This window comes from Streptomyces sp. NPDC047022, from assembly GCF_040644155.1.
Classification (GTDB): domain Bacteria; phylum Actinomycetota; class Actinomycetes; order Streptomycetales; family Streptomycetaceae; genus Streptomyces.
Window position 1 is genome coordinate 56,187 of record NZ_JBEYVV010000001.1, and the last position, 113,623, is coordinate 169,809.

Genomic DNA, 113,623 nt, shown 5'->3' on the forward strand with positions numbered 1-113,623 from the left:
GGCCTCGACGCTGAGTCGCACGCCGACGATGCCGTCCGCGCCGAGCTGTGCCGCCTCGGCCTCCATGCGGGTCATCGCCAGCTCACGCGCGTGGTACATCGCCTGGCTCAGGGTGGTCAGCTCCTGGTTCTTGCCCCAGCGGCCGAGCTGGATGCCCACGTGGTAGATCGAGCTGCCCAGTACGAGACCGATGGGCCTGAATCCCGCCTCGCGCACCAGCAGGAACTCGTTTACCGACAGGTCGCTGGTGAAGATAGATCCCGGCCTGCCCGGCTGCAGCTCGGCCAGCCGCCGCATCGCGTCGGCCGGTACGCCCTGTGCGGACGCCCCGTGGGGAGTGCCATCGGCGGGGTTGAAGACGGTCATGAACGGGTTCCCCTCATCGCAGATCGGTGGCGGAGCGGCGCGCGGTCCGCCGGCGTCGTTCCGGGTCGAGCGGCATCACGGTGAGTGTGCGGGGCTGCTGCTCGCGTGCCGTGAAGCGGGCGACGGTGGTCCCCAGCAGCGTCGCCTCGGCCACATGGTCTTCCTGGTCGTTGCTGCGGAAGCAGGACTCGCCCCAGACGCGCAGGCCGCCCGCGGAGAGGATCACGCCGTCGCCGCCACGCCGCCCGCTCTGCGCCCGCAGGTGCGCACGGGCGTCGGAGCGCACTGCCTGAACGAGGTCGCTCCAGCCGCTGACTTCGGCGTTGTTCCATGAGCGCCGCTGTGAGCGGGTGATGTAGTCGTCATGGCGTACGCCGATGGACATCCCGTAGAGCAGTTCCACGGGGACCCACCCCGCGGTCACCAGTTTCGCGAACCCCTGGCCGTCGAGATGGCAGGTGAACGGCTGCGGCGCGCGTACCTGGCCGGCGGCGCGTACCGCGGTCCCGATCACCTTGAACTCCAGGCAGTGGGGCTGTGCCGCGAAGGGTGCCACGGTCAGCTGCGCCGCGACCACGCCGTCGCCGCCGAGGGCCGAGCACTCCGCGGTCATCCGGTCGAGGGCCGAGTGACGCGCCCGGTCGAGCACCTCGATGAGGGCGGCGGACGGGGCGCCGTTCCCGGAGAGGGCGATGGGTGCGTGGCCGTAGCCGAAGCCCGCGTTCGTGTACTGACAGTCGTGGTAGCCCCAGTACCGGCCGCTGCGGGCCACGCGGTAGACGGCCGAGCCCATGACCTGGCCCACCGGCTCGAACCCCACGGCGCGCAGTGCGGCGAATTCACCGGTGGACAGCGCCGAGGACCAGGTTCCGCTGCCCCGGATCTCCGCGATGCGCGCGGCAGCCACCGGGGGCAGCCCCGCACCCGTCCATTCCTCGCTCATGAGTCCCCGCCCCTGGACACCGGCCTCCCCTTCGCGTCCTCCCTGAGGCTTCGCGGTTGGAGTCTATGCCTGGCTCCCCGCCGGAGTTGAGTCGGGCCGGGCCCCCACCACGGTCCTCAAAAAAAACCCGCCCTCCGGAGGCCACGGCCTCCGGAGGGCGGGTCCAGATCGGAACCGAGGGGACCGACCAGGGGACTGAAAGGGTCCGGCAAAGGTCAGCTGACGAAGTACGTCGGGTTCGGCAGCTTGTACGTGCGGTCTGCGTAGCCGCCGTCGAGGTCCGAGTACTGGTCGCCGAAGTTGGCGATGATCTCGTAGCCGAGGTCCTCGATGTGCTCGCGCGTGCCGGACTTGTACTGCACGGTCGTGCAGGTCCAGGTGCCCGGGGTGGCGCAGCCGCTCAAGTAGGACGGCGGGTTGTCCGAGTTCTTGAGGAACATGTGGTCGGCGTCGAGGTTGATGTCGGCGCCGACCTTCTTCAGGTTCGCGACCGCGGCGGAGCGCTGTGACTCCTTGAGGCCCGAGTTGTAGAAGACCTCGACGCCCCGGGACTTGGCGTAGCGGACGAGGTCCGGGGTGCCGGGGACGGCCGGGCGGTCGGCCTTGGCCACGTAGTCGGCCCACGTGGTCGAGTTGTACGTGTAGTTGGTCTTCTTCTCGTAGTCGAGGCTGAGCAGCAGCGTGTCGTCGATGTCGAAGACGACCGCGGGCTTCTCGCCGTGGCGGTGCGCCCTGCGGGACGCCGTGTCGATGTAGCGCTTGGCGACCGACTCCATGTGCGCCAGGTCCTTGGCGTACGGGCTGTCCGGGGACGCCTGGTAGGTGCCGTTGCTGTCGAGCGTGGCGCCGTAGTAGGTGTCGATGTCCTTGACCAGGAGCCCGATGTTGTAGGGCTCGTGGGTGGAGTTCGCCGTCGACTGACCGGCGGTGGCCGCGCCGGCGCCGTACAGGGCCCCACCGGCGATGGCGCAGGCGGCGGCGAGGGCCGTGATGCGAAGTGACTTATGCATGACAGGATTTCTACGCGCGTCACCACGGGTAGCGCGAGGTTCGTTGCGCGATCGATACACAATCCGGGATTAGGGCGCTTCTGACGAATCTTGAAGTCGCCCTCGCGCTGGAGCGACTGGGCCTGGCGGGGCGATCGGCGCCTCACGAGGCACCCCGCGTTGGACGGATCGGTCGCTCGGCGCCCGGCCAAGAGCCATCAGAAGCGCCCTAGCCGTGCCGACGGCGCGGACGTCACCGGCAGTCGGCGTTCAGACGGTCTTCGTCTGCCCCGTGCGGGCTGCCGCCGTCGGGCCGCCGAAGACCGCGGCGGCGCGCCCCACGGCCGCCTCCGGGATGAGCGTGGGGCCGAGATGGGTCAGGAGCAGTTCCCGTGCGCCCTTGGCGTAGGCTCCGGCGTCCTCCGGCGTGAGATGCACCTGCTGTTCGCCTTCGTGATGCCGGTCGGCATCGGCCTCGCACAGGAACACATCGGCGCCGAGGGCGAGGTCCGCGAGCGCGTCGCAGGGCCCGCTGTCCCCGGAATACGCGACGACGCTCCCCTGGCACTCGGCCCGCAGCCCGTATGCCTCGGTGTCGTGGGCGACGGCCCGCGTGGTGAGGCGCAGGTTCCAGTGCCGGACGGCATGGCCGTCGTACAAGGGGCGGAAGTCGAAGACACCGCCAAGGAACCATGCGTCGGACCACCCGAAGAAGCCCGCGAGCCGCTGGGCGCAGTCCTCGGGCGCGTACACCGGGACCGGCGCCGGCAGGGTACGCCCGCCGAAGGCGTAGGAGTAGGCGGCCGAGAGCAGATCGGCGCTGTGGTCGGCGTGCAGATGCGAGATCCAGATCGCCGTGAGCCGCGTGGGGTCCGTGTGCCGCTGCAACTCCGCGAAAGTGCCGGGCCCTGCGTCCACCCATACCTCGGCGCCCCCGCCGCGCAGCAGATAGCCGGAGCAGGGGTGGTCGGGTCCCGGGTACAGGGACGCGGTTCCGAGGACGGTGAGGCTCAGGGGCATGGTCGGGAGCGTACGGACCCGCACCCGGATCCGCCCCCAGTTCCGGACTGTTCACGGCTTTCTGTGATCGAGGGTGCTTTGGGCGGCGTTGAGGGGACGTTCAGGACGGATCTGACGGGGCGCCAGGGGGATGAGCCGCACGGTGGCCATGAGGTGTTCTCCCCACGTTCGCGCGTTGGCCGGGAGACCTGTGTGGAGTGGCTCGTCGTCCTTATTGCAGCCTCAATGCAAGGAGTCGTGCATGACGCCCCTGTCCCGCAGATCCTTTCTCGGTACGGTCGCGGCCGGAGGGGCGGTGTTCACCACAGGCGCGTCGGCGACGGCCCGGACCGCAGCCGCCGCCGGTGCACATCACCGGCCCACCGGGACCGTCGCAGATGTGCGCCATGTCGTCGTACTGATGCAGGAGAACCGTTCCTTCGATCACTATTTCGGAACCCTCAAGGGAGTACGCGGATTCGGGGACCGCTCCACCGTGCCTCTGCCGGGCGGCCGTACCGTGTTCCAGCAGCCCGCCGGTGCCGGGTGGCAGTACCCGTGGAGACTGGGCGACACCCAGCCCGCGAGCGGCGCGACTCCCGGCACCCTGGCCCAGTGCGAGCGTTCACTCGACCACGGCTGGGCAAGCCAGCACGCCGCGTGGAACGGCGGTCTGATGGACAACTGGGTGGCGGCGAAGAAGTCCGACCGCACCATGGGCTACCTCGACCGCCGCGACATCCCCTTCCACTTCGCGCTAGCCGACGCCTACACCGTCTGCGACGCGTACCACTGCTCGACTCTCAGTGCGACCGGACCCAACCGCACCTATCTGTGGAGCGGCAGCATCGACCCCGCCGGGGCGGCCGGCGGCCCCGCGTTCGACGGCGGTGAGGAAGCCGGGCTTCGGTGGGGGACCTACGCCGAGTCCCTTCAGGCGGCGGGAGTCAGCTGGAAGGTCTACCAGAACGCCAAGGACAACTTCACCGACAACGGCCTCGCCTACTTCGAGCAGTTCACCGATGCCGCTCCTGGCACCCCGCTGTACGACCGGGGAATGGGATCGGTGACCCCGGTGACCGGTGCGACGCAGGACGACATCGTGGCCGCGATCAAGGCGGACACCCTGGCGGGCACCCTGCCCCAGGTCTCCTGGGTGGTGGCCAACAAGGGCTTCTCCGAGCACCCCGACGCGCCTCCGAACGACGGCGCCCACTTCATCCACGGGATCATCCAGGCGCTCGCCGCCGACCAGTCGGTCCTCGACTCCACCGTGCTCTTCCTCAACTACGACGAGAACGACGGCTACTTCGACCATGTGGCGCCCCCGGTTCCCGCCGCCGGAACGCCCGGGGAGTACCTCGGCGACACCCCCATCGGCCTCGGCTTCCGCGTCCCCATGATCGTGGTCTCCCCCTGGAGTCGCGGCGGGTGGGTCGATTCCCAGGTCACCGACCACACTTCGGTCATCCGCTTCCTGGAGACCTGGACCACCGCCCTCGGCACTCCGGCGCTCTGCGCCGGCATCAGCGCCTGGCGCCGCCAGGTCACCGGAGACCTCACCAGCGCCTTCGACTTCACCCGTCATGTGCCGGGGCTGCCCGAACTGCCCGACACATCGACCGTCATCACCCAGGCGTACTGCAAGACTCTTCCGGATCCCACCGATTCGGGCGACGTCATGCCCGTCCAGGAACCGGGGAGCAAACCCGCACGGGCACTGCCCTACCAGCCGAACGCCGGTCTCGGCCGGACAGAGGTGGGAACGGACGGAACCCTCCGCGCCGAGATCACCCTGTCCAACGAGGGCCCGCACGCCCGCGAGGCCGTGCACTTCTCCGTTCACGACTCCGCTCAGACGGCGCACGCGCCTCGCCAGTACACCCTCGCGCCCTTCGACGCCAAGCGCCGCGATCATGCCACCGTCAGCGAAACACTCTCTCTGGGAGCGGACGGTGGTCGCTACGACGTCACCGTCATCGGTCCCAACCGATTCCTCCGCCACTTCACCGGCGGTGCCACCCATGCAGCGGACCTCGAGGCCACGGCCCACTACCTGCACCGCGGGGTCCTGCTCGCACCCGGGCTCGCCCTGCGCTTGAGCAACCACGGCACCGGGCACGCGGCCTTCTCGGTATCCGGGAACGCCTACGGTGACCGGAGCCCCCGCACCCATCGCGTGCCGCCCGGCAGCACGGTGACGGTGACGCTGCCCGACCTCGCACTCGTTCATGGCTGGTACGACATCACCGTCACCTCCGACCTGGACCCCGCATGGTCGCGGCGCATCGCCGGCCACCTCGAGAACGGCCGTCCGAGTGTCACCGGCTGAGGCCGGGGTGTTCCGGACGCGGATCGAGTGAAGGGCGCGGGGGCGTGGCAGGCGAGGCCCTCGGGCTGCCGAAGGGGATGTCTCATGTCGCACACCTCGATTCGTCGGCCAGAGGGCCTCGCCGCTACCCCGCCGCCGCGAACCCGATCTGTCTCACACGGTCGTCGCTTGGCCCTCACCCCTCCCTGCACACTGGACGTAACCCGTCTGCCTCAGCACCAGAGGACGAGGAGACCCCAGGATGCCCGCTCCCCGCACCGTTCTGCTCACCGGCGCCGCCGGAGGACTCGGCACCCTGATGCGGGAGCTGCTGCCGCGTCACGGGTACGGGCTGCGGCTCCTGGACCTGCGGCCCGTCGAGGGCGAGCCGGACGCGATCACCGCGGACCTCGGTGACCGGGAGGCCCTGCGCGAGGCCGTGCGGGGCGTCGACGCTGTCATCCATCTCGCGGGCATCTCCGTGGAGTCCACGTTCGAGAAGATCCTCACGGCGAACATCGAGGGGACGTACCACCTTTACGAGGCGGCGCGTGAGGAGGGTGTGCGCCGGATCGTGTTCGCCTCCTCCAACCACGCGGTGGGATTCACCCCGCGCCCGCAGGACGACGACCCGCTGATCCCGGTCGGCACCCCGCGCCGCCCGGACACCTTCTACGGCCTGTCCAAGTCGTTCGGCGAGGACCTCGCCCAGTTCTACTGGGACAAGCACGGTCTGGAGACGGTCTCGGTGCGCATCGGCTCCTGCTTCCCCGAGCCGACCAGCGTGCGCATGCTCTCCCTCTGGCTGAGCCCCGAGGACGCCGCCCGGCTCTTCCACGCCGCCCTGACCGCCGAGGGCGTCGGGCACACCGTCGTCTACGGCTCGTCCGCGAACACCCGCCTGTGGTGGGACCTGAGCAGCGCCAGGGCGCTCGGCTACGAGCCGCGGGACGACTCGGAGCGCTACGCCGAGAAGCTCATCGCCGAACAGGGCGCGCTGGAACCGGACAATCCAGCCCATAACCGCCTCGGCGGCCACTTCGTCACCGACCCGCCCATCTGGCCGTACTGACGCGGTACAGGAGGGCAAGCGGGCATGGAACGGGCCCGCCCGAACGCCATTCCGGGCAGCCAAGCTGCCCGTTCCCACCGCCACCCCCGCTCCGCCGCAGGTCCGCGACGGGCACGGCAAGAGCCGAACGGACAGGTTCGGGCACAGTCGGGCACAGAACGAACCTGGTCAACGCCGCACACCCCCTGTAGAACATCCCCAAGAGCCCCACAGGGCCCGAACGGGCATGGCCGGCTCACGCGAGATGCGAAACAGGCCACACGGACCAAGGAACCGAGGCGGGAGGCGACGATGACGACGAGGTCAGGGGAAGAACGCCAGCGCGAGATCGTCCAGGCCGCCCGCCGTACGGGCTCGGTCGACGTCACCGCGCTCGCCGCGGAACTGGGCGTGGCGAAGGAGACCGTACGGCGCGATCTGCGTGTCCTGGAGGACCATGGGCTGGTGCGCCGTACGCACGGCGGCGCCTACCCGGTGGAGAGCGCGGGCTTCGAGACGACCCTCGCCTTCCGCGCCACCAGCCACGTGCCCGAGAAGCGGCGGATCGCCACCGCCGCGGCCGAACTCCTCGGGGACGCCGAGACCGTCTTCGTGGACGAGGGCTTCACCCCGCAGCTCATCGCCGAGGCACTCCCCCGGGACCGCCCGCTGACGGTCGTCACCGCATCGCTCGCCACCGCGGGCGCGCTGGCGGAGGCCAAGAACACCACCGTATTACTGCTGGGCGGCAGGGTGCGCCCCGGCACACTCGCCACCGTCGACCACTGGACGACGAAGATGCTGGCCGGATTCGTGATCGACCTCGCGTTCATCGGCGCCAACGGCATCTCCCGCGAGTACGGGCTCACCACGCCCGACCCGGCCGTCAGCGAGGTCAAGACCCAGGCCATCCGCGCCTCCCGGCGCACGGTCTTCGCCGGGGTGCACACCAAGTTCGGTGCGGTGAGCTTCTGCCGCTTCGCCGAGGTCGGCGAGCTGGAGGCCATCGTCACCAGCACGTTGCTGCCCGCCTCCGAGGCCCACCGCTACTCGCTGAAGGGCCCGCAGGTCATCCGCGTCTGAAACGACCCGGCGCACCCCCGGCGGCACACCCATGCCCGTGCGCGCCCCTTATCTCCCCATGTGTCATCTCCCCATACGTCCAGGAGCACACCATGCGAACCCAGAGCCGACGAACGCCTCGCACCCTCTTTGCCGTGGCCACCGTAGGGACGCTGATCACTCCGCTGCTCACCGGCTGCGCGGGCGCCGGCGGCGCCGGCGGCGGTTCCTCCGCCCACTCCATCAACGTCCTGATGGTGAACAACCCGCAGATGGTCGAGCTGCAGAAGCTCACCGCCGACCACTTCACCAAGGACACCGGCATCAAGGTGAACTTCACCGCCCTGCCGGAGAACGACGTCAGAGACAAGATCAGCCAGGACTTCTCCAACCAGGCGGGCCAGTACGACGTCGCCACGCTCAGCAACTACGAGATCCCGATCTACGCCAAGAACGGCTGGCTCCAGCCGATGGACTCGTACGTCAAGAAGGACACCGCCTTCGACCAGCAGGACGTCCTCCCCCCGATGCGGCAGGCACTGACCGCCGCGGACGGCAAGCTCTACGGCGAGCCCTTCTACGGCGAGTCCTCCTTCCTGATGTACCGCAAGGACGTCTTCGAGAAGAAGCACCTGACCATGCCCGCCAAGCCCACCTGGCAGCAGGTCGCCGACCTGGCCGCGAAGGCGGACGGCGCCGAGTCCGGCATGAAGGGGATCTGCCTGCGCGGACTGCCCGGCTGGGGCGAGGTCATGGCGCCGCTGACCACGGTCGTCAACACCTTCGGCGGCACCTGGTTCGACAAGCAGTGGAAGGCACAGGTCGACTCCAAGGAGTTCAAGCAGGCCACACAGTTCTACGTCGACCTGGTCCGCAAGCACGGCGAGTCGGGCGCCGCGCAGTCCGGGTTCGCCGAGTGCCTGAACAACATGACGCAGGGCAAGACGGCGATGTGGTACGACGCCACGGCGGGCGCGGGTTCCCTGGAGGCCGCCGACTCCCCGGTCAAGGGCAAGATCGGCTACGTCCCCGCCCCGGTCGTCAAGACGGACAGCTCCGGCTGGCTCTACACCTGGGCATGGGGCATCCAGAAGGCGTCCAAGCACACCGACGACGCCTGGAAGTTCGTCTCCTGGGCCTCCGGCAAGGGCTACGAGAACCTCGTGGGCAAGACGGCGGGCTGGTCCAACGTGCCGGCCGCCAAGCGAGCGTCGACCTATGAGATCCCCGAGTACCGCAAGGAGGCGGGCGCCTTCGCGGACGTCACCCGGAACGCGATAGCCAGCGCCAAGCCGAACGACCCGGGTGTGCAGCCCCGGCCCACGCCCGGCATCCAGTTCGTCGACATCCCCGAGTTCACCGACCTGGGCACCAAGGTCTCCCAGGAGATCAGCTCCGCCATCGCCGGCCGGGAGTCCGTGGACAGCGCGCTGGAGAAGTCGCAGAAGCTCGCCGAGGCCGTCGCCAAGAAGTACGAGGGATCATGACCGTCACCACCTCCGCCCGGATCGCCGCCGCCACCGCGCGGCCGGCGACCCGGCCGCCGAACCGCATGCACGCGTGGGCCACCCGGGCTCCTCTGCTGCCCGCGCTGATCTTCATGATCGTAGTGACCCAGCTGCCGTTCGTGGCGACCCTGGTGATCTCGTTCTTCGACTGGAACGCCCTGTACCCGAAGGACCGTCACTTCACCGGCGTCGACAACTACCACCAGGTCCTGTCCGACCCGGACCTGCGCCAGTCGGTGTGGACGACGGTCCTGCTGACGGTCACGGTGGTCCTGGTCAGCCTGGTCCTCGGACTCGCGCTGGCGCTCCTGCTCAACCGCCGGTTCCCCGGCCGGGGCCTTGTCCGCACCCTGCTGATCGCGCCCTTCCTGGTGGTCCCGGTCGCCGCGGCCCTGCTGTGGAAGCATGTGCTCTTCAACCCTGAATACGGCCTGCTCAACGGCCTGTTGCACTATGTGGGCGGACCTCAGCCGGACTGGATCTCGGACAACCCGCTGCTCGCGGTCGAGACCTCGCTCGTCTGGCAGTGGACGCCGTTCATGATGCTGATCCTGCTGGCGGGCCTGCAGAGCCGCGATCCCCAGCAGCTCGAGGCCGCGCGGGTGGACGGCGCGAGCGACTGGCAGATCTTCCGCCATCTCACGCTGCCGCATCTGCGTCGCTACCTCGAACTCGGCGCACTTCTGGGTTCGATCTACATCGTGCAGAACTTCGACGCCGTGTTCACGCTCACCTCGGGCGGCCTCGGCACCGCCAACCTTCCCTACACCGTGTACCAGAGCTTCTACCAGGCCCATGAGAACGGCCTCGCCTCGGCCGCGGGCGTCCTGGTCGTCATCGGCTCGATCGTGATCGCGACCTTCGCGCTGCGCGTGGTGTCGTCCCTGTTCCGTGAGGAGGCATCCCGCGCATGAGCACCGTCGCCCCACGCGTCCGCAACCGCAATCGCGCCCGCCGCGGGGCGGGACTGGGCCTGCTGGCCTGGCTGACCGGCCTGCTGTTCTTCCTGCCCATCGCCTGGATGGCGCTGACCTCGTTCCACTCGGAGGCCGACGCCGCGACGAACCCGCCGTCCTTCACGGCCGCCCTCACCCTCGACGGCTACCGGGACTTCTTCGGTGTGGGCGGCGGCGCGAGCCCCTGGCCCGCGCTGACCAACTCGGCGATGGCCTCGGTGATGTCGACGCTGTTCGTCCTGCTGCTGGCCCTCCCGGCGGCGTACGCGCTCTCCGTCCGCCGGGTGCGGAAGTGGACGGACGTCCTGTTCTTCTTCCTGTCCACCAAGATGCTGCCGGTCGTCGCCGGACTGCTGCCGATCTACCTGTTCGCGAAGAACGCCGGGCTGCTGGACAACATCTGGCTGCTGGTCATCCTGTACACCTCCATGAACCTGCCGATCGCGGTGTGGATGATGCAGTCCTTCCTCGCCGAGGTCCCGGTGGCCGTCATCGAGGCGGCTCAGATCGACGGCGCCCGGCTGCCTACGATCCTGGCGCGCGTGGTGGCCCCCATCGCCCTGCCCGGTATCGCCGCCACCTCCCTGATCTGCTTCATCTTCAGCTGGAACGAGCTGCTCTTCGCACGGGTGCTCACCGGTGTCGTCGCCGAGACCGCGCCCGTCTTCCTGACCGGCTTCATCACCAGCCAGGGCCTTTTCCTGGCGAAGGTGTGCGCCGCGTCGCTCGTCATCTCCCTGCCGGTGCTCGCCGCGGGGTTCGCCGCCCAGGACAAGCTGGTCCAGGGCCTGTCGTTGGGAGCCGTGAAATGAAGGCCGCCGTCATCGAGTCCGTGGGCCGGGCCGTCGTCAGCGAGGTCCCGGACCCGGTGCCCGGCCCCCGCGATGTCGTGGTCGAGGTCGCGGCCTGCGGACTGTGCGGGACGGATCTGCACATCCTCCAGGGTGAGTTCGCGCCCAAGCTTCCGATCGTGCCCGGCCATGAGTTCGCGGGCGAGGTGGTCGAGGTGGGCGCCCAGGTCACCGAGGTGTCCGTGGGCGACCGGGTGGCCGTCGACCCGTCGCTGTACTGCTTCGAGTGCCGGTACTGCCGTACGGGGCACAACAATCTCTGCGAGCGCTGGGCCGCGATCGGCGTGACGACGGCCGGAGGTGCCGCTCGATACGCGCTCGCCCCGGTGGCCAACTGCGTCAAGCTGCCGGACCACGTCCGCACCGAGGACGCGGCGCTGATCGAGCCGCTGTCCTGCGCGGTGCGCGGCTACGACGTCCTCCAGTCCCGGCTGGGCGCGCACGTCCTGATCTACGGGTCCGGGACGATGGGCCTGATGATGCTGGAGCTGGCCAAGCGGACCGGCGCCGCAAGCGTTGACGTGGTGGACGTGAACCCGGCGCGCCTGGAGACCGCGCGGCAGCTCGGCGTCAGCGGGTCCGCGGCGAACGCGGACGAACTGGACCGGCCGCGGGGCTGGGACCTGGTGGTGGACGCCACGGGCAACGCGGCGGCGATCCAGGACGGCCTCGGCCGGGTGGCGAAGGCGGGCACCTTCCTCCAGTTCGGCGTGGCGGACTACGCGGCACGGGTCACCGTCGACCCGTACCGGATCTACAACCAGGAGATCACCATCACCGGCTCCATGGCGGTGCTGCACAGCTTCGAGCGGGCGGCCGAACTGTTCGCCGGCGGTGTGCTCGACCCTGAGGTGTTCATCAGCGACCGGATCCCGCTGGAGCGCTACCCGCAGGCGCTGGAGCAGTTCGCGGCGGGGGTCGGACGCAAGATCGTCGTCGTTCCGTAGGAACGCCGCCGGAAGGGTCCGCGAGAGCGCCGCGAGGGAAGTTCGGGCCGGGGCCGGGTAAGGGAACGGCAAAGTGACCCTGATCGTTGGAGGGGCATGACAGCTATGACCCCCGGCTCGAACATCCAGCTCGGAGCCTCCCGCGTCACCGTCGAGGTCGCCGCCCCGGTGCGGCTCGACGTATCGGCCCTGCTGCTCACCGCCGACGGCAAGGTGCGCTCCGACGACGACTTCATCTTCTACAACCAGCCTGCGGGCCCGGGCGTCACCTACCGCTCCGGCGGCGGGACGAGCCCCGACTCGATCACGGTGGACACCGCCTCCGTGCCGCCCGGCATCGAGAAGATCGTCGTCACCGCGAGCCCCGACGCCACGGGCCAGACCTTCCAGGGCATCGAGCCCACGGCCACGATCCGCAACGCGGACGACAACAGCGCCCTGGCCACGTTCACTCCTCCGCAGCTCGGCTCCGAGACGGCGCTGGTGGTCGTGGAGGTCTATCTGCGGGGCGGCGCCTGGAAGGCACGCGCCGTCGGCCAGGGGTATGCCGATGGCCTGGCGGGCATCGCCACCGACTTCGGCGTCACGGTCGAGGAGCCGGCCGCGCCCTCGGGGCCCGTCGCCACCCCGGCGCCTGTCGCACCGCCCGCCCCCGCCCCGGCGCCCCCGGCCGCCGCACCGGCACCGTCGCTCGCCGTGCCTCCGGCGCCCGCCGCGCCTCCGGCCGCCCCGCCCGCACCGGCCCCCGGCGCCGGGAAGGTCAACCTCGACAAGGGCCGGGTCAGCCTGCAGAAGAATCAGACCGTGTCCCTGGTCAAGGGCGGCCGTCCGCTGCTCTCCCAGGTCAAGATGGGTCTCGGCTGGGAGCCCGCCTTCCGCGGCAAGAACATCGACCTGGACGCGTCCGTCATCGCCTTCGGACGGCAGCGCAACCACATCGACAGCTGCTACTTCGGCAAGCTGACCATCCTCAGCGGCGCGATCCAGCACTCCGGCGACAACCTCACGGGCGAGGGCGGTGGCGACGACGAGGCCATCATGGTCGACCTCGGGCGCCTTCCCCAGGAGGTCACGGGCCTCGTCTTCACCGTGAACTCCTTCTCGGGCCAGAAGTTCACGGAGGTCGCCAAGGCGTACTGCCGCCTCGTGGACGCCGCGACCGACGAGGAACTCGTCCGCTTCGACCTCACGAACGCCGAAGCGGAGACGGGCGTGATGATGGCCAAGCTCGTCCGGCAGTTCTCCGGGGAGTGGGACATGACCGCCATGGGCTCCTTCGTCAAGGCCCGCACCGTGCGGAACATGGTGCAGCCGGCGGCGCAGGCGCTCTAGGGTCTTGCGGTTCGCACCGCACCCGCGGGTCCCGGCCGGGAGCCCGCGGGTGCACGGGCCGTGGCACCCTAGGGCCTCTCGTTTGGATCAGACCGCTCCAGGGCCCGGGCACCGCTCCCCCAAGCTCTTCGAGCAGGGGGTACCCCCAGCCGCGTTGTCGTCGGTTGCCATGGCTCCGCCATGACGCCCTCCTCCGCCGTGCGATGCACGGCACCCGACCCCGCTCCCTGATCCGGCCTGATCCGAACGAAAGACCCTAGGGGCGCAGTCCCTCGGTCAGCAGCGACAGATAGCGGCGGATGTGCGTGCCCTCTGCGTCCGCCGGTTCCGACGCCGTCACCACCCCGTGCGCCAGCCGCAGGACCTCGATCGGCTCGACGTCCGCGCGCAGCGTCCCCTCCCGCCGCGCCGCCTCCACCAGACGTGCCGCCGCCCCCTTGATCGAGGTGCCGCAGACCGTGAGCGCCGCCGAGCCGCCGTCCGAGACGGCCGACCCCAGCAGGGCCTTGAGCCCGCGTACCTGCAGCGTCCCGGCGCACAGTTCGTACAGCCACTCCGTCAGCGCCTCGCCGGGCGGCAGATGCCCCGCGAGCTCGTCGGCGCGTGCCGCGATCGCCTCGATCCGGTCGACGTAGGCCGCCTCCAGCAGCGCCTGCCGCGTGGGGAAATGGCGGTAGAGGGTGCCGGATCCGACCCCCGCCCGCTTGGCGATGTCATCGAGCGACGCGTTCTCGCCATGCTCCGCGAACGCGACGGCCGCCGCCTTCAGCAACCGCTCGTAGTTGCGCCGCGCATCCGCTCGCATGGGCCTGACCTGTGGCATCCGGATACTCCTTGCGAACCGGGGACCCCGTCCGAATGGTAACCGGCAGCAAGCGGAGGCAGTCTCCGGTCGTACGGGCCGTCACCGTCCCCCGCGGCGGACCGCTCCGCCACGACGATGAACGGACACCGGAACACGTCCCCCGTTCCTCGGAGGCGCGATTGCGCGAAGACGCCTGGCGCGGGACGCCGGGCCTGACGGCCGCCGTGGCGATGTCAGGTCCGGACGACCGCCCTCCGGTCCGGGCGGACCCCGGAACGGAGCGAAGAAGACTGGGTCAGTTGCACTTCTGGCGCTTCCAGGGGCCGGTGACGGCCAGCATGATGCCCGGCCGCTGGATGTTGGCGAACAGGGTCCTGCCGTCGGGCGAGAAGGTGACCCCCGTGAACTCGCTGTAGTCCGGGTCCGCCTCGGTGCCGACGTTCAGTTCATTGCGGGCGATCGGGTAGGTACGCCCGCTCCCGGTCACGCCGAAGAGGTGCTGGACGCCTTCGCCGTCCTCGGCGATGACGAGGCCGCCGTACGGGGAGACGGTGATGTTGTCGGGGCCGTCGAAGGCGCCGTCCACGGCCGGATCGGGGTTCACCCCGAAGCGGACCTTCAGGGTCAGGGTGCGCCGCCGGGGGTCGTAGAACCAGACCTGGCCGTCGTGCTGGACCGGGCTCTCCTCACGGGCGTAGGAAGCCACGATGTACGCTCCGCCGTCACCCCACCACATGCCCTCCAGCTTGCGGGCGCGGGTGATCTCACCGGTCGCGAACTGCTTGCGGACGGGCGCCTTCTGCGCGTCACGGTCCGGGACGTCGATCCAGTCGACGCCGTACACCGTTCCGGGCTTCGTGGCCCGGGAGAGGTCGTCGACGAACCGGCCGCCGGAGTCGAAGCACTTGAACGCCTGGAGGCGGCCCGCGTCGTCGGCGAGGGTGCGCAGCTCGCGGCGCCCGTGGAGGAAGCCCTCGGGCGGGGTCCAGCGGTACAGCAGTCCGTTCGGGTCGGCCGCGTCCTCGGTCAGGTAGAGGTGGCCGCGCACGGGGTCGACCACTACGGCCTCGTGCGCGTAGCGGCCCAGCGCCTTGAGGGGCTTCGGGTCGTGGCCCGCGCGGCTGTCCAGCGGGTCGACCTCGAAGACATAGCCGTGGTCCTTGGTCATGCCGTTCTGGCCGGCCTTGTCCTCGGTCTCCTCGCAGGTGAGCCAGGTGCCCCAGGGGGTAGTGCCGCCCGCGCAGTTGGTGGACGTGCCCGCGATGCCGACCCACTCGGCGACCTTGTCGTGCCGGACCTCCACGACGGTGCAGCCGCCGGAGGCCGCCGGGTCGTAGACGAGGCCCTCGGTGAGCGGTACGGGGTGGTCGAACTTGGAGCGGGGACCCTTGAGCTCGTGGTTGTTGACGAGGAGGGTGGCACCGCGCGGACCCTCGAAGGCGGCGGTGCCGTCGTGCTTCTCGGGCGTGAGCTCCCCCGACTCCAGCCTGGTCCTGCCGCTGTAGGTGATGACGCGGTAGGAGAATCCGGCGGGCAGCGCGAGCAGACCGTCGGGGTCGGGGAGCAGCGGGCCGTAGCCCACGCCGCCGTGCTGGTCACCCTCATGGCCGTCCGCGGCCTCGGTCTCGGTGGACGCGAGGGCTCCGGGGGCGGTGGCGAGGGCACCGGCGCTGCCGATCAGGGCGATGCCGGCACCGGTGAGCGCGGAGCGTCTGGCGAAATCCCTGCGGGTGAGCGACATGCTGTCTCCTGTGAAGGGGAAGGGAGTCAGTCGGGAATCACGTGTGAATCCGCGTTGCCCACACACGCTTCCGCGTCCGCCTGAACACCCGTTGAACGCGGGTCGACACGGAGGGTCGCCACCTCTGTGAAACCGCCATGAACATGGCACGAGGTCACCGCCCGCCGCGCCGCTTCCCCGCCACAGGAAAACCCGCGGGAAGGCCGCTCACCCTCCTTGCTGAGACCGCGCCTTGAACGCCGCCTTCCGGGCCTCCTTGGCCACCTTCTTGTCCGGGTGCAGGCGCCCCATCGCCTCCAATACCTCCGGGGTGGCGGGGTGGTCCACCCGCCAGGCCGCCTGGAAGAAGCCGCTGTGCTGCGCGGCGAGCCCTTCCACCAGCGCCTGCAGCTCCGCCGAGTTGCCCTCGGCCGCCAGCTGGGCGGCGACCGTGTCGATGGTCAGCCAGAAGACCATCGACTCCGTGGGCGCGGGCACGTCCGCGGCGCCGCGCTCGGTGAGCCACACCCGCGCGAGACCGCCGAGTTCGGCGTCGTCCAGCACCTCGCGCAGAGCCGGTTCCGCCTCCGGACCGACCAGGGACAGCGCCTGCTGGCAGTGCAGCCTGCGGAGCGGCGCGGCGGCGTCCGAGCCGCGCGCTGCGGCCAGCAACTCCCTTGCCGCGGGCAATGGTTCACGCAGGGTCAGCCACTGCTCCGTCTCGGCCTGCGCCGCCGCGGGCGGAAACGCGGACGTGCCGTGGAGCAGCGCGTCGGCTCCCTTGTCGGCGAGTTCACCGACCACCGGCGCGGCGATCCCGGCCTCCAGCAGCCGTGCGCGAACTCCGTACACGCCCAGCGGGGTCAGGCGCACCATCCCGTAGCGGCTGATGTCCGTCTCGTCGACGGGCACCGCCGGCTCCTCGCCGACGTCGGCCATCAGCGCCTCGTCGACGGGCTGGAACTCGACCAGTCCGATCGGTTCGAGGATCCGGAACTGGTCGTCGAGCCGCATCATGGCGTCCGACACCTGTTCCAGTACGTCATTGGTGGGTTCGGCCATGTCGTCGGGCACGATCATCGACGCGGCCAGCACGGGGAGCGGCACCGGCTCGTCCCCGGGCCCCTCCTCACTCGCCGTCAGCAAATAGAGGTTGGCGAGCACTCCGTCGAGGAACTCGGCTTCCGCCTCCAGGTCCCAGTCGAGGGAGGAGAAGTCGACCTCGCCGCCCTCGTCCAGGATGCCGGCGACGTCGTCCAGGTCGGGCACGCCGGCGTCGGCGAGCACGGCTTCCAGTGCCGCGAGCCAGGTGTCCAGCACTTCGGCCGGGCTCCCTGAGGTGAGCAGCGCGAGCTCGCGGCCCGCGGCGACCGTCCCCTCCTCCTCGTCGGTGACCTCCACGAGCCCGGAGTCGACGGCGATCCGCCATGCCTCGCTCGCATAGGCGTCGGCGTCCTCACCGGTCAGCCCGAGAACCCCGGCGGCGGCGGGCAGTTGCTCCTCGACCAGTTCGCCGCCGGCGTCCACCCGAGTGTCCGGACCCGCCCAGCGGGCGAGCCGGGCGGCGCGGGAGAACAGCGGTGCGGCGAGCGCGTCCCGCGCGAGCTCCGCTTCGGAGCTCAGCCGAACCGGCGGCAGAGGGGAGCTGTCTGACATCGACTGGGTCTCCTTGAGACGGACGGAGTGGCCGGGGGAGAGCCCCGGATCACGGGCTCAGCCTAGACGGATTTCCACCCATGCCGCCCGGTTCATCTGCCCGCTGTGATCTGTACATGGCTAAAACCTTGACAACCGCCCTCGCCGCACAGGAGATTGACGCGCGTAGAAGTCGGCGGACATCTGTTCACCCAAGATCGCCGGCGTCACGCCGGGGGTCCCTGGAACTCCCCGTCTTCTGCGCGCGCCGCACCGCACCGCCGGTCGCGGCGCTCAGTGGCGCCACGCAAAACCCTCGTCCCGGCGCCCCCGTATGTCCCTGGAGGAATCCCCTTGCCGAGCAAGTCATCCACGCGTCTCGCGGCACTCACCGTCGCCGCCGTATGCTCCACGGTGACCGGTGTGGTGCTGACCACACCCGCACACGCGGACACCGTGCGCATCCACGATATCCAGGGCACCACCCGCATATCACCGCTCGCGGGCCAGAAGGTCACGGACGTGGCCGGAATCGTCACCGCCGTACGGACCTACGGCTCGTCCAAGGGCTTCTGGATGCAGGACCCCAACGCGGACGACAACCCGGCCACCAGTGAGGGCATCTTCGTCTTCACCAGCTCCGCCCCGAAGGTGGCCGTCGGCGACTCGGTGACCGTGTCGGGCACCGTCTCGGAGTACATCCCGGGCGGCACGTCCTCCGGCAACCAGTCGGTGACCGAGATCGGCAAGCCGACGGTGACGGTGGTCTCCAGCGGCAACGCCGTTCCGGCGCCGGTCGTCATCAACGCGAAGTCCGTGCCGTCGCGTTACGCCCCCGCGGGCGACACGGCGGTGAGCGGCTCGATCAACGGCCTCACCCTGGAGCCGACGAAGTACGCCCTGGACTACTACGAGTCCCTCGAGGGCATGAACGTCCAGGTCTCCGACGCCCGCGTGGTCACCGCCACCGACCCGTACAGCGAGCTGTGGGTCACGGTGAAGCCGCACGAGCGCGCCGACCGCCGGGGCGGCACCGTCTACAGCTCGTACGACGCGCAGAACTCGGGCCGGCTGCAGATCCAGTCCCTCGGCTCGACCGCCGACTTCCCGGCCGCCAACGTCGGCGACACGCTCACCGGCACCACCACCGGCCCGCTGGACTTCAACCAGTTCGGCGGCTACACGATCGTCGCGGGCCAGATGGGCACCCTGAAGAGCGGCGGCCTGCAGCGGGAGACCACACGCAAGCAGTCCAGCAACGAGCTGGCCGTCGCCACGTACAACGTGGAGAACCTGGACCCGTCCGACGGGACCTTCGACGCCCACGCCTCCGCGATCGTGAACAACCTGCAGTCGCCCGACATCGTGTCCCTGGAGGAGATCCAGGACAACAACGGCGCCAAGGACGACGGCACGGTCGACGCGAGCCAGACGGTGAACAAGCTGATCGACGCGATCGTCGCGGCGGGCGGCCCGAAGTACGAGTCGCGCTCGATCGACCCGGTCAACGACCAGGACGGCGGCGAGCCGGGCGGAAACATCCGCCAGGTCTTCCTCTTCAACCCGGCGCGGGTCTCGTTCACCGACCGTCCGGGCGGCGACTCCACCACCGCAGTGGGCGTCACCAAGGTGCACGGCAAGGCCCAGCTGACGGTCTCCCCCGGCCGGATCGACCCGTCCAGCGACGCCTGGAAGTCCAGCCGCAAGCCGCTCGCCGGCGAGTTCGTCTTCCACGGCAAGACGGTCTTCGTGATCGCCAACCACCTGACGTCGAAGGGTGGCGACCAAGGGCTGACGGCGCAGTACCAGCCGCCGACGCGCAGCTCGGAGACCCAGCGTCACCTCCAGGCGACCGAGGTGAACAACTTCGTCAAGAGCATCCTCGACACCCAGAAGAACGCGGACGTCATCGCGCTCGGCGACATGAACGACTTCCAGTTCTCCGACACCGCGAAGATCCTCGAGGGTGACGGCGAGCTATGGTCGGCGATCAAGTCGCTGCCGAAGAGCGAGCAGTACACGTACGACTACCAGGGCAACAGCCAGGTGCTCGACCAGATCCTGGTCAGCCCGTCGATCCGCCGTGACTGCGGTCTCGACTACGACAGCGTGCACATCAACTCGGAGTTCCACGACCAGATCAGCGACCACGACCCGCAGGTGCTGAGGTTCCACCCGTAGTTGCCGGCAGCGGCCCGCCGCTCTGTGCCGACGAGCCCGGCCCCCTCCGTCCGGTGGGGCCGGGCTCGTCCCGTCGTACGCCCGTCCTGCACGCCCGTCAGGTCAGGCGAACGTCTCGTTCAGCCAGCCCTGCCAGTCGGCCTCGACCGCCTTCGCGTCCGCGCCCGGCGCGAAGTCGTGGACGCTGATGCCGACCGGCGCGCCCCAGCGGTTGCGTCCGAAGAAGCGGATGAGGGCGTCGTCGGTGCGCAGCCCGATGAAGTAGGGGTTGCGGTAGTCGACCACGGCGTCGAAGAGCCGGTCCTGCGGCCCTCGTACCTCGACGGCGGTGCCCTGTGCGGCGTTGTCCTCGAGCCGGAGTGAATGCCCCACGATGGTGAGGGCGTCCGGTGCCTTGGACGACTCGGGGCCGTTCAGGGTCGCGAAGGCGACCGGGCGGGGCGCGAAATCGCTCAGGTACTCGCGCAGGGTGTGCAGGTAGAAGTCGGTGTGCTTGTCGGCGCCGTCGTACTGGTTGTCCCAGTCCTCCACGAAGATCCCGCTGTGCACATAGCGCACCCAGGCGCGGCGCCCGCCCTCACGCGGTTCGATGGTGTAGTCGAGCTGGTTGAGGGTCTGCTCGGAGATACCGTCGACGTTCGCGACGCGGTTGGTGTAGCGATGGGGCGGGTCCCAGACGGTGACCGTGGATCCGAACGGCCCCCGGCCGCCCTCCCTCGGCTCGGGTGCCTCCATCGGCCACAGCCAGCCACCGGTGCCGGTGGTGACCGCCTCCCACACCTCCTCGGGCGTGGCGTCGGCCTCGAACTCGCGGGCGATCTCGAACGGCTTTCCGTTGGACATGGCTGGCTCCTGCGTCAAAGAAGGGGGTCAGTCGGTGAGTTCGGGGGCCTCGGGCTGAGGCTGGGGGGACTCGGGTTCGGCGGTGCCCTCACCGGCGGCCTCGGGCCGGACCGTGGGGTGGACGGCCACGACGATCCGGTGATCGCGTCCACCCTGGGCGTCCGGCGCGTCGTACTTGCGGACCAGGGCGCCGACACCCGCCGTCAGCTCCTGGATGAACGCGGCGCGGTCGGCGGCCGAGGCGAAGCGCACCTCGCCGTCGAGGGCGAACGTCGCGAGCCGTCTGCGGGCCCTCGCCGCGCCGGTGATCAGCGAGCCCACATCCCGCACCAGCCGGGCGCCGAGCGCCAGCAGCCAGCGCGCGGAGAGCTGGTCGCGGAAGCGGTCCGGGTCGGGCTGCACGGGGGCGAGGGCGAGCGGGCTGATCACGTACGACGCCGCGGTGGCCCGCATCAGGCGCTCGGTGACGTTTCCCTTGCGGCGCTCGCCGGCCAGCTCCACCAGGCCGTGCCGCTCGAGTGCCTTCAGGTGGTAGTTCACCTTCTGCCGGGGCAGTCCGACCTTGCCGGCCAGCATGGTGGCCGACGCGGGCCCCGCCGCCAGCTCGGCGAGCAGCCGGGCTCGTATGGGATCGAGCGAGACGGCTGCGGCCTCGGGGTCTTCGATCACGGTGACGTCCAACATGGCTTCAGGGTCTCACCGAAAACTTTTTTTGTCCAAGAGTCCGGGCCGCGATGGGCGAGCGAGCCACGGAAAGCAGATCTAATCAATGCCTTATAGAAGAATTAAGTAGACCTACATGATCGCCTTGCCGAGACTACTCCCATGACGACAACTCGACTTCCCGCCCCTCCCTTCGGCCGCGCCCTGTGCGCGATGGTCACGCCCTTCACCGCCGAGGGCGCCCTCGACCTCGACGGGGCGCAGCGGCTGGCCGAACGGCTGGTGGAGCACGGCTGTGACGGCCTGGTGCTGTCCGGCACCACGGGCGAGTCTCCGACCACGTCCGACTCCGAGAAGGCCGCGCTGGTGAGGGCGGTGCGAGAGGCGGTCGGCGGGCGGGCGGCGATCGTGGCCGGCGTGGGCACCTCGGACACCCGGCACACCGTGGAACTGGCCCTGGAGGCCGAGAAGGCGGGCGCCGACGGGCTGCTGGTGGTCACGCCGTACTACAGCCGGCCCCCGCAGGACGCGGTGGAGGCCCATTTCAAGGAGATCGCCGACGCCTCGGGCCTGCCGCTCATGCTGTACGACATCCCCGGCCGCACCGGTACCCGGATCGAGCCCGGGACGATGATCCGGCTCGCGGGGCATCCGGGGATCGTGGCGGTCAAGGACTGCGCGTACGACCTCCTGGGCACCCAGAAGGTGCTGGCGCACACCGGGTTGGCGTACTACACGGGCTGCGACGAGCAGGTGCTCGCGTGGTACGCGATCGGCGGCACGGGATATGTCAGCACGGTCGCGAACGTGGCACCGCGTCAGATCCGGGCGATCCTCGACGCGTTCGACGCGGGCGCGACGGCCGAGGCGGCGCGGCTCCAGCAAGGGGCCATTGCGTTGATCGAGTCGGTGATGGCGGCGGGCCTGCCCGGCACGGTCACGGTCAAGGGGCTGCTGAACGCCCTCGGCATGCCGGCGGGCCCGGTCCGCCCCCCGCTGAGGTCCGCGGACCGGGGCACGGTCGACGCGCTGCGGGCGACCTACGAACGGCTCGTGGCCGCCTGAGAGTTCGGCGAACGGCCCTGCGCCGCTGTGCCCGCCCCGCGCGTAATCCCCCGGCGCGAGGCCACCGCCTGCCGTACGTTGGCAGCGTGAGCCGACCACTCCTCTATCTCGATGTCGACGGCCCCCTCAACCCGTATGCCGCCCAGCCCGAGCGCCGCCCCGACGGGTACACGACGATCCGGGTGCCGCAGCCCGGGCGCATCCTGCGCGTGTGGCTGCACCCCGGCCATGGTGAAGCGCTGCTCGGCCTCGGTTACGAACTGTGCTGGGCGAGCACATGGATGGACGCGGCGAACCACTGGATCGGCCCGGTCATCGGGCTCCCCGAACTCCCGTATGTCGACTTCGGCAGCGATCTGTTCGCGCTGCGCCCCGACGAGGTGCACTGGAAGACCGCGGCGATCCTGGCGCACGCGGCCGGCCGTCCCTTCGCATGGGTGGACGACGAGCAGAGCCCGGCCGACGAGGCCTACGTCACCGCCCACCACCCGGGACCGGCCCTGCTGTACCACGTCGATCCGCGGGTCGGGCTGCGGCAGAGCGACTTCGCGGTGCTGGCCCGGTTCGCGCAGACGATCTCGGGTTAGACCGGTCTGACGCTCGGATCGGCCCGGCCCGCCGAAAAGCACTCGACAGGGCTGCGCGTGCCGGGAAATCATCGCCGCGATGACACGCACCGACACGCCTCCCGCTTGGGACGAGCGCACGCAGCTGACCACCTTCCTCGACTACGTCCGCGCCACCGCACGCGCCAAGTGCGAAGAACTCTCCGAGGACGACGCCCGCAAGGCCGTACTCCCCGGCTCGCCGCTGATGACCATGAGCGGGCTGATCAACCATCTGCGCTGGGTCGAGTACTACTGGTTCCGGGTGGTCTTCCTCGGCGAGGAGGACGAGGGCCCCTGGACCGACGAGGACCCCGACCGCGAGATGCGGATCGCCGTCGACTTCCCGCTGTCCCGGCTGCTCGCCGAGTACACCGAGCAGTCCGCGCGCCACAACGAGCTGATCGCCGCGCACGACCTGGACACAAAGGCCCGGCGGAAACGGGACGACGGCAGCGTCTTCGACCTCCGCTGGATCCTGCTGCACCTCATCGAGGAGACCGGGCGCCACAACGGCCACCTGGACATCCTGCGCGAGCTGCTCGACGGCCGAACCGGCGTCTAGGGCCTCTCGGGCCCGCGCCGCAGACAGCATCCCGCCCAGCTGACCAGAGCAACCGTCAGAAACGTGTCTTACCGCCACAATTGCCCTGCCAATACTAGGCTCACCCGCGGTCACAGTGAGTGGTCCGCGGTCTGTCGACGGCGCCATCGGCGTGGCCGGCGGCCGCTCCGATTCGTGAGGCGGAGATGCCGGTGATCCGACGCAAGAGCAAACAGAGTGAGTCCCGCCACGGTCCGGAGCTCGAGAAGCACGGACGTCGACCATGGGCCTGGACGTGGCTGCGGGCCTGCGTCGCCGGGTTGGCCATGCTGGCGGGAATGGCCCTGCCGATCCTGGCCATGTCCCCGGCCTCGGCCACGTCCCCGGCCTGGGCCACCTCCCTGGCCGGGGGCTCGTCAAGAGGCACGTTCGCCTACGTCGCCAACCGCAGCTCGGACACCGTGTCGGTGATCGACACCAGGACCAACACGGTCGTGGACACCATCAACGTCGGCCACGAGCCGGAAGGCGTGGCGGTCACCCCGGACGGCAGGCGCGTCTACATCACCAACGAGGGCACGAACGATGTGTCGGTGATCGACACCAGGACCGACACGGTCGTGGGCTCCCCCATCCCCGTCGGCGACATCCCGGCCTCAATCGCGATCACCCCGAACGGCAGGCGCGCCTACGTCGTCAACCTGGGCGATGACACCGTGTCGGTGATCGACATCAGGACCAGCACGGTCGTGGCCACCGTCCCCGTCGGCGGCTCACCGTTGGGTGTGGCGATCACTCCGAACGGCAGGTTCGTCTACGTCACCAACCAGGATGACGGCACCGTGTCGGTGATCGACACCAGGACCAACACGGTCGTGGCCACCGTCACCGTCGGCAGCGAGCCGGCCACTGTCGCGATCACCCCGAACGGCAGGTTCGCCTATGTCACCAACTTCGGCGATGACACCGTGTCGGTGATCGACACCAGGACCAACACGGTCGTGGACACCATCAACGTCGGCGACGAGCCCGGCGGCGTGGCGATCACCCCGAATGGCAGGTTCGCCTACATCACCATCGAGGGCACGAACGAGGTCCAGGTGATCGACACCAGGACCAACACGGTCGTGGGCAGCTCCATCCCCGTGGGCGCCCGTCCGCGCCGTTTGGCGATCACCCCGGACGGCAGGCTCGTCTACGTCACCAACACCGACGACGGCACCGTGTCGGTGATCGACACCAGGACCAACACGGTCGTGGAGACCATCACCGTCGGCAGCGAGCCGGTGGGTGTGGCGATCAGCCCGGGACGAGGGCGGTAGGAGGGCAGGGGCCCCGGCCGGTCCGGTCGGGGGCCGGGAATCCACGCGTCGCCGGGCCCACTGCCACACGCATGATCCCCCGGACACGTGACGAGCGCCCTCCCCTGCCGTCCTCGGGCCTGGAAGGGCGCTCAACGATGACCGACGCCGCCAACTGCCGACAACTCAGCAGCAGGTCAGGGGGGTGATCGCGGAGGCGGCCGGGAGTCACGGCCACCGGCGATCAGTCGTTGCTGTGCAGGATCTCGTTCAGGCCGCCCCAGACCGCGTTGTTCGGGCGGGCCTCGACCGCGCCCGTGACCGAGTTGCGGCGGAAGAGGATGTGGGAGGCGCCGGAGAGCTCGCGGGCCTTGACGATCTGGCCGTCGGGCATGGTGACCCGGGTGCCCGCGGTCACATACAGGCCGGCCTCGACCACGCACTCGTCGCCGAGCGCGATACCGACGCCCGCCTCGGCACCGACCAGGCAGCGCTCGCCGATGGTGATACGGACATTGCCGCCGCCGGAGAGCGTGCCCATCGTGGAGGCGCCGCCGCCGATGTCCGAACCGTCGCCCACCACGACACCGGCGGAGATACGGCCCTCGACCATGGAGGTGCCCAGGGTGCCGGCGTTGAAGTTCACGAAGCCCTCGTGCATGACCGTGGTGCCCTCGGCGAGGTGCGCGCCGAGGCGCACCCGGTCGGCGTCGGCGATGCGCACGCCCTTCGGGAGGACGTAGTCCGTCATGCGCGGGAACTTGTCGATGGAGGTCACCTGGAGGTGCAGGCCCTCGGCGCGGGCGTTCAGGCGCACCTTCTCGACGTCCTCCACGGCGACCGGGCCGAGCGAGGTCCACGCCACGTTGGCGAGGAAGCCGAAGATGCCGTCCAGGTTCTGGCCGTGCGGCTTGACCAGGCGGTGCGAGAGCAGGTGCAGACGCAGGTAGGCGTCGTGCGCGTCGATCGGCTTGTCGTCGAGAGAGGCGATGACCGTGCGGACCGCGACCACCTCGACGCCACGGCGGGCGTCCGGGCCGATCGCCTTGGCGGCGCCTTCGCCGAGCAGCTCCACGGCACGCTCGGCGGACAGCCGCTCGGTGCCGGACGGGCCGGGCGCGGCGGACAGCTCGGGCGCGGGGAACCAGGTGTCGAGAGTGGTGCCGTCAGCGGCGATCGTGGCGAGTCCGGCGGCCACGGCACCGGTGGTACGAGGAGCAGTCGTGTCGGTCATAGGGGAAACCTAACGTGGCGGGGGCCACGCGGGCGAACCGGTGATCGAGCGTCTCAGGTACCGGGCGCGGTCAGGGCGTGCCGCGCCGCGCGTCGTGGCCGTGTGGCGTCCGGTGCACTTCCTCGCACAGCGCGGCGGCGACCGCGACCTCGGTGCCGGCGAGGCCGACGGAGCAGAAGACGGTGATCTCGTCGGGGCCGGTCCGGCCGCTCGACGCTCCGGCCAGGACGGCCCCCAGGTCGACCATCCGGTCGACGGGGAGGATGTGCGGCCCGGCGTAGGCGACCGCCTGGGCGAGGGAGTCGGTGAGGATCACCTGCGCCCGGTCCGCCAGAGCCGCGGGCACCTCATGGCGCGCGAGAGTCTTCGGGCCGAGCGTGGTCACATGCGTCCCCGGAGCGATCCAGTCGGCGTCCAGGACGGGCACCGCACTGTTCGTGGCGACGACCACCACGTCGTGATCACGCACCGCCTCCTCCGCCGTACGCACGGCCCGTGCCCTGACCCCCAGCTCCTCGGCGGCGCGCCGGGTGAACGCCCGGGCGCGCTCGGGTCGGCGGGCCGCCACCGTGACCTCCCCCACCTGCCGCACCGCGCTGATGGCCCACAGCTGTGTCCATGCCTGCGTCCCCGCTCCCACCAGTCCGAGCCGTATCTCCCCCGGGTTCGCCGCCGCGCAGGCCGCCACCGCGCCGATGGCGCCGGTCCGCCGGGCGCCCAGCTCATCGCCGTGGACCACGGCCCTGAGCCGGCCGTCGTCGCACCCCCACACGGCCACCAGTTGTTCCGCTCCGACGAGGGTGTCGTAGGCGCGGAAGCCGAACAGCTTCTCCGCACGCAGATGCCCCGCCGTGAACACCAGGCGGCCGTCCCCGAGTTCCGCGTGGATCCGTGGCGGCGCGTGGAGCGTGCCCTCATGTGCGGCCAGGAGCGCGTCCCGTACGGCGCAGACGGCGGTCGGAGCGTCGAGACGAGTGCGTACATCGTCGTCGTTCAGCAAAAGCACGGACATCGGCGGGGTTCCTTCGCGCGTGGGACGGGCGGCAACGGTGATCACTCTGCCGAACCGGCGCGGCGCGGTCATCGGTCCCCGGCCGCAGACAGGGGATCCGCCCGAGGTCCTACGACCCGTCAGGGAATCACCCGGGCCAGTGCCTGTCGTGCGTAGGCCTCGTCGTAGGTGCCGCCGCCCAGCAGTACCTGGAGGCAGATCCCGTCCATCAGGGCGAGAAGGGTGCGCGCGGTCACCGGGTCGGTCCGGTGGGACAGACGCTCGGCGGTTTCCTCGGTCCACTCGGCGGCCACGGGACGCAGGGCGGGGCGGCGCAGGGCGGCGAGATAGAGCTCGTACTCCAGCTCGACGCCCGTACGGTCGCCGCCCAGCCATTCGCCCAGGGCGCTGGCGAGGTCCGTGGCCAGGTCGCCGTCCGTGCGCTCCAGCAGGCCGCTGCTCGTGAGCGCCTTGGCGAAGCCCTCGTTCGTCTGCCGCAGTGCGGCGACCATCAGGTCGTCGAGGGTGCTGAAGTGGTATGTGGTCGAGCCGAGCGGCACATCGGCCTCGGCCGCGACGGAGCGATGGCTCAGTCCGGCGATGCCCTTCTCCCCGACGACACGGATCGCCGCGTCGATGATCCGCTGTCGCCGCTCGGGGTCGTACCGGCGGGGCATCAGTGGGCGCCTCCCAGGTTCAGCACCACCACCCCGCCGACTATCAGCACGATCCCGGCGATCTTCGTGAGACCGAGTCCCTCCCCGAACAGCACCAGCCCGATCGCGGCGACGGACGCCGTGCCCACTCCGGACCAGATCGCGTACGCCGTACCGATCGACAGCGTCTTCAGGGTCCGCGCGAGCAGCGCGAAGGAGACGACGTACCCGAGGAGGGTCACCAGCGACGGGCCGAACCTGCTGAAACCGTCGCTGTACTTCATGGAGGTCGTGGCGATGACCTCGGCCGCGATGGCACCGGAGAGGAAGGCGTACCCCATGTGTACGAGTGTACGCATCGCTGTGTACGGCTGTACACACGACGGGAAGACAAAAGGAGGGGAAGGCGGGAGAGATGACGAAACGGCGGCGCCCATCGGGCACCGCCGTTTCCGCCGGCCGCGCAGGCCGGTGCGTCCCAGTCGCGTCTCAGACGTTGAAGCCGAGCGCCCGAAGCTGCTCGCGCCCGTCGTCCGTGATCTTGTCCGGGCCCCACGGCGGCATCCAGACCCAGTTGATCCGCAGCTCGCTGACCAGACCGTCCGTGGCGGACTTGGCCTGGTCCTCGATGACGTCCGTCAGCGGGCAGGCCGCCGAGGTCAGGGTCATGTCGACGGTGGCGATGTTCGCCTCGTCGACGTGGATGCCGTAGATGAGGCCGAGGTTGACGACGTCGATGCCCAGCTCGGGGTCGACCACGTCCATCAGGGCCTCGCGGAGCTCCTCCTCCGAGGCAGGCTTCATCTCCACGGTCTCGCTCATGCCGTCTCCCTTTCGGCGTCGGCCTCAAGGGCCTGGGCCGTCGCGTCCTTCCACGCCATCCAGCTCAGGAGGGCGCACTTCACCCGCGCGGGGTACTTGGACACACCGGCGAACGCGACCGCGTCCTCCAGGATGTCCTCCATCGCGTCGTCGGGCTCGATCTTGCCCTTGGACTGCATCAGCTCAAGGAAGGTCTCCTGGACCTTCTGCGCGTCCGCCAGGTCCTTGCCGACGAGGAGTTCGTTCAGCACGGAGGCCGATGCCTGGCTGATGGAGCAGCCCTGGCCCTCGTACGAGACGTCCTTGATCGTCGTTCCGTCGTACTTCACGCGGAGGGTGATCTCATCGCCGCACGTCGGGTTCACGTGGTGCACCTCGGCGTCGCCATCCCTCAGACCACGCCCGTGAGGGTGCTTGTAGTGGTCCAGGATGACTTCCTGGTACATCGAATCCAGCTTCATGCGATCGCTCGTCCCGTCAGCTCAGCCGAAGAAGTTCCGTACGTGCTCCAGCCCCTCGACCAGTGCGTCGATCTCGGCCGGGGTGGAGTACAGATAGAACGACGCTCGCGTGGTCGCAGGAATTCCGTAGCGCAGGCAGACGGGCCGCGCGCAGTGGTGGCCGACACGGACCGCGATGCCCTGCTCGTCCAGCACCTGGCCCACGTCGTGCGGGTGGATGTCACCGAGCGTGAAGGAGATCGCCGCGCCACGGTCCTCGGCCGTGGTCGGGCCGATGATCCTCAGGTCGGGGACCTCGGCCAGCCTGCGCACCGCGTACTCGGTGAGCGCGTGCTCATGGGCGAGGATCTTGTCCATGCCGATCGAGTTCAGGTAGTCGATGGCCGCGCCGAGACCGACGGCCTGCGCGATCGGCGGCGTACCCGCCTCGAACTTGTGCGGGGCGGGAGCGTAGGTGGACGAGTTCATCGTCACCGTCTCGATCATCTCGCCGCCGCCGAGGAACGGAGGCAGGTCCTCCAGCAGCTCCTGGCGGCCCCAGAGCACGCCGATGCCCGTCGGACCGCACATCTTGTGGCCGGTGAAGGCGACGAAGTCGGCCTGGAGGGCCTGGACGTCCATCGGCATGTGCGGCGCGGCCTGCGAGGCGTCCACGCACACCAGCGCACCGACCTCCTGGGCGCGGCGCACGATCGCCTCGACCGGGTTGACCGTGCCGAGGATGTTGGACACCAGCACAAAGGAAACGATCTTCGTCTTCTCCGTGATGACCTCGTCGATGTTGGAGAGGTCGAGGCGGCCGTCGTCGGTCAGCCCGAACCACTTCAGCTTCGCGCCGGTGCGCTGCGCGAGCAGCTGCCACGGCACGATGTTGGAGTGGTGCTCCATCTCCGTGATGACGATCTCGGTCTCGGAGTCCACGCGGTAGGGCTCCTCGGCCCAGCCCAGCATGTTCGCCACGAGGTTGAGCGACTCGGAGGCGTTCTTGGTGAAGATCACCTCGTCGCGGCTCGGCGCGTTGATGAACTCGGCGACCTTGTCGCGCGCGCCCTCGTACAGCGCCGTGGCCTCCTCGGCGAGGACGTGGACACCGCGGTGGACGTTGGCGTTGTGCTGCTCGTAGTACTCGGAGAGCACGTCGATCACCTGGCGCGGCGTCTGCGAGGTGGCCGCGTTGTCCAGGTACACGAGCTTCCTGCCGTCGTGGACCGGCCGGTCCAGGATGGGGAAGTCCTTGCGGAGTGCCTCGGTGTCGAGGAGGCCCGGCAGCTGTGTCACGCGGATGCGCCACCCTTCACGTATGACTCGTAGCCCTCGTTCTCCAGCTTGTCCGCGAGCTCGGGACCGCCGGACTCGACGATGCGGCCGCCGGCGAACACATGGACCTGGTCGGGCTTGATGTAGCGCAGGATGCGCGTGTAGTGCGTGATCAGCAGGGTGCCGACCTCGCCGGTCTCGCGGACGCGGTTGACGCCCTCGGACACGATGCGAAGCGCGTCGACGTCGAGACCGGAGTCCGTCTCGTCGAGGATCGCGATCTTCGGCTTGAGCAGCTCCAGCTGGAGGATCTCGTGGCGCTTCTTCTCACCGCCGGAGAAGCCCTCGTTCACGTTGCGCTCGGCGAAGGCGGGGTCCATGTTGAGGCGCTCCATGGCCTCCTTGACCTCCTTGACCCAGGTGCGCAGCTTGGGCGCCTCGCCGCGGACAGCCGTGGCGGAGGTGCGCAGGAAGTTGGAGACCGAGACGCCGGGGACCTCGACCGGGTACTGCATCGCCAGGAACAGGCCCGCGCGGGCGCGCTCGTCGACGGACATCTCCAGGACGTCCTCGCCGTCCAGCGTGACGGTGCCGCCGGTGATCGTGTACTTCGGGTGACCCGCGAGCGAGTAGGCGAGCGTCGACTTGCCCGAGCCGTTGGGGCCCATGATGGCGTGCGTCTCGCCCTGCTTCACGGTGAGGTCGACGCCCTTGAGGATCTCCTTCGTGGCGTTGTCGGCCTCGACGGTGACGTGCAGGTCTCGGATTTCAAGCGTTGCCATGGGTGCCTCAGGACTCCTGGGTGAGGGAGACGAGCACGTCGTCCCCTTCGATCTTTACGGGGTATACGGGGACGGGGCGCGTCGCGGGAAGGCTGGACGGCTTGCCGGTGCGCAGGTCGAAGCTGGAGCCATGCAGCCAGCACTCGATCTGGCAGTCCTCCACCTCGCCCTCGGAGAGCGAGACGTTCGCGTGCGAGCAGATGTCATAGATCGCGAACACCTCCCCCTCGGTCTTCACGACCGAGACCGGCGTGCCGTCGAGTTCCACCCGCTTCGGGGTGTCCTCCTCCAGCTCGCTCAGCCCGCAAGCGCGTACGAACGTCAACGAGTCAGTCATGCGACCGACGCCTCCAGCTCCTCTTCGATCTTGGCGATCAGGCGCTCCTCGATGTCCTCGACACCGATCTGCTGGACCAGCTCGGCGAAGAAGCCGCGGACCACCAGGCGACGGGCCTCGTGCTCCGGGATACCGCGGGCCATCAGGTAGAAGAGCTGCTCGTCGTCGAAACGGCCGGTGGCGGAGGCGTGGCCGGCGCCGACGATCTCGCCGGTCTCGATCTCCAGGTTGGGGACCGAGTCGACGCGGGCGCCGTCCGTCAGGACGAGGTTGCGGTTCATCTCGTAGGTGTCCGTGCCCTCGGCCTTCGCCTCGATCAGCACGTCACCGATCCACACTGCGTGCGCGTCGTCGCCCTGGAGCGCGCCCTTGTAGACGACGTTCGACTTGCAGTGCGGGGTGTTGTGGTCGACGAAGAGCCGGTGCTCCTGGTGCTGGCCCTTGTCGGTGAAGTAGAGCCCGAACAGCTCGGCCTCGCCGCCGGTGCCCGCGTAGCTGACGCGCGGGTGCAGGCGCACGACGTCACCGCCGAAGGTCACCACGACCGACTTGAAGGAGGCGTCGCGGCCGACCAGCGCGTTGTGCTGGGCCACGTGGACCGCCTTGTCGTCCCAGTCCTGGACGGAGACGACGGTGAGCTTGGCGCCGTCACCGAGGATGTACTCCACGTTGGCGGCGACCACCGCGTCACCGGTGTGGTCCATGACCAGGACCGCCTCGGCGAACGCGCCCAGCTCGATCACCTGGTGGGCGTAGGCGACCCCGCCCTCGCCCTGCACGGCCATACGGATCGGCTCGGTGAGCACCGCCTCCTTGGGGACGGTGATCACGCCGGCCTGGTCGAACGCCGAGTACGCCTGGGCGGCGACGCGGTCCACCGGGGTGCCCGCCCTGCCGAGCCGGGCGTCGTCGCGGCCGACGGTCTCCACGGTGACGCCCTCGGGCGCCTCGACGGTGACCTTCACGCCCCCGCCGCCGACGACGGCGGTGCCGTCGTGCAGCCCGCGCAGCCGCTCCAGCGGCGTGAACCGCCACTCCTCCTCACGGCCGTGCGGCACCGGGAAGTCGGCGACGTCGAAGGACGGCGGCGCGCTCATGCGCGTGGCGACGGTCGACTCGGCGGCCACCGCGATGGAGCCGGCGGTGGTCGATCCCACCGGGTTGGTCTCAGCCATGGCTGTCGTACTGCTCTCTTTCCTGGGTAAGGCGTCTGCTGACGATGGGGGCGCGGGTCGGTCTCAGCCGACCGCGCCTTCCATCTGCAGCTCGATCAGCCGGTTGAGCTCCAGCGCGTACTCCATGGGCAGTTCCTTGGCGATCGGCTCGACGAAGCCGCGCACGATCATCGCCATCGCCTCGAACTCGGTCAGACCGCGGCTCATCAGGTAGAAGAGCTGGTCCTCGGAGACCTTGGAGACGGTGGCCTCGTGGCCCATGGAGACGTCGTCCTCGCGGACATCGACGTACGGGTAGGTGTCCGACCGGGAGATGGTGTCCACGAGAAGCGCGTCGCACAGCACGTTCGACTTGGCGCCCGGGGCGCCCTCACCGATCTCGATCAGACCGCGGTAGGAGGTACGGCCGCCACCGCGCGCCACCGACTTGGAGACGATGTTGGACGAGGTGTTCGGCGCCATGTGGACCATCTTGGCGCCCGCGTCCTGGTGCTGGCCCTCGCCCGCGAAGGCGATGGAGAGGGTCTCGCCCTTGGCGTGCTCGCCCATCAGGTAGACGGCGGGGTACTTCATCGTCACCTTGGAGCCGATGTTGCCGTCGATCCACTCCATGGTCGCGCCCTCGTAGGCCACGGCGCGCTTGGTGACCAGGTTGTAGACGTTGTTCGACCAGTTCTGGATGGTCGTGTAGCGGCAGCGGGCGTTCTTCTTGACGATGATCTCGACGACCGCCGAGTGGAGAGAGTCGCTCTTGTAGATCGGGGCCGTGCAGCCCTCGACGTAGTGCACGTAGGCACCCTCGTCCACGATGATCAGGGTCCGCTCGAACTGGCCCATGTTCTCCGTGTTGATACGGAAGTAGGCCTGGAGCGGGATCTCCACGTGCACGCCCGGCGGCACGTAGATGAAGGAGCCGCCCGACCACACGGCGGTGTTCAGCGACGCGAACTTGTTGTCACCGACCGGGATGACCGTACCGAAGTACTCCTTGAAGAGCTCCGGGTGCTCCTTGAGCGCGGTGTCGGTGTCCAGGAAGATGACGCCCTGCTCCTCCAGGTCCTCGCGGATCTGGTGGTAGACGACCTCCGACTCGTACTGCGCCGCGACACCGGCCACGAGGCGCTGCTTCTCCGCCTCCGGGATGCCGAGCTTGTCGTAGGTGTTCTTGATGTCCTCGGGCAGGTCCTCCCAGGACTCCGCCTGCTTCTCCGTCGAGCGCACGAAGTACTTGATGTTGTCGAAGTCGATGCCCGACAGGTCCGAGCCCCAGTTCGGCATGGGCTTCTTCTCGAAGAGCCTCAGGCCCTTCAGACGCAGCTTGGTCATCCACTCCGGCTCGGACTTCTTGCCCGAGATGTCACGGACGACGTCCTCGTTCAGACCGCGCTTCGCCGCGGCACCGGCCTCGTCGGAGTCGGCCCAGCCGTATTCGTAGTTGCCCAGGCCCTCGAGTTCGGGGTGAGCAGTCTCCGTGGGGAGAGTCATGCGGGGTTCCTCCCGGCCGTGCTGGCAGATGCGTTGTGGGTGGTCTGGGATATCTCTGAGGCTTTGGCCGCCGGGGGCGCCTTGGGGATGAACGTCGTGCAGACGCCGTCACCGTGCGCGATCGTGGCCAGCCGCTGGACGTGCGTGCCGAGCAACTGGGAGAAGATCTCCGTCTCGACCTCGCACAGCTGTGGGAACTGCTCCGCCACATGGGCGACCGGGCAGTGGTGCTGGCAGAGCTGCTCGCCGACCGGTGCGCTGCGCGCCGTAGCAGCGTACCCGTCCGCGCTCAAGGCCTTGGCCAGGGCTTCCGTCCGCTGCTCGGGGCCGGCGGCCTCGATGGCCTCGCGGTAGGCGGTGGCCTGCTCGGCGAGCCTGGCGCGGGCGAAGGCGACGACGGCCGCGTCTCCGCCGTAGGTCTGCTGGATCCAGCGCAGCGCGTCCGCGGCGAGCTTGTCGTACGACTGGTCGAAGGCGTCACGGCCGCAGTCGGTGAGCGCGAAGACCTTGGCGGGGCGGCCACGCGTACGCGCCCCGTACACGCGCTGCTCCCGGGCCACCACGACGTCGTCCGCGACGAGCGCGTCCAGGTGCCGCCGTACGGCCGCCTGGGTGAGCCCCAGCCTTCCGGCGAGCTCCGCGACGGTCGACGGGCCGTGGTCCAGGATGGACCGCGCGACCCGGTTGCGCGTCGAACGCTCACCGGTCGCGAACTCCTCATGAGGCGCCCCCGTGGGCGTCTCCTGAGACTCGCCGACGTTTTTCACAACGCCATTGTTGCGTAATTCCTCAGACCCTGACAAGCGCCGTCCCGGCCACCCGGCGGTGCACTACATCACTTAGGCATACCTAATCCGACCTGCGTAAACGATCATTGATCGATCACATCGACGGCCTCCGCGGACGGCTCCCGAAGACCGCCCGGCCATGCCCATACCCCCTCCCACCGGCCCTCTTGTGCACCAGCCTCCATCGGGCGGAACACCGGATCCCTCCGGCCGGCACACATGCTCCGGCCGCGTGCGGGGGCGGATTCCGGACCCCCGCGCCGGGCACCCGGCGCGGCTACCTAGACTCTGGACCCATGCACAGTGAGCCGGTCGTCCAGGTCCAGTCCCTGGTGAAGCGGTACGGCACGAAGACCGCGGTGGACTGCCTCGATCTGGTGGCCGGGGCGGGCGTCACCGCCGTACTCGGCCCCAACGGGGCGGGCAAGACGACCACGGTCGAGACCTGCGAGGGGTACCGGAAGCCGGACTCCGGCTCGGTGCGCGTCCTGGGCCTCGACCCGGTCAGCCAGGCCGCCGCGCTGCGTCCCCGCATAGGTGTCATGCTCCAGTCCGGCGGCGTCTACTCCGGCGCCCGCGCCGAGGAGATGCTGCGCCATGTCGCCAAGCTGCACGCCCACCCCCTCGACGTGAACGAACTGATCGACCGGCTGGGTCTCGGCAGCTGCGGACGCACGCCCTACCGCCGTCTGTCGGGCGGACAGCAGCAGCGCCTCGCGCTCGCCATGGCGGTCGTCGGCCGCCCCGACCTGGTCTTTCTCGACGAACCGACCGCCGGTCTCGACCCCCAGGCCCGCCGGGCCACCTGGGACCTCGTACGGGACCTGCGGACCGACGGCGTGTCCGTGATCCTCACCACGCACTACATGGACGAGGCCGAGCAGCTCGCCGACGACGTCGCGATCATCGACGCGGGCCGGGTCATCGCACAGGGCTCCCCGGAGGACCTGTGCCGTGGCGGCGCCGAGAACACCCTGCGCTTCACAGGACGCCCCGGCCTCGACGTGGGGTCCCTGCTCAAGGCCCTCCCGGCGGACTCCACCGCGGCAGAGCTGACACCCGGCCAGTACCGCGTCACGGGCAAGGTCGACCCGCAGCTGCTCGCGACGGTCACCTCCTGGTGCGCCCAGCACGGAGTGATGCCGGACAGGATCTCGGTGGAGCGCCACACTCTCGAAGACGTCTTCCTGGAGCTCACCGGCAAGGAGCTGCGCTCATGACGGCCACCACCACCGATACCGCCACCGGCACGTACGCGCCCAGGCCGGGTGCCGCCCCGCTCCCGCGCATGATCGCGGCGCAGGCGGCCCTGGAGACGCGGATGCTGCTGCGCAACGGCGAACAGCTCCTTCTGACGGTGGTCATCCCGACGCTGCTGCTCGTCCTCTTCGGCTCCGTCGACATCGTGGACACCGGCGCCGGCAAGGCGGTCGACTTCCTCACCCCGGGCATCCTCGCGCTCGCCGTGATGTCGACCGCGTTCACCGGGCAGGCCATCGCCACCGGCTTCGAACGCCGCTACGGCGTCCTGAAGCGGCTCGCCTCCTCGCCTCTCCCCCGCTGGGGACTGATGACCGCCAAGACGGCCGCCGTCCTGGTCACCGAGGTGCTCCAGGTGATCCTGCTGACCGTGATCGCCTACGCGCTCGGCTGGTCCCCGCACGGCAACCCGCTGTCCGTGCTGCTCCTGCTCGTCCTCGGCACGGCCGCGTTCTCCGGGCTCGGTCTGCTGATGGCCGGGACCCTGAAGGCCGAGGCGACCCTGGCCGCCGCCAACCTGGTCTTCCTGCTGCTGCTCGTCGGCGGCGGCGTGATCGTGCCGCTCGGCAAGTTCCCCGCCGGGGTCCAGGACGTCCTCGGAGCACTGCCGATCTCCGCGCTCTCCGGCGGCCTCAGGGACGTCCTCCAGCACGGCGCCGGTACACCCTGGGGGGACCTGGGCATCCTGGCGGTGTGGGCCGTGGTGGGACTGGCCGCGGCCGGGAAGCTCTTCCGCTGGGAGTGATCCGGTGATCCGGTGGGGCGCCGAGGGACACCCCCTCGTGAAACCGTGCACAAGCGGCCCCCTACGATGAGGGGCGTGCCAAACGTGACCCGCGCCGATGCCCTAGCCGCCGTGCGCAACCCGCTCGACTTCATCGCCGCACGCTGGACCCCGGAGCCCCGCACGGTCCGGCGGGCGGCACTCGCCGCGCTCGTCATGTCGGTGGTGATCGTCGTCACCGGCGGCGCCGTACGCCTCACCGGCTCCGGGCTCGGCTGCCCGACCTGGCCGCAGTGCACGGACCACTCGCTGACCACGACCAGCGCCATGGGCGTGCACGGCGCCATCGAGTTCGGCAACCGCATGCTGACGTACGTGCTCTGCGCGGCCGTCGGCTGGGCGATCATCGCGGCGCGCTCGGAGAAGCCGTTCAGGCGGAGCCTCACCCGGCTCGGCTGGGCACAGTTCTGGATCGTGATGAGCAACGCGGTCCTCGGCGGCATCGTGGTCCTCGTCGGCCTCAACCCGTACACGGTCGCCGCGCACTTCCTGCTCTCCACCGCGCTGATCACGGTGGCCACGCTCATGTGGCAGCGCACCCGGGAGGGCGACGCCGCGCCGCGCCCGCTGGTCGGGAAGGCCGTGCAGCAACTCATGTGGTTCCTGGTCGTGGCCTCGGTGGTCCTGATCGGCGTCGGCACGGTGGTCACCGGGGCGGGTCCGCACGCGGGTGACTCCAGGGACGTGGAGCGCATCCCGATCGACTGGGAGACGGTCGCCAAGCTGCACGCCGTGCTGGCGTGGATCGTGGTGACTCTGACGTTCGCCCTGTGGTTCGTCCTCAAGGCGGTGGACGCGCCGAAGGCACCGTTGAGCCGGACGCGGGAACTCTTCCTCATCCTGCTCGGGCAGGGCGTCATTGGGTACGTCCAATATTTCACCCATCTGCCCGAGATTCTGGTGGGTTTCCACATGCTCGGCTCCTGCCTGATGTGGATCTGGGCGCTCCGCGTGCTGCTCTCGCTGCGTGAACGCCCCGACGAAACGGCGGAGCTGCCGGGTCCGGCCACGGAGTCGGCCCTCACCACCGCCTGACGCCCGGCGCGGTCAGGTCAGCCCGTACACCCGCCGCGCGTTCCCCGCCGCGACCATCCCTGCCACCCGCTGCGCGTCCTCCAGCGACCACGCGCCCTCCGAGACCCAGCCGCCCAGCAGCCGGGAGAGCGCCTCGCGGAACAGGCGGGCGCCGACCACGTGCAGTTCGGGCAGGCCGTGAGCGCCGCTGGAGAAAAGGATCTTGCCGAAGGGGGCCAGCTCCAGGATCTCGGCGAGTACGTCGACGGCACGGGCGCCCGTGCGGACGAGGGCTGCGCCCAGGTCCGCGTACACATGCGGGAACACCCCCGCCAGATGCGCGGCGTGCCGGTGGTACGGATAGCCGTGCAGCAGGACGAGGTCCGTACCGAGGCCGGCGGTGGCACGCACGAAGTCGGTGAGCAGTACCGGGTCGGTGCGGTCGATGCGCAGGCCCGGTTCGCCGAGGCCCGCGTGGAGCTGGAGGGGCCGCCCCGAGGCGACCGCGCTCCACAGAAGGTGGCGCAGCAGGACCGGGTCCGACAGTGTGCCGCCCACCCGGCGGCCCGCGAGCCAGCGGCCCGCCGCTCCCCGCACCTCCCCGGGACCCGGCGGCTCGGGAGCCAGTGCCAGACCGTGCCGTACGCTCGCCACGGACGTGAACGCGACCGCGTGCGCCGCCGCGCCGTGGATCGACTCGGCGAGGTTGGCGAGGAACGACTCCACCGTGCCGGAGGTGTCCGCGACCTGTTCGGCCAGCAGTTCCAGGCGGACGATCTCGTGCGCCTCGGCTGCTCCGGCCGCGGCCATCTCGGTGGGCCCGGTGAGATCACCGGGCAGCCCGGTGTCGACGAGGTACGTGGTGATGCCGCTGCCTCGCAGCAGTCTGCGTCCCGACTCCAGGACGCCCAGTTCGCGGCGCCGCGCCAGATAGCGGGCGGGCTGGCAGTGCGGTTCCAGACCGAGCAGCGGCGGACACCAGCGGCGTACGGCGAAACCGGTCTGGGTGTCGAACAGGGTGGTACCCGCCGCCGGCGGGCCCTCCGTACGGGCGAGGTGGGCCTCGAACGTTCCGAGGCCCAGCTCGGTACGGAGCACGCCATGGCAGTACTGGTCCACCAGGGACGGCGTTTCGATCATCCGGACTCCCGTGACTGGACCGAGCCTCCTCAGGTCCTAACGGGTGAACCGGGCGTGAGGTGTTGCTCTTCCACCCCCGTGCGCAAGGCCGGAGGTCACAGGCGGGTGCCGGACGGCTCGTGAGCCGGACGGCGGGAGCCGTACGAGGAACCTGACGGGATCAGGCGCCCTGGCTGCCGCCGATCTGGATGCCCGCCATGCGCTTCCACTCGTACGGGCCGGTCTTCACCTTGCTCGCGAACTCACCGTCGAACGTCTCGTGAACGGTGATGCCGGCCTTCTGGACCGCCTTCTCCGCGATGTCGTACGTGGGTGCGACGAGGTCGCCCCAGCCGCCGTCCTCGCCGACGAGCACGATCCTGGCGCCGCGCTCACCGATGTACGCGACCTGGCCCTCGGCCCCGCCGTGCTCCTTGGCGAAGGCGCCGATCTTCTTGGCGAGCCGGTCGGCCTTGCGTTCGGCCCTCGCCTCGTGCCCCGCGGCCGCGGCCTCGTCAACCTGCTTGGTGTCTGCCATGACCAGGATGCTACCGGCGAGTAGATCAAAGGGCGACGGGGAGGTCACGTGGCCTGGAACACGCGATGGAGCGCCCCCGGGGGGTGAAGGCGCTCAGCGCAGGAACGGGTCCACGGCCACCGCCACGAACAGCAGCGAGACATAGGTGATGCTCCAGTGGAACAGGCGCATCTCCTTCAGCTTCGTGCCCGTCGACTCCGCCTTCGCGCGGTTCTGCAGCGCGTGCGCCTCCCACAGCCACCAGCCGCCGGCGGCCAGGGCGACCACCGTGTAGAACCAGCCGGTGTAGCCGAGCGGGGTGAGCAGCAGCGACACCAGGACCATCACCCAGCTGTAGATCACGATCTGCCGGGCGACGACCTTGTTGGAGGCGACGACCGGCAGCATCGGGACACCCACGCGCGCGTAGTCGTCCTTGACCTTCATGGACAGCGGCCAGTAGTGCGGCGGCGTCCAGAAGAACATGACCAGGAAGAGGATGACCGGCGCCCACGACATTGAGTTCGTGACGGACGACCAGCCGATGAGCACCGGGAGGCAGCCCGCGATGCCGCCCCACACGATGTTCTGCGACGTACGCCGTTTGAGGATCATCGTGTAGACGACGACGTAGAAGAGGAGCGCTCCGAGCGAGAGCCAGGCGGACAGCCAGTTGACCGTGAATCCGAACAGCAGCGTCGAGACGACCGCCAGCGTGATGCCGAAGGCGAGGCACTCACGGGGGCTGACCATTCCGGTGACCAGCGGACGCTGCGAGGTGCGCTCCATGAGCGCGTCGATGTCACGGTCGATGTACATGTTCAGCGCGTTGGCGCCGCCCGCGGAGAGGTAGCCGCCGAGGCAGGTGAGCAGCACGAGCCTGAGGCTCGGCACGCCCTGCTGGGCGAGGAACATCACCGGGACCGTGGTGATCAGCAGCAGCTCGATGATCCGCGGCTTGGTCAGCGCCACGAACGCCTTGACACGGGCCCCGAACGGTCGCTGGCCCCGGCTGCTGCTCGTCCCGGGCTCCCCCATGGCCTCGACGGCCTGGGCGGTGCCCCCAGCCGGCGGACGGGAATCGACGGCCGTCACGTACACCCCTGACAGAGACATCCCAGCGAGCCTTTGTCCGTGAACTCCCGGTAAAGGCTCGCGCGTACCCACGCAACTTTAGACGTTGCCCGCAGTCCGCCCCTTCGCGGGGGTCGGTCGTGTTGGACGCGCTGGCGACAGCCGCCGGCCTCGCGTCCGAAGGCGCTCGATTGAGCAGGGACGCCACCGGTTGGAGACGCTCGATCGAGCAGGGACGCGACCGGTTGAGAACGCTCGATTGAGCAGGGCGGTCACCGGTTGCGTATTGGGTTCCGACCAGGCGTACGCCCTGTCGGGAGGCGGATCGCGACGACTCCCGGCAGTCTGGAATGACTCGAAAAGACGCACGTACTTACGGGGGTAGGCTCAGCAGCGGCCGGTGGGCGCCCAGTGCACCGGCATTCGACATGTGGAACATGTGGAGAGGAGCCCTGACCCAGGGTGAGCACCAAGCCGACCACACAAGACCTCGAGTGGACCGAGTTGGACCAGCGGGCCGTCGACACCGCCCGCGTCCTGGCCGCCGATGCCGTACAGAAGGTCGGCAACGGCCATCCCGGTACGGCGATGAGCCTTGCTCCGGCCGCCTACACCCTCTTCCAGAAGGTGATGCGCCACGACCCGGCCGATCCCGAGTGGGTGGGCCGCGACCGCTTCGTGCTGTCGGCCGGTCACTCGTCCCTGACCCTCTACACCCAGCTCTACCTGGCCGGTTTCGGTCTGGAGCTGGGGGACCTCGAAGCCTTCAGGACCTGGGGTTCGAAGACCCCGGGCCACCCCGAGTACGGGCACACCAAGGGCGTGGAGACCACGACCGGGCCGCTGGGCCAGGGTGTCGCGAACGCCGTCGGCATGGCCATGGCCTCCCGGTACGAGCGTGGTCTGTTCGACCCGGAGGCGGCTCAGGGCGCCTCCCCGTTCGACCACTTCATCTACTGCATCGCCGGTGACGGCTGCCTCCAGGAGGGCATCTCCGCCGAGGCGTCCTCCATGGCCGGGCACCAGAAGCTCGGCAACCTGGTCCTGCTGTGGGACGACAACCACATCTCGATCGAGGGCGACACCGAGACCGCGGTCTCCGAGGACACGGTCAAGCGCTACGAGGCCTACGGCTGGCATGTGCAGCGCGTCGCCCCGAAGCCGGACGGCGACCTGGACCCGCACGCGATCTACGACGCGATCGAGGAGGCCAAGAAGGTCACCGACCGGCCGTCCTTCATCGCGATGCGCTCGATCATCGCCTGGCCGGCGCCGAACGCGCAGAACACCGAGGCCGCGCACGGCTCGGCGCTGGGCGACGAGGAGGTCGCGGCGACCAAGCGCGTCCTCGGCTTCGACCCGGACAAGAGCTTCGACGTCGCCACCGAGGTTCTCGACCACACCCGTCAGGCCCTGGAGCGGGGCCGTCAGGCGCGGGACGAGTGGGAGAAGTCCTTCCAGGAGTGGCGGGACAACAACGCCGAGCGCGCCGCCGAGTTCGACCGCATCAGCAAGGGTGAACTGCCCACCGGCTGGGAGGAGAAGCTCCCGGTCTTCGAGACGGGCAAGGGCGTCGCCACGCGAGCCGCCTCCGGCAAGGTGCTCCAGGCGCTCGGCGCGGTCATCCCGGAGCTGTGGGGCGGTTCCGCCGACCTGGCCGGCTCGAACAACACGACCATCGACAAGAACAGCTCGTTCCTCCCGGCGGACAACCCGCTCCCGGAGGCGGACCCCTACGGGCGCACGATCCACTTCGGTATCCGCGAACACTCCATGGCCGCGGAGATGAACGGCATCACGCTGCACGGCAACACCCGCGTCTACGGCGGCACCTTCCTGGTGTTCTCCGACTACATGCGCAACTCGGTGCGCCTGTCGGCTCTGATGCATCTGCCGGTGACGTACGTGTGGACCCACGACTCCATCGGCCTCGGTGAGGACGGGCCCACCCACCAGCCCATCGAGCACCTCGCCTCGCTGCGCGCGATCCCGGGCCTGGCCGTGGTCCGCCCGGCCGACGCCAACGAGACCGTCATCGCCTGGCGCGAGATCCTGGGGCGCTGGACCAAGGAGTACGGCAAGGGCACCCCGCACGGTCTGGCGCTGACCCGCCAGGGCGTTCCCACCTACGAGGCCAACGAGGACACCGCCCGCGGCGGCTATGTGATGTTCGAGGCCGAAGGCGGCGAGCCGCAGGTGATCCTGATCGCCACCGGTTCCGAGGTGCACATCGCCGTCGAGGCCCGCGAGCAGCTCCAGGCCGAGGGCGTCCCGACGCGTGTCGTGTCGATGCCGTCCGTGGAGTGGTTCGACGAGCAGGACCAGGGGTACCGGGACAGCGTCCTGCCGCCGTCGGTGAAGGCACGGGTCGCGGTGGAGGCCGGTATCGGTCTCACCTGGCACCGGTTCGTCGGGGACGCGGGTCGGATCGTTTCCCTGGAGCACTTCGGTGCTTCCGCCGACGGCAAGGTCCTCTTCCGCGAGTTCGGCTTCACTGCCGAGAATGTCGCCTCCGCCGCCCGGGAATCGATCGCCGCAGCCCAGCGCTGACGCTGATATACGACAAGTAGGAGATGCATTTTCCATGACAGACGCACTCAAGCGCCTCTCCGAGGAAGGCGTCGCGATCTGGCTGGACGACCTGTCGCGCAAGCGGATCACGTCCGGCAACCTCGCCGAACTGATCGACCAGCAGCACGTCGTGGGCGTCACCACCAACCCGACGATCTTCCAGAAGGCGATCTCGTCGGGCGACGGCTACGAGCAGCAGCTCGCCGACCTCGCCGCCCGCAAGGTCACCGTCGAAGAGGCGATCCGCATGATCACCACGGCGGACGTCCGTGACGCCGCCGACATCCTGCGTCCGGTGTTCGACGCCACGCAGGGCCAGGACGGCCGGGTCTCGATCGAGGTCGACCCGCGTCTGGCGCACAACACCCGGGCCACCGTCGCCGAGGCCAAGCAGCTCGCCTGGCTGGTCGACCGCCCCAACACGCTGATCAAGATTCCGGCCACCAAGGCGGGTCTCCCGGCGATCACCGAGACCATCGGCAACGGGATCAGCGTCAACGTCACGCTGATCTTCTCGCTGGAGCGCTACCGCGAGGTCATGGACGCCTACCTGGCCGGTCTGGAGAAGGCCAAGGAGCGCGGCCTGGACCTGTCCAAGATCCACTCGGTGGCGTCCTTCTTCGTGTCCCGCGTGGACACCGAGATCGACAAGCGTCTGGCGAAGCTCGGCACGGACGAGGCCAAGGAGCTGCGCGGCAAGGCGGCGATCGCCAACGCGCGGCTGGCCTACCAGGCGTACGAGGAGGTGTTCAGCGGCGATCGCTGGGCCGTCCTCGACCGGGCGCAGGCCAATAAGCAGCGTCCGCTGTGGGCCTCCACCGGCGTCAAGGACCCGGACTACAAAGACACCATGTACGTGGACGACCTGGTGGCGCCGAACACGGTGAACACCATGCCGGAGGCCACCCTGGTGGCCACCGAGGACCACGGTGAGATCACCGGCGACACCGTCACCGGCACCTACGAGCAGGCGCGCGCCGTGATCGACGCGGTCGAGCGGCTCGGGATCTCGTACGACGACGTGGTCGAGCTCCTGGAGGACGAGGGCGTCGAGAAGTTCGAGGCGTCCTGGAACGACCTGCTCAAGTCGACCGAGGCGGAGCTCAAGCGCCTCGCCCCCTCGGAGGGCTGACACCTTGACATCCGTACACGGAGCGAACCCGCTTCGTGACGCCGCGGACCGACGGCTCCCGCGTATCGCGGGGCCGTCGGGCCTGGTCATTTTTGGCGTTACGGGCGATTTGTCACGTAAAAAGCTGATGCCTGCCGTATACGACCTGGCCAACCGCGGTCTGCTGCCGCCGGGCTTCTCGCTCGTCGGCTTCGCCCGCCGTGAGTGGCAGGACGAGGACTTCGCCAAAGAGGTCCATGACGCGGTCAAGGAGCACGCCCGTACTCCGTTCCGCGAGGAGGTCTGGCAGCAGCTCATCCAGGGGATGCGTTTCGTCCAGGGCACCTTCGACGACGACGACGCGTTCGAGCGGCTGCGCTCCACGATCGAGGATCTGGACAAGGCACAGGGCACGGGCGGCAACTTCGCCTTCTACCTCTCCGTACCGCCGAAGTCCTTCCCGGTGGTCATCCAGCAGCTGAAGAAGCACGGTCTGGCCGACCAGGCACGTGGCTCCTGGCGGCGCGCCGTCATCGAGAAGCCGTTCGGCCACGATCTGAAGTCGGCCGAGGATCTGAACTCGATCGTGCACGAGGTCTTCGCCCCGGACCAGGTCTTCCGTATCGACCACTATCTGGGCAAGGAGACCGTCCAGAACATCCTGGCGCTGCGGTTCGCCAACACGATGTTCGAACCGATCTGGAACCGGTCCTTCGTGGACCATGTGCAGATCACCATGGCCGAGGACATCGGCATCGGTGGCCGTGCCGGTTACTACGACGGCATCGGCGCCGCCCGCGACGTCATCCAGAACCACCTCCTCCAGCTGCTGGCCCTCACGGCCATGGAGGAGCCCGCGTCCTTCGACGCGGACGCGCTCGCCGCCGAGAAGACCAAGGTGCTCGGCGCCGTCCGGATCCCCCGGGACCTCGGCCGCGACACCGTGTTCGCGCAGTACTCGGCGGGCTGGCAGGGCGGCGAGAAGGCGGTCGGCTACCTCCAGGAGGAGGGCATCGACCCCAAGTCGAAGACCGACACCTACGCGGCGATCAAGGTGGGGATCGACAACCGCCGCTGGGCGGGCGTCCCCTTCTACCTGCGCACCGGCAAGCGCCTGGGGCGCCGGGTCACCGAGATCGCGGTGGTCTTCCAGCGCGCCCCGCACTCCCCCTTCGACACCACCGCCACCGAGGAACTGGGACAGAACGCGGTCGTCATCCGGGTCCAGCCCGACGAGGGCGTAACGGTCCGCTTCGGTTCCAAGGTGCCGGGCACCTCGATGGAGATCCGGGACGTGTCGATGGACTTCGCCTACGGCGAGTCCTTCACCGAGTCCAGCCCCGAGGCCTATGAGCGGCTGATCCTGGACGTCCTGCTGGGCGACTCCAACCTCTTCCCGCGCACCGAGGAGGTCGAGCGCTCCTGGGAGATCCTCGACCCGATCGAGGCGTACTGGGACAAGCACGGCAGGCCCGCGCAGTACCCGGCCGGAACCTGGGGTCCCGTCGAGGCGGACGAGATGCTCGAACGAGACGGACGGAGCTGGCGCAGGCCATGAAGATGGACCTCACGGACACCACTGCCAGCAAGATCAACAAGGCGCTGGTGCAGGGCCGCCGCGCCATCGGCACCCCCGCGGTCGGCATGGTCCTCACCCTCGTCATCGCCACCGACGAGGAGAACGCGTACGACGCCCTGAAGGCCGCGAGCGAGGCCTCGCGCGAGCACCCCTCGCGCACCCTCGTCGTCATCAAGCGCGTCTCGCGTTCCCCGCGCGACCGCACCTCCTCGCGGCTGGACGCCGAGGTACGGGTGGGCGCGGACGCCGGCACCGGCGAGACGGTGGTGCTGCGGCTGTACGGCGAGGTGGTGGACCACGCCCAGTCGGTGGTGCTGCCCCTGCTGCTGCCGGACGCCCCGGTCGTCGTCTGGTGGCCGGTGAACGCGCCGCTCGACCCGGCGAACGACCCGCTCGGCGCGCTCGCCCAGCGCCGCGTCACCGACTCCTACACCTCGGAGCTGCCGGTGCGGGAGCTGAGCGCCCGCGCGGCCGCCTACACGCCCGGTGACACCGATCTGTCGTGGACCCGCATCACGCCCTGGCGCTCGATGCTGGCCGCGGCCCTCGACCAGGTCGCCTGTGATGTCAAGGGCGTCGAGGTGGAGGGCGAGGAGTTCAATCCGAGCTGCGAGCTGCTGGCGATGTGGCTCGCGGACCGGCTGGACGTCCCCGTCAAGCGCTCGCCGTCCTCCGGCCCCGGCCTCACCGCCGTCCGGATGAACACCAACGGCGGCCCGATCGTGCTCGACCGGGCGGACGGCGCGCTCGCCACGCTCTCCATCGAGGGGCAGCCCGACCGCGCGGTGGCGCTCAAGCGCCGCGAAACGGCCGAGCTGATCGCGGAGGAGCTGCGCCGGCTCGACCCGGACGACACCTACGCCTCGGCGCTGCGGTTCGGCGTCGAGCGGCTGGTCGCAGGCGGGCCGGCCGGCAAGGCCCCGGGGCAGGAACCGGCTGCGGTCTCGGAGCCCTCCGAGGACGCGGCCCAGGAACCGGAGCCGGAGCCGGAGGCAGAGCCAGAGGCTGCGGCGGAGGCGAAGGCGAAGGCGAAGGCGAAGGCGGGCGAGAACGCCCCGGCGAAGAAGGCGGCAGCCAAGTGAGCACCCCGCAGCTTGTCGTGCACCGTGACAAGGAGCTCATGGCGCAGGCCGCGGCGGCCCGGCTGATCACCAAGGTCGTGGACGCGCAGGCCTCGCGCGGCTCGGCGTCGGTCGTGCTGACCGGCGGGCGCAACGGCAACGGCCTGCTGGCCGCGCTCGCCGCCGCGCCCGCCCGGGACGCGATCGACTGGGGCCGTATCGACCTGTGGTGGGGCGACGAGCGCTTCCTGCCGGAGGGCGATCCGGAGCGCAATTACACCCAGGCCCGCGAGGCGCTGCTCGACGCGGTGCCGCTGGACCCGAAGCGCGTGCACCCCATGCCCGCGTCGGACGGTCCGCACGGCGCGGGCGCCGAGGCGGCGGCCGAGGCGTACGCGGCGGAGCTGGCCCGGGCCGCGGGGCCCGAGAACCATGGCTCGGTGCCCACCTTCGATGTCCTGATGCTGGGCGTCGGTCCGGACACCCATGTGGCCTCGCTCTTCCCGGAGCTGCCCGCGGTACGGGAGACCGAGCGGACGGTGGTCGGGGTGCACGGAGCGCCGAAGCCGCCGCCCACCCGGACCACGCTCACGCTCCCGGCGATCCGGTCCGCCCGCGAGGTGTGGCTGCTCGCGGCCGGTGAGGACAAGGCGCAGGCGGTGGCCATAGCCCTGTCCGGGGCGGGAGAGATCCAGGCCCCGGCGGCGGGCGCCTGCGGCAGGTCGCGCACCCTGTGGCTGCTGGACGCCGCGGCGGCCTCGCAGCTCCCGCGGTCGCTCTACCCGCCGGCGTCGGCGTAAGGCGTAAGGGGGCGGGCGTTCCGGCGCCCGTCCCCCGGCGCCCCGCCCCGTCCGCGGTCCCCGGCGCCCCGCCCCGTCCGCGGTTTGCTCGGATCAACCGCTGTAAGGGCCGGGGCCGTATGGATAGCGCGGGTGGTTCGGAGGCGGAGGATAGGTGTTCCCGTACGGCGGTGGGGGCGGGGGCGAAGGATAGGTGTTCCCGTACGGCGGCGGGGGCGGAAGATAGGTGTTCCCGTACGGCGGCGCGAACGGGTTGCCGTACGGATTCCCCTGGTACGGGGGGAAGCCGTACCCCAGGCCCGGCGCCGGGAGAAAGCCGTACCCCGGCGGGAATCCAGGCGGTGGTGCAGGCATCGTCGGAAGCGTCGCGGGGTGCGCGCGCAGCCGTATGCCGTACCGCCGCTTGAGCCGGTTCATCTCGATCACGGCGATGCCCGTCACCGTCACCGGCGCGCCCAGGATGAAGACGATGCCCATCGCGAGGCTGAGCCCGTGCAGATCGCCGGTCACCAGATCCGGGATCGCCATCAGCCATGTCGTCACGGTGGCGAGCAACGGCGGCAGGCACCGATGCATCGCGGCCGTGCCGAAGAAGTTCCCTGACACCTGCAGGGTGCCGCACCACGCGAACCTGGTGAGCCACATCAACAGCGCGGTCAGCGGCAGCAGGTACCAGCTCGAGGAATGGGTCCACTGCACCATGACCACCGCCGCCACCCCGGCCACCCACACCAGCACCGTGCCGATGAAGAGCAGCAACAGCTTGAGCGAGTTCATCAAGGGCGCGCGCAGCTGGCTCACGGTTCCGGTGCGCCGCCAGACGCGAAGCATCGCTGCGACCATCAGCGGTGTCACCAGCAGAAGGACCCCGGACGCCGTCAGCGTGTTCTGCAGCATCTCGGCGAGGGAGAAGCCGCCCCGCACGAAGGTGTAGACACCGAGGGCCGCGATCGCCCCGCAGATGACCCGGGCGCGCTTGAGTTTCTCCACGGACGGATCGGCCGCCTCGGGGATCCACGCCGGGTGGAAGACCGCCTTCGCGACCTTCTTGGGTCTGAAGAGCGCCGTCATCGTCAGCCTGCCGCCGAGCCATCCGCTGTGCGAATCAGGCACTGCCGCTCCCCCGCGCCTTTGGTTTCATGATCGTCGAGGATTTTACGGAAGGGGGCGACGCCGCGTCGCCCCCTTCCGCTCTTCGGGGATTCCAAGAACTAAGAACGCACTACCCTTTAACGGCCCCGCAGTTCACGGTACTTGGCCACGAGCGCCTTGGTGGAACCGTCGAGGCCCGCCACCTCGGCGCCCTCGGTGAGGGCCGGTTCGATGCGCTTGGCGAGGACCTTGCCAAGTTCGACGCCCCACTGGTCAAAGGAGTCGATGTTCCAGATCGCGCCCTGGACGAACACCTTCTGCTCGTAGAGGGCGACGAGCTGGCCGAGGACCGAGGGCGTCAGTTCCCGGGCGAGGATCGTGGTGGTGGGCTTGTTGCCCTTGAACGTCTTGTGCGCCACCAGTTCCTCGGGAACACCCTCGGCGCGCACCTCGTCGGCCGTCTTGCCGAAGGCCAGCGCCTGCGTCTGCGCCAGGAAGTTGGCCATCAGCAGGTCGTGCTGCTCCTTGAGCCCCTCGCTCAGCTCCCCGACCGGCTCGGCGAAACCGATGAAGTCGGCAGGGATCAGCTTGGTGCCCTGGTGGATGAGCTGGTAGTAGGCGTGCTGGCCGTTGGTGCCGGGAGTGCCCCACACCACCGGGCCGGTCTGCCACTCGACCGGACTGCCGTCCCGGTCCACCGACTTGCCGTTGGACTCCATGTCCAGCTGCTGGAGATAGGCGGTGAACTTGGAAAGGTAGTGCGAGTACGGCAGCACCGCGTGCGACTGCGCGTCATGGAAGTTGCCGTACCACACGCCCAGCAGACCCAGCAGCAACGGCACATTGGACTCGGCGGGCGCAGTACGGAAGTGCTCGTCCACGGTGTGGAAACCGTCCAGCATCTCCCGGAAGCGGTCCGGACCGATGGCGATCATCAGGGACAGGCCGATCGCCGAGTCGTACGAGTACCGCCCGCCGACCCAGTCCCAGAACTCGAACATGTTGTCCGGGTCGATACCGAACTCGGTCACCTTCCCGGCGTTCGTCGACAGCGCGACGAAGTGCCGGGCGACCGCCTCCTGACCGGCCCCCAGCCCGGACAGCAGCCACTCGCGCGCCGACGTCGCGTTCGTGATGGTCTCGATGGTGGTGAACGTCTTCGAGGCGATGATGAACAGCGTCTCGGCCGGGTCCAGGCCTCGGGTGGCCTCATGCAGGTCGGCACCGTCCACGTTGGACACGAATCGCAGGGTCAGCGAACGGTCGGTGAAGGCGCGCAGCGCCTCGTACGCCATCGCCGGACCGAGGTCCGAACCGCCGATGCCGACATTGACCACGTTCTTGATGCGCTTGCCGGTGTGGCCCTTCCACTCGCCCGAGCGGACCCGGTCGGCGAAGGCTGCCATCTTGTCCAGCACCGCGTGGACCGCGGGCACCACGTTCTCTCCGTCGACCTCGATCACCGCGTCCCGCGGCGCGCGCAGCGCGGTGTGCAGCACCGCGCGCTTCTCGGTGACGTTGATCTTCTCGCCGCGGAACATGGCGTCCCTGAGCCCGAACACATCGGTGGCGGCGGCCAACTCCCGCAGCAGCCGCAGCGTCTCGTCGGTCACCAGGTGCTTGGAGTAGTCGACGTACAGATCGCCGACGGAGAGGGCGTACTGGGTGCCGCGCCCTGGGGCGGCCTCGAACAGCTCCCGCAGCTGCACCTCGCCGAGCTCCTCACGGTGCTTGGCCAGAGCGGTCCATTCGGGCGTCTGGTTGAGCCTGGTACGGCTGTCTGCGTTCATCTGGGACTTCAGCCTTCTTCCTCGCGTGTGCTCGCCCCGCTGCGGGTTCCAACCTAATTGATCAGACCGCCGGGTGACCGGCCGTCACGCCGTCGGCCGGTTCAACAACAGATACGTCCTGTTTGCGGCCGGATATCAACCAGGTGACGGCCAGCCCGAACAGTGCCGCGGCGAGCAGCGCCGGACCGTTGAGACCGTACGTCCGCGCCGCGGCTCCCCCGAGCACCGCGCCGAGGGGGGCACCTGCCGTGGAGGCCGTGCGGAAGGCGGATGCGACACGGCCCGTCATGGACTCGGGGCTGCGCTGCTGCATCAGCGTGACCTGGTTGACGTTCCAGACCATGCCCATGGATCCGAGCAGCAGCATGCCCGCCAGGAGCGCCCACGGGTGGCGGACGGTACCGATGAGCAGCAGGGACGCCGTCTGTATCGTGCCTGCCACGAGGAGCGCGCGGGCCCGTCCGGTGCGGCGCGCGATCCGCTGTGCGGCGAAGCCCCCGGCCAGGCCCCCGGCCGAGTACGCCGTCATCGCGGCCGCGTAACCCTCGGTGCCCGCGTGCAGCCAGCGCGTCACATGCAGCACCAGGGTGGCGATCAGGCCCCCCATGCCGATGTTGCACAGCAGCGTGGCCGCGCAGACGGCCCGCAGCACCCGGTCGCACCACAGCACGCGCAGGCCTTCGGCGATCTCGGCCCGGAGGGTGCCGCCCGCCGCGCGCGGCTCCCGCCCGGACGGCCGGAGCCTCAGGGAGGCGACGAGGGCGGCGGCCAGCAGATAGGTGCCCGCGTCGGCCGCGAACGGCATGAAGGCGCCCGCCGCCAGCAGCAGCGGCACGAACGGGCCCGCCAGCAGGCCGCCCGCGAACTGCTGGCCGGTCATCAGCCGGGCGTTTGCGCTGCCCAGGGTCTCCCGGTCGACCAAAGAGGGCAGCAGGGCCGTGGAGGCGTTGTCGAAGAGCGTCTGGAGCGTGGTGAGCGAGAAGGCGAGCACCAGCAGCAGCGGTATCGACGCGTACCCGAGCGCCACGGCGAGCGCGAAAGCGGCGACGAGCAGGCCCCGCACCGTGTCGACGGCCCACATCGCGCGTCGCTGATCCAACCGGTCGGCCACGGCCCCGCCCAGCAGTCCGAAGAGCAGCCAGGGAACATAGCCGCAGGCCGTGACGAACGCGATCACGAGCGGGTCGTCGGTGAGCCGTACGGCGAGCAGGGGCAGCGCCGCGGTGCGCAGGGCGTCCCCGAACCGGGAGACCACGGCGGCGGTCCACAGCCGCCCGAATCCCCCGCGCCATGCGGGCGCGCGCACGTCCACTGCCTCGACCGTCGCCACGATTCCCCCCTCACGATTCGCCGATGCACAAACCGTAGAGGGGACCACTGACAACCGGGCGGGAGCCGGTTGCCGCCGGCCGATGAGAGCGGGTGAGGGCAGTCCGGCCGGACACCGGTCGGTGTCAGGCCATGCGGTCACCCGGCTCCGGTGAGGCCGAGAGCCTGAGGGACGAGGGCTGCGAAATCTAGTGCCGGAACAGGCAAGGTTCGCCTCGGGCGAACGTTGCCTGTCGCCGCACTAGATTTCGCCCCGCAGTTTCGCGAGCGCCTCGGCGAGGATCGCCTCGCCGTCCGCGTCGCTGCGCCGCTCCCGTACATACGCGAGATGCGTCTTGTAGGGCTCGGTGCGCGGAGGGTCCGGCGGGTTGTCCCGGTCCTGGCCGGCCGGGAAGCCGCAGCGCGGGCAGTCCCAGTTGTCGGGAACCTGCGCGTCGCTGGCGAAGCTCGGCTGCGTCTCGTGCCCGTTGGAGCACCAGAAGGAGACGCGCAGCCGCGGCGCGGACTCGCCGCGCTCGGCCTCGCCCATCGGCCCCGCCCCGACCCGGCTTCCTCGGATCGCGTTGCCACTTGCCACGGTCGTAACTCCCTGCGTGATGGTGCCGCGAAGCAGGTCGGCGTTTCACTTCGCTGCGAGCGCCTCAGTCTACGTAAGGCCCAACGCGCGTCCAGTGATGGGAGTTACCCCCGCCGCCAGACGCACGCCCCATGATAGGCCGCGTCCGGAGACGCGTGCCGAACATGGGGCGTTACGTGCTCTATGTGCGGTTCGCCGCCATGACAGCGAGCCGATACTAGCCCTTTACCTTCATCAGGATGCCGAGCACCACGATGCTGGCGAGCCAGAGCAGACCGATCACGATGGTGATCCGGTCGAGGTTGCGCTCGGCGACCGAGGAGCCGCCGACGGAGGACTGCATGCCGCCACCGAACATGTCGGAGAGGCCGCCGCCCTTCCCCTTGTGCATCAGCACCAGCAGCATCAGCAGCAGGCTGAAGACGATCAGGGCGATCGAGAACCCCAAAACCACGGCTGGACCAACTTCCTCGGATTCGGATGACGACGGGGCCGAAGCCGTCCGGGAAACTTCACGTTCCCCCGAACAGTCTCGGCCCCGCAAGGGTACGACGAATCGCCCCTACCGCATACTCGCAACCTGCCGCTTCACCCGCGGCGCCCGGTTCACTGGTCCCGGAAGCGGACGATCTTGACGAACTCGTCGGCGTCCAGAGAAGCACCGCCGACCAGCGCACCGTCGATGTCCGGCTTCGACATAATTTCCGCCACATTGCCGGACTTCACGGAGCCGCCGTACTGGATGCGGACCTGGTCGGCCACCTCCTGCGAGTACAGCTCGGCGATCTTGCCGCGGATCGCCGCGCAGACCTCCTGGGCGTCGTCGGCGCCGCAGACCTTGCCCGTGCCGATGGCCCAGACGGGCTCGTAGGCGATCACGATCGAGCCGGCCTGCTCGGCCGACAGGTCCTTGAGGCCGCCCTCGACCTGCGCGAGGGTGTGCGCGACATGGCTGCCCGCCTCGCGGACCCCCAGTTCCTCGCCGACGCACAGGATCGGGGTCAGACCGTGCTTGAAGGCGGCCTTGACCTTGGCGTTCACCAGTTCGTCGGTCTCGTCGTGGTACTGGCGGCGCTCGGAGTGACCGATCGCCACGTACGTGCACTTCAGCTTGGCCAGCATCGGTCCGGAGATCTCGCCGGTGTAAGCACCGGAGTCGTGCGCCGAGACGTCCTGGGCACCGTACTTGATCTTGAGCTTGTCGCCGTCGACCAGGGTCTGCACGGAGCGCAGGTCGGTGAAGGGCGGCAGGACCGCGACCTCGACGGCGTCGTAGTCCTTGTCGGCCAGGGCGAAGGCGAGCTTCTGGACGTGTGCGATGGCCTCGAGGTGGTTGAGGTTCATCTTCCAGTTGCCTGCCATCAGCGGCATGCGCGTGCTCATCGAGGTCAGTCCTCCAGTGCGGCGAGGCCGGGGAGCGTCTTGCCCTCGAGGTATTCGAGGGAGGCGCCACCGCCGGTCGAGATGTGGCCGAATGCCGATTCGTCGAAGCCCAGGATGCGGACGGCCGCGGCGGAGTCGCCGCCTCCGACCACGGTGAAGCCCGGGGTCTCGACGAGGGCGTGGGCGACCGCCTTGGTGCCCTCGGCGTAGTCGGGGTGCTCGAAGACGCCCATGGGACCGTTCCAGAAGACGGTGGCCGCGTCGGCGAGCTTCGAGGCGTACAGCTGGCGGGTCCTGGGACCGATGTCCAGGCCCTCCTGGTCCGCCGGGATCTCGTCCGCGGCGACGACGGTGGGGTTGGCGGGGGCCTTGGTCTTCAGATCCGGGAACTCGGGGGAGACCAGCACGTCGACGGGGAGGAGCAGCTCCACACCGTTCTTCTCCGCGCGTTCCATGTACTCGGTGACGGCCGGGATCTGGTCCTCCTGGAGGAGCGAGATGCCGACCTCGTGGCCCTTGGCCTTGAGGAAGGTGTAGGCCATGCCGCCCCCGATGAGCAGCCGGTCCGCCTTGTCGAGCAGCTGGTCGATGACGGCAAGCTTGTCGGACACCTTCGCGCCGCCGAGCGCGACGACGTAGGGCCGCTTGACGTCCTCGGTGAGCTTCTTCAGCACGCCGACCTCGGTGGCGATGAGGTAGCCGGCGTAGTGCGGCAGCCGGGCCGGCAGGTCGAAGACGGAAGCGTGCTTGCGGTGCACCGCGCCGAACCCGTCGCCCACGTAGACATCGGCGAGGGCGGCGAGCCGGTCGGCGAACTCGCCGCGCTCGGTGTCGTCCTTGGAAGTCTCTCCGGGGTTGAAGCGCAGGTTCTCGATGACCGCGACCTGCCCGGGCTGCAGGCCGTCCACCGCGTCATGGGCGGCGGGTCCGACGGTGTCGTCGGCAAACGCGACGGGCGCGCCGAGGAGTTCGCCGAGGCGCTCGGCAGCGGGCAGCAGGGAAAAGGCCGGGTCCGGGGCACCCTTGGGGCGGCCCAGGTGCGAGGCGACCACCACCTTGGCGCCCGCGTCGGCCAGGGCCTTGACGGTGGGCAGGACGGCACGGATGCGGCCGTCGTCGGTGATGAGGCCGTCGGCGAGCGGGACGTTCAGGTCGGCGCGGACGAAGACCCGCTTTCCGTCCACGCCTTCGGAGAGGAGTTCGTCGATCGTCTTCATAAAGGGACTCCTGGGGAGGGGCTCTTGATCGTACGAGGGCCGGTCGATCAGGCGCACGGGCGGGTGCCCGGCGCACGCGCGTCAGCCCTGGCGTACGCGCGTCAGGGCCCGGGCGGCGCGACGGTGCGCTGCCCGAGCCCTGCTGTCACATCGAGATGCCTAGTCGGCGATCAGAGCTGGCCGCCGACGAAGACCGTCAGGTCGACCAGACGGTTGGAGTAGCCCCACTCATTGTCGTACCAGCCGATGACCTTCACGTTCTTGCCGTCCTGGACCATGGTCAGGGAGGAGTCGAAAGTGCAGGACGCCGGGGCGTTGACGATGTCCGAGGAGACGATCTCGTCCTCGGTGTACTCGAGGATGCCCTTCAGCTCGCCCTCGGCGGCCTTCTGGAAGGCGGCGTTGATCTCTTCCTTGGTGACCTCGCGACCGAGCTCGACGACCAGGTCGGTGACCGAGCCGGTCGGGACCGGGACGCGCATGGCCATGCCGTCCAGCTTGCCCTTGAGCTGGGGCAGGACCAGGGCGGTGGCCTTGGCGGCACCGGTGGTGGTCGGGATGATGTTCTCGGCGGCGGCACGCGCGCGGCGCAGGTCCTTGTGCGGGAAGTCCAGGATGCGCTGGTCGTTCGTGTACGCGTGCACCGTGGTCATCAGGCCCTTGACGATGCCGAAGTTCTCGTCGAGGACCTTCGCCATCGGGGCCACGCAGTTGGTGGTGCAGGAGGCGTTGGAGATGACGTGGTGGTTCGCCGCGTCGTACGTGTCCTGGTTGACGCCCATCACGATGGTGACGTCTTCGTTCTTGGCGGGGGCGGAGATGATGACCTTCTTGGCGCCACCGGCGATGTGCTTCTCGGCGTCTTCCTTCTTGGTGAAGATGCCCGTCGACTCGATGACGATGTCGACGCCCAGCTCGCCCCACGGGATGTCGGCGGGGTTGCGCTCGGAGAGGACCTTGATCGTCTTGCCGCCGACGCTGATGGTGTCCTCGGTGTGGGACACCTCCTCCTTCAGACGGCCGAGGATGGTGTCGTACTTCAGCAGGTGGGCGGTGGTCGCGGTGTCACCCAGGTCGTTGACAGCCACGATCTCGATGTCTGCACCCTGCTCCAGCAGCGCGCGGAAGTAGTTACGACCGATGCGGCCAAAGCCGTTGATGCCTACGCGGATCGTCACGAAGCGATCTCCTCGTTGGTACGCCGGCTGCAGACGCCGGCGAGCTGTATGTGATGTCCCCGACCACGCACGACCCTACCCTTCCGGGGCCCCCGTAGTGACATCCAGATGCCTCATACACGGCAGGGCCGTCCTTACCCGCCAGTAGGGGTACGGACCGCCCGGAGTTGGAGGCCCGGTCACTCGTTCCGGCGACAAGAACCCAACTGCCGTTGATTGCGGTGCGCCAGAGAACGGGTGTCCTCGGCGAGCCGGAAGGCGACCGGGGGACGCGGTCGCCTTCCGGCTCGTCCGGGGCCGGCTCGCGGGCCGGTTCGGTGCCCCGGTCTCGTGGGCCGGCCCGGTGACTCTCAACGAAAGAGCCGGTGCCGTCGTCCCAAGTGGGCGACGGCAACGGCGTGTTGGTGTGCGTGGCGGCCTGCGGCATCAGCCCGCCAGGTTGTCCGCCATCTCCTCGGTCAGGTTGGACTCGGTGCCCGGGATGCCCAGGTCGGCGGCCCGCTTGTCGGCCATCGCCAGCAGCCTGCGGATACGGCCCGCGACCGCGTCCTTGGTCAGCGGCGGGTCGGCGAGAGCGCCCAGCTCCTCGAGGGAGGCCTGCTTGTGCTCCATGCGCAGTCGGCCCGCGGCGGCGAGGTGCTCGGGGACCTCGTCAGCGAGGATCTCCAGGGCGCGGGCGACCCGCGCGCCCGCGGCGACGGCGGCACGGGCCGAGCGGCGCAGGTTGGCATCATCGAAGTTGGCCAGGCGGTTCGCCGTGGCGCGGACCTCGCGGCGCATCCGGCGCTCCTCCCAGGCCAGCACGGACTCGTGCGCGCCGAGGCGGGTGAGCAGCGCTCCGATGGCGTCGCCGTCCCTGACGACCACCCGGTCGACGGTCCGCACCTCGCGGGCCTTCGCTGCGATGGAGAGCCGACGGGCGGCGCCGACCAGGGCGAGGGCCGCCTCCGGGCCGGGGCAGGTCACCTCCAGGGAGGACGAACGGCCGGGCTCCGTCAGCGAGCCGTGCGCCAGGAACGCGCCGCGCCAGGCGGCCTCCGCGTCGCAGGTGGCGCCGGAGACGACCTGCGGGGGCAGACCGCGGATCGGGCGGCCCCGGCCGTCGACGAGCCCGGTCTGGCGGGCCAGCTGGTCACCACCCGCGACGACGCGCACCACATAGCGGGAGCCGCGGCGCAGGCCCCCGGGGGCCATCACGATCAGCTCGGAGCTGTGGCCGAAGATCTCGAGGATGTCGCGCTTGACCCGCCGGGCCGCCATCGCGGTGTCCAGCTCGGCCTCGATCACGATGCGGCCGCTGACCAGGTGCAGTCCGCCCGCGAACCGCAGGATCGCCGAGACCTCCGCCTTTCTGCAGCAGGTCCGGGTGACGGGAAGCCGGGAGATCTCGTCTTTCACCGCTGCCGTCATCGCCATGGGCCGATCCTTCCATGCATCCGAAAAATACGGTCGTACGCGGCGGCCAGCAGCTCCGGGTCGTGCCGCGGGGTTCCGTCGGTCCGGGCCACCGGCGCCAGCTCGACCGCTGCGCCGAACCGCTTGGCGGCCTCGTTGAGCAAGGCACGGTCGGGCACGGCGGCCTGGTCGGCGAGCACCACGTCCAGGGCGAGTTTAGGGGCGTGTCGTCCCAAAACCTCCAAATGACGCTGCGGGGAGAAGCCCGCGGTCTCTCCCGGCTGCGGGGCGAGGTTCAAGGAGAGTACCCGGCGCGCCTTCGTCTCCGTGAGCGCGTCGAGGAGCTCCGGCACCAGAAGATGCGGGATCACCGAGGAGAACCAGGAGCCGGGTCCGAGTACCACCCAGTCGGCGTCCAGGACCGCTGCGACGGCCTCGGGCACGGCGGGCGGGTCGGGCGGGAGCAGATGCACGGACTGCACCTCTCCGCGGGTGAGCGCGACGGTCGCCTGCCCCTGTACCGTGCCGACCTCGTCCGGGCGCTCCGGGTCGTGCCCCTTGACCATCGCCTCGAGTGCCAGGGGCACGGCGGACATGGGCAGCACCCGGCCGTGGGCGCCCAGGAGCCGGCCGACCAGGTCGAGGGCCTGGACATGGTCCCCCAGCTGTTCCCACAGGGCCACGATCAGCAGATTCCCGACCGCGTGGTCGTGCAGGTCGCCCTGGGAGTGGAAGCGGTGCTGGATGACACGCGACCAGGTCTGGCCCCAGTCGTCGTCGCCGCACAGCGCGGCCAGCGCCTTGCGCAGGTCGCCTGGCGGAAGCACCCCGAGTTCGTCGCGCAGACGGCCGCTGGAGCCGCCGTCGTCCGCGACGGTGACCACGGCCGTGAGGTCGCCGGTGATGCGGCGCAGCGCGGCGAGCGAGGCGGACAGGCCCATGCCGCCGCCGAGGGCGACCACCTTGGGCTGGGTGCCGCGGCGGCGCGCCCGGCCTCCGCGGGCCTCGGCGGGGCTTCCGCCGCGTCCCTCGGACACCACCCGGCGCAGCCTGCTCAGCCGCAGAGTACGTCCAGTCACTCGCGCCCCATGTCCCGGTGCACGACCACGGTCTCCACTCCCTCGGCGGCCAGGCGAGCGGCCAGTTTCTCGGACATCGCGACGGAGCGGTGCTTTCCGCCCGTGCATCCGATCGCGATGGTCACATAGCGCTTGCCCTCGCGGCGGTACCCGGCCGCGATGAGCCGGAGCAGCTCGGCGTAGCGGTCCAGGAACTCCTTGGCGCCGGGCTGGTTGAAGACGTAGGCAGCGACCTCCTCGTTGAGTCCGGTGTACGGGCGCAGCTCCGGGACCCAGTGCGGGTTGGGCAGGAACCGCATGTCGGCGACGAGGTCGGCGTCCACCGGGAGGCCGTACTTGAAGCCGAAGGACATGACGGTGGCCCGCAGCTCGGGCTCCTCCTCGCCGGCGAACTGGGCGTCCATCTTGGCGCGCAGCTCGTGCACGTTGAGGCTGGAGGTGTCTATCACCAGATCGGCGTCGCCGCGCAGCTCACGCAGCAGCTCGCGCTCGGCGGCGATGCCGTCGACGATGCGGCCGTCGCCCTGGAGGGGGTGCGGGCGGCGGACGGACTCGAAGCGGCGCACCAGGGCCTCGTCCGAGGACTCCAGGAACACGATCCGCCGGGTGACGTTCTTCGACTCCAGGTCCGCCAGGGACTCGCGCAGGTTGTCGAAGAAGCGCCGTCCGCGCACGTCGACGACGACCGCGATCCGGGCGACATTGCCCTGGGAGCGGGCGCCGAGCTCCACCATGGTGGGGATCAGCGCCGGCGGCAGGTTGTCCACCACGAACCAGCCGAGGTCTTCCAGACACTTGGCGGCCGTCGACCGGCCCGCTCCGGACATTCCGGAGATGATCACCAGTTCGGGGATGGCCGCCTCCGGCACCCCGGTTGTTTCGATACCCGTCGTCACCTGTGCTCCGTCTTCCTGGCCTGCCGGCCGGGGCGTCGGGTCCTCGCCGCCCTTCTCACCATGAGCCGGACGGCCCTGTGCCGAGCGTTCTTCTTCGCTCTTGTCGTGCTCGCTCATGTCTCCTGCCCCCGTCGCTCGTGCGGGGGACCCGCGGACACGGGCTCCCCTGGGGAACCCGTCGTCGTCACGGGTTCCTCCTCTTCCATGATCTCTCCGGTCGCCGTGTTCACGGCCGGCGCGGCCGGGGCCGCCTGGGCGAGGGCCACGGCGATCGTCTCAGCCGTCTTGCGGCCGATGCCGGGGACCTCCTGGATCTGGTCGATTGTCGCGGATCGCAGCTTCTTCACCGAGCCGAAGTGCTTGATCAGCGCCTGTTTGCGTGTCTCGCCGAGGCCCGCCACGTCGTCCAGGGGGCTCGCCCTCAGGCGCCTCGTGCGTTTGGTCCGCTGATAGGTGATCGCGAAGCGATGCGCCTCGTCACGGACGCGCTGGAGCAGGTACAAGCCCTCGCTGGTGCGGGGCAGCACCACCGGGTCGTCCTCGTCCGGCAGCCACACCTCCTCCAGCCGCTTGGCGAGGCCGCACACGGCGATGTCGTCGATGCCGAGCTCGTCCAGCGCCTTCTTCGCGGCGGCGACCTGCGGCTGCCCGCCGTCCACGACGACGAGCTGCGGGGGGTAGGCGAACCGCTTGGGCCGCCCGTCGTCGTCGGTCAGGGACTCCCCGTCCGCCCACTCCCCCGTCTTCTCCTTGTCCGCGAGGTAGCGCCGGAAACGGCGGGTGACCACCTCGTGCATGGACCGTACGTCGTCCTGGCCCTCGAAACCCTTGATCTGGAAGCGCCGGTACTCGCTCTTGCGCTGCAGCCCGTCCTCGAAGACGACCATGGAGGCCACCACGTCCTCGCCCTGGAGGTGCGAGATGTCGTAGCACTCGACCCTGAGCGGAGCGCTGTCCAGGCCGAGGGCCTCGGCGATCTCCTCCAGGGCGCGCGAGCGGGTGGTCAGGTCGGAGGCGCGCTTGGTCTTGTGCAGGGCGAGCGCCTGCTGGGCGTTGCGCTGCACGGTCTCCATCAGCGCCTTCTTGTCGCCGCGCTGCGGGATGCGCAGCGACACGTTCGCCCCTCGGCGGTCGGTGAGCCAGTCCTGGACGGGCTCTATGGGCTCGGGGAGCGCCGGGACCAGCACCTCCTTGGGGACCGCGTCGCCCGTCTCCTCGCCGTACAGCTGCTGGAGGGCGTGTTCGACGAGGGCGCCGGTGGTGATCTCCTCGACCTTGTCGGTGACCCAGCCGCGCTGGCCCCGGACGCGTCCGCCGCGGACGTGGAAGATCTGCACGGCCGCCTCCAGCTCGTCCTCGGCGACCGCGATCAGATCGGCGTCGGTCGCGTCGGTGAGCACGACCGCGCTCTTCTCCATGGCCTTCTTCAGGGCCTCGATGTCGTCGCGCAGTCGGGCGGCCCGCTCGTACTCCATCTCCTCGGCCGCCTCCGTCATCCGCTTCTCCAGGCGGCGCAGGTACGTGCCCGTGCGGCCCGCCATGAAGTCGCAGAACTCCTCGGCCAGTTCCTTGTGCTCCTCGGGCGGGATCCGGCCGACGCAGGGCGCGGAGCACTTGCCGATATAGCCGAGGAGACAGGGGCGGCCGGTGCGGGCGGCGTTCTTGAACACCCCGGCCGAGCAGGTGCGCACGGGGAAGACGCGCAGCAGCAGGTCCACCGTGTCGCGGATCGCCCACGCGTGCCCGTAAGGACCGAAGTACCGCACGCCCTTGCGTTTTTGGCCGCGCATCACCTGGACCCGCGGAAACTCCTCGTTCATCGTCACCGCGAGGTACGGATAGCTCTTGTCGTCGCGGTACTTGACGTTGAACCGGGGGTCGTACTCCTTGATCCAGGTGTATTCCAGCTGCAGGGCCTCGACCTCCGTGGACACCACCGTCCACTCCACGGACGCGGCCGTGGTGACCATGGTGCGGGTGCGCGGGTGGAGGTGCGCCAGGTCCTGGAAGTAGTTCGCCAGGCGCTGGCGCAGGCTCTTCGCCTTTCCGACGTAGATCACCCGGCGGTGCTCGTCCCGGAACTTGTACACCCCGGGAGAGTCCGGGATCTGTCCCGGCTTGGGGCGGTAGCTGGAGGGGTCGGCCATGTCTCACACCCTACTGGCGGGGGCCGACAGCGCGGTGACCCTGTGGACAGCCGCCGGCGGAGCCGGTGCATGGCGGGCAGAGCCGGTGCCCTGGCGGTCCGGGGCCGGTTTTTGGCCGGGCACCGCAGGACGCCACCGAACCGGCCACGGGGGCGAGGAGTCTTCCATGGCCTACGCATCCAGTGTTGTCGGGGCTTGGTCAACACGCTTCAATGCGGGAAGCCCTCGGGCCGTGATCGGCGGAGTCCGCTTGTGAACGGACCCCGCACGCCCCGGCCGGCCCAGCACGACCTCTTGCGAGCGGTCTGACCAGCCCTCGTGAGCATTCACAGAAAGGCCCCCCTGTATGCGGCACGGCACACAGCACGCTGACGTCGTTCCGGCGGAGTTGGAGGCGGCCCTGCGCGGCGGTCCCTTTCATGTCGCTCTGCGCGCCGCGATCACCGCCCGTGGACTGCCCCTGCAACGGGTGCAGCACCATCTGTCGCGGTACGGGGTCCGGGTCGGCGTGACGAGCCTGAGCTACTGGCAGCAGGGTGCGCGCCGCCCGCAGCGACCCGAGTCCCTCCGCGCGGTGCGCGCGCTGGAGGAGATACTCCAGCTGCCGGACGAGTCGCTGATCCGGCTGCTGACCACCGACGACGAACCGGACGGCACGAACCATCCACCGGCCCGTTCCTACCGCTCCCTGGTGGAGGCGTCGGGTGCGCTGGAGCGTCTCCTGGCGGAACTGGAGTCGCCGCTGGACGGCGGAGTGCACACCATCGGCCACCACGAGCACGTCCGCATAGGTGGGCGGCGCGAACTGCTCGCCCGCGAGTCGCAGCACATCGTGCGGGTCCATACGGACGGCGTGGACCGCTTTGTCGCCATTCACCACGGCGATCCCGGGTGCGCCCCCGACCGGATCGCGGTGCACGCGCTGGAGAACTGCCGGACGGGGCGGGTGCGCTGGCACCTGGACACCGGCGTCCTGGCCGCCGAACTGCTCTTCGATACGAAGCTGCGCACCGGCGATACGTTTCTTTTCCGCTACGCCTTCGAGGACGGCACCGCCGGCGCGTCCTGCGAGTACATCCGCGACTTCAGCTACGCGGGCGGGCAGTACGCGCTCCAGGTCAGTTTCGCCGAGGAGGCGGTGCCGGTGCGCTGTCATCGGTTCACGCAGCACTCCTCCGCCGCCCCGCGCAGCGGACGGCAGGAACTGAGGCTGAGCGGGCGCCACCGCTCGGTGCACCTGGTGGAGCCGCGGGTCCGGTCGGGGGTCGTGGGTATCGGATGGGACTGGGAGTGAACCGGCCGGAGTGAGCCCTCAGGCCGCCGGGCCCGCCACGATCCCGCCGTTCTTCACCTCGACGGACAGCTCGTGCAGCGGCTCGGTCGCCGGGGCCTGCACCACCTTGCCGGTTACGGCGTCGAACCGGCTGCCGTGGCACGGGCAGACGAGCGTCGTGCCGGCCAGCTTGTTGATAGGGCACCCGGCATGGGTGCAGATGGTGCTGTACGCCTTGAGGGAGCCGTCCGCGGCTCGGCTCACCACGACGTTCGCGTCCCGGTACAGCTTGGCGCCTCCCTTGGGCACCTCGCTCTCGGGACCCAGGGTCACAGGCGCGGTCGGCGCGTTGTCCGCCGCGCCTCCGGCACTGCCCGCGGAACAGGCCGCGAGGCCGATCCCCGCGACCGGGGCGAGAGCTGCCCCGCGAAGGACGGTACGACGGGTCGCTTCGGGACGGGCGGCCATGAGAACTCCACTGGTCAAGCCGGTGCGCATCGGGCGGTACGCCAAGTCGACGATACCGGCGACGGTGGTTTTCGCTCCGGGCGGGGCGGCGTCGCCGTCGCCACGGCGGGACGAGGCGCGGACCGGCGGGGACGGGGGCAGGGCGTAAACGCTTGCGCAATCGTTCTACACAAGCGTCCGCGTAAGCGCTTGCGTAAACGCTTACGCAAGCGTTTACGACAGCCGCTCGATGGGATACCGTCCATCCGGACCGGACAGCCCGGGGAGAGCCGGACATGACGGGAGGCGGCATGACCACCATGGCCGATGTCGCGCGGAGCGCGGGCGTCTCCGTCGCGACCGTGTCGCACGTCCTCAACGGCACCCGCCCGGTGCTGCCCCACACCCGCCAGGCCGTGCTGGACGCCGTCGAGGAGCTCGGCTACACACCGAACACCCTGGCCCGATCGCTGGTGACCTCCCGTACTCAAACCTTCGGCCTCGCGGTGTCGGCGATCAGCAATCCGTACTTCACGGAGATCGTCCAGGGCGTCGAGGCCTGCGCCCTGGAGCACGGCTACGGCCTGCTCATCGCCGACCCCCATGACGACCCCGACCATGAACGCACGGTCGTCCGGCTGCTGCACGAGCGCCGCGTGGACGGCGTCATCGTCGCCCCCTCGGCAGACCCCGGCGGCCTCCTCGCCTTCCTCGCACGGCACCGCGTACCGACCGTGTTCCTCGACCGGCTGGTCGGCTCCACCGACGTGGAGACGCCCTTCCGCTTCGACCAGGTCTGCGCCGAGAACGCGCAGCCCGTGGAGCGCTTGGTGACCCACCTCGCTCACCTCGGCCATCGCCGTATCGCCCTCGTCGCCGGCCTGCCCGGGCTCAGCACCACGACCGAGCGCGTCCATGGCTACCGGCACGGCCTCGCGGCCGCCGGGCTGCCCTACGACGACCGGCTGGTGGTCCATGGCGACTCCGCCGCCGAGGGTGCCGAACGCGCCACCGCCGCCCTGCTGTCGCTGGCGGCCCCGCCCACGGCCCTGGTGACGGCCAACAACGCGATGACCATCGGCGCACTGCGCACCCTGCGCGACCGCGGTCTGTCCGTACCGGACGACCTGGCGCTGTGCTGCTTCGACGACTTCGCCTGGGCGGACCTGTTCTCGCCCCGGCTCACCGCCGTCGCCCAGCCGAGCAGGGAGATCGGTGCCCAAGCCGTACGTCTGCTGCTGGAGAGGCTGGAGTCCCCGGACCGTCCCTCGCGCACCCTGCGGCTGCCCTGTTCGCTCGCCCACCGCACCTCGTGCGGCTGCCCCGACACCGCCCCCGAGAAAGGGACCCTCCTGTGATCGTCGTCGCCGGTGAGGCCTTGATAGACCTGGTACCGCAGGGTGCGGGGGCGCTCGCGCACCTGAAGCCCGCGCTCGGCGGCGGTCCGTACAACACCGCGATCGCACTCGGCCGGCTCGGCACCCGCACGGCCTTCCTCTCCCGCGCGTCGTGCGACGCCTTCGGAGAGGCGTTGCTGGACGGGTTGCGCCGGGCCGGCGTGGATGTCTCGGCGGTGCAGCGCGGCGGCGAACCGACCACGCTGGCGGTCGCGGCGATCGACGAGCACGGCTCGGCGGCGTACTCCTTCTACGTCGACGGCACCGCCGACCGGCTGTTCACGGTGCCGGCGCATCTTCCGCGGGACACACGGGCCGTGTCGTTCGGCACGTGTTCGCTCGTCCTCGAACCGGGCGCGAGCGCGTACGAGGAGCTGATGCGCGATGCCGCCGCACGCGGTGTGTTCACGGCGCTCGACCCGAACATCCGCACAGGGCTGATCCCGGACGCCGACGCCTACCGGGCCCGCTTCAAGAGCTGGCTGCCGTCGGTGTCGCTGCTCAAGCTCTCGGCCGAGGATGCCTCCTGGCTGGGCGGCACCCCGCGCGAATGGCTGGCCTGCGGACCCTCCGCCGTCGTGATCACCCATGGTGGCGACGGGCTGACGGCTTTCACCCGCGACGGGGCGGAGCACTCCGTACCGGGTGTGCGGGTCGCTGTCGTGGACACCATCGGCGCCGGCGACACGGTCAACGCCGCGCTGCTGCACGGCCTGGCCGCCCGCGACGCTCTCTCCCCCGCCGCTCTTGCCTCTCTGGGCACCGACGGCTGGACCGAACTGCTGGGCTTGGCGGCTCGCGCCGCGGCGATCACCTGTTCCCGGGCCGGGGCCGAACCGCCGTACGCGTCCGAACTGGCCGGCGTGTAGCCGGACCCGGCATTCGCCCCTCGCCCGTGGGCCCTCGCCTCTCGGCCACAGGAACACGACGCACGACGCACAACGAACGGTGCCCCATGGGAGACATCCCATGGGGCACCGTACGGTCCGGTCAGGGACGGTCCGTCCCGGCTGTCATGCCTTGCGTGCCCGCGCGGTCTTCTTCGCGGGTGCCGCCTTCTTCGTGGCTCCGGCCGCCTTCTCGGCGGCCGTGTTGTCGGCCGTCTTCACCGCCTTGGCCGTCGCGGTCTTCTTCGTCGCCGACCCGGCCGCGACCGTCTTCTTCGCGGCGGCCTTGCGCGGGGCCTTCACGGAGGCCGCGTCGCTGACACGCTCGGCGCCGAGGATCTCGCGCAGGAACTTGCCGGTGTGGCTGGACGGGATCCCCGCGACCTCCTCAGGAGTGCCCTCGGCAACGACCAGACCGCCGCCGGCACCGCCCTCGGGTCCCATGTCCACGAGCCAGTCGGCGGTCTTGATGACATCGAGGTTGTGCTCGATGACGATGACCGTGTTGCCCTTGTCGACCAGTCCGCCGAGCACCTTGAGCAGTTTGCTGATGTCCTCGAAGTGCAGACCGGTGGTCGGCTCGTCCAGGACGTAGACCGTGCGCCCGGTGGACCGCTTCTGCAGTTCGCTGGCGAGCTTCACACGCTGGGCCTCACCGCCGGACAGGGTCGTGGCGGACTGGCCGAGGCGGACATAGCCGAGACCGACGTCGTGCAGCGTCTTCAGGTGACGGGCGATCGCCGGGACGGCCTCGAAGAAGTGCAGGGCCTCCTCGATCGGCATGTTCAGGACCTCGGCGATGGACTTGCCCTTGTAGTGGACCTCCAGGGTCTCCCGGTTGTAGCGGGCGCCGTGGCAGACCTCGCACGGGACATAGACGTCCGGGAGGAAGTTCATCTCGATCTTGATGGTGCCGTCGCCCGCGCAGTTCTCGCAGCGACCGCCCTTGACGTTGAAGGAGAAGCGGCCCGGCAGGTAGCCGCGCACCTTCGCCTCGGTGGTCTCGGCGAACAGCTTGCGGACGTGGTCGAAGACACCGGTGTACGTCGCCGGGTTCGACCTGGGCGTGCGGCCGATGGGCGACTGGTCGACGTGCACCACCTTGTCCACGAGGTCGTCGCCGTCCACGCGCGTGTGCCGGCCGGGCACGCTCCGCGCGCCGTTCAGCTCGCGGGCCAGGTGCGTGTACAGGATGTCGTTGACCAGCGTGGACTTTCCGGAGCCGGACACCCCTGTGACGGCCGTGAACACTCCCAGCGGGAACGACACGTCGATGTCCTGGAGGTTGTTCTCGCGGGCTCCGTGCACCGTGAGCTGCCGGGACGTGTCGCGCGGACGCCGGATGTCGGGCAGCGGGATCGACTTCTTGCCCGAGAGGTACCGGCCGGTCTGGGACTCGGCGTTGGCGAGCAGCCCCTCGAGGGAGCCGCTGTGCACCACGTGGCCGCCGTGCTCGCCCGCGCCGGGGCCGATGTCGACCACCCAGTCGGCCACCTTGATGGTGTCCTCGTCGTGCTCGACGACGATGAGCGTGTTGCCCATGTCGCGCAGCCGGACCAGGGTCTCGATCAGCCGGTGGTTGTCGCGCTGGTGCAGGCCGATCGACGGCTCGTCCAGGACGTAGAGGACGCCGACGAGTCCGGACCCGATCTGGGTGGCCAGCCGGATGCGCTGGGCCTCTCCGCCGGAGAGCGTGCCGGCCGCCCGGTTCAGCGAGAGATAGTCCAGGCCGACGTCGACCAGGAACCGCAGCCGCTCGTTGACCTCCTTCAGGACCCGCTCCGCGATCTTCTTGTCACGGGCGTCGAGCTTCAGCCGACCGAGGAAGTCCGCGCAGTCGCTGATCGACATCCCGGAGACCTCGGCGATCGACCTGTCCATGATCGTGACCGCGAGGACGACCGGCTTGAGGCGGGTTCCCTGGCAGCTCGGGCAGGGCACCTCGCGCATATAGCCCTCGAAGCGCTCGCGGCTCGCATCGCTCTCGGCCTCGCTGTGCCGGCGCTTCACGAAGGGGACGGCGCCTTCGAAGGGCGTCGTGTACACCCGCTCGCGCCCGTACCGGTTGCGGTAGCGGACCTCGATCTGGGTCTTGTGGCCGTGCAGCAGGGCCTTCTTGGCGCGCTGCGGAAGTCCGGCGAACGGGATGTCGGTGCGGAAGCCCAGCGCGTCCGCCAGGGCGCCGATCAGACGTGCGAAATAGTCCTTGGTGTGCCCGTGCGACCAGGGGTGGATGGCTCCCTCGTCCAGTGTCTTGTCCTCGTCCGGGACGATCAGCTCCGGGTCGACCTCCATGCGCGTGCCGATGCCGGTGCACTCGGGGCAGGCGCCGAAGGGCGAGTTGAAGGAGAAGGAGCGGGGCTCCAGCTCCTCGAAGGACAGGTCGTCGTACGGGCAGTACAGGTGCTCCGAGTACATGCGCTCACGCTCGGGGTCGTCCTCGGGGAGGTCGACGAAGTCGAGCACGACCATGCCTCCGGACAGGCCGAGCGCGGTCTCCACGGAGTCGGTCAGACGGCGCTTGGCGGAGTCCTTCACCGTGAGGCGGTCGACCACCACCTCGATCGTGTGCTTCTCCTGCTTCTTCAGCGTGGGCGGGCTGGACAGCTGGATCGTCTCGCCGTCCACGCGCGCGCGGCTGTAACCCTTGGTCTGAAGGTCGGCGAAGAGGTCGACGAACTCCCCCTTGCGCTCACGCACCAGCGGCGACAGCACCTGGAAGCGGCTTCCCTCGGGAAGCTCCAGCACCTTGTCCACGATGGCCTGCGGCGACTGGCGCGAGATGGGGCGCCGGCACTCGGGGCAGTGGGGCTTGCCGATGCGCGCGAAGAGCAGACGCAGGTAGTCGTACACCTCGGTGATCGTGCCGACCGTGGAGCGCGGGTTGCGGGAGGTGGACTTCTGGTCGATGGAGACCGCGGGCGAGAGCCCCTCGATGAAGTCGACGTCCGGCTTGTCCATCTGCCCGAGGAACTGCCGGGCGTACGAGGACAGCGACTCGACGTAGCGCCGCTGTCCCTCGGCGAAGATCGTGTCGAAGGCCAGCGAGGATTTGCCCGATCCCGACAGGCCCGTGAAGACGATGAGCGAGTCACGCGGCAGGTCGAGCGAGACATTCTTCAGATTGTGCTCGCGCGCGCCACGGACGATGAGACGGTCGGCCACGCCGGTCCGCACCTTTCTTGAGAGAAGCGACAGGGGCGGGGCCCCCGTGCTTTCTCAGACTAGGGGGAGCCACTGACAACGCCGGTCGGATTCATGGGTTCACAACAATCCCCGGCCATCCAGCATGCCCGACGTCGCCCTCGACCATATAGCACGTGCATTCGATTTGCGGGTCTGGTCCACGTCCTTCACCCGAAGGAGTGGTACGGCTAGGGTCGACCTCATGATTGATCACGCGCGCGACCTGGCCTCTGTACGGGACGCGACCGAGCGGCTGCTCATCGCAGCCGCCTCGATGGACAACGCCTCCGTGGCCGAGCCGTCACGCCTGCCCGGCTGGACCCGTGGCCATGTGCTCGCCCATCTCTCCCGCAATGCCGACGCCCTCGTCAATGTGCTCGAGGGGCGCCCCATGTACGTCTCCGCGCAGGCCCGGGACGCGGACATCGAGCGGGACGCCCCGCGCCCTCTGGAGGTCCAGCTCGCGGACGTGCGTGAGAGCGCGGCCCGCCTCGAGAAGACGGCCGCCTTGCCCGCGGACTGGTCGCGCACCGTGGAGCTGCGCAACGGCGTCACCGACTCGGCGTCCCGGCTGCCGTTCCGGCGGTGGGTCGAGGTCGAGCTGCACCATGTCGACCTGGGCATCGGATACGAGCTTCAGGACCTGCCGGCCGAGTTCGTGGAGCGGGAGATCGACTTCCTCACGCAGCGGTTCTCCGGCAACCCCGAGGTGCCGGGCGTGGAGCTGTCCGCCCTTGAGGACCCGAGCCGCCCCGTCTGGTCCACCGGCCGGCACACCGACGCCGAGCCGGTCACGGTGACGGGGATGGCCTCGGCGCTGATGGGCTGGCTCTCGGGACGCACCCGGGGCGAGGGCGTGACCGTGCTCGACGAGGGCGTGGCGCTGCCCGTGATGCCCCCGCTGTGATCTCGTCGGTAGGCTGAGCGTCATGACGTACAGCGGAGCGGTGACGGTCGGCGGCCCGGCGGACGTGCACGAGCTGAAGGACCTGATGATCACCAAGATCGCGGTCGGCCCGATGAACAACAACGCCTATCTGCTGCGCTGCCGGGCCACCGACGAGCAGTTGCTGATCGACGCGGCCAACGACGCGAGCACCCTGCTCGGCATGATCGGTGACGACGGCATCGCGTCCGTCGTCACCACGCACCGGCACGGCGACCACTGGCAGGCGCTCGCCGAGGTCGTGGCGGCCACGGGCGCGCGCACGTACGCGGGACGCGACGACGCCGAGGGCATCCCCGTGCCGACGGACGTCCCGGTCGAGGACGGCGACACGATCCGGGTGGGGAACGTGGAGCTCACCGCGCGCCACCTGGTGGGCCACACACCGGGGTCGATCGCCCTGGTCTACGACGACCCGCACGGCCATCCGCACGTGTTCACCGGGGACTGCCTCTTCCCCGGCGGAGTGGGCAACACCCACAAGGACCCGAAGGCCTTCGCCCGTCTGATCCGCGACGTCGAGACCAAGATCTTCGACGCGCTGCCCGACGAGACCTGGGTCTACCCCGGGCACGGCAACGACACGACGCTGGGCGCCGAGCGTCCGCATCTGCCGGAGTGGCACGCACGGGGGTGGTGAGCACCCGCACCACGGCCCCGCCGGTCCGGCCGGACTCCGGCGCGTAGACGGGCCGGGGCCGGGACGGGCCGACGAGTCCGGCCTCGCTCGCGTTCTTTCACGCGGCCTGTCTCATTTTCGAACCATCGCCGGGTGCGCGCGAGTTCTGCAACTCTACGCGCTCCAGGTACTCCAACCGCTCTGGCCGGTCGACCGGTTGCCGTGTGTCGGCACGGTCATCCACGGCGGGTGCTTCGCGCATGCGATCTGCCCGCGCGAGCGCAGCGTGGCTGCGGGCTTCACCACGAGAGCCGGCACGCGGGCCCGGCCCGTCCCTCTGTCCTTCCGGGGCGAGGTGATCCGGGCAGGCCCGCCGGAAGCCGCCGTGGAGCATCCAGCGTGGGGTACTTCTCTCCCCCTGCTCAGTGGAATTCGGTCGGCTTCTCACTGGAATTCGGCGGGCGCGTCCAGCGCGCAGCACCCTCACCCTCGGCGCCCGACGGCCGCTGCGCCGCCACCTCCTCCGCACCCGGCTCCGCCCGGTGGTGCGCCCTCCGTCTGGCGGCAGACCGCGGCTGTACGGCGCCCCGCGTGCGCACCCGCCATCCGGAGAGGGCACCTCACGCGTCGGTCCGGCCCGCCCCCGCGAGGGTCGCGACCCGCTCCACCGCGAACGCGTAGCCCTGGACTCCGCACCCGGCGATGACTCCGTCGGCGCGCAGGGAGACGTAGGAGTGGTGACGGAACTGCTCGCGCTGGTGGACGTTGGAGATGTGAACCTCCATCACCGGCAGCCCGTCACAGGTGTTGAGCGCATCGAGGATCGCGACCGATGTGTGCGAGTACGCGGCCGGGTTGATCACGATGCCGGCGTGGTTCAGACGTGCCTCGTGGATCCAGTCGACCAGTTCGCCCTCGTGGTTGGACTGCCGGAAGTCCACCGTTGCACCGTAGGACGCGGCAGTCTTCACGCACAGGGCCTCGACGTCCGCGAGCGTGTCGGAGCCGTAGATCTCCGGCTGGCGCTGCCCGAGGAGGTTCAGGTTGGGGCCGTTGAGGACCATGATCGGGGAGTTGGCGAGAGTGCGGGGCACGGTTGCTCCGGTCCATTCAGATCGTCCGGCCCACGGAGGACCGCTGCTCAGCCACCGGTCTATCACGATGCGGTGGGCGGGCGACGGCCCGTGGCTTTCCGGTCATGACTCGACCGACGCATCAGGCCAAGCTCTGGCCCCGGGGCGCACGCCCGCCCCATGTACCGCAGGCGCCGCGCCTCCGCACGCCCCCGTAACTCCCGGTCACCGTGGGTAGTTGACGCAGCATGCACGACGCACACACCGTGAGGGCTCCCTCCATGCTCAGGCTCGCGGCCGCCTCGCTCGCCGGGACGGCCGTCGAGTTCTACGACTTCTTCGTCTACGGGACCGCGGCTGCCCTGGTCTTAGGGCCACTGTTCTTCCCGACGTTCTCACCGATGGCCGGGACACTGGCGGCGTTCGGGACCTTCGGGGTCGGCTTCGTGGCCCGGCCGCTCGGCTCGGTGCTGTTCGGGCACATCGGGGACCGGCACGGACGCCGACCCGTCCTCGTCGTCTCCTTGTTGCTGACCGGTGCCGCGACGGTGGCGGTCGGCTGTGTGCCGACGTACGCCACGATCGGCACGGCCGCTCCCGTGCTCCTGCTCGTGCTGCGCTTTCTGCAGGGTCTCGGACTGGGCGGGGAGTGGGGCGGTGCGGTGCTGCTGACAGCGGAGCACGCGCCTCCCGGGCGGCGCGTGCTGTGGTCGAGCTTCCCACAGGTAGGCCCGTCCCTGGGGTTCCTGCTGGCCAACGGAGTGATCCTGGGACTCTCGACGACACTGTCCGACGCGCAGTTCGCCGCCTGGGGGTGGCGAATTCCGTTCTGGGCCGCGGGGGTTCTGGCGACGGCGGGTCTGTGGCTGCGCGGTTCCCTCGCGGAGAGCCCGCTCTTCCTGGAGATCGACGACCACGCGCGTGTGCCTCTCGTCGAAGTCGTGCGGAGCCACTGGCGACTCGTCCTGCTGACGGCCGGGGCGCTGGCCGTCGGGTACGCGGTGTTCTACACGGTGACGACCTGGTCACTGGCGTATGCGACGGAGCGGCTCGGCGTGAGCCGTACCGTCATGCTGGAGTGCGTCATGGCCACCGTCGTGGTCCAGGGCGCCCTGACCCCGCTACTGGCTCACCTGGGCGACCGCTACGGCCGGCGCCCGCTGTGTCTGACGGGTTGCACCGGCGTCGCGTTGTGGATGTTCCCGCTGGTCGCGCTGATGTCGACGGGTGAGCCGCTGCTGATGTTCCTGGGCTTCCTGGGGGCGATGCTCGCCTTCATCACGATGTTCGCCGTGGTCGCCGCCTATCTGCCCGAGCTCTACGAGCCGCGGGTGCGCTGCACCGGGGCGGCGGTGGGCTACAACCTCGGCGGGGTGATCGGCGGTGCCCTCACCCCGCTCGTGGCCACCGCGCTGGCCGCGCACAGCGGCCGGGTGCCCTGGGGCGTCGGCGCGTATCTGACGGGCGTCGCCCTGCTCAGTCTGGGATGCTTCGCACTGCTGCCGGAGACACGTCCCGTAACGGTCGCGGTCGCGGAACCGGCACCCGGGTGAGGCGGCATCGGCCCGGCGCTACGGGTTGACCGCCAGATCCAGATACGCCGCGAACAGCACCAGGTGAACGCCTCCTTGAAGCGCCGTGGCACGTCCGGGCACCACCGTCAGGGAGCTCACGACCACCGTCAGCGCGAGCAGCACCATGTCGACGGGTCCGAGCCCGAGGACGAGCCGCCCGGGGAGCCACACGGACGCCAAAGCTACGGCGGGGATGGTCAGGCCGATGCTGGCCATCGCGGAGCCGAGGGCGAGATTGAGGCTCGTCTGGACCCGGTCGCGGTGCGCGGAGCGCAGGGCGGCGATGGTCTCGGGCAGCAGCACGAGAAGCGCGATGATCACACCGACGACCGCCTGCCGCATACCGGCCGCCGCCACTCCCGACTCGATGGTGGGCGACACTCCCTTGGCGAGTCCGACGACGCCGACGAGGGCGAGGAAAAGGAAGCCCAGGCTGAGGGCCGCTGTACGGGCGGTGGGCGCCACGACGTGGTCGTCCGCGAAGATGACCTCGCCCTGCCGCGTGATCGGGAGGAAGTAGTCGCGATGGCGCACGGTCTGCGTCGCCACGAACAGGCCGTACAGAATCAGTGAGGTGAGCGCGGCGAAGGTGAGCTGAGCCGTGGTGAACTCGGGGCCCGGCTTGCTCGTGGTGAACGTCGGCAGCACCAGGCTGAGGGTGGCCAGGGTCGCGACGGTGGCGAGTGCGGCACCGGTGCCTTCGGGGTTGAAGAGCGCTGTTCCATGGCGCAGTGAGGCCACCAAGAGGCACAGGCCGACGACCCCGTTGCAGGTGATCATCACGGCTGCGAAGACGGTGTCGCGGGCCAGGGTCGCGCTCTTCGCTCCTCCGTCCGCCATGAGGGTGACGATGAGGGCGACCTCGATGATCGTGACGGCGACGGCGAGGACGAGTGAACCGAAGGGCTCACCGACCCGGTGTGCGACCACTTCGGCGTGATGGACCGCGGCCAGGACGGATCCGGCGAGTACAAGCGTTATCAGGGCGACGATCGCGCCGGGCAGTTCCCGTCCCCAGGTGAGGGCCAGGAGAACGACCGCGGCCACCGGCACGGCGGCCGTCCACCGCGCCGCGAGTGACCGGATCCCGACGATCATGCGGCGATCGTCGCAGACGCCCATGAGACCCGCATGTCAGTGCCATCACCCGCGAGGACCGTCCTACGCTCGCCCCGCCTCGCTGATCCCATGTCCTGTCCGCGGTCAGACATCTGTCCTGTCCGCCGTCAGACATCGATGCTGTTCTTCCGAGCGCCTCCCGTCCGTAACCGCGGCTCCTGGGCTGCGACCGCCCGCTGTTTTCTCGAGGCCATCAGGCTGGTGATCGTCGTGACGATCAGGACGGCGCAGATCACGCCGAGCGAGACCGGGATGGAGATCTCGGGGACATGGACCCCTGATTCGTGCAGAGCGTGCAGTACCAGCTTGATGCCGATGAAGCCGAGGATGAACGACAGACCGTAGGAGAGGTGGACCAGCCTCCTGAGCAGGCCGCCGATGAGGAAGTACAGCTGCCTGAGGCCCATCAGCGCGAACGCGTTGGCCGTGAAGACGATGTACGGGTCCTGGGTGAGGCCGAAGATCGCGGGGATGGAGTCGAGGGCGAAGAGCACGTCCGTGGTGCCGATCGCGAGCATCACGACCAGCATCGGCGTCATGACCCGCTTGCCGTTCTGCTGTATCCACAGCTTGGTGCCGTGGTAGCGGTCGGCGACGCCGAAGCGACGCTCGACGGCCTTCAGCAGCCGGTTCTCCTCGTACTCCTCGTACTCCTCGTCGGCCCGGGCTTCCTGGATCAGCTTCCAGGCGGTCCATATCAGGAACGCGCCGAAGATGTAGAAGACCCAGGAGAAGGACGCGATGATCGCGGCGCCCGCGGCGATGAACGCGGCCCGCAGCACCAGGGCTATGAGCACGCCGACGAGCAGCACACGCTGCTGGTACTTCGAGGGCACGGCGAACTTGGCCATGATCAGAACGAAGACGAAGAGGTTGTCGACGCTCAGCGACTTCTCTGTGATGAATCCGGCGAAGAACTCCCCGGCCGGCCGGCCGCCGCCGAACACGAGCAGGCCGAGGCCGAACAGTCCGGCGAGAGCGACCCAGACGATCGTCCAGACACCGGCTTCCTTCACCGACACGTCGTGCGGCTTGCGGCCGATGAAGAAGTCAGCCGCGATCAGGGCGGCGAGGCCCACGATCGTGAGGACCCAAAGGGTCAGGGAAACATTCACTGCGCCTCCGGCAGTACGTCACGGCAGTTGTCAGCGTCGTCGCTGCCGGAGGTCTCTTCCACCCGCGGTGTCCCGGGTGCATGGTGCGTCCGGGGCCTGCGGGCCGGCGCCCCGGGATCCGATCCGATCCGTACTGACGGGTGCGCCGCAGCAGATAGGGAGTACTCCCCTCCGTGTGAAAGAGAGTACCCGAAGACCCAAGAGAAGGTAAAGAGCTCGACAGCGAAAGGTCAAACTGACTGCTCAGCGCCACTTTGCTTGTTCTTGGCCGGAGAGTTCACCCAGGTCAGCGGTTCCAGGAACGGCGCGTCCGCGCCACCTGGTCGAGCACGTGCTGAAGGACCTGGCTGTTCTGGGGGAGGCACGCCGGCTCATAGGTCCAGGCGTGGCCGACCCACGGGTCCGCGAGGTGGTCGTCGGGCACCGGCGTGAGCCGCAGCAGCGAGCGCCACAGCGGATCGAGCAGCGGGCCGTAGGCGGCGGCGTCCTGACGGTCGGCGACCATCATCAGATGGACGCCCACGGCCGGGCCCTCGTCCGCGAGATAGCGCAGCTGTGTCACGGCCCGGTCGTCGAAGCCGTGCGGGAAGTCATTGACGATCAGCAACTGTTCGGCCGTGTCCACACCGGGAGGCAGCGAGTCGGAGGCGCCGCCGCGCACCGCCATCTGCACCAGGTCGACCCGCTGGGTGAGCCGCGTCAGCACGTCGGCCATGCCCGCCGCGCCGGCTGCCGGCGGCCCCGCGAGTACACCCGACCCGACAAGAGGGGCGCAGGCCGCGGCACCCGAACCCGCCGGGTCGATGATGTGCACCGCGAACTCGCCCGGCGGGTACACCGCGAGCAGCCTCGCCGCGTGTGTCACCGCGACGTCCATGGCGAGGCGGCGCACTTCGTCCGCGTCCACGAGCGAGTCGAGGGACCCCGGGCTGCCGCTGTCGATCCACAGACCGCGCTCCAGCGGCAGCCTGATCAGCATGGGTATGCGCAAGCTGCCGCTCTCGGGAAGGCGCAGATCGCCCAGGCGCACGGCCATCGGGAGCTCCATCGGCGGCCGGTAGCCGTGCCACACCGGGCTGTCCCAGCGCGCGAACGCCATGGGCAGGGCGGGCTCGACGACCTCTGACTCGGCGATGAGCCGGCCGAGGTCGCGGTCGAGCACGGCCCGCGCCTGCGTGACAAGTTGCTCGTGCCGGTCACGGGCCGCCTCAAGAGCCGCATCGCCCTGGCCGCCGAGCCGGCTCCGCGGGTCGGACAGGGCCTTGTCCAGCTCCTGCTCCCTGCGCGATTCGGCGAAGTCGACGGCGCTGCGGTAGGCGGCGACCGTGCGCGTCAGGTCCTCGAACATGCCCCACACCTGGTTGTAGAGCCGCTCCTCCATGGACCAGCCGGTGGCGTCACCCGCGACTGGCTGCGTGGGCTGCCCGGGAGCGGCGGCGGGTGCGACCGGAGGCGGTGGCGGCGCCGTGGTCCGCCGGCCGGGGTGGGTGTAGTCGATGGGGCCGCCCAGGGCGGTCTCCGGGGCGGCGGCCGTGGTTCCCTGGACGTCGTACGGAGATCCCTGAGGCGGTGTGCCCGGCGCACCCGGCTGGGGCGACACGGCGCCGGAGATGCCCTGGGACGCCGTCGGGGCCGGTGTCTGCCGTGGGCGCTCCTGCTCCGGCAGACGGGGCGGGGGCGGAGCGACCGAGCGGGCCAGGCCCCGTGCCACCGCTTCGCTGATACCGGCCGCGAGCTGCTGTGCCTCGGGCAGCCCTTGGTCGCTGAAGAGGTCGGCGAGTCCGCCCGCGTACCCCTGGCCGACCGCGCGCACCTTCCAGGCGTCCTGCCGACGGTAGAACTCCAACGCGATGACGGCGGACTCGGCATCCAGCCCCGTGATCGTGTAGGTGGCGACTTCGGTGCCATCGGGCTCGGTGACCGCGACGAACGGGGCCGCGACCGCTCCGAACCGCACCGGACCTCCGGTCGCCGTCGGCAGGGCGAGCAGCACGGTGACCCGGTGCACGCTGTCCGCCAGGGCGTCCAGGTCGAACGCGAGACGGTGTTCGGACGCGGCCTGCCCGGAGACCTCCAGACCGGGCAGTGTGGGCGCACCCGGGTGCGCCACCCACTCCGGGCCGGGAACCCTGCCCTGCCCGTCGCCGAGCGCGGCTCCCGCCACGACCGGCCGGCCGGTGGACACCCGGACCTCGAGTCGGGCCTGGGGAAGCGGATGGTTCTGCCCCCGGACCAGCTCGGCCGTCATCGCCTTCCCCCTGCTTCGCACTTGTTGCCCCCGTCGCACCGCGTCCGGCCGTCCCCGGATCGCGTCCGGCCGTGTCCGGCCGTCTACAGATGCGGAAGGATCGACGGCATCAGGTCCTGGAAGGTGCGGCCGTTGGCGGGCGTGCCGAGCGCCGTCATCGTCCAGCCGGTGCCCGCGCGGTGCACCTTGGCCATGATCTGCGCCGTGTACGCGCCGCCACCCGCGAGGGTGTAGCGGGCCAGCTCCTGGCCGTTGGTCTCGTCGACCAGACGGCAGAACGCGTTCTGCACCTCCTGGAACGTCTGGCCGGTGAACGAGTTCACGGTAAAGATGATCTGGTCGATGTGGACCGGGACGCGCTGCAGGTCGACGAGGATCGCCTCGTCGTCACCGCCCTGGCCGGCGCCGCCGACCAGGTTGTCACCGGTGTGCCGCACCGAGCCGTCATCGCTCACGAGGTGGCGGAAGAAGACCACGTCGACGGGCTGCTTGTCCGCGAACAGCACGGCGGACGCGTCGAGGTCGATCTCCCGGGTGCGGGAACCGAACAGCCCTCGCCGGGGGGCGGCCTGCCAGCCGAGTCCCATGCGCACCGCGGTCAGCGTGCCCCCGTCGTTCTTCTGAAGGCTGATGGCCTGACCCTTGGTCAAGTTGACGGTCACGCGCTGTTCCCCTCTCGCACTGTCCCCTGTCGACCGCGGATTCCGCGGACATCAAAACCCTACGCAACGGCGCCGACAGCGCCGAGCCCCGCCCCGAGTTTTGTGGCGGTCCTGCAACACATCCGGGGGACTCGGGGCCCGGCGCCGAAGGAACGGCCGTCAGGCCAGACCCGCCTCCCTCATCTGACGCAGCTCCTTCTTCATCTCGGAGACCTCGTCGCGCAGCCGGGCCGCGATCTCGAACTGGAGGTCAGCGGCGGCAGCGCGCATCCGTTCCGTCAGCTCTTCGATCTGCCCGGCGAGTTCGGCCGCGGGGCGGTCGGTCGGGACCGTCTCCCCTGCCTTGCCCTTGGCGGTCTTGCCACCCTTGGCGCCCTTGGCACCGCTCGCCGCGTGACTGGCCAGCGAGGGAACGGGGCTCTTGGCGCCCTTTCCGTCCTTCGCCTTGCGATAGCCCGACCCGAGCAGTTGCTCCGTGTCGACGTCCTCGCGGGCGATCTGCGCCACGATGTCGTTGATCTTCTTGCGCAGGGGCTGGGGATCGATGCCCTTGTCCGTGTTGTACGCGATCTGCTTCTCCCGGCGGCGATTGGTCTCCTCGATGGCCTTCTCCATCGCCGGGGTGATCTTGTCGGCGTACATATGGACCTGGCCGGAGACATTGCGCGCGGCACGGCCGATGGTCTGGATGAGCGAGGTGCCCGAGCGCAGGAAGCCCTCCTTGTCGGCGTCGAGGATCGCCACCAGGGATACCTCGGGCAGGTCGAGGCCCTCCCGGAGGAGGTTGATGCCCACCAGGACGTCGAACTCGCCCGACCGCAGCTCGCGCAGCAGCTCGACGCGGCGCAGGGTGTCCACGTCGCTGTGGAGATAGCGCACCTGGATGCCGAGTTCCAGGAAGTAGTCAGTGAGGTCCTCGGCCATCTTCTTGGTGAGCGTCGTGACCAGGACGCGCTCGTCCTTCTCGGTGCGCTTGCGGATCTCGTGCACCAGGTCGTCGATCTGGCCCTCGGTGGGCTTGACCACGACCTCGGGGTCGATCAGGCCGGTGGGGCGGATGATCTGCTCGACGAAGCCGTCCGCCCTGGAGAGCTCGTACTTGCCGGGGGTCGCCGACAGATACACCGTCTGGCCGATGCGCTCCTGGAACTCCTCCCACTTCAGGGGGCGGTTGTCCAGGGCGGACGGCAGCCGGAAGCCGTGGTCCACGAGGGTGCGCTTACGGGAGGCGTCGCCTTCGTACATGGCGCCGATCTGGGGCACCGTGTTGTGCGACTCGTCGATGACGAGCAGGAAGTCGTCCGGGAAGTAGTCCAGCAGCGTGTTCGGCGGGGAGCCGGGCAGACGGTCGTCGAAGTGCATCGAGTAGTTCTCCACGCCGGAACAGGTGCCGATCTGGCGGAGCATCTCGATGTCGTAGGTCGTGCGCATACGCAGGCGCTGGGCCTCCAGCAGCTTGCCCTGCTTCTCCAGCGTGGGCAGACGCTCCTCCAGCTCCTTCTCGATGCCGTTGATCGCCCGCTCCATGCGCTCGGGGCCCGCGATGTAGTGGGAGGCCGGGAAGACGTACAGCTGCCGGTCGTCGCTGATGACCTCGCCGGTGAGCGGGTGGAGGGTGGAGAGCGCCTCGATCTCGTCGCCGAACATCTCGATCCGGACGGCCAGCTCCTCATAGACCGGGAAGATCTCGATGGTGTCGCCGCGCACCCGGAAGGTTCCGCGGGTGAACGCCACATCGTTGCGCGTGTACTGGATGTCGACGAAACGGCGCAGCAGCTGGTCGCGGTCGATCTCGTCGCCGACGTTGAGGCTCACCATGCGGTCGACGTACTCCTGCGGGGTACCGAGACCGTAGATGCAGGAGACCGAGGCGACCACGACGACATCGCGGCGGGTCAGCAGCGAGTTGGTCGCGGAGTGGCGCAGGCGCTCCACCTCCTCGTTGATCGAGGAGTCCTTCTCGATGTAGGTGTCCGACTGCGGAACGTACGCCTCGGGCTGGTAGTAGTCGTAGTACGAGACGAAGTATTCGACCGCGTTGTTCGGCAGGAGCTCTCGGAACTCGTTGGCCAGCTGGGCGGCCAGGGTCTTGTTCGGCGCCATCACCAGGGTGGGGCGCTGGAGCTTCTCGATCATCCACGCGGTGGTGGCGGACTTTCCGGTGCCTGTCGCTCCGAGCAGGACGACATCCTTCTCACCTGCGCGGATGCGCTTTTCCAGCTCGGCGATTGCCGTGGGCTGGTCGCCGCTCGGCTGGTAGGGGCTGACGACCTCGAAGGGCGCCACCGTGCGTTCGATCTGTGAAACGGGCCGCATGCCATCCACCGTACGACCCCCCACTGACAACGGGGGCCGGATCAGCGTCGCTGCGCGGTACGGGACGGCCGGCGCTCGGGCTGCCGGCGGACGCGGGGCTGTGGACGCCGCCCGGTGCGGGCGAGCTCCGGGTGGGCGGGGACGCCCGGCTTGCGCTCGGCCGGCGGCCGGGCGGGCCTGCCCCTGACCATCAGCGGGTCGAACAGGACGACGGCACCGGCCAGGCACAGGAAGACGAGCGGGCCGATCAACAGCGGGGCGAGCAGGGCGGCGGGCGATTCACCGTCCGGGGCGCCGGATGAGCTGTGCAGATGGACGGTGAGGGCGGCCATGCTCGTGTAGTGCATGCCGCTGACCGCGAGCCCCATGACGATGCTCGCCCCGACGCTCCACAGGAAACCGCGGACCTGTCCGGCCGCCCAGAGAGCGGCGGTCGACGCGACGACCGCGATGACGACGGAGACCGCGACGGTCAGCGTGTTGTAGCCGAGCACGCCGTTCAGCCGCATCCCGGCCATGCCGAGGTAGTGCATCGAGGCGATACCCAGACCCGTCACGGTGCCCCCGGTGAAGAGCGCCACCCCGGTGGCTCCCCGGTAGCCCACGATGAAGACGCCCACGCCGACCATGACGATGGCGACCGCGAGACTCGCGAACGTGATCGTCCGGTCGTAGTGGATGGGGGTCTCCTTGACGGTGAATCCCATCATCGCGACGAAGTGCATGGTCCACACGCCGGACCCGATCGCGGCCGATCCCAGGGCGAGCCAGCCGGCGCGCCAGGACTGGGCGACGCACAACGATCTGATGGTGCAGCGCAGACCGAGCGCGCTGCCGAGGCAGGCCATGAGGAACGCCACGACCGGCGTGACGAGTCCGTAGCTGAAGCCGTCGACGGTGCCCTGCATGCGCGACTGCCCTTCCCGCCCTGATGCGTCCCGGATTTCGAAAAATGCCCCCCATCCCCAGGACCGCTCCGACGGTCAGGGTTGTCGCAGAGAGTATGACTCGCACCTGAACGGTCGAACGATTTTCCGGCAAAGAATCACGGTGCTGCCTCACTTGTGCGGCGGCTGTGAGCGACTTTCGCTGACTCCGGTCATGTGTGGGTTTCCTGCAACGACAAATCCTTACCCTCTGCTGTCAATCTAGTGCTTTACGTGATCGACGACATGAGGAGGACGCATGCAGGTGCGCGTCGCCGCCACCACGACCACCGCGCTCTTCGGGCTCGGCGTCGCCATACTGCCCACGCCCCACGCCGGAGCGGCCGGTGGTGACGGCCCGGTCGTCGTCGCCCACCGCGGTGCCTGCGGGTACGCCCCCGAGAACACGCTGGCCTCGATCGACAGGGCGGCGGCCATGGGCGCCACGTGGGTCGAGAACGACGTCCAGCGCACCAGGGACGGACAGCTCGTCGTCATCCACGACGCCACGCTGGACCGCACGACCGACGTCAAGCGGCTGTACCCGAACCGGGCCCCTTGGCGGGTGAAGGACTTCACAGCCAGGGAAATCGCACGCCTGGACGCGGGCAGCTGGTTCGGGCAACGGTTCGCGGGCGTGCGTGTGCCGACGCTGCGGCAGTACATGGAGCGGGTGTCGCACAACCACCAGAGCCTGGTCCTGGAGATCAAGAACCCGGAGCTGTACCCGGGGATCGAGCGCCAGACCCTCGGCCTGCTGGGCAGCCAGGGCTGGCTCGACCCCGGCCGTCTGCGCGACCGGCTGGTCGTCCAGAGCTTCAGCGCGGACAGCGTGCGGAAGGTCCATGCGCTGCGGCCCGCGATCAGGACGGCGTATCTGGGCACGCCGAAGGTGACGGAGCTGAAGGCGTACGCGCGGTTCGCCGACCAGATCAATTCCGAGTACACCAAGCTCTCTCCCCCGTACGTCTCCGCGGTCCACGCCCTGAAGGGCCCGCACTCGCAGCGGGTCAAGGTCTTCGCCTGGACCGTCAACCGCGCCGACGAGGCCCGGCGGCTGGCCGGCTTCGGTGTGGACGGCATCATCACGAACGTGCCCGACGTGGTGCGCAGAGCCACCACCGCCTCCTGACCCCGAGGGCGCTCCTGGCGCGGGCCGGGCGTCCGTCCGGACCGTGCCAGGAGCGTTGTCAGTGCCCCGCCGTACGGTGGACGCATGGACAGTCATGGGCAGGACGAGCAGCAGCCGGTGTGGGCCGTGGTCGCCACGGACATCGGCCCCCTGCTGCTGGCCGCCACACGCGACGGCCTGGTGAACGTGGTGTTCCACGCGACGGACCCGGTCCGCGACAAGGCTCTGGAACGGCTGGCCTCCCGGCTCGGCACACAGCCCGTCGAGGATCCCGGCTCACCGCTCCTGGCCGAGGCGATACGCCAGCTGACGGCGTACTTCGCGGGCGAGCTGCGTGACTTCGCTCTGCCGCTGGACTGGTCCCTGATCACGGGGTTCAACCGCCAGGTGCTGCGCGAGCTGGCGTCCGGAGTGCCGTACGGGGCGGTGGTCGGCTACGGCGACCTGGCCGGCCGGGTCGGTCAGCCCGGTGCGGCCCAGGCGGTGGGGGTGGCGATGGGTTCGAACCCGCTGCCCGTGGTCGTGCCGTGCCACCGCGTGGTGGAGAGCGACGGGGGCATCGGCGGGTTCGGGGGCGGGCTGGAGACCAAGCGGAAGCTGCTGGCGCTCGAGGGCGTCCTGCCCGAGCCGCTCTTCTGACCCAGCGCGCGTCATTCGCCATCACGCGTTCTGCGCCATCGCGCGTTTCGAGCCATCACCTCTTCCGAACCGTCACCTGATCCGGATCATCGCCCGCTCCGAACCATCACCGCCGAGGGTTTGACCGCAGGCGCCGCCCGCCAGAGATGAAGGAGGACCATACGACAGGAGGCAGGCGCGTGCTGGTGGTGTCCGAAGAGGTACGGGAGGCGCTCGCCGCGCGCCGTCCGGTGGTGGCGCTGGAGTCGACGATCATCGCGCACGGGCTGCCGCGTCCGCGCAATCTCCAGGTGGCGCTGGAGCTCGAGGACGCCGTAAGGCAGGAGGGTGCCGTACCGGCGACGGTCGCCGTCCTCGACGGCCGGGCCCATGTCGGCCTCTACAAGGAGCAGGTGGAGCGGGTCGCGAACGAGGAAGGGATCCGCAAGCTCGGGCATCGCGATCTCCCGCTCGCGGTGGCGGCGGGGGCGAGCGGGGCGACGACCGTGTCCGCGACGGCGCAGCTCGCCTCCCTCGCGGGGGTGCGGGTGTTCGCGACGGGCGGGCTCGGCGGTGTCCACCGGGAATGGACGCTGACCCAGGACGAGTCCGCCGACCTGCGTCTGCTCGCACGGACCAGGATCACCGTGGTGTGCGCGGGCGTGAAGTCGATTCTCGACGTGCCCGCGACCCTGCAGCGCCTGGAGACGCTGGGCGTTGCGGTGGCCGGGTACCGCACGGACCGCTTCCCGGGCTTCTACCTGTCCGACTCCGGGCATCCGGTCGAGTGGACGCTGGAGTCGCCGGGGCAGGTGGCGGAGGTCATGCGGGCGCAGGACGCGCTCCGCGGCCCGGCGTCGGCACTCATCGTCGCCAACCCGGTCCCACGGGAGGAGCAGCTGGATCCCGGTCTTCACGCGCGCGTGCTCGCCGACGCGCTGCAGGCGTGCGAGGCGGAGGGCGTGACGGGCCAGGCGGTCACGCCGTTCCTGCTCGACTATCTGGTCCGGCACACCGAGGGGGCCTCGCTGGACGCCAACCTGGCGGCCGTGCGCGGGAACGTACGCCTCGCGGCGCGGATCGCGGCGGCCTGGGCCGGAGTGTGAGCGGCGCGCTGCTCGTCCTCGGCGACGTCGTCAATGACGTCGTCGCCCGGCACGCCGGCCCGCTCGCTCCGGGCACGGACACGGCCGCCGTGATCCGCACCCTGCCTGGTGGCGCCGGCGCGAATGTGGCGTGCTGGGCGGCTCACTGGGGCTGTCCGGACGTGCGGATGCTGGGACGGGTCGGGGCCGAGTCGGCCGCCTGGCACGAGCGGGAGCTGACGGCGTCCGGCGTGCGGCCCCTGCTCGTGGTGGACCCGGCAGCGCCCACGGGGACGGTGATCTGCCTCGTGGACGGGGGCGCCGCGGCGGAGCGTACGTTCCTCACGGACAGCGGGGCGTCGCTGCGGCTGGCTCCCGCCGACTGGTCGGACGCGTTGCTCGAGGGCGTCTCGCGCCTGCATCTTTCGGGCTATCTGTTCTTCTCCGAACCGAGCCGGGCCCTCGTGGCGACGGCCTGTGCGGCGGCACGCGCGCATGGCGTGCCGGTGAGTGTGGACCCCGCGTCGACGGGGTTCCTCGGCGAGCTGGGCGTGGACAGGTTCCTTTCGCTCGTCGACGGGTTCGACGTGCTGCTGCCCAGCCGGGACGAGGCGTGTCTGCTGACCGGGCTGCCCGACCCGGCGGACGCGGTGGCGAAGTTGAGCCGCCATGTCCCCCTCGTGGTCGCCAAGCAGGGAGCGGAAGGGGCGCTGGTGGCGGCTTCGGGAGCGGTACGGGCCCGGGTCGCGGCCCTCCCCGCGGTGCCCCGCGACACGACAGGAGCGGGGGACGCGTTCACAGGGGCGTTCCTGGCTTCGCTGGTCGCCGGGGCGCAGCCGGAAGAGGCGGCGAGGGAGGGATGCAGGGCGGGAGCCATGGCAGTGGAGAGGGTGGGGGGAAGACCGCCGAGAGCGAGCGGGTAGTCCGCGGTGACTGGCGGGCGCAGCCGCGCCGGCCGTGCTTCCCTCTGTTCCCTCGCTTCCCCTACTCCTTGTACCCCCAGGCCGAGATCATCGGCGCCGTCGCCAGATCCATCGTGCCGGAGGCCACATGGGAAAGATGACGGTCGATCTCCTCGTCGGTGGCGAGTCCGGCGGCAAGGAGCCGGTCCCGGATCTGACGGACGGTCGCGGCTTCGAGTACGGCACAGGCCGGCGAGGTGACGGGGAAGTACGCGTCGGCCTCCACGCGACGCAGGCCGGCCTCGCGCAGCAGGCGCGGGAGCCTGCGGCCGTACGACAGGTCGGCGCCCCGCTCGGCGAGGAGCGTACGGAAGCCCGTGCGCAGGCGGTTGGCGAGCTGCTGTTCGGGGCCGTACTCGTCCGGGCAGATCAGGGGCTGAAGTGCCGGGTCCGCGTCCTCGAGCAGCAGCCGGCCGCCCGGGCGCAGCGCCTTGATCATCGATCGCAACGCCCGTTCCCGGTCGGGGACATGGACCAGGACTAGGCGGGCGTGCACAAGATCGAAGTGTGCGCCCGGCGGCTCATCCGCGCCCACGTCGTGGGTGCGGACCTCGATCTGGGGAGCCGTGGCCGAAACTGCCCAGGAGGTGTCGATGTCGGTGGCGACGACCTTTCCCGTCGGGCCCACCTTTCCGGCGAGCCACGAGACGACCGAGGTACCGCCCGCGCCCACCTCCCAGCAGCGCCAGCCGGGTCCGATGCCGAGGTCTTCGATATGGCGGAAGGTCGTGGGATCGAAGAGGGTGGAGAGCGCATCGAAGCGCCGGCCGGCCTCGGCCTGCTGGTTGTCGAGGAGATACCCGTCGGATGCCGTCATGCGGAGATCATCGCAGGAGGCTCGTCCGTTCTGACGGGGACGGGCGAGGCGGGTGAGGCGCGAGGCAGGCAAGGCAGGCGCGGCAGCCGTCCGCAATGCCCGTGCGCCGGGTGCACAATCCCGCCGCGCCGGGGCAGCGGGACCGCGCGAGGTCAGCGTGTGGCGCTCCTCGCGTAGACACCCTCCACAAAGATGGCCAGCTGGTCGTCCGACAGGTGCTGGGCCAGATCGGACTCGCTGATCATGCCGACGAGACGTTTGTTCTCGATGACGGGAAGCCGGCGGATCTGGTGCTCGCCCATCTGGCTGAGCACTTCGCTGACATCGGCGTTGGCCTCGATCCACCGCGGTGTGCCCCTGGCCATGTCGCCCGCGGTCACACGTGAGGGGTCGTGCCCCATGGCCACGCAGCCGACGACGATGTCGCGGTCGGTCAGGATGCCGCAGAGCCGCTCGTTCTCGTCACTGATGGGCAGCGCACCGACGTTGAGTTCGCGCATGAGCTGGGCGGCGCGGTCCAGGGTCTCGTGAGCGGGGATCCACTGGGCACCTCGGTGCATGATGTCTCCGGCGGTGGTCATGGAGTACCTCCCGTTGCCGGACGGCCGGCGCGGCACGGGACGCACCGCAGGTCCCGGCGCCCTTCATTCTCGCCGTGTCCACGGACGAACGCACCCGGAGGGGCAGTTCCCGGAAGGTGCGGGTCGACGCGAGGGTCACCCCGTCCAGCCGCTCCAGGCGGGATGGCGCGGGTCGTCGGCGCGGACCACGACGTCGGCGGCGTCGCCCGGGGCCGACTCCTCCTCGTAGCGTTCGAAGGCGGGCAGCGTCCAGTGCTCCGGCTCGGGGGTGCGGCGGCGCAGCGCGCCGGGCGAGAGCTGTACATGGACCGTCATGTCGAAGGGGAACCAATGCCGCAGCAGCAGGGGGCCGTGGAGCAGCAGGAGCCCTCCTGAAGGGAGTTGACGGTAGGGGCTGCGGGTTGCGCGGTCGGTGGCCGGATCCCACAGGTCGGGCAGGACGCGGCCGTCGCCACCGGGTTCGAGGGGGCCGAAGACCTCGCGCCACAGGGCGCCGGTGTCGAGCCAGCCGTCGTAGTAGGAGTCGGGGTCCCGGTGGCCGTGCTCGAGGCGGACGGAGGCGGGGCGCAAGAACCCCTCGGTGCCGACGACGAGCGAGACCCGGCCGCGTATGCGCAGTGCGTCGCCGACGCGCCGCGCGAGGTCGCCGGGGTGCGCCGCCGGGGCTCCGTCGAACGCGATGCGGGGCCAGGGGCTGTCGTCGGCCGTCTTCAGACCGAGCAGCCGGTCGGCGAGGAGGTCGCCGAGCCGTTCCCAGGTGATCGCTTCAAGTCGCACAGCACCCATGATGCCGCGCCGTCCGCGATCGCCCGCCTGCCCCCGCCCGCTCCCGCCCGCCCGCGTCCGCCCGCTCGCTCCTCCTCGCGCCGGTATGGTCGTCGCGCGGGCGGGCGGGGAATGAGAGGGACATGGCGCAGACCCCAACTCCTCCGCCCCCGAGCGGACTTCTCGTGTTCCAGCCGCTCAGGCGAAGAAAGCGCTGTGCCCGCTGTCGCAGGGGGCCGTTACCGATGCTGGTGCTGGAGCAGGGGGCACCGTGCTGCCTGGACTGCGCGGACCTCGGGCATCTGGTGTTCCTGCCGCGCGGCGACACGGCACTGACCCGGCGGTCGCGGGAGGCGAGCGCGTTGTCGGCGGTGGTGGTGCGCTTCAACCGGCGCCGGAGCCGTTACGAACGGCAGGGGATCCTCGTCGAGGAGGCGGCGCTCGCGTGGGCCGAGGAGCGGTGCCTGGCGGACGCGGAGGCGCGGCGCAGACGGCGGGCGAGGGACGCGCGACGGCGGGCGGCCGATGACACACGGTTCGCGGACGCCTTCGCCGAGGAGATCCGGCGCCTGTTTCCCGGGTGCCCGCCGCAGCGGGCGCACGCGATCGCCGTACACGCGTCGATACGGGGAAGCGGACGGGTCGGGCGCAGCACGGCGGGGCGGGCGCTGTCGGCGGATGCGGTGACGGCGGCGGTGCGGGCCTCCGTGCGGCATACGGAGACGCCGTACGACCAGCTGCTGATGAACGGGGTGCCCCGGCCGGAGGCTCGGCGGCGTATCGCGGGCGCCCTGGAGTCGGTGCTGCGGGAGTGGCGGCTCCCGGAGGCTGCGTGACCCGGTGGCGGGCCCGGAGCGGCCGCTCAAGGCACCGGCTCGAGGCCACCGGGCCCGGTACCGGCTCCCGGGGTCTGGACGGAGTTCGGCACCAGGGCTCTGACCTGGGCCCCAGCAGTCCATGACAAAGGCGCAGCGCCGAGCGGCGGCCCCGGCGGGGGCGACGTATCGTGGCACGAAACGGTCCCGTACGCGTACGCAGGGGGGCGGCCATGGCCGATCCCAAGGGCTTTATGAACACACCGCGCGAGGACTGGCCCCGCAGGCCCGTCGAGGAACGGGTGAGGGACTGGAACGAGGTGTACGTTCCGGGCGCGCTGCTTCCGATCATCAGCCGGCAGGCGGACCGCTGCATGGACTGCGGCATACCGTTCTGCCACGAGGCCTGCCCGCTCGGCAACCTGATCCCCGAGTGGAACGACCTCGTCTCGCGCGAGGACTGGCGGGTGGCCAGCGACCGGCTGCACGCGACCAACAACTTCCCCGAGTTCACGGGCCGGTTGTGCCCGGCCCCCTGCGAGGCGGGGTGCGTCCTCGCCATCAATCAGCCCGCGGTCACCATAAAGAACGTGGAGGTGGCCATCGCGGACCGGGCCTGGGCGGAGGGTTTCGCTCCGCCGAGACCCCCCGAGCGGCTGTCGGGGCGGACCGTGGCGGTCGTCGGCTCGGGGCCCGCGGGGCTGGCGGCGGCCCAGCAGCTCACCCGGGCGGGGCACACGGTGGCGGTGTACGAGCGGGCGGACCGGATCGGGGGGCTGCTGCGGTACGGGATCCCGGCGTTCAAGATGGAGAAGCGGCATCTGGACCAGCGGCTGGAGCAGATGCGCGCCGAGGGGACCAAGTTCCGCACGTCGACGGCCGTCGGCCAGGACATCGGGGCGGCCGAGCTGCGGGCGCGCTACGACGCGGTGGTGATCGCGACCGGTGCGACGCACTGGCGCGAGCTGGACGTGCCCGGCCGCGAACTGGCCGGAATCCACCAGGCGATGGAGTATCTGCCGCTGGCCGACCGGGTGTGCGAGGGGGACCTGGAGGTCTCGCCGCTGTCGGCGGCCGGGAAGCACGTGGTGATCGTGGGCGGCGGGGACACCGGCGCCGACTGCCTGGGGACCGCGGTGCGTGAGGGCGCCGCTTCCGTGACCCAGCTGGACATCTATCCGCTGCCGGAGCCGGAGCGGAACGACGACACCGAGCCATGGCCGACCTATCCGAAGATCTACCGGCTCTCCGCCGCGCACGAGGAGGCTCGCGACCTGCGCTCGGCGCCCGCGGCGGACGCGGACGCCCGGCTCTTCGCGGCGTCCACGCTCCGCTTCGACGGGGACGCGGAGGGACACGTGCGGACGCTGCACCTGGTCGAGGTGGACGAACGGCGCAGTCCGCTGCCGGGCAGCGGGCGGACGATCCCCGCCGACCTGGTGCTGCTCGCGCTGGGGTTCTCGGGGCCCGACCGCGAGGACGGGCTGATCGACCAGCTCGGGCTCTCGCTCAGCGCACGGGGGACGATCGTGCGCGACGAGGACTTCGCGACCAACGTCCCCGGGGTGTACGTCGCCGGGGACGCCGCACGCGGGCAGTCGCTGATCGTGTGGGCGATCGCGGAGGGGCGGTCAGTGGCGGCGGCGGTGGACCGGCGGCTCAGCGGCGGCGCGTCGCGTCTGCCCGCGCCCATCGGACCGTACGACCGGCCGATGACCGTCTGAGGGCCGCGCATGCTCCCCCGGAGGGGGCCGGTCACGAGAGCAGGAAGTCGGCGTCGCCCGCCTTGGCTCCCTCGATGAACGCGGACATCTCGTCGGAGGTGTAGATCAGCGCGGGACCGTCCGGGTCGGTGGACTGGCGGACGGCGATGCGGCCGTCGGCGAGTTTCATCGCCTCCAGGCAGTTGCCGCCGTTGCCCCCGCTCCACGGCTTGTGCCAGCCCTCGCTGCCCAGGTCACGGGCGGGCATGCCGTTGTAGACGGTTATGCCTGGCGTGATGCTGTCCATTACAGCTCCTTGCGGAGATCCTCGAGGATCTCCTTCGTGCGGTGGGCTGTGGCAGCCTGGGCCGCCATGCGGTCCATGACCTCGAGATGGGTCGCCACCTCGGCCCGCGCATCCAGGTAGACGGCGCCGGTCAGATACTCGCTGTAGACCATGTCCGGCAGCTCCGGCATGGCGAATCGGAACAGTACGAAGGGCCCGTAGGTGCCGGGATGCGGGCCCGAGGCGAACTCGAGCACCTGCAGCGTCACATGGGGCAGCTCCATGACCTCCAGGAGTCTTTCGATCTGGGCTCGCATCACCTCGGGCCCGGTGACCGGACGGCGCAGGGCCGTCTCGTCCATCACGACCCATATGCGGGGTGTCTCCTCGCGTGTGAGCAGTTCCTGGCGCCGTATGCGCAGCGCCACATGGCGTTCGATGTCCTCGGGGCTGGTCCGGCCTATGGCGCCCGAGGTGAGGACGCCTCGCGCGTACTCCTCGGTCTGCATGATGCCCGGCACGAAATGGGGCTCGTACTGGCGGATCAGGGAGGCCGCGCCCTCCAGGCTGACGTACATCGAGAACCAGCCGGGCAGGATGTCGTGGAACCGCTGCCACCAGCCCGGCTTGTTGGCATCCTCCGCCAGCCGTACGAAGGCTTCGGTCTCGTCGTCGCCCACCCCGTAGGCCTTCAGCAGCAGTTGGAGGTAAGGGATCTTCAGACCGACCTCGGCCATCTCCATTCGGCGGATGGTGGCGGGAGCGACACGCAGGACGCTCGCGGCGTCCTCCCGTTTGAGACCGGCGCGTTCCCGCAGGTCCAGGAGGCGTCGGCCGAGGACGACCTGACCGACCGTCGGCGCCGACCGCGGCTCGCTCAACGCGCACCCCCTCCCGTGCTCCTGCTTCCCGACACCCCCGACGGCACTGGTCGAAACCTTTCCGCACCATGCCGCGCCCGCACCCGGACGCGGTGCGCGAACTGGCGGCACGGGCGCGCAGGCCCTCATGCCGAAGGCCCGTGGCCGGTTCCCAACCGACACGGATCGGCCCGCTGTTGCGAGCAGTGTGCCATGCAGCTTCTCGAAGTCACACCGCACTCTGCAATTTTCAGAGTGACCCTTGCCAAGTGTCCGGGTCGAGGCGATAGTGGCAAGCGTGATTCCGCCCGCGCCGTTAGGAACAGACACCGCCTCAGACCGCCTCGGACCGTGTGGCACCGCAGGGGCGGACCCCGGCGCTGCCGCCTGGCGCCGGTTCCGGTTCGAGCTGGCCGCACACCCGGGCTCCGTCGCACGGGCGCGGCAGCTGACGCGTGCCCGGCTGGGCGTCTGGGCGGTGTGCGAGGACACCCGCGAGACGGCCGCGCTGGTCGTCTCGGAGCTGGTGACCAACGCGATCGTGCACACCGCTGGAGAGCGTGTCCTGTGTGAACTGCGCGACGCGGACGACGTGGTGCGCATAGCCGTACGGGACGAGGGGTGCGCCCCCGGCGAGCCGCGCCCCGTTCCGCAGCGCCCCGATGAGGAGCACGGGAGGGGATTGCTTCTCGTCGCGGGTCTGTGCCGGGCCTGGGGGGTCCAGGATGCGAGTCCTGGGCTGCTGGTGTGGGCCGAACTGGCCCGGGAGGCGGGGCCTTCGGCCTCCGGCGAACCGCCTCGCCCGGCGCACCCGTCCCGGGACCTGCCGTGTTCCGGCGGCAGGTCCCGGGCGACCGGGGACACGCAGGCGCGGTCCGATCTCGGGTGGGGTGCCAAGAAGCCGCCGGTGAACGGAGAGGGGCGGTCCGACCCGGGCTGGGGCCCCCGGCGTCCCGCGCCAGACGGCCGGGATTCCGGTGCGGACGCGTCCCTGGGGACGGGGCCCGGATGGTGGTGACGGGTGCGGGCCCCGCTGGGCCCGGGACCGCGCAGGTCCTGGCCCTGGACTCGCTGGTCCGTCTCGGACGTGCGCGGCGGGTGTCCTCGGCTGCGTGCGGACGGCTCCCGATCCCCGAAGGCATGGCGGTCCCGCTCGGGTGGGACGCGGTGGCCGTGCCCGCCCGCCACGGTCCGCTGCTGCTGCCCAGGCTGCCGAGGATCGGCTGCGTGTACGCCGGCCGGACCGAGTGGTGGTGGATCGTCCCCCGCGACTCCGACGTCGCGCTCCACTGGCCGGCACCCGCTCGCTACGTGCGAGGCGCCCTCGTGCCGGATGCGCCGGACGCCCCCGGACTCATCCACCGTCCCGGCGACAACGTGCCCTACACCCCGCCGATCCCGCTGTATCTGGCGCTGTGCCACGTCACGGGGACCGCTCCCGCCTGGTCACGTCCGCTCAGCGCCTGACCGGTCGGCCGCACGGCCGGTGTCCCTGTCCCCGTGTCCCTCGCGACAGGGACAGCACGCCTAGTCGGCCGTCTCCGCCCCTGGTACGACCACCAGGAACGCGTCCGTCGCGAGATCCATGACGACCTCCGCCGGCTGTCCCTCCAGGCGGCGCGCCTGCGCGAACTCCTCCGCAGGCCACGATCCGCGCGGTCCGCCGGCCGGAAACCGCTCGAGCACCGTTCGCCCGTTCATCACCCCGCACCTCCTGACGCATCGCATCCGTGCCCCGGCGAGCCGTTCACGGTCCGCTATCGGGTATCTCCTGTCGGCTCATCGGGTTAAACGCCTCCTCCCGCCTGAACGGCTCGTGAAGTGACGGTACTGAGACGTATCTGACACTCGGTCGGCACGAAGGACGGACCGGCGAAGTGCTCTGGAGAAGGGAAGAGACCTGACAGGAAGGCGTGAAGGGAAGCCGGGAAGAGAAGCCGGGAAGGGAAGTCGAGAGGAAAGTCGTGGAGGAAGATGTGGGAACAGGAGCGGGCCCGAGGGCGTAGCCGGCCCCCGGGCCCTGTGATGCCGCCCGTATGGGCACGCCGGCACGCTTGAGAGCCCAGGTCAGTCGTTATGTCGCCGCGTCCTGCCTTTGGACCATCGCGCATCGAGCTGCGCGAGCCGGACTTGAACCGGCATTTCGACGTCCGGGGCCTGGGCCCGGTCGATCCGGCGATCGGCGGCGAATGCTGAGTCTGGAGCAATAGTCTGAGATTGATCGCGGTCTGCCTCTGCCGAGTTGGGCTACCGCGGCAGGAGTCCGTGCCGCGGGGAGGACTCGAACCTCCACTGGGACCGCGCAGTCACGACAAGCCTCAGCTTCAGCTTGCGCTCCTCGCGCACCCCGGCCGTCGAGCACACGGCCGGGGAGTTCATGAGGCTACCCGAACAGGTAGCCGAACACCGCGTCACCGACCCGCTGGTCGACGACGTCCACGGCGTTCGCCTCCTCGCGGGCGAACTTGACGGCCTGCTGGAGCTTCTCGACCCGGTCGAGCAACTCGTTCACGCGCCGGGCGGGAAGGGCGCCGGAGAACTTCACGGTCGTCCAGTGTCCGACCGGCACGTCCTCGTAGTACACCTCGACCTGCGCCGGGTGCTTGTCGGTGGCCTCGGCCTTGACGTGGTTGCGGGGCACCTTCTTCGTCCGCAGGGTGCGCACCGGCTCGGTCTTCCAGGCGTCGGTGGACGGGTCCTGGGCCCAGGACTCGGAGGCGTCGAGCACCGGCAGCTTGCGTACGAAGGTGTTGAGGTCGACGAGTTGCTTCTCCAGGAAGAGCAGATACGCCACCGGGACGTCCGCGACGAGTACACGTCCGTCCACCTTCACATCCGCCTTGGCCGTGCAGTTGGCCCAGTCCTTGGTGGCGGTTACGTCGAACAGCCGGGTGAGCGTCCCGGCGGTCTGCCGCAGCACGTCCTCGGCCTGCACCTGGACCCGCGTGGACTCGGGCGGCAACTGCTCGCCCTCTTCGTCCTTCGGCTGGTACGTACGCGAGATTCCGGCCAGCAACGCGGGCTTCTGCAGGCCGTGGTGAGCAGCCGTCAGGTCCTGGTGCGACTTGGACTTGACGCCCTTCTCGACCGCGATGATCTGATTGAGTTTCGCCACGCCGCAGACGGTAGCAACGAGGCCGGGGTGAATTCGCAGGATTATCGGGCGGCAGGGTGGTCCCCGGCGACAGGCCGAATATCCGGGGGGTGACTACCGATCGTGCTCCGGTGTGGTCGGCAGGCCCGCCGTCTCCCCCGCCGTGCGCAGTACGTCCCGCAGCATCCGGGGGGTGAGACGTCCGGTGAAGGTGTTGCGCTGGCTGACGTGGAAGCACCCGAACAGTTCCAGTCCCTCCAGCTTCACCCGGGCCCCGTGCCCGAAGGCCGGCCGGGGACGCGGCACCGGAATGCCCGTCTCCGCCAGAGCGGTCAGGGCGGACTGCCAGCCGAAGGCGCCGAGCGCGACCACGCACCGCAGCGAGGGCCTCAGCAGCCGCAGCTCCTGCACAAGCCAGGGCCGGCAGGTGTCCCGTTCCTCGGTCGTCGGCTTGTTGCCGGGCGGGGCACAGTGCACCGGGGCGGTGACGCGCACCCCGTACAGTTCGAGGCCGTCGTCCGCGGACACCGATGTCGGCTGCGAGGCGAGCCCCACGGCGTACAGCGCCTCATAGAGCACGTCTCCCGAACGGTCCCCGGTGAACATCCGGCCGGTCCGGTTCCCGCCGTGGGCCGCGGGGGCGAGACCGACCACCAGCAATCGGGCGTCCGGCGGTCCGAAGCCCGGCACCGGCCTCCCCCAGTAGGTCCAGTCCGCGAACGCGGCACGCTTGGTGCGGGCCACCTCCTCGCGCCATGCGACCAGACGGGGGCACGCACGGCATCCCGTGATCCGCTCGTCCAAAGAGGCCAGACCGCTGCCTTCCATTCCTCCACGGTAGGACCGGTCGGGCGCGGACAGCGGCCGGCGGAGCGCCGTTCTCCGTCCGGCGCGGAAAAACCCGTCCGGTCGGCCCGGCTCGGGAGGCTAGGCTCGGGAACATGGCTTCACCAGGTGTGGACGACGACAGGGCGGGCCACGGGGACGGCGCAGACGCGACCCGTGTGGCCGCCGACCGGGAGTCCCGGGCGGACCGTGCACCTCGGGCGGGCCGTCCGGGTGCCGAGGGGACGCGGGAGAGCCGGGGCGCAGACGTCCCGGGCGCGCCCGGCCAGGCCGTCGTGGACCCGCAGGTCCCGGACACCGGCGCCGCGGACGCGAAGACCGCCGCCGCGGTGGCCGCCGCCGCGGCCGCCGGCCCCTCCACCGGCGAGAGCGTGCGCATCGACAGCTGGATCTGGTCCGTGCGGCTCGTCAAGACCCGGTCGGTCGGCGCCACCGCTTGCCGGGGCGGCCATGTGCGGGTCAACGGCGAGCGGGTGAAGCCCGCCTACGCCGTACGCGTCGGCGACGAGGTGCGTCTGCGCCACGAGGGACGGGAGCGGATCGTGGTGGTGAAGCGCCTGATCCGCAAGCGGGTGGGCGCCCCCGTGGCCGTCCAGTGCTACATCGACAACAGTCCGCCCCCGCCGCCCCGCGAGGCCGTGGCTCCGGCCGGGCTCCGCGACCGCGGCGCCGGTCGCCCGACCAAGCGCGACCGCCGCGAGCTGGAACGCCTCCGTGGCCTGGCGGGGGCCCCCGGCAGCGGCTTCGCAAGCGCCTACGGGGCTCAGGGCCGCTCAGGAGGCCAGGGCCGCCCGGAAGGCCCCCAGCACTCCGGCGCCCGGAACCGGTCCCCCGGCCGGGGTGGCTCCGGGGGCGCGTGACGGAGCCGGTTCACGGCCCCGCCGCGCTCCTTCACACCGGCATGTCACCGGCCCCCGGCGTCCGCCTTCACGGCTCGCGCCCACATCCGGTCCTCGGTCAGATACCGGTCCACCTTCAGCCCTGCCTCATCGAGTGCCTCCTCGAACTGTTCCCTGGTCAGCGGCCGGGCCAGGAAGGTCTGTGTCCAGCTCGCGTCGGGGAATTCGTACTCGGCGCGGACCTGGCGCACTCCGTCCCCGATCGGCCGTGAGTACGCGATCCGTATCGTGAAGCCCCGTGGATCGACCCGCTCGCGTGGCACGTTCACGTGGTAGTCCTCCGCCTCTCGCTGGATGAGCACGCATCCGCCGTCCGCCACATGCCGGGCGCATGTTCTGAGCAGCCCTCGCCGTACCTCCGCATCCCCCGCGTGCACGAGGAACGACGCCAGCATCACCACGTCGAACGTCTCCCCCAGATCGAGAGCCTCGACAGGGCTGCACACCGTGCGTGCTCCGCGCACACGCTCCAGCATCTGCGGTGACTCGTCCACCGCCGTCACCGTGAATCCGCGCTCCAGCAGGGGATGGGTCATCCGGCCGACCCCGCTGCCCAGCTCGAGGATGCGCGCACCCGCCGGCACGGCCGCGGCCACGATGTCCGGTTCGTCGCCGGGCGGCAGCCGCGCATACAGCTCGACGGCGCAGCCGTCCGGCGTGATCGCGCCGGGGCCGGTGCCCTGATATCCCTCTCGCGTGTTCGCCTTCATGCCCGTTCAACGGGCGGCCCTCCGCGCCCCGTTCCCTCACCCCCGTCACTCGATGGAGTGATAGTTCGAGGAGGGAACGTGCGTGCGGTGGGGTGGGTCAGAGCGCGAACCAGCCCTGCCCGCCGTACCAGTGCCCGCCCTCCCGCAGATGGTCCACCACGGCACGCTCGACACTGCTTCGCCTCGGCAGCCCCTCCAGTGGAAGCTCGGGATCTCCGAAGACGAAGCCGATCGGCATGCTGTCGTCCGGCGTCGTCTCCTGGTGCGCGAGTGCGAACCGGTCCTGGAAGCGGACGATGTTGGAGTCGGCGGGCAGCCTCAGCTTGAGCTGGGGGTCCAGGAGCCAGGAGTCGCACACGGCGATCTCGTACCCTTCGTCCGGATAGTGCTCGGCGAAGAACGCGCGTGCCAGCGCCAGGGACCGCTCACAGGCGGACGGGGTCAGAGCGCCGTAGAAGTCGGGTATGTGCAGGCTCAGGCACGGGTCTCCGGGTCCCAGTCCCCGGCCCGCCGCCGCGACGGCGCGCCCGGTGCGCTGCCCCAGCCGTGTCCGCTGGTACTGCAGCCGCCCCAGCTGGAACAGTTCCCCGTGGAAGTAGAGCGCCGTCCACCAAGGGAACAGCAGCCCTCCCCTCCCGCGCCGCCGGCGGTGCACCGCCATATGGCGTCCGAGGTCCGCGAGAGTGCGGCGGGTGACCTCCTCCGGCACACCGCGCTCACGGTGATAGGCGCGCACGTACGGCAGCGCCGCGACAAACACGTACACCGGGAAGTACCGCCCGAGCGGGCCCGCCGAGTCCGGGAACAACGGCGGCTCCCAGCCCTTCCCGATCTCCCCCATGTCCCGTACGAAGCGGGCGACGCACCGCGACAGCAGCGTCGTCGCCTCCTCGTCCCGTGCGAGCCGGGCGCGCAGTGCGACGAGGCCGTTGATGTCCTCGTGGGGTACGGACAGGTCGAGCAGGACGCCGGGCAACTCGTCCGCGCCGGGCAGGGCCACGTCCGTGGGCGCCTCACCCTCCGCCTCGAGATCCCTCAGCCAGCCCGCGAGCCTCGCGTCCGCCCGCAGCGCCTCCAGCAGCACCATCGCCTCCCCCGGGTACCGAGTACCGGCACCGAGTACGGAGCACCGAGCACCCGCTCGCACTCACGCGGTCCGCGGTCCGCCGGATCCGGCGGACCCTTCCATGGTGAACGTGCACCACGAAGGGTACTTATGGCGGTAGGAGCAATGATGGGGATGCGTACGGGCAGTGAACCGACGACAGCACGCAGTGCTCTGCGGATGCGCTTGTGGCTGTCCGTCTGGGGCATGGCGTGGGCGACGTTCGGACTGATCGCCTTCGCCCTCGTCGGACGGCCCGGCTGGGCTGCCGCATGCGGTGTGCTGTGGGTGGTCGTCTGCGTCGACCTAGTGGTGATCCTTCGGCACATGCACCAAGGCCCCCACTGGCAGCCGGGCCGCGATGTCCCGCCGTATCCTCCGCCGGAACGACGTGACAGGTAGACGGCCGAAACGGCGGGCCTGTGGAGCCCGCCACACAGTGGTGGCCGCCAGGCGCACGGCACGGGCGCCTACGACTCGAAACGCGCCGCCTTCAGGTACTCCGGGTTCGGGTCCAGTGCGGCGGCCAGACGGAAGTGCCGCTTCGCCTCTTCCGGGCGGGCCTGGCGTTCATAAGTGCGGGCCAGCGCGAAGTGCGCGAACGCGTTGTCCGGCTCGCGTTCCAGCACGATGCTGAACTCCAGCTCGGCGGGGCGCAGTTGCGCGGCGGCGAAGAAGGCTCGGGCGCGCAGCAGCCGCGCCGCCGTGTTCTCGGGGTGCGCGGCTATCACTGCGTCGAGCAGTTTCACCGCGCCCCGCGGGTCCCGCGCGGCGAGCAGTTGCTCCGCGGCGCGGAAGTCGATCACGTGGGTCTCCGGAGTACGTCCGGTCGGATCGCTGTTCTGGGGCACGGCAGAGTCCTTCCCTCACTGAACCCGTTCAACGCCCCCGACCTCGACCGCTATTCCTGTGCGCCCCGCGCCCTGCCGCTGAGCTCCGCCCATACGTCCCTCACGCTCCGCTCCAGCCGCTCCAGGGGGACGTCGTTGTCGATGACGATGTCGGCGATCTCCAGACGCTTCTCGCGCGTCGCCTGGGCGGCCATACGCGCGCGTGCGTCCTCCTCGCTCATGCCGCGCAGACGGACGAGCCGGTCGAGCTGGGTTGCGGGGCTCACGTCCACGACGACCACGACGTCGTAGAGCGGGGCCAGCGCGTTCTCGGCGAGGAGCGGCACGTCATGGACGACCACGGCGTCCTTGGGTGCGGCGTCCTCCAGCTCACGGGAGCGGGCGCCCACCAGGGGGTGCACGATCGCGTTCAGGACGGAGAGTTTCTCGGGGTCGGCGAAGACGATCGCACCCAGCGCCGGACGGTCCAGCCCGCCGCCGGGCAGCAGGACCTCCTGCCCGAATGCCTCGACGACCGCGGCCAGCCCGTCAGTTCCGGGCTCCACGACCTCACGTGCGATGCGGTCCGCGTCGATCAGCACGGCGCCGCACTCCACGAGCAGCCGGGACACCTCGCTCTTGCCGGCGCCGATGCCGCCGGTCAGTCCCACGGACAGCACGACCGCGCCTCCACCTCCCGCCCCGCCGCGGTCGCCGCCGCGGGGAGAACTCGCCGACTCCGATACCGCCGGTCAGCCCACCGGGGGCCGCCTCCGCGTGGGCGGAGGCCGGTGGGGTGCGGTCATGTCCGTCACCTTAGCGGATCAGTTCTCGCCCTCCCGCTCCGCCAGGAACCGCTCGAACTCCCGCCCGATCTCGTCCGCCGAGGGGATCTCCATCGGCTCGGCGAGCATATTGCCGCGCGTCTCGGCGCCCGCGGCGGCGTCGTACTGGTGCTCAAGGCCCTGCACGAGGGCGACCAGTTCCTCGTCGCCCTCCTGGATCTGCCGGTCGATCTCCGTCTGGGTGCGGTGGGCGTCCGTGCGCAGGGCGTGGGCGGCACTGGGCAGGACGAGCCCCGTGGCGGCCGTGATCGCCTCCAGGGTGGTCAGCGCGGCGTCCGGATACGTCGAGCGGGCGATGTAGTGCGGTACGTGCGCCGCCACGCCCAGGACGTCGTGCCCGGCTTCCATCAGGCGGTATTCGATCAGGGACTCGGCGCTGCCGGGGACTTGCGCCTCCTGGAAGGGGCTGCGGTGGCCGGGTACGAGGTCGGCGCGGTTGCCGTGCGGGGTGAGCCCCACCGGGCGGGTGTGCGGCACCCCCATGGGGATGCCGTGGAAGTTCACGGACAGCCGGACGCCGAGCCGCTCCACGATCTGCCGGACGGCCATCGCGAAGCGCTCCCACTCGACATCCGGCTCGGGTCCGGACAGCAGCAGGAAAGGCGCCCCGGTGGCGTCCTGGACGAGGCGCACCTCGATCGTGGGCTCCTCGTAGTGCGTCCAGCGGTCGCGCTTGAAGGTGAGCAGCGGGCGACGAGCCCGGTAGTCAACGAGCCGGTCGTGGTCGAAGCGCGCCACGACCTGCTGGGGAAGCGAGTCGAGGAGCCGGTCCACGATCTGTTCGCCGGTCTCACCCGCGTCGATGTAGCCGTCGAAGTGGTAGAGCATCACCAGGCCGGCCGACTCCTGGGCGAGCGCCATGTCTACGACGGCCAGCCCCTTCGGCTCCCATACGTACAAACCCTGTGGATCACGCACCAGACCGCTCCTCCTCGTGTTCGTACTCCACAACGTGAGCCGGGGCATGGTGATTCCCGCTCCGGGGCAATCCCGGAGTTCAACTTGCGGGGAGGGTCCCGTCGCCGGTTACGGGCCGTCAGAAATGCCCGTGCCCGCCCGCCTTCCGCGTGCCCGGGTACGACACACCGAGGGCCCGCATCCCCTGGGGGATACGGGCCCTCGATCGACGGCTAGGCGTCAGAGGCGAGCGTCAGCTCAGCTCTGGCCACCGGCCAGCTTCTCGCGCAGCGCAGCGAGCGCCTCGTCCGAGGCCAGGGCGCCGGAGTTGTCGGCACCCTCGGAGGAGTACGAACCGCCGGTCGCGGCCGGAGCGGCGGCCTCGCCACCCTCGGCGGCAGCGGCAGCGTCGGCCTCGCGGGACTTGATGACCTGCTGCTGGTGCTGCTCGAAGCGGGTCTGCGCCTCGGCGTACTGGCGCTCCCACTCCTCGCGCTGCTTCTCGTAGCCCTCGAGCCAGTCGTTGGTCTCGGGGTCGAAGCCCTCGGGGTAGATGTAGTTGCCCTGGTCGTCGTAGGACGCGGCCATGCCGTACAGGGTCGGGTCGAACTCGACCGAGGCCGGGTCGGCACCGAAGGACTCGTTGGCCTGCTTCAGCGAGAGGCTGATGCGGCGACGCTCGAGGTCGATGTCGATGACCTTGACGAAGATCTCGTCGTTGACCTGGACGACCTGCTCCGGGATCTCCACGTGGCGCTCGGCCAGCTCGGAGATGTGGACCAGACCCTCGATGCCCTCGTCCACGCGGACGAACGCACCGAACGGAACCAGCTTCGTGACCTTACCGGGCACGACCTGGCCGATCTGGTGGGTGCGGGCGAACTGCTGCCACGGGTCTTCCTGGGTCGCCTTCAGCGACAGGGAGACACGCTCGCGGTCCATGTCGACGTCGAGAACCTCGACGGTGACCTCCTGGCCGACCTCGACGACCTCGGACGGGTGGTCGATGTGCTTCCAGGACAGCTCGGAAACGTGGACCAGACCGTCGACGCCACCCAGGTCCACGAAGGCACCGAAGTTGACGATCGAGGAGACCACGCCGGAGCGGACCTGACCCTTCTGGAGGGTCGTGAGGAACGTCTGGCGGACCTCGGACTGGGTCTGCTCGAGCCAGGCGCGGCGGGACAGGACCACGTTGTTGCGGTTCTTGTCCAGCTCGATGATCTTCGCCTCGAGCTCCTTGCCGACGTACGGCTGGAGGTCGCGGACGCGGCGCATCTCGACCAGGGAGGCCGGGAGGAAGCCGCGGAGGCCGATGTCGAGGATGAGACCACCCTTGACGACCTCGATGACGGTACCGGTGACGATGCCGTCCTCTTCCTTGATCTTCTCGATGGTGCCCCAGGCACGCTCGTACTGGGCGCGCTTCTTCGAGAGGATCAGGCGGCCTTCCTTGTCCTCCTTCTGGAGAACCAGGGCCTCGATCTCGTCGCCGACGGCCACGACCTCGTTCGGGTCGACGTCGTGCTTGATCGAAAGCTCGCGGCTCGGGATGACACCTTCGGTCTTGTAACCGATGTCGAGCAGGACCTCGTCCCGGTCGACCTTCACGATGACGCCGTCGACGATGTCGCCGTCGTTGAAGTACTTGATCGTCTCGTCGATCGCGGCGAGGAAGGCTTCCTCGTTACCGATGTCGTTGACCGCTACCTGCGGGGTGGTGGCGGTGGTCTCGGTGCTGCTCGTCATGTGGGAAAGGGCTCCGGTACGGACATTGAAGTCGTAGGTACTGCTTACGCCGGGAGCCCGTTTCGCTCTGCCGAAGCCGGACAGCCTAGGAAGCGCCACGATGGGACACCAGGTGCCCGATGGCGCCTCGACAACCGAGGGGACATACAACAGATGCGAGCGCAGCCTGCTAGGTCCGAGGTGCGCAGGCCCGCAGCGCAACTTGTAGCATACGGGGGCAGGCGGACAGGGTCAATGCGCGAAGCGCGCACCGGGTGCGGTTCCCCGCATTCCCGGCACAAGTCTCCGCGTGACGCCACCCGTATACCGGACACGCCATGAGGCCGTTCTGGCCAGAGCCCCTCTTCCGCGACACCGCCGAGGCGGGTTGGACGGAAGAGTACGACGAGGGAGCCGATCATCCAAGAGCCCGAGCAGTTCGAGCCGGAAGCCACCCGACGAGCGGCGGGAATCACGGAGAGTTCCCGGGCCAACCGTGGCTGGTGGGACCGGAACGCGGACGAGTACCAGACCGAGCACGGCACCTTCCTCGGCGACGACCGCTTCGTGTGGGGACCCGAGGGGCTGGACGAGGTCGAGGCCGAGCTGCTCGGCCCGGTGGAGGACCTCAAGGGCAAGGACGTGCTGGAGATCGGCGCCGGCGCGGCCCAGTGCTCACGCTGGCTGTCCGCGCAGGGCGCCCGCCCGGTGGCCCTCGACCTCTCCCACCGCCAGCTCCAGCACGCGCTGCGCATAGGCTGCGCCTTCCCCCTCATCCAGGCCGACGCCTGTGCCCTGCCCTTCGGCGACGCCACCTTCGACCTGGCGTGCTCGGCCTACGGAGCGCTGCCGTTCGTCGCCGACCAGGTCATGGTCCTGCGTGAGGTGCGCCGGGTGCTGCGCCCCGGCGGCCGGTTCGTCTTCTCGGTGACGCACCCGATCCGCTGGGCGTTCCCGGACGAGCCCGGGCCCGAGGGCCTGACGGTGTCGGCCTCCTACTTCGACCGCACGCCCTACGTCGAGCAGGACGAGGAAGGCCGGGCGGTGTACGTGGAGCACCACCGGACGCTCGGCGACCGGGTACGGGACATCGCCGCCTCCGGTCTGCGCCTGGCCGACCTGGTCGAACCGGAGTGGCCCGCCTGGAACACCTCCGAGTGGGGCGGCTGGTCGCCGCTGCGCGGGGGCCTGATCCCCGGCAGTGCGATCTTCGTGTGCGAGCGTGACTGAGGGGCCGGACCACACGGCCGAGGGGCCGGTTCCAGCCGATCCGCGGTGATGGCGGCGCGCACGCGTATGCGCCGGGCGTCTCGCTGCGCGACAAGGTCGCCCAGAGGGCACGGCAGCGGGCCGAATGGCACCGGAAGCAGTACTGCCTGCGCTGCCGTCACGACTTTCTTCCCTGCCGGGGCCGCCTGGTCACGACTTCCTCCCCTGCCGGGGCCGCCTGGAACACTGGTGCGGTGATCCGCCACGACGCCCTCGGCCGCCTCCCGGTCCGCTCCGCCGTACCCGCCCTCCAGGACGCGCTGGAGGAGCACGGTGTCGCGGTGCTGTGCGCGCCGCCCGGCACCGGCAAGACGACGCTTGTGCCACTGGTCCTTGCCGGGCTGGTGGGCGAGGGCCCCGCGCGCAGTGTGGTGGTCGCCGAACCCCGGCGGATCGCCGCGCGGGCCGCGGCCCGGCGGATGGCGTGGCTGCTCGGGGAGAAGCCCGGCGGCAGCGTCGGCTACACCGTGCGCGGCGAGCGGGTGACCGGGCGCCACACGCGCGTGGAGGTCGTCACCACCGGTGTGCTGCTCCAGCGGCTGCAACGCGACCAGGAGCTGGCGGGCGTCGACGTGGTGGTGCTGGACGAGTGCCACGAGCGGCACCTGGACGCCGACACGGTCGCCGCTTTCCTGCTCGACGTGCGGGAGGCCCTGCGGCCCGAACTGCGGCTGGTGGCGGCCTCGGCCACGACGGACGCGCGGGGCTGGGCCCGGCTGCTGGGCGGCGCCCCGGTCGTCGAGGCGCAGGGCGTGTCGCACCCGGTCGAGGTGGTGTGGGCGCCTCCCGCCCGACCCGTACGGCCGCCGCACGGACTGCGCGTGGACCCGGCGCTCCTCTCACATGTGGCGTCGGTGGTGCGCCGGGCGCTGGCCGAGTGCGAGGGAGACGTCCTGTGCTTCCTGCCCGGCGTCGGGGAGATCGCCCGTGTGGCGGGGCAGCTGGGCGACCCGGACGGCGTGGAGGTGCTCCAGGTGCACGGCAGGGCGCCGGCGGACGTGCAGGACGCGGTGCTGTCCCCCGGTGCCCGGCGGCGCGTGGTGCTGTCGACGGCAGTCGCGGAGTCCTCACTGACCGTGCCCGGCGTGCGGGTGGTCGTCGACTCCGGGCTCGCGCGCGAGCCGCGGGTGGACCACGCGCGCGGGCTGAGCGCGCTGACGACCGTGCGGGCCTCGCAGGCGGCGGGACGGCAGCGCGCGGGCCGGGCGGGCCGGGAGGCTCCGGGACGGGTGTATCGCTGCTGGCCGGAGGCCGAGGACGCGCGGCTGCCGCGCTTCCCTGCGCCGGAGATCAGGCTTGCCGATCTGACCGCCTTCGCGCTGCAGACGGCGTGCTGGGGCGACCCGGACGCGACCGGGCTGCGCCTGCTCGACGCTCCGCCGGGCGGGGCGATGGCCGCCGCGCGGTCGGTGCTCTCGGCGATCGGCGCGGTGGACGGGTCGGGGCGGGCCACGCGGCGGGGCGCCCGGATGTCCGGACTCGGTCTGCATCCGAGGCTGGCCCGTGCGCTGCTGGACGCGGCGCCGGAGGCCGGTACGGACCGGGCCGCTGAGGTCGTCGCGTTGCTGAGTGAGGAGCCGCCACGGGAGTACGGGGACGACCTGGCCGGGGCATGGCGGGCGGCCCGCCGCGGAGGCGACGCGTACGCGGCCCGCTGGCGGGAGGAGGCGCGCCGGCTGCGGGCCGCGGCGGGGGACGCCGCCGAGGGCTCCGTGCGGCGTACGGCCGGAGGTCGCGGGAGCCACGCTCCAGCGGGTTCGCACCCTGCCTCCCCCGGGCCGGACGGCACCTCCCCCGGACCGGGCGGCGCGGCGCACCCGCGCGACGATCAAGTCGTGGGCCTCGTCGCGGCCCTCGCCTTCCCGGAGCGTCTCGCGCGGGAGGACGGCGGGTCGTATCTGATGGTGAACGGCAGCAGGGCGGAGCCCGGGGACGGATCGGGTCTGCGCGGCGCCCCGTGGCTCGCGGTCGCCGTCGCCGACCGGCCCGTCGGAGCACGGCACGCGCGCGTGCGTCTCGCCGCCGTGGTGGACGAGGAGGTGGCGCGCCGGGCCGCCTCGGCGGTGCGCTCCGAGAAGGACGAGGTGCACTGGGCCGACGGGGATGTCGTCGCCCGGCGCGTGGAACGGCTCGGGGCCGTCGAGTTGACGGTGCGTCCGCTGCGGGAGCCCGCCCCGGCGCTGTTGGGGCAGGCTCTCAGGGAGGGGCTTCGCGAGGAGGGTCTGGATCTGCTGCGCTGGACCCCTCAGGCTCGGCTGCTGCGGCAGCGGCTCGCCTTCCTGCGGCTTCACCTGGGCGAGCCCTGGCCCGGCGTCGACGACGAGGCGCTCCACGCGCGCGTGGACGAATGGCTGGAGCCCGAACTGGGCCGCGCCCGGCGCCGTGCCGACCTGGCGCGGATCGATGCCGGGCAGTGCCTGTCCCGGCTGCTGCCCTGGTCCACCGGGGATGCCGCGCGCCTCGACGAACTGGCTCCGGAGCGGATCACCGTCCCCAGTGGCTCCCGGATCGCGGTCGACTACACCGCTCCGGAGCGCCCCGTCCTCGCCGTAAAGCTCCAGGAGATGTTCGGGCTGCACGCGTCACCGGAGATCGCGGGCGTGCCGGTCCTCGTCCATCTGCTCTCCCCCGCCGGGCGCCCGGCCGCCGTCACCGCCGATCTCGCCTCCTTCTGGCGGGACGGCTACCGCGCCGTACGGGCCGAGTTGCGGGGCCGTTACCCCAAGCATCCCTGGCCCGAGGACCCGGCCGCCGCGGAGCCGACCAGGCACACGAACGCACGGCTCAGGCGGTGAACGGCTCCGGCTCCTCGGTTCAGGCGGTGACCGGCCCCGCTTCCTCGGTTCCCGCCGAGACCGGCCCCGGCTCCTCGCTTCCGGCCGTGACCGGATCCGGCTCCTTCGTCCCGGCTTTTTCGGCGGGCGCCTGCTCACCGGGGCGCCGGCCCCGTGCCTCCAGGTACAGGGACAGCGCCAGCAGGCAGACGCCCAGTACGAGGAAGCCCCACGGCAGGTAGGACGTCAGCATCAGGATCGGCAGGCGGTTGTGCTTGACCAATGCGACCGTCGACTTGATGTAGTCCTCGCGCATCTTCACATCGCCCGCGAACGCCGTCACCTTGTCCCGGCCGCCCAGGAGCGTGCCGCCCCGCAGCTCCTCCTTGTGGATCTCCTCGCCGTAGACGGGCGCACCGGTGACCGGCTCGACCCAGAACCGGCGGACCGTGGTGTACCAGCGGGTCGTGCCGGTCTTCGCGACCGACTCCGGGGTGATGCCCTGCACGGGCATGGACTTGGGCATGGGCACCTTGGTCCAGGGGATGGTCTGCTCGAAGTAGTAGACCTTCACGCCCCGGAAGGTCCGGGTGCCCTCGTAGTGGATGGGAGACGTGGTGCGTGTCTGCGCGTCGAAGTATTCGTAGTCCCGCTTCTGGGTCAGGAACGGCCACTTGAACTCGATGCCGTCCCGTCGCACGGGGTCGCCGTCCACCGTCTCGCCGGTCGCGTGGACGGGGTCCTGGCTGTGCGCGTCGAAGATGTAGCGCTCGGGGAGGCGCGAGACCATCTTGCCGTCGGGGCCCTGTACATAGGAGAGGCCGTCCCAGACGACCACGTCCCGGCCGGCCGTCCTGTCGATCTTCTTCGCGGCTTCCACGTCGCCCTTGAGGGTCTCCACGATGGTGACCTGGGGGACCGTGCGGGCCTGCATGGTGCCGTAGTCGAGGAGGGTCGGGTTCTTCGCCTCAAGGACCATGGTCTGGTACTGGTTCGCGGGGATCTTGACCAGGCGGGGGAAGACGTACCAGCGCAGCAGCGGGGACAGGGCCGTGAAGAACACGGCGAGGGCGAGCAGGATCAGGCCGGCCTTGCGTCGCATGTCGGCGTCCTCCCTGTGCGTGCGGTGCGGCGGATGTCCGGGGCCGGGCGGTGCGGTGCCCGCGCTCGAGGCTTCACGGGTGGCTGGGAACCGTCGTCAACAGCGGCTCGGGGGAGGTCTTCCCGGTCGGGGAGCCCACGGCCGTCAGGGTGAGCACCAGGGCGAAAGCGGCGGCGAGGCCGATCGCGGCCGCTACGAGGGCACGCATACGGGCCTCCCGGATCACCAGAGCTGATACATCGTCAGATCTGGCACCGTAGCAACGGGCGCATGAGATGAGAACAGGTCGCGCGTACGACGGCGGCGCCCCTCCGCGGTGGAGGGGCACCGCCGTCGTACGCGGGCCTCACATGATCTGTGCGTCCAGGCGTTCCGGAGCTGATGTGTCTAGGCGGAGTGGCTCGGTGAGGGGCCGGCGGACGGGTCCGCCTCCGCGACCTTCAGTTCGACCGTGAGGGTGGCCCCGCCCGCGGTGGTGATGCGGAGCAGGAAGGTGCCGGTCGTGTCGTCGGCGTACAGCTTCGGGAGCTTCAGCAGGCCGTGGGCGTCGGTCTCGAGGCCCGTGAGGGTGCGTACGGTCTTGCCGTCCGCGTCCTTGAAGTAGGGGCCCTTGTCGTTCTCGGCCGGGTTGTCGGCCGCGGTGACGAGGGTGGCGGTGGCGGCGACGCCGTCCGCGACGGCGCCCTTGTACGTGGCCTTCACTTCCACCTGGTCCGCGAACTCGCCGCCCGGGGTGCAGGTCAGCTCGGTGTCGCTGGTCCGGGCGAGGGTGTCGGCCTGGCGTTCGGTGACCTTGGCGGGGAAGGACAGGGCGGTCACCGTGCGGCCCACGACGAGGGCGCTGACCCTGAAGTCGCCCGTCTTCGCCCCGGCGACCAGCGCGGGAGCGGTGGCCTTGCCCGACGCGTCGGTGACGACGGTCGCCACACTCTCCCCGCCCACGAAGACCGCGTCAGTGCCGCCGCTGATCATGAACCGTACGCGCACCTTCGGCACGCTCTTCCCGGCCTTGGTCACGGCCTTCACCACGATCTTCCGGCCGAAGGTGTCCCCCGTCCTCGCGGAGAGCTCGCCGGTGCCGGCGTCCGCCAGGTGATCCACCGTGTCGGTGGCGGTGGGCGGCTTGGTGTGACCGGGCTTGCCCGGAGCCGGCGGCTTCGGGTCGTGGGTCGTGCTCCCGCCGCCCGGCTTGTGGGTGCCGGGATGCGGCTGGTGCTTCTTCGGCGGGGTGGGCGAAGTGCTCGCGCCGGAATGGTCGTCGTTGCGGTGCGAGGGCAGCGTGCCCGCGCCGTCCGGGATCGAGTGGGTGCCCTTGCGGTAGTACTCGTACCAGGACAGAACCGTGTCCAGATATTCCTGCGAGTCGTTGTAGCCGAGGATCGCGGCGTTCATGTCGGAGGAGACCGACAGGTCGCGGTCGGCGCGGCACAGGTAGTGGCCGGCGGCGAGGGCGGCGTCGTAGACGTTGTTCGGGTCCTTGACCCCGTCTCCGTTGCCGTCCCGGCCCGCCCATGCCCAGGTGGAGGGGATGAACTGCATGGGGCCGACCGCGCGGTCGTAGGTGCTGTCGCCGTCATAGGCGCCGTGGTCGGTGTCCGTGATGCTGGCGAAGCCGTTGCCGTTCAGGACCGGGCCGAGAATCTTCGAGTACGTCGTGCCGTCCGCGTCGACCCGGCCGCCGTCGGCCTGGCCCGACTCCACCTTGCCGATCGCGGCGAGGAGTTGCCAGGGCAGATTGCAGCCCGGCTTGGACTGCCGCAGCTCCGCCTCGGCCCTCTTGTAGGCGTCGAGGACCGTGGCCGGTATGCCGGCCTCGGCACTGCCGACCGGGCCGTCTGCGGGTCGGGCACCCGGGCTGGGCTTGTCTGTAGGGCTGTTGAGCGGCGGCAGGTCGGTGTAGTAGCGGCCGTTTCCCGTGGCGGAGCCGTCACCGTTGCCATGGCCGTTGCCGGTGGCCTCGATGTCGGGGGAGGTCTGGGCGCCGACGGTCCGTCTGCCGTGGTCCTCGCCCGCCGCGCCCGGTGCCTGGGACGCGGCCAGAGCCGCGACCGCTGCCGCGGCCACAGCGGTGGTTGTCGCCCCCTTGCGCAACCTCCTGCCGAAATGCGCCGCCATTGAGTGAACCCCTCCCGTGGACAACCCTGTGTGTTCGGTTGTGATGTAGCTGTGTGCGGTCGTGATGCCGCTGTCCGACCTCGCACCGGCGCGGCGACCAAGTGACCCTACGACAACTTCCTTTGACCCGGGACCCAAGGGCGTCCGTTTTTCACCAGTTGGCCATCTCCGATTGGGCTGCGTGCCGAAGCGGGGGAGGGCCGCCTCACCTTTCTCATGTGTCCCTCATACTGGACGTCTGTGATCGCCGGGTCGTTGTACCCGGCAGACGACTGCCGCGGGGAGCCGATGTGCCGTTCACCCTCAGCCATGCCGCGGCCGTGCTGCCCGCCGTGCGCGCGGACGGATCCGGCAGGGGCCGACTGGTGCCCGCGGTCCTCGTGGCTGGGTCGTTCGCGCCGGACCTGACCTATTACGCGGCGACCGTGGTCTCCGGAGGCATGGAGTTCGGTGACGTCACACACTCCATGGCCGGGGTGTTCACGATCGATGTGTTCCTCGCGTGGGCGCTGGCCTGGGCATGGATCGCCGTACGGGAGCCGCTGGTCGCGCTGCTGCCAGGGAGATGGCAGGAGCGGGTGGCGGCGCTGGTCCACTGCGGCGCACCATGGCAGAAAGTCTCGTTCCGTACGGTCTTTTGGTGGTACGTCTCCGCGGCACTGGGCGCCCTCACGCATGTCGTGTGGGACGCCTTCACGCATCCGGGCCGCTGGGGGACGCGGGTGTTCCCGATGCTGAGGCGTCAGCTCGCGGGAGTGCCCGTGTACTGGTATCTGCAGTACGGGAGTTCAGTGGTGGCCGCGGTGGTGATCGCGGGGTTCGTGGCGCGTTCGCTGCGGCGGTTGCCCGCCGGTTCGCCCGCCGTTTCGGCCGTGCCCGTGCTCTCCTGGGCCGACCGCTGGCTGGCGGGCTCGGTCATCGGCGGGTGCGCGGCGGCGGGGGCCGTGCAGCGCGCGTCGCGCTGGTGGGCGTACTGGGGTGTGACCGCCAAGCCGTGGGATCTGATCCCGGCGGTCTGCTTCGGCGCCGGCGCGGGTCTCGTCCTGGGGCTCGCGCTGTGCGCGGCCGGTGTCAGGGTCTGGCGTCCGGCCGCCGCCGGCCCAGCGGACTCTCGTACGGATCCGGTCCGGCCGACGTCGCTTTGACCGCCTTGGCGGGCCGGGCCAGGAAACGGGGGCGGTGGATGGCCGCGAGGGCGAGCAGCAGCTGACGGGCAGCGCTGTACACCGCGCGCAACCGGGTGGCCGCCGTACCGTCCTCGGGGTGTCCCTGCTGATCGCCGACGAGGGAACAGCTCGGCCCCGAGCGCCCCGGCAGGCACCGCAGACGGGTGGCAAGCGCGGTCCACACGCCCTGAACGTTCCTCGCCGCCCTCGAGGCGAGCACGCGGGCACGGGCGGCCGGAGAAAGGCCGGGCAGACGGACGGTGCTCACCTCGGGCGCACAGGCCGGAACGGGCGACGGACGTATACCCATGGGGCATTCTCTACGCCGCCCCCGCCGCCCCGGCCCTCCCACGAGGGCCAGACGGGTGACACCCGGCTCCGGGTGCCCGCAGCCGACAACGCACCAGCAGGGGCACCCAACAGGCGCGCGGGGAACTACGCAAAACCCCCGCGCGCCCGCAGGACGGAACGAACACGAGTCACCCCACAGGAACGCGGGGAACTGCGCAAAAAACGCCCCACGCACCGCACCCGCGGGGACGACGTCCCGGAAGCCGGGCGCAGCTCAGTGCGCAGCCGACTCCCAGTCGCCCCCCGCTCCCACCGACACATCCAGCGGCGCCCGCAACCGCACAGACCCCGCCATCTCCCGGCGGACCAGTTCCTCGGTCTTCTCACGCTCACCCGGAGCGATCTCCAGCACGATTTCGTCGTGCACCTGAAGGAGCATGCGGGACTTGAGCCCGGCCTCGCGCAGCGCCCGGTCCACGTTCAGCATGGCGATCTTGACGATGTCCGCGGCCGTACCCTGGATCGGGGCGTTCAGCGCCATGCGCTCCGCCATCTCCCGGCGCTGACGGTTGTCGCTGTTCAGGTCGGGCAGGTAACGGCGGCGCCCGAAGAGCGTCTCCGTATAGCCGGTGGCCCGCGCCTCGTCCACCACACGGCGCAGATAGTCCCGCACTCCTCCGAACCGCTCGAAGTACGTGTCCATCAGCGCACGGGCCTCCGCGGCCTCGATGTTCAGCTGCTGGGACAGCCCGAACGCCGAGAGCCCGTACGCCAGTCCGTACGACATCGCCTTGATCTTGCGCCGCATCTCCGCGTCCACCGCGTCACGGCCGACCCCGAAGACCTGGGAGGCGACCGTGGTGTGCAGGTCCTCTCCCGAGGTGAAGGCCTCGATCAGGCCCTCGTCCTCGGACAGGTGCGCCATCACGCGCAGTTCGATCTGGCTGTAGTCCGCCGTCATCAGCGAGGCGAAGCCCTCACCGACCACGAACCCGCGGCGGATCGCCCGGCCCTCGTCCGTGCGCACCGGGATGTTCTGCAGGTTCGGGTCCGTGGACGACAGACGGCCCGTCACCGCCACCGTCTGGTTGAACGTGGTGTGGATCCGCCGGTCCGGCGCGATGGTCTTGATCAGGCCCTCGACCGTCACCCGCAGCTTCGCCTGCTCGCGGTGACGCAGCATGATCACCGGCAGTTCGTTGTCCGTCTGGGCGGCCAGCCATGCCAGCGCGTCCGCGTCCGTCGTGTAGCCCGTCTTCGTCTTCTTCGTCCTGGGCAGGCCCAGCTCTCCGAAGAGAACTTCCTGGAGCTGCTTGGGCGAGCCGAGGTTGAACTCATGGCCCGCCGCCGCGTGCGCCTCCTTCACCGCCTGCTGCACGGCCGCGCCGAACGTCTGCTCCATGGCCTCCAGATGCGTACGGTCCGCGGCGATGCCGTGCCGTTCCATGCGGGCCAGCAGCGCGGAGACGGGCAGCTCCATGTCGCGCAGCAGCTCCGCCGCGCCGACCTCCCGCAGCTTCTCCTCGAACGCCTCACCCAGGTCGAGGACCACGCGGGCCTGGATCATCAGCGCCTCGGACTCGGCGCCCTCGTCCGTGCCGAACGCCAGCTGCCCGTCCGCCGTCGCGGCCGGGCCGAGCTCACGGCCCAGGTATTCCAAAGACAGCGCGTCCAGCGCGAACGAGCGGCGGCCCGGCTTGACCAGATACGCGGCGAGCGCCGTGTCCATGGTCACTCCCTCCACGGACCAGCCGTGTTCGGGGAAGACCCGCATGACGCCCTTGGCGTTGTGCAGCACCTTGGGCTTCGCGGGGTCGGCGAGCCACGCCGCGAACGCCTGCTCGTCCGCCTCGTCCAGCTGCGCAGGGTCGAACCAGGCCGCCGCTCCGTCGGCCGCGGCCAGCGCGATCTCGGTCACCGACCCGGCTCCGAGCGCCCACGAGTCGACCGTAGCCATACCGAGGGGCTGGTCACCGTGCTCCGCCAGCCACGGCTTCAGCTCGCCCGCGCCCAGCACCGCACCGTCCAGCTCCACCCCGTCCGCCGCGATCGGCGTCGCCTCGGCCTCCTCGGCCCCGGGGTCGACGGCGAACAGCCGCTCACGCAGCGACGGGTTCCTGATCTCCAGTGTGTCCAGGACCATCGCGACGGTCTTGCGGTCGTACGGCGCGCGCAGCAGATCGGCGACCGCGTGCGGCAGCTCCACCTGCCGCTCCAGCTCCGTGAGCCGCCGGTTGAGCTTCACCGACTCCAGATGGTCACGCAGGTTCTGCCCGGCCTTGCCCTTGACCTCTTCCACGCGCTCGACCAGTTCCGCGAACGAACCGAACTGGTTGATCCACTTCGCGGCGGTCTTCTCTCCCACCCCCGGGATGCCCGGCAGGTTGTCCGACGGGTCTCCGCGCAGCGCCGCGAAGTCCGGATACTGCGCCGGCGTCAACCCGTACTTCTCGAAGACCTTCTCCGGAGTGAACCGGGTCAGCTCCGAGACACCCTTCGTGGGGTACAGCACCGTCGTGTTCCCGGTGACCAGCTGGAAGGAGTCGCGGTCACCCGTGACGATCAGCACCTCGAAGCCCTCGGCCTCCGCCTGGGTGGCGAGCGTGGCGATGATGTCGTCCGCCTCGTACCCCTCCACGGCGAAGCGGCGGGCCTGCATCGCGTCGAGCAGCTCACCGATCAGCTCGACCTGGCCCTTGAACTCGTCCGGGGTCTTCGAACGGTTCGCCTTGTACTCCGCGAACTCCTCGGAGCGCCAGGTCTTGCGCGAGACGTCGAACGCCACCGCGAAGTGCGTGGGCGCCTCGTCGCGCAGCGTGTTCGCCAGCATCGACGCGAAGCCGTAGATCGCGTTCGTCGGCTGACCCGTCGCGGTCGTGAAGTTCTCCGCGGGCAGCGCGAA

The 113,623-nt window shown here is 70.2% G+C and carries 104 protein-coding genes (2 of these 104 only partly in view); 40 read left to right on the forward strand and 64 right to left on the reverse strand.

All coding sequences use genetic code 11. The annotated features are described in order from the left end of the window. The 4 genes from ABZ845_RS00270 to ABZ845_RS00285 form a co-directional block, all read right to left on the reverse strand. Positions 1–366 carry the beginning of a heavy metal-binding domain-containing protein gene (locus ABZ845_RS00270; protein ID WP_360971095.1) on the reverse strand. It extends 489 nt beyond the left edge of the window, so 366 of the gene's 855 nt are visible here — the first part of the coding sequence; the start codon lies at positions 364–366; its stop codon lies off the left edge, out of view. A 13-nt stretch (positions 367–379) separates the two neighbouring features. After that, positions 380–1,309 (reverse strand): heavy metal-binding domain-containing protein, encoded by a 930-nt coding sequence (locus tag ABZ845_RS00275; protein ID WP_360971098.1) that lies wholly within the window; start codon positions 1,307–1,309, stop codon positions 380–382. Between the two features lie 215 nt (positions 1,310–1,524). After that, the gene (locus tag ABZ845_RS00280) at positions 1,525–2,319 is read right to left on the reverse strand and encodes an HAD family acid phosphatase (RefSeq protein WP_360971101.1); all 795 of its coding nucleotides are present in this window, start codon (positions 2,317–2,319) and stop codon (positions 1,525–1,527) included. Between the two features lie 249 nt (positions 2,320–2,568). Then, positions 2,569–3,318, reverse strand: a complete 750-nt coding sequence (locus tag ABZ845_RS00285) for an MBL fold metallo-hydrolase (RefSeq protein ID WP_360971104.1) — start codon at positions 3,316–3,318, stop codon at positions 2,569–2,571. A gap of 241 nt (positions 3,319–3,559) precedes the next feature. On the opposite strand from ABZ845_RS00285, the gene ABZ845_RS00290 reads away from it, so the two are divergent. From ABZ845_RS00290 to ABZ845_RS00325, 8 genes are all read left to right on the forward strand, one after another. Continuing rightward, complete coding sequence (locus tag ABZ845_RS00290) at positions 3,560–5,629, forward strand: phosphocholine-specific phospholipase C (protein ID WP_360971107.1); 2,070 nt, start codon at positions 3,560–3,562, stop codon at positions 5,627–5,629. A gap of 241 nt (positions 5,630–5,870) precedes the next feature. Next, positions 5,871–6,680, forward strand: a complete 810-nt coding sequence (locus tag ABZ845_RS00295; protein ID WP_360971110.1) for an NAD(P)-dependent oxidoreductase — start codon at positions 5,871–5,873, stop codon at positions 6,678–6,680. A 291-nt stretch (positions 6,681–6,971) separates the two neighbouring features. Then, positions 6,972–7,742 (forward strand): DeoR/GlpR family DNA-binding transcription regulator, encoded by a 771-nt coding sequence (locus tag ABZ845_RS00300; RefSeq protein ID WP_360971113.1) that lies wholly within the window; start codon positions 6,972–6,974, stop codon positions 7,740–7,742. A 92-nt stretch (positions 7,743–7,834) separates the two neighbouring features. Continuing rightward, positions 7,835–9,208, forward strand: coding sequence for a sugar ABC transporter substrate-binding protein (locus ABZ845_RS00305; protein WP_360971116.1), 1,374 nt, complete (start codon positions 7,835–7,837; stop codon positions 9,206–9,208). Then, the gene (locus tag ABZ845_RS00310) at positions 9,205–10,143 is read left to right on the forward strand and encodes a sugar ABC transporter permease (RefSeq protein WP_360971119.1); all 939 of its coding nucleotides are present in this window, start codon (positions 9,205–9,207) and stop codon (positions 10,141–10,143) included. The genes ABZ845_RS00305 and ABZ845_RS00310 overlap by 4 nt, the downstream gene beginning before the upstream one ends. Next, positions 10,140–10,997, forward strand: a complete 858-nt coding sequence (locus ABZ845_RS00315) for a carbohydrate ABC transporter permease (RefSeq protein ID WP_360971122.1) — start codon at positions 10,140–10,142, stop codon at positions 10,995–10,997. Before ABZ845_RS00310 ends, ABZ845_RS00315 begins: the two co-directional genes overlap by 4 nt. After that, positions 10,994–11,983 carry a zinc-dependent alcohol dehydrogenase family protein gene (locus tag ABZ845_RS00320; RefSeq protein WP_360971125.1) on the forward strand — a complete coding sequence of 330 codons (990 nt, stop codon included), beginning with the start codon at positions 10,994–10,996 and terminating at the stop codon, positions 11,981–11,983. Before ABZ845_RS00315 ends, ABZ845_RS00320 begins: the two co-directional genes overlap by 4 nt. A 105-nt stretch (positions 11,984–12,088) precedes the next feature. Next, positions 12,089–13,315, forward strand: a complete 1,227-nt coding sequence (locus ABZ845_RS00325) for a TerD family protein (protein WP_360972380.1) — start codon at positions 12,089–12,091, stop codon at positions 13,313–13,315. A 256-nt stretch (positions 13,316–13,571) separates the two neighbouring features. On the opposite strand, the gene ABZ845_RS00330 is transcribed toward ABZ845_RS00325, so the two are convergent. From ABZ845_RS00330 to ABZ845_RS00340, 3 genes are all read right to left on the reverse strand, one after another. After that, positions 13,572–14,138: a helix-turn-helix domain-containing protein gene (locus ABZ845_RS00330; protein WP_360971128.1), complete on the reverse strand. Its 567-nt coding sequence runs from the start codon at positions 14,136–14,138 to the stop codon at positions 13,572–13,574. Between the two features lie 277 nt (positions 14,139–14,415). Next, the gene (locus ABZ845_RS00335; protein ID WP_360971131.1) at positions 14,416–15,861 is read right to left on the reverse strand and encodes an alkaline phosphatase PhoX; all 1,446 of its coding nucleotides are present in this window, start codon (positions 15,859–15,861) and stop codon (positions 14,416–14,418) included. Between the two features lie 207 nt (positions 15,862–16,068). Further along, a complete protein-coding gene (locus tag ABZ845_RS00340; protein WP_360971134.1) occupies positions 16,069–17,496 on the reverse strand; it encodes a hypothetical protein in 1,428 nt (475 codons plus the stop codon). Between the two features lie 333 nt (positions 17,497–17,829). Here ABZ845_RS00340 and ABZ845_RS00345 point away from each other — a divergent pair, with 333 nt between their 5' ends. Further along, a complete protein-coding gene (locus ABZ845_RS00345) occupies positions 17,830–19,656 on the forward strand; it encodes an endonuclease/exonuclease/phosphatase family protein (protein ID WP_360971136.1) in 1,827 nt (608 codons plus the stop codon). 102 nt (positions 19,657–19,758) lie between these two features. Here ABZ845_RS00345 and ABZ845_RS00350 read toward each other — a convergent pair whose 3' ends face one another. Next, positions 19,759–20,499, reverse strand: coding sequence for an SRPBCC domain-containing protein (locus tag ABZ845_RS00350; RefSeq protein ID WP_360971139.1), 741 nt, complete (start codon positions 20,497–20,499; stop codon positions 19,759–19,761). 27 nt (positions 20,500–20,526) lie between these two features. Further along, positions 20,527–21,183 (reverse strand): winged helix-turn-helix domain-containing protein, encoded by a 657-nt coding sequence (locus ABZ845_RS00355; protein ID WP_360971142.1) that lies wholly within the window; start codon positions 21,181–21,183, stop codon positions 20,527–20,529. A 141-nt stretch (positions 21,184–21,324) separates the two neighbouring features. Here ABZ845_RS00355 and dapA point away from each other — a divergent pair, with 141 nt between their 5' ends. The 4 genes from dapA to ABZ845_RS00375 all read left to right on the forward strand — a co-directional run bounded on the left by dapA (position 21,325) and on the right by ABZ845_RS00375 (position 24,698). Beyond that, positions 21,325–22,227: a 4-hydroxy-tetrahydrodipicolinate synthase gene (dapA, locus tag ABZ845_RS00360; protein ID WP_360971145.1), complete on the forward strand. Its 903-nt coding sequence runs from the start codon at positions 21,325–21,327 to the stop codon at positions 22,225–22,227. Positions 22,228–22,313: 86 nt separating this feature from the next. Then, positions 22,314–22,814, forward strand: a complete 501-nt coding sequence (locus tag ABZ845_RS00365; protein ID WP_360971148.1) for a hypothetical protein — start codon at positions 22,314–22,316, stop codon at positions 22,812–22,814. A gap of 79 nt (positions 22,815–22,893) precedes the next feature. Beyond that, positions 22,894–23,397 carry a DinB family protein gene (locus ABZ845_RS00370; RefSeq protein ID WP_360971151.1) on the forward strand — a complete coding sequence of 168 codons (504 nt, stop codon included), beginning with the start codon at positions 22,894–22,896 and terminating at the stop codon, positions 23,395–23,397. A gap of 317 nt (positions 23,398–23,714) precedes the next feature. Continuing rightward, positions 23,715–24,698, forward strand: coding sequence for a beta-propeller fold lactonase family protein (locus ABZ845_RS00375; protein WP_360971154.1), 984 nt, complete (start codon positions 23,715–23,717; stop codon positions 24,696–24,698). Between the two features lie 223 nt (positions 24,699–24,921). On the opposite strand, the gene dapD is transcribed toward ABZ845_RS00375, so the two are convergent. The 12 genes from dapD to ABZ845_RS00435 all read right to left on the reverse strand — a co-directional run bounded on the left by dapD (position 24,922) and on the right by ABZ845_RS00435 (position 34,644). Beyond that, positions 24,922–25,911: a 2,3,4,5-tetrahydropyridine-2,6-dicarboxylate N-succinyltransferase gene (dapD, locus tag ABZ845_RS00380; RefSeq protein WP_360971157.1), complete on the reverse strand. Its 990-nt coding sequence runs from the start codon at positions 25,909–25,911 to the stop codon at positions 24,922–24,924. 70 nt (positions 25,912–25,981) lie between these two features. Then, on the reverse strand, positions 25,982–26,923 hold the full coding sequence (locus ABZ845_RS00385; RefSeq protein WP_360971159.1) for an ornithine cyclodeaminase family protein: 942 nt from the start codon (positions 26,921–26,923) through the stop codon (positions 25,982–25,984). A 119-nt stretch (positions 26,924–27,042) separates the two neighbouring features. After that, positions 27,043–27,579 carry a TetR family transcriptional regulator gene (locus ABZ845_RS00390; RefSeq protein WP_360971162.1) on the reverse strand — a complete coding sequence of 179 codons (537 nt, stop codon included), beginning with the start codon at positions 27,577–27,579 and terminating at the stop codon, positions 27,043–27,045. Beyond that, the gene (locus ABZ845_RS00395; RefSeq protein WP_360971165.1) at positions 27,579–27,899 is read right to left on the reverse strand and encodes a multidrug efflux SMR transporter; all 321 of its coding nucleotides are present in this window, start codon (positions 27,897–27,899) and stop codon (positions 27,579–27,581) included. The genes ABZ845_RS00390 and ABZ845_RS00395 overlap by 1 nt, the downstream gene beginning before the upstream one ends. Positions 27,900–28,047: 148 nt before the next feature. Further along, a complete protein-coding gene (locus ABZ845_RS00400) occupies positions 28,048–28,380 on the reverse strand; it encodes a metal-sulfur cluster assembly factor (protein ID WP_360971168.1) in 333 nt (110 codons plus the stop codon). Continuing rightward, complete coding sequence (gene sufU / locus ABZ845_RS00405; protein WP_360971171.1) at positions 28,377–28,841, reverse strand: Fe-S cluster assembly sulfur transfer protein SufU; 465 nt, start codon at positions 28,839–28,841, stop codon at positions 28,377–28,379. The genes ABZ845_RS00400 and sufU overlap by 4 nt, the downstream gene beginning before the upstream one ends. Positions 28,842–28,862: 21 nt before the next feature. After that, positions 28,863–30,119 (reverse strand): cysteine desulfurase, encoded by a 1,257-nt coding sequence (locus ABZ845_RS00410; RefSeq protein ID WP_360971174.1) that lies wholly within the window; start codon positions 30,117–30,119, stop codon positions 28,863–28,865. Then, positions 30,116–30,880, reverse strand: a complete 765-nt coding sequence (gene sufC, locus ABZ845_RS00415; RefSeq protein WP_360971177.1) for a Fe-S cluster assembly ATPase SufC — start codon at positions 30,878–30,880, stop codon at positions 30,116–30,118. Before sufC ends, ABZ845_RS00410 begins: the two co-directional genes overlap by 4 nt. A 7-nt stretch (positions 30,881–30,887) precedes the next feature. After that, a complete protein-coding gene (locus tag ABZ845_RS00420) occupies positions 30,888–31,217 on the reverse strand; it encodes a non-heme iron oxygenase ferredoxin subunit (RefSeq protein ID WP_360971180.1) in 330 nt (109 codons plus the stop codon). Then, positions 31,214–32,392 (reverse strand): Fe-S cluster assembly protein SufD, encoded by a 1,179-nt coding sequence (sufD, locus tag ABZ845_RS00425; RefSeq protein WP_360971183.1) that lies wholly within the window; start codon positions 32,390–32,392, stop codon positions 31,214–31,216. The genes ABZ845_RS00420 and sufD overlap by 4 nt, the downstream gene beginning before the upstream one ends. Before the next feature lie 63 nt (positions 32,393–32,455). Then, positions 32,456–33,877 carry a Fe-S cluster assembly protein SufB gene (sufB, locus tag ABZ845_RS00430; RefSeq protein ID WP_360971185.1) on the reverse strand — a complete coding sequence of 474 codons (1,422 nt, stop codon included), beginning with the start codon at positions 33,875–33,877 and terminating at the stop codon, positions 32,456–32,458. Further along, entirely contained in the window at positions 33,874–34,644 is a 771-nt protein-coding gene (locus ABZ845_RS00435; protein WP_360971188.1) for a metalloregulator ArsR/SmtB family transcription factor, read from the reverse strand. Before ABZ845_RS00435 ends, sufB begins: the two co-directional genes overlap by 4 nt. Positions 34,645–34,961: 317 nt before the next feature. Between ABZ845_RS00435 and ABZ845_RS00440 the strand changes: the two genes are divergently transcribed. The 3 genes from ABZ845_RS00440 to ABZ845_RS00450 all read left to right on the forward strand — a co-directional run bounded on the left by ABZ845_RS00440 (position 34,962) and on the right by ABZ845_RS00450 (position 37,744). Next, positions 34,962–35,885, forward strand: a complete 924-nt coding sequence (locus ABZ845_RS00440; protein WP_360971190.1) for an ABC transporter ATP-binding protein — start codon at positions 34,962–34,964, stop codon at positions 35,883–35,885. Beyond that, positions 35,882–36,670, forward strand: a complete 789-nt coding sequence (locus ABZ845_RS00445) for an ABC transporter permease (protein ID WP_360971192.1) — start codon at positions 35,882–35,884, stop codon at positions 36,668–36,670. Before ABZ845_RS00440 ends, ABZ845_RS00445 begins: the two co-directional genes overlap by 4 nt. A gap of 66 nt (positions 36,671–36,736) precedes the next feature. Beyond that, positions 36,737–37,744, forward strand: a complete 1,008-nt coding sequence (locus ABZ845_RS00450; protein ID WP_360971195.1) for a COX15/CtaA family protein — start codon at positions 36,737–36,739, stop codon at positions 37,742–37,744. A gap of 12 nt (positions 37,745–37,756) precedes the next feature. Here ABZ845_RS00450 and ABZ845_RS00455 read toward each other — a convergent pair whose 3' ends face one another. The 3 genes from ABZ845_RS00455 to ABZ845_RS00465 all read right to left on the reverse strand — a co-directional run bounded on the left by ABZ845_RS00455 (position 37,757) and on the right by ABZ845_RS00465 (position 40,397). Continuing rightward, a complete protein-coding gene (locus ABZ845_RS00455) occupies positions 37,757–38,863 on the reverse strand; it encodes an amidohydrolase family protein (RefSeq protein ID WP_360971197.1) in 1,107 nt (368 codons plus the stop codon). Positions 38,864–39,023: 160 nt separating this feature from the next. Further along, on the reverse strand, positions 39,024–39,380 hold the full coding sequence (locus ABZ845_RS00460; RefSeq protein ID WP_360971200.1) for a hypothetical protein: 357 nt from the start codon (positions 39,378–39,380) through the stop codon (positions 39,024–39,026). A 93-nt stretch (positions 39,381–39,473) separates the two neighbouring features. Continuing rightward, positions 39,474–40,397, reverse strand: coding sequence for a heme o synthase (locus tag ABZ845_RS00465; RefSeq protein WP_360972382.1), 924 nt, complete (start codon positions 40,395–40,397; stop codon positions 39,474–39,476). A 498-nt stretch (positions 40,398–40,895) separates the two neighbouring features. Between ABZ845_RS00465 and tkt the strand changes: the two genes are divergently transcribed. Genes tkt through pgl form a run of 5 tightly spaced genes read left to right on the forward strand, consistent with a single transcriptional unit; the run spans position 40,896 to position 47,555 of the window. Next, a complete protein-coding gene (gene tkt / locus ABZ845_RS00470) occupies positions 40,896–42,983 on the forward strand; it encodes a transketolase (protein WP_360971203.1) in 2,088 nt (695 codons plus the stop codon). 34 nt (positions 42,984–43,017) lie between these two features. Further along, positions 43,018–44,136: a transaldolase gene (tal, locus tag ABZ845_RS00475; protein WP_360971206.1), complete on the forward strand. Its 1,119-nt coding sequence runs from the start codon at positions 43,018–43,020 to the stop codon at positions 44,134–44,136. A 4-nt stretch (positions 44,137–44,140) separates the two neighbouring features. Then, on the forward strand, positions 44,141–45,673 hold the full coding sequence (gene zwf, locus ABZ845_RS00480; RefSeq protein ID WP_360971208.1) for a glucose-6-phosphate dehydrogenase: 1,533 nt from the start codon (positions 44,141–44,143) through the stop codon (positions 45,671–45,673). Continuing rightward, on the forward strand, positions 45,670–46,776 hold the full coding sequence (opcA, locus tag ABZ845_RS00485) for a glucose-6-phosphate dehydrogenase assembly protein OpcA (protein WP_360971211.1): 1,107 nt from the start codon (positions 45,670–45,672) through the stop codon (positions 46,774–46,776). The genes zwf and opcA overlap by 4 nt, the downstream gene beginning before the upstream one ends. Then, positions 46,773–47,555 carry a 6-phosphogluconolactonase gene (gene pgl / locus ABZ845_RS00490; protein ID WP_360971214.1) on the forward strand — a complete coding sequence of 261 codons (783 nt, stop codon included), beginning with the start codon at positions 46,773–46,775 and terminating at the stop codon, positions 47,553–47,555. The genes opcA and pgl overlap by 4 nt, the downstream gene beginning before the upstream one ends. A gap of 93 nt (positions 47,556–47,648) precedes the next feature. Here pgl and ABZ845_RS00495 read toward each other — a convergent pair whose 3' ends face one another. From ABZ845_RS00495 to uvrC, 12 genes are all read right to left on the reverse strand, one after another. Further along, complete coding sequence (locus ABZ845_RS00495; protein ID WP_360971217.1) at positions 47,649–48,668, reverse strand: hypothetical protein; 1,020 nt, start codon at positions 48,666–48,668, stop codon at positions 47,649–47,651. Between the two features lie 116 nt (positions 48,669–48,784). Beyond that, complete coding sequence (gene pgi, locus ABZ845_RS00500; protein ID WP_360971220.1) at positions 48,785–50,437, reverse strand: glucose-6-phosphate isomerase; 1,653 nt, start codon at positions 50,435–50,437, stop codon at positions 48,785–48,787. Between the two features lie 61 nt (positions 50,438–50,498). Continuing rightward, complete coding sequence (locus ABZ845_RS00505; protein ID WP_360971223.1) at positions 50,499–51,767, reverse strand: MFS transporter; 1,269 nt, start codon at positions 51,765–51,767, stop codon at positions 50,499–50,501. Positions 51,768–52,007: 240 nt separating this feature from the next. Continuing rightward, positions 52,008–52,343, reverse strand: a complete 336-nt coding sequence (locus ABZ845_RS00510) for an RNA polymerase-binding protein RbpA (RefSeq protein WP_128377828.1) — start codon at positions 52,341–52,343, stop codon at positions 52,008–52,010. A gap of 217 nt (positions 52,344–52,560) precedes the next feature. Beyond that, the gene (gene secG / locus ABZ845_RS00515) at positions 52,561–52,797 is read right to left on the reverse strand and encodes a preprotein translocase subunit SecG (RefSeq protein ID WP_360971227.1); all 237 of its coding nucleotides are present in this window, start codon (positions 52,795–52,797) and stop codon (positions 52,561–52,563) included. A 152-nt stretch (positions 52,798–52,949) separates the two neighbouring features. Further along, entirely contained in the window at positions 52,950–53,726 is a 777-nt protein-coding gene (gene tpiA, locus ABZ845_RS00520; protein ID WP_360971230.1) for a triose-phosphate isomerase, read from the reverse strand. Between the two features lie 5 nt (positions 53,727–53,731). After that, a complete protein-coding gene (locus tag ABZ845_RS00525) occupies positions 53,732–54,943 on the reverse strand; it encodes a phosphoglycerate kinase (RefSeq protein ID WP_360971233.1) in 1,212 nt (403 codons plus the stop codon). A 170-nt stretch (positions 54,944–55,113) separates the two neighbouring features. After that, positions 55,114–56,121, reverse strand: coding sequence for a type I glyceraldehyde-3-phosphate dehydrogenase (gene gap / locus ABZ845_RS00530; protein WP_360971235.1), 1,008 nt, complete (start codon positions 56,119–56,121; stop codon positions 55,114–55,116). A gap of 426 nt (positions 56,122–56,547) precedes the next feature. Next, positions 56,548–57,537, reverse strand: a complete 990-nt coding sequence (gene whiA, locus ABZ845_RS00535) for a DNA-binding protein WhiA (RefSeq protein WP_360971237.1) — start codon at positions 57,535–57,537, stop codon at positions 56,548–56,550. Further along, entirely contained in the window at positions 57,528–58,595 is a 1,068-nt protein-coding gene (gene yvcK, locus ABZ845_RS00540) for a uridine diphosphate-N-acetylglucosamine-binding protein YvcK (protein ID WP_360971240.1), read from the reverse strand. The genes whiA and yvcK overlap by 10 nt, the downstream gene beginning before the upstream one ends. Beyond that, positions 58,592–59,608, reverse strand: a complete 1,017-nt coding sequence (gene rapZ, locus ABZ845_RS00545) for an RNase adapter RapZ (protein ID WP_360971244.1) — start codon at positions 59,606–59,608, stop codon at positions 58,592–58,594. Before rapZ ends, yvcK begins: the two co-directional genes overlap by 4 nt. Next, complete coding sequence (gene uvrC / locus ABZ845_RS00550; RefSeq protein WP_360971246.1) at positions 59,605–61,638, reverse strand: excinuclease ABC subunit UvrC; 2,034 nt, start codon at positions 61,636–61,638, stop codon at positions 59,605–59,607. The genes rapZ and uvrC overlap by 4 nt, the downstream gene beginning before the upstream one ends. Before the next feature lie 346 nt (positions 61,639–61,984). On the opposite strand from uvrC, the gene ABZ845_RS00555 reads away from it, so the two are divergent. Further along, positions 61,985–62,932 carry a hypothetical protein gene (locus ABZ845_RS00555; RefSeq protein ID WP_360971249.1) on the forward strand — a complete coding sequence of 316 codons (948 nt, stop codon included), beginning with the start codon at positions 61,985–61,987 and terminating at the stop codon, positions 62,930–62,932. An 18-nt stretch (positions 62,933–62,950) separates the two neighbouring features. On the opposite strand, the gene ABZ845_RS00560 is transcribed toward ABZ845_RS00555, so the two are convergent. Beyond that, complete coding sequence (locus ABZ845_RS00560; protein WP_360971252.1) at positions 62,951–63,379, reverse strand: Rieske (2Fe-2S) protein; 429 nt, start codon at positions 63,377–63,379, stop codon at positions 62,951–62,953. 290 nt (positions 63,380–63,669) lie between these two features. On the opposite strand from ABZ845_RS00560, the gene ABZ845_RS00565 reads away from it, so the two are divergent. Together ABZ845_RS00565 and ABZ845_RS00570 are read left to right on the forward strand one after the other, a co-directional pair. Next, entirely contained in the window at positions 63,670–64,716 is a 1,047-nt protein-coding gene (locus tag ABZ845_RS00565) for a LacI family DNA-binding transcriptional regulator (RefSeq protein ID WP_360971255.1), read from the forward strand. Continuing rightward, complete coding sequence (locus ABZ845_RS00570) at positions 64,713–65,624, forward strand: carbohydrate kinase (protein WP_360971258.1); 912 nt, start codon at positions 64,713–64,715, stop codon at positions 65,622–65,624. The genes ABZ845_RS00565 and ABZ845_RS00570 overlap by 4 nt, the downstream gene beginning before the upstream one ends. Positions 65,625–65,768: 144 nt before the next feature. Here ABZ845_RS00570 and uvrA read toward each other — a convergent pair whose 3' ends face one another. Further along, on the reverse strand, positions 65,769–68,807 hold the full coding sequence (uvrA, locus tag ABZ845_RS00575) for an excinuclease ABC subunit UvrA (protein WP_360971261.1): 3,039 nt from the start codon (positions 68,805–68,807) through the stop codon (positions 65,769–65,771). 223 nt (positions 68,808–69,030) lie between these two features. On the opposite strand from uvrA, the gene ABZ845_RS00580 reads away from it, so the two are divergent. Then, positions 69,031–69,735 (forward strand): maleylpyruvate isomerase family mycothiol-dependent enzyme, encoded by a 705-nt coding sequence (locus tag ABZ845_RS00580; protein ID WP_360971264.1) that lies wholly within the window; start codon positions 69,031–69,033, stop codon positions 69,733–69,735. A gap of 22 nt (positions 69,736–69,757) precedes the next feature. Next, complete coding sequence (locus ABZ845_RS00585) at positions 69,758–70,414, forward strand: MBL fold metallo-hydrolase (protein WP_360971267.1); 657 nt, start codon at positions 69,758–69,760, stop codon at positions 70,412–70,414. A 599-nt stretch (positions 70,415–71,013) separates the two neighbouring features. On the opposite strand, the gene aroQ is transcribed toward ABZ845_RS00585, so the two are convergent. Continuing rightward, a complete protein-coding gene (aroQ, locus tag ABZ845_RS00590) occupies positions 71,014–71,487 on the reverse strand; it encodes a type II 3-dehydroquinate dehydratase (RefSeq protein WP_360971270.1) in 474 nt (157 codons plus the stop codon). Between the two features lie 227 nt (positions 71,488–71,714). On the opposite strand from aroQ, the gene ABZ845_RS00595 reads away from it, so the two are divergent. Continuing rightward, positions 71,715–73,019 (forward strand): MFS transporter, encoded by a 1,305-nt coding sequence (locus ABZ845_RS00595; protein ID WP_360971273.1) that lies wholly within the window; start codon positions 71,715–71,717, stop codon positions 73,017–73,019. Positions 73,020–73,037: 18 nt separating this feature from the next. On the opposite strand, the gene ABZ845_RS00600 is transcribed toward ABZ845_RS00595, so the two are convergent. From ABZ845_RS00600 to ABZ845_RS00625, 6 genes are all read right to left on the reverse strand, one after another. Then, positions 73,038–74,138 (reverse strand): ionic transporter y4hA, encoded by a 1,101-nt coding sequence (locus ABZ845_RS00600; RefSeq protein WP_360971275.1) that lies wholly within the window; start codon positions 74,136–74,138, stop codon positions 73,038–73,040. A 128-nt stretch (positions 74,139–74,266) separates the two neighbouring features. After that, on the reverse strand, positions 74,267–75,274 hold the full coding sequence (locus ABZ845_RS00605) for a TerC/Alx family metal homeostasis membrane protein (protein ID WP_360971278.1): 1,008 nt from the start codon (positions 75,272–75,274) through the stop codon (positions 74,267–74,269). A gap of 286 nt (positions 75,275–75,560) precedes the next feature. Beyond that, positions 75,561–77,522 (reverse strand): TerD family protein, encoded by a 1,962-nt coding sequence (locus ABZ845_RS00610; RefSeq protein ID WP_360971281.1) that lies wholly within the window; start codon positions 77,520–77,522, stop codon positions 75,561–75,563. An 83-nt stretch (positions 77,523–77,605) separates the two neighbouring features. Beyond that, positions 77,606–78,184 (reverse strand): TerD family protein, encoded by a 579-nt coding sequence (locus tag ABZ845_RS00615; RefSeq protein ID WP_360971283.1) that lies wholly within the window; start codon positions 78,182–78,184, stop codon positions 77,606–77,608. Positions 78,185–78,343: 159 nt separating this feature from the next. Further along, positions 78,344–80,500, reverse strand: coding sequence for an excinuclease ABC subunit UvrB (gene uvrB, locus ABZ845_RS00620; RefSeq protein WP_360971286.1), 2,157 nt, complete (start codon positions 80,498–80,500; stop codon positions 78,344–78,346). A gap of 41 nt (positions 80,501–80,541) precedes the next feature. Beyond that, positions 80,542–81,408, reverse strand: a complete 867-nt coding sequence (locus ABZ845_RS00625; RefSeq protein WP_360971288.1) for an MHYT domain-containing protein — start codon at positions 81,406–81,408, stop codon at positions 80,542–80,544. 277 nt (positions 81,409–81,685) lie between these two features. Here ABZ845_RS00625 and ABZ845_RS00630 point away from each other — a divergent pair, with 277 nt between their 5' ends. From ABZ845_RS00630 to ABZ845_RS00645, 4 genes are all read left to right on the forward strand, one after another. Beyond that, positions 81,686–82,558, forward strand: a complete 873-nt coding sequence (locus ABZ845_RS00630) for a glycerophosphodiester phosphodiesterase family protein (RefSeq protein ID WP_360971291.1) — start codon at positions 81,686–81,688, stop codon at positions 82,556–82,558. 84 nt (positions 82,559–82,642) lie between these two features. Further along, the gene (locus tag ABZ845_RS00635; protein ID WP_360971294.1) at positions 82,643–83,197 is read left to right on the forward strand and encodes a methylated-DNA--[protein]-cysteine S-methyltransferase; all 555 of its coding nucleotides are present in this window, start codon (positions 82,643–82,645) and stop codon (positions 83,195–83,197) included. 179 nt (positions 83,198–83,376) lie between these two features. Further along, entirely contained in the window at positions 83,377–84,282 is a 906-nt protein-coding gene (locus ABZ845_RS00640; RefSeq protein WP_360971297.1) for a pseudouridine-5'-phosphate glycosidase, read from the forward strand. Further along, entirely contained in the window at positions 84,267–85,184 is a 918-nt protein-coding gene (locus tag ABZ845_RS00645; protein WP_360972384.1) for a sugar kinase, read from the forward strand. Before ABZ845_RS00640 ends, ABZ845_RS00645 begins: the two co-directional genes overlap by 16 nt. A 61-nt stretch (positions 85,185–85,245) precedes the next feature. Here the strand turns inward: ABZ845_RS00645 and ABZ845_RS00650 are convergent, their stop codons facing one another. The 3 genes from ABZ845_RS00650 to ABZ845_RS00660 form a co-directional block, all read right to left on the reverse strand. Then, complete coding sequence (locus tag ABZ845_RS00650) at positions 85,246–86,040, reverse strand: methyltransferase domain-containing protein (RefSeq protein WP_360971300.1); 795 nt, start codon at positions 86,038–86,040, stop codon at positions 85,246–85,248. Between the two features lie 152 nt (positions 86,041–86,192). Further along, complete coding sequence (locus ABZ845_RS00655; protein WP_360971303.1) at positions 86,193–86,621, reverse strand: CBS domain-containing protein; 429 nt, start codon at positions 86,619–86,621, stop codon at positions 86,193–86,195. 135 nt (positions 86,622–86,756) lie between these two features. Then, positions 86,757–87,407, reverse strand: a complete 651-nt coding sequence (locus ABZ845_RS00660; RefSeq protein ID WP_360971306.1) for a uridine kinase — start codon at positions 87,405–87,407, stop codon at positions 86,757–86,759. Between the two features lie 122 nt (positions 87,408–87,529). Between ABZ845_RS00660 and ABZ845_RS00665 the strand changes: the two genes are divergently transcribed. Beyond that, positions 87,530–88,222 (forward strand): DUF2293 domain-containing protein, encoded by a 693-nt coding sequence (locus ABZ845_RS00665; protein ID WP_360971309.1) that lies wholly within the window; start codon positions 87,530–87,532, stop codon positions 88,220–88,222. A gap of 212 nt (positions 88,223–88,434) precedes the next feature. Continuing rightward, the gene (locus ABZ845_RS00670; protein WP_360971312.1) at positions 88,435–89,925 is read left to right on the forward strand and encodes a glutamate synthase subunit beta; all 1,491 of its coding nucleotides are present in this window, start codon (positions 88,435–88,437) and stop codon (positions 89,923–89,925) included. Positions 89,926–89,956: 31 nt separating this feature from the next. On the opposite strand, the gene ABZ845_RS00675 is transcribed toward ABZ845_RS00670, so the two are convergent. Together ABZ845_RS00675 and ABZ845_RS00680 are read right to left on the reverse strand one after the other, a co-directional pair. Beyond that, a complete protein-coding gene (locus tag ABZ845_RS00675) occupies positions 89,957–90,211 on the reverse strand; it encodes a DUF397 domain-containing protein (protein WP_360971314.1) in 255 nt (84 codons plus the stop codon). Next, a complete protein-coding gene (locus ABZ845_RS00680; protein WP_360971317.1) occupies positions 90,211–91,071 on the reverse strand; it encodes a helix-turn-helix transcriptional regulator in 861 nt (286 codons plus the stop codon). Before ABZ845_RS00680 ends, ABZ845_RS00675 begins: the two co-directional genes overlap by 1 nt. A gap of 268 nt (positions 91,072–91,339) precedes the next feature. Between ABZ845_RS00680 and ABZ845_RS00685 the strand changes: the two genes are divergently transcribed. Together ABZ845_RS00685 and ABZ845_RS00690 are read left to right on the forward strand one after the other, a co-directional pair. Further along, a complete protein-coding gene (locus ABZ845_RS00685) occupies positions 91,340–92,068 on the forward strand; it encodes an ATP-binding protein (protein WP_360971320.1) in 729 nt (242 codons plus the stop codon). Continuing rightward, positions 92,059–92,517, forward strand: coding sequence for a hypothetical protein (locus tag ABZ845_RS00690; protein WP_360971323.1), 459 nt, complete (start codon positions 92,059–92,061; stop codon positions 92,515–92,517). Before ABZ845_RS00685 ends, ABZ845_RS00690 begins: the two co-directional genes overlap by 10 nt. Positions 92,518–92,577: 60 nt before the next feature. Here the strand turns inward: ABZ845_RS00690 and ABZ845_RS00695 are convergent, their stop codons facing one another. From ABZ845_RS00695 to ABZ845_RS00710, 4 genes are all read right to left on the reverse strand, one after another. Then, entirely contained in the window at positions 92,578–92,751 is a 174-nt protein-coding gene (locus ABZ845_RS00695; RefSeq protein WP_360971326.1) for a hypothetical protein, read from the reverse strand. 546 nt (positions 92,752–93,297) lie between these two features. Further along, a complete protein-coding gene (locus tag ABZ845_RS00700) occupies positions 93,298–93,429 on the reverse strand; it encodes a hypothetical protein (protein WP_360971329.1) in 132 nt (43 codons plus the stop codon). A gap of 4 nt (positions 93,430–93,433) precedes the next feature. Then, a complete protein-coding gene (locus ABZ845_RS00705) occupies positions 93,434–94,165 on the reverse strand; it encodes a hypothetical protein (RefSeq protein ID WP_360971332.1) in 732 nt (243 codons plus the stop codon). A 93-nt stretch (positions 94,166–94,258) separates the two neighbouring features. Then, complete coding sequence (locus ABZ845_RS00710) at positions 94,259–94,972, reverse strand: uracil-DNA glycosylase (protein ID WP_360971334.1); 714 nt, start codon at positions 94,970–94,972, stop codon at positions 94,259–94,261. Between the two features lie 293 nt (positions 94,973–95,265). Here ABZ845_RS00710 and ABZ845_RS00715 point away from each other — a divergent pair, with 293 nt between their 5' ends. Next, on the forward strand, positions 95,266–95,850 hold the full coding sequence (locus ABZ845_RS00715; protein ID WP_360972386.1) for an RNA-binding S4 domain-containing protein: 585 nt from the start codon (positions 95,266–95,268) through the stop codon (positions 95,848–95,850). 44 nt (positions 95,851–95,894) lie between these two features. On the opposite strand, the gene ABZ845_RS00720 is transcribed toward ABZ845_RS00715, so the two are convergent. Together ABZ845_RS00720 and ABZ845_RS00725 are read right to left on the reverse strand one after the other, a co-directional pair. Beyond that, positions 95,895–96,599 carry a class I SAM-dependent methyltransferase gene (locus ABZ845_RS00720; protein WP_360971337.1) on the reverse strand — a complete coding sequence of 235 codons (705 nt, stop codon included), beginning with the start codon at positions 96,597–96,599 and terminating at the stop codon, positions 95,895–95,897. A gap of 97 nt (positions 96,600–96,696) precedes the next feature. Further along, the gene (locus ABZ845_RS00725) at positions 96,697–97,683 is read right to left on the reverse strand and encodes an acyltransferase domain-containing protein (RefSeq protein ID WP_360972388.1); all 987 of its coding nucleotides are present in this window, start codon (positions 97,681–97,683) and stop codon (positions 96,697–96,699) included. 147 nt (positions 97,684–97,830) lie between these two features. Here ABZ845_RS00725 and ABZ845_RS00730 point away from each other — a divergent pair, with 147 nt between their 5' ends. Continuing rightward, positions 97,831–98,106 (forward strand): DUF6343 family protein, encoded by a 276-nt coding sequence (locus tag ABZ845_RS00730; RefSeq protein ID WP_360972390.1) that lies wholly within the window; start codon positions 97,831–97,833, stop codon positions 98,104–98,106. 68 nt (positions 98,107–98,174) lie between these two features. On the opposite strand, the gene ABZ845_RS00735 is transcribed toward ABZ845_RS00730, so the two are convergent. From ABZ845_RS00735 to rpsA, 4 genes are all read right to left on the reverse strand, one after another. Further along, positions 98,175–98,555, reverse strand: coding sequence for a tetratricopeptide repeat protein (locus tag ABZ845_RS00735; protein WP_360971340.1), 381 nt, complete (start codon positions 98,553–98,555; stop codon positions 98,175–98,177). A 50-nt stretch (positions 98,556–98,605) separates the two neighbouring features. Next, complete coding sequence (gene coaE / locus ABZ845_RS00740) at positions 98,606–99,214, reverse strand: dephospho-CoA kinase (protein WP_360971343.1); 609 nt, start codon at positions 99,212–99,214, stop codon at positions 98,606–98,608. A gap of 144 nt (positions 99,215–99,358) precedes the next feature. Then, positions 99,359–100,297: a PAC2 family protein gene (locus tag ABZ845_RS00745; protein WP_360971346.1), complete on the reverse strand. Its 939-nt coding sequence runs from the start codon at positions 100,295–100,297 to the stop codon at positions 99,359–99,361. A gap of 237 nt (positions 100,298–100,534) precedes the next feature. After that, on the reverse strand, positions 100,535–102,025 hold the full coding sequence (gene rpsA / locus ABZ845_RS00750; RefSeq protein ID WP_360971349.1) for a 30S ribosomal protein S1: 1,491 nt from the start codon (positions 102,023–102,025) through the stop codon (positions 100,535–100,537). 396 nt (positions 102,026–102,421) lie between these two features. On the opposite strand from rpsA, the gene ABZ845_RS00755 reads away from it, so the two are divergent. After that, positions 102,422–103,234 carry a class I SAM-dependent methyltransferase gene (locus ABZ845_RS00755; protein ID WP_360972392.1) on the forward strand — a complete coding sequence of 271 codons (813 nt, stop codon included), beginning with the start codon at positions 102,422–102,424 and terminating at the stop codon, positions 103,232–103,234. A gap of 233 nt (positions 103,235–103,467) precedes the next feature. Continuing rightward, positions 103,468–106,068, forward strand: a complete 2,601-nt coding sequence (hrpB, locus tag ABZ845_RS00760; RefSeq protein WP_360971352.1) for an ATP-dependent helicase HrpB — start codon at positions 103,468–103,470, stop codon at positions 106,066–106,068. 19 nt (positions 106,069–106,087) lie between these two features. On the opposite strand, the gene ABZ845_RS00765 is transcribed toward hrpB, so the two are convergent. From ABZ845_RS00765 to ABZ845_RS00775, 3 genes are all read right to left on the reverse strand, one after another. Next, on the reverse strand, positions 106,088–107,149 hold the full coding sequence (locus ABZ845_RS00765) for a DUF3068 domain-containing protein (RefSeq protein WP_360971355.1): 1,062 nt from the start codon (positions 107,147–107,149) through the stop codon (positions 106,088–106,090). Between the two features lie 73 nt (positions 107,150–107,222). Beyond that, positions 107,223–107,357: an SPW_0924 family protein gene (locus ABZ845_RS00770; protein ID WP_360971358.1), complete on the reverse strand. Its 135-nt coding sequence runs from the start codon at positions 107,355–107,357 to the stop codon at positions 107,223–107,225. A 179-nt stretch (positions 107,358–107,536) separates the two neighbouring features. Beyond that, on the reverse strand, positions 107,537–109,264 hold the full coding sequence (locus tag ABZ845_RS00775) for a lytic transglycosylase domain-containing protein (RefSeq protein WP_360971361.1): 1,728 nt from the start codon (positions 109,262–109,264) through the stop codon (positions 107,537–107,539). A gap of 290 nt (positions 109,265–109,554) precedes the next feature. On the opposite strand from ABZ845_RS00775, the gene ABZ845_RS00780 reads away from it, so the two are divergent. Continuing rightward, on the forward strand, positions 109,555–110,409 hold the full coding sequence (locus ABZ845_RS00780; RefSeq protein WP_360971364.1) for a DUF4184 family protein: 855 nt from the start codon (positions 109,555–109,557) through the stop codon (positions 110,407–110,409). A gap of 586 nt (positions 110,410–110,995) precedes the next feature. Here the strand turns inward: ABZ845_RS00780 and polA are convergent. Further along, positions 110,996–113,623 carry the 3' portion of a DNA polymerase I gene (polA, locus tag ABZ845_RS00785; protein ID WP_360971366.1) on the reverse strand. Its footprint extends 99 nt past the window's final position, so 2,628 of the gene's 2,727 nt are visible here — the last part of the coding sequence; the start codon falls outside the window, past its right edge; the stop codon is at positions 110,996–110,998.

Bases quoted from the DNA above. Each gene is read 5' to 3' on its own strand.
- ABZ845_RS00275 (WP_360971098.1), bottom strand. From the start codon at position 1,309: ATGAGCGAGGAATGGACGGGTGCGGGGCTGCCCCCGGTGGCTGCCGCG.
- ABZ845_RS00280 (WP_360971101.1), bottom strand. From the start codon at position 2,319: ATGCATAAGTCACTTCGCATCACGGCCCTCGCCGCCGCCTGCGCCATC.
- ABZ845_RS00285 (WP_360971104.1), bottom strand. From the start codon at position 3,318: ATGCCCCTGAGCCTCACCGTCCTCGGAACCGCGTCCCTGTACCCGGGA.
- ABZ845_RS00290 (WP_360971107.1), top strand. From the start codon at position 3,560: ATGACGCCCCTGTCCCGCAGATCCTTTCTCGGTACGGTCGCGGCCGGA.
- ABZ845_RS00295 (WP_360971110.1), top strand. From the start codon at position 5,871: ATGCCCGCTCCCCGCACCGTTCTGCTCACCGGCGCCGCCGGAGGACTC.
- ABZ845_RS00300 (WP_360971113.1), top strand. From the start codon at position 6,972: ATGACGACGAGGTCAGGGGAAGAACGCCAGCGCGAGATCGTCCAGGCC.
- ABZ845_RS00305 (WP_360971116.1), top strand. From the start codon at position 7,835: ATGCGAACCCAGAGCCGACGAACGCCTCGCACCCTCTTTGCCGTGGCC.
- ABZ845_RS00310 (WP_360971119.1), top strand. From the start codon at position 9,205: ATGACCGTCACCACCTCCGCCCGGATCGCCGCCGCCACCGCGCGGCCG.
- ABZ845_RS00315 (WP_360971122.1), top strand. From the start codon at position 10,140: ATGAGCACCGTCGCCCCACGCGTCCGCAACCGCAATCGCGCCCGCCGC.
- ABZ845_RS00320 (WP_360971125.1), top strand. From the start codon at position 10,994: ATGAAGGCCGCCGTCATCGAGTCCGTGGGCCGGGCCGTCGTCAGCGAG.
- ABZ845_RS00325 (WP_360972380.1), top strand. From the start codon at position 12,089: ATGACCCCCGGCTCGAACATCCAGCTCGGAGCCTCCCGCGTCACCGTC.
- ABZ845_RS00330 (WP_360971128.1), bottom strand. From the start codon at position 14,138: ATGCCACAGGTCAGGCCCATGCGAGCGGATGCGCGGCGCAACTACGAG.
- ABZ845_RS00335 (WP_360971131.1), bottom strand. From the start codon at position 15,861: ATGTCGCTCACCCGCAGGGATTTCGCCAGACGCTCCGCGCTCACCGGT.
- ABZ845_RS00340 (WP_360971134.1), bottom strand. From the start codon at position 17,496: ATGTCAGACAGCTCCCCTCTGCCGCCGGTTCGGCTGAGCTCCGAAGCG.
- ABZ845_RS00350 (WP_360971139.1), bottom strand. From the start codon at position 20,499: ATGTCCAACGGAAAGCCGTTCGAGATCGCCCGCGAGTTCGAGGCCGAC.
- ABZ845_RS00355 (WP_360971142.1), bottom strand. From the start codon at position 21,183: ATGTTGGACGTCACCGTGATCGAAGACCCCGAGGCCGCAGCCGTCTCG.
- dapA (WP_360971145.1), top strand. From the start codon at position 21,325: ATGACGACAACTCGACTTCCCGCCCCTCCCTTCGGCCGCGCCCTGTGC.
- ABZ845_RS00370 (WP_360971151.1), top strand. From the start codon at position 22,894: ATGACACGCACCGACACGCCTCCCGCTTGGGACGAGCGCACGCAGCTG.
- ABZ845_RS00375 (WP_360971154.1), top strand. From the start codon at position 23,715: ATGGCCCTGCCGATCCTGGCCATGTCCCCGGCCTCGGCCACGTCCCCG.
- dapD (WP_360971157.1), bottom strand. From the start codon at position 25,911: ATGACCGACACGACTGCTCCTCGTACCACCGGTGCCGTGGCCGCCGGA.
- ABZ845_RS00385 (WP_360971159.1), bottom strand. From the start codon at position 26,923: ATGTCCGTGCTTTTGCTGAACGACGACGATGTACGCACTCGTCTCGAC.
- ABZ845_RS00390 (WP_360971162.1), bottom strand. From the start codon at position 27,579: ATGCCCCGCCGGTACGACCCCGAGCGGCGACAGCGGATCATCGACGCG.
- ABZ845_RS00395 (WP_360971165.1), bottom strand. From the start codon at position 27,899: ATGGGGTACGCCTTCCTCTCCGGTGCCATCGCGGCCGAGGTCATCGCC.
- ABZ845_RS00400 (WP_360971168.1), bottom strand. From the start codon at position 28,380: ATGAGCGAGACCGTGGAGATGAAGCCTGCCTCGGAGGAGGAGCTCCGC.
- sufU (WP_360971171.1), bottom strand. From the start codon at position 28,841: ATGAAGCTGGATTCGATGTACCAGGAAGTCATCCTGGACCACTACAAG.
- sufC (WP_360971177.1), bottom strand. From the start codon at position 30,880: ATGGCAACGCTTGAAATCCGAGACCTGCACGTCACCGTCGAGGCCGAC.
- ABZ845_RS00420 (WP_360971180.1), bottom strand. From the start codon at position 31,217: ATGACTGACTCGTTGACGTTCGTACGCGCTTGCGGGCTGAGCGAGCTG.
- sufD (WP_360971183.1), bottom strand. From the start codon at position 32,392: ATGGCTGAGACCAACCCGGTGGGATCGACCACCGCCGGCTCCATCGCG.
- sufB (WP_360971185.1), bottom strand. From the start codon at position 33,877: ATGACTCTCCCCACGGAGACTGCTCACCCCGAACTCGAGGGCCTGGGC.
- ABZ845_RS00440 (WP_360971190.1), top strand. From the start codon at position 34,962: ATGCACAGTGAGCCGGTCGTCCAGGTCCAGTCCCTGGTGAAGCGGTAC.
- ABZ845_RS00445 (WP_360971192.1), top strand. From the start codon at position 35,882: ATGACGGCCACCACCACCGATACCGCCACCGGCACGTACGCGCCCAGG.
- ABZ845_RS00450 (WP_360971195.1), top strand. From the start codon at position 36,737: ATGAGGGGCGTGCCAAACGTGACCCGCGCCGATGCCCTAGCCGCCGTG.
- ABZ845_RS00455 (WP_360971197.1), bottom strand. From the start codon at position 38,863: ATGATCGAAACGCCGTCCCTGGTGGACCAGTACTGCCATGGCGTGCTC.
- ABZ845_RS00460 (WP_360971200.1), bottom strand. From the start codon at position 39,380: ATGGCAGACACCAAGCAGGTTGACGAGGCCGCGGCCGCGGGGCACGAG.
- ABZ845_RS00465 (WP_360972382.1), bottom strand. From the start codon at position 40,397: ATGGGGGAGCCCGGGACGAGCAGCAGCCGGGGCCAGCGACCGTTCGGG.
- tal (WP_360971206.1), top strand. From the start codon at position 43,018: ATGACAGACGCACTCAAGCGCCTCTCCGAGGAAGGCGTCGCGATCTGG.
- opcA (WP_360971211.1), top strand. From the start codon at position 45,670: ATGAAGATGGACCTCACGGACACCACTGCCAGCAAGATCAACAAGGCG.
- pgi (WP_360971220.1), bottom strand. From the start codon at position 50,437: ATGAACGCAGACAGCCGTACCAGGCTCAACCAGACGCCCGAATGGACC.
- tpiA (WP_360971230.1), bottom strand. From the start codon at position 53,726: ATGAGCACGCGCATGCCGCTGATGGCAGGCAACTGGAAGATGAACCTC.
- ABZ845_RS00525 (WP_360971233.1), bottom strand. From the start codon at position 54,943: ATGAAGACGATCGACGAACTCCTCTCCGAAGGCGTGGACGGAAAGCGG.
- whiA (WP_360971237.1), bottom strand. From the start codon at position 57,537: ATGGCGATGACGGCAGCGGTGAAAGACGAGATCTCCCGGCTTCCCGTC.
- rapZ (WP_360971244.1), bottom strand. From the start codon at position 59,608: ATGAGCGAGCACGACAAGAGCGAAGAAGAACGCTCGGCACAGGGCCGT.
- uvrC (WP_360971246.1), bottom strand. From the start codon at position 61,638: ATGGCCGACCCCTCCAGCTACCGCCCCAAGCCGGGACAGATCCCGGAC.
- ABZ845_RS00555 (WP_360971249.1), top strand. From the start codon at position 61,985: ATGCGGCACGGCACACAGCACGCTGACGTCGTTCCGGCGGAGTTGGAG.
- ABZ845_RS00560 (WP_360971252.1), bottom strand. From the start codon at position 63,379: ATGGCCGCCCGTCCCGAAGCGACCCGTCGTACCGTCCTTCGCGGGGCA.
- ABZ845_RS00565 (WP_360971255.1), top strand. From the start codon at position 63,670: ATGACCACCATGGCCGATGTCGCGCGGAGCGCGGGCGTCTCCGTCGCG.
- ABZ845_RS00580 (WP_360971264.1), top strand. From the start codon at position 69,031: ATGATTGATCACGCGCGCGACCTGGCCTCTGTACGGGACGCGACCGAG.
- ABZ845_RS00585 (WP_360971267.1), top strand. From the start codon at position 69,758: ATGACGTACAGCGGAGCGGTGACGGTCGGCGGCCCGGCGGACGTGCAC.
- ABZ845_RS00595 (WP_360971273.1), top strand. From the start codon at position 71,715: ATGCACGACGCACACACCGTGAGGGCTCCCTCCATGCTCAGGCTCGCG.
- ABZ845_RS00600 (WP_360971275.1), bottom strand. From the start codon at position 74,138: ATGATCGTCGGGATCCGGTCACTCGCGGCGCGGTGGACGGCCGCCGTG.
- ABZ845_RS00610 (WP_360971281.1), bottom strand. From the start codon at position 77,522: ATGACGGCCGAGCTGGTCCGGGGGCAGAACCATCCGCTTCCCCAGGCC.
- uvrB (WP_360971286.1), bottom strand. From the start codon at position 80,500: ATGCGGCCCGTTTCACAGATCGAACGCACGGTGGCGCCCTTCGAGGTC.
- ABZ845_RS00625 (WP_360971288.1), bottom strand. From the start codon at position 81,408: ATGCAGGGCACCGTCGACGGCTTCAGCTACGGACTCGTCACGCCGGTC.
- ABZ845_RS00630 (WP_360971291.1), top strand. From the start codon at position 81,686: ATGCAGGTGCGCGTCGCCGCCACCACGACCACCGCGCTCTTCGGGCTC.
- ABZ845_RS00635 (WP_360971294.1), top strand. From the start codon at position 82,643: ATGGACAGTCATGGGCAGGACGAGCAGCAGCCGGTGTGGGCCGTGGTC.
- ABZ845_RS00650 (WP_360971300.1), bottom strand. From the start codon at position 86,040: ATGACGGCATCCGACGGGTATCTCCTCGACAACCAGCAGGCCGAGGCC.
- ABZ845_RS00655 (WP_360971303.1), bottom strand. From the start codon at position 86,621: ATGACCACCGCCGGAGACATCATGCACCGAGGTGCCCAGTGGATCCCC.
- ABZ845_RS00660 (WP_360971306.1), bottom strand. From the start codon at position 87,407: ATGGGTGCTGTGCGACTTGAAGCGATCACCTGGGAACGGCTCGGCGAC.
- ABZ845_RS00665 (WP_360971309.1), top strand. From the start codon at position 87,530: ATGGCGCAGACCCCAACTCCTCCGCCCCCGAGCGGACTTCTCGTGTTC.
- ABZ845_RS00670 (WP_360971312.1), top strand. From the start codon at position 88,435: ATGGCCGATCCCAAGGGCTTTATGAACACACCGCGCGAGGACTGGCCC.
- ABZ845_RS00675 (WP_360971314.1), bottom strand. From the start codon at position 90,211: ATGGACAGCATCACGCCAGGCATAACCGTCTACAACGGCATGCCCGCC.
- ABZ845_RS00690 (WP_360971323.1), top strand. From the start codon at position 92,059: ATGGTGGTGACGGGTGCGGGCCCCGCTGGGCCCGGGACCGCGCAGGTC.
- ABZ845_RS00695 (WP_360971326.1), bottom strand. From the start codon at position 92,751: ATGAACGGGCGAACGGTGCTCGAGCGGTTTCCGGCCGGCGGACCGCGC.
- ABZ845_RS00700 (WP_360971329.1), bottom strand. From the start codon at position 93,429: ATGAACTCCCCGGCCGTGTGCTCGACGGCCGGGGTGCGCGAGGAGCGC.
- ABZ845_RS00710 (WP_360971334.1), bottom strand. From the start codon at position 94,972: ATGGAAGGCAGCGGTCTGGCCTCTTTGGACGAGCGGATCACGGGATGC.
- ABZ845_RS00720 (WP_360971337.1), bottom strand. From the start codon at position 96,599: ATGAAGGCGAACACGCGAGAGGGATATCAGGGCACCGGCCCCGGCGCG.
- ABZ845_RS00730 (WP_360972390.1), top strand. From the start codon at position 97,831: ATGATGGGGATGCGTACGGGCAGTGAACCGACGACAGCACGCAGTGCT.
- rpsA (WP_360971349.1), bottom strand. From the start codon at position 102,025: ATGACGAGCAGCACCGAGACCACCGCCACCACCCCGCAGGTAGCGGTC.
- ABZ845_RS00765 (WP_360971355.1), bottom strand. From the start codon at position 107,149: ATGCGACGCAAGGCCGGCCTGATCCTGCTCGCCCTCGCCGTGTTCTTC.
- ABZ845_RS00770 (WP_360971358.1), bottom strand. From the start codon at position 107,357: ATGCGTGCCCTCGTAGCGGCCGCGATCGGCCTCGCCGCCGCTTTCGCC.
- ABZ845_RS00775 (WP_360971361.1), bottom strand. From the start codon at position 109,264: ATGGCGGCGCATTTCGGCAGGAGGTTGCGCAAGGGGGCGACAACCACC.